This is a genomic window from Clostridium sp. (assembly GCF_036781005.1).
Taxonomy (GTDB): Bacteria; Bacillota; Clostridia; order Clostridiales; family Clostridiaceae; genus Clostridium_B.
Map to the genome: position 1 here is coordinate 1 of NZ_DAIQBT010000002.1, position 115,343 is coordinate 115,343.

A 115,343-nucleotide genomic window follows, 5' to 3' on the forward strand; every position below is an offset into this window, starting at 1 on the left:
TCAACCTTTTTGCCATCATATTGGTAATACAATTAATGGTATCCTTAATTATTCATAAAAGTCGTGGTTGAACCAACTAAAAAAGAATATATGTCAAATAGAGCATAGCCGCCATAGAAGCTTTACCAATTTTATGGTAAATATAGTTTCAGGACTGGCAGCATATAGTTTTCTTCCTAAAAAGCCTTCTTTGAAATTGGACAAACATTCTTATTTAGCTTAATCACAATATTACTTTAAATGTAAATAAGTGTTAAATTATTTCTTCATTTGTAGCTAAATTATTTTTTGGATTTTCTATATCTATATTTATACAAAATTGTATTTTATTTTTTCGAACTCAGGTTAAATTAATTCTATTTTTAATAATTAATTTAAATATTACCTCTAATTTTCTAGGTTAATTCCTAGGAAACTACATAAATTATAATATCATAAATCAATAGAGGAGGAAATTAATTATGTCAAAAAAGCCATTAGTTCCAGGTGCACAAAAAAAATTAGATAAGCTTAAAACAGAAACAGCAAATGAATTAGGTATAGATTTAAATAAAAAGTATGTTGCAGATTTACCCTCAAAAGAAATTGGAGCTCTAGCTGGTCCAACAGGTGGTAATATGGTTAAAAAAATGGTCGAAGATTATGAAAATAAATTGTTAAAATAAATGCATATTTGTTACAATCCAACGTTCTATATAACAAATATTTGTAAATAAAATAGACACCCTAAATAACGGGTGTTTATTTGTGATAAAAGATATCTGGCTAAAAACCAAACATATAACAGTTATATTTTAAATACTTAAATATAAAAATAAGCACCTAACAATGCTAAGTACCTATTTTTAATATTATTTTAAGAGTGCAGTAATTTATATAGAGTTATGGTGGTTGCAACCATTTTAACGTGCCCTGCAACCTTAGACACAATAACTGGTAATCATCTTCTTACATATTTACAATGAATAATAAAGTTAACCAATATATAATTTTACTGTAGGTATATTATATTCCCTAATTGTTACAATATTATTTTATATAGGTTAAATAAATATTTACTATATGAATAAAATTTCGTGCCTTAGATTCGTAGTAATTGCTTATGAAACTATAGTTGATCAGTAATAAATTTAACGTGAGTTCGAAAATAAAAGCTGTATTCCAGGCCACTATCACGGGGACTTTGAGATGAATTCTTATCAATTTCTTTAAGTTCTTCATCACTTAATATAGTATTTTTAGGGGGATGGGGTATATCTTTTAAACTTGGCAATCCAAATTTATTATATCTATGCAGATATCGCCTCACTGTGGAATCTGATTGGTGAACAAGTTTTGCAATTTTAAGACTTGAATAACCTTCCCCAAAATATAGTATTACGAGTAACCTTATTTTCATCCTTACATCTTTTTCTGTTTGATACAGCTGTTTTAACATATCATAAGAACTATGTTTACAATTAACTTTTAATCTTTCTTCCACAAATATCATCTCCAATACTTTATTTTAGTATTTCCCTTTTAGAGATTTTAATTATAGCTATTTGTTAGTTCAAATTATATAAATTATTTTTTGGATTTTCTATATCTATATTTATACAAAATTGTATTTTATTTTTTTTCGAACTCAGGTTATAATAAATACTTTTTTCGGTTATATTGATTTTACTAAAGTTATATTGACCTCTGGGGCAGATTTTCCAGATACATTAAGTGGGACAGCCTTAGTAGCATTAAAAGGAAACCCTATAATTTTAACAGGAGAATGTTCCTATTCTGGAGGTAAAGAAAGTGCAAATGATAATTTTATTGAAACTTTAATAGGAAATGAAGGCATACAAAATATATATGCATTAGGATTGGAAGGAAGTATATCAGAGGATAATTTAAACAGCATAGTAAACATTGAACAGGCACTGGATTTGGTTAAGTCACAAATAGAATTGGAAGCTAATGAGTCCATTCATATTCCTTTTGAAGAGTCTAGGTGGATAACTACCTATAATGGGGATAAATGTTATTGTATAGTTAAAGATTATAACGAAACAGGAGATCCAGATATAGGACTGAACTTTGTGAGTACCTGGTGAATATATCCACAGGACAAGTTACACAATGTATTCAGGGACAATATACTCCAATAAGTTAAGTTGACATAAAAGCATATTTAAATTATAATTTGTATCATAAATAAATGGATATGTGGCAGTGAATAGAAGAAGTAAATATGTTCTTATATGTAAAGAGAGGAAGTAGAGGGTGTAAAGCTTCTCATATAGGATTTATTGAAGGCTGTCTAGGAGCCTATCATGGTGTTTGAGAGGTATGGATTTTATATTTTAAAATCTGTATAATTAGGGTGGTACCGCGAAAAGTTTTCGTCCCTTTTGTGGATGAAAGCTTTTTATTTTTTAAATTATTTATAATATCAATAAGAAGGAGAGATGTATATGGAAAAATTAGGATTAAATCAAATTAGAGAAATGTATTTAAGTTTTTTTGAAAAAAAAGCACATTTAAGATTACCCAGCTTTTCTCTAGTACCTCAAAATGATAAAAGCTTGCTTTTGATAAATGCAGGTATGACTCCACTTAAGCCTTATTTTACAGGTCTTAAGGTTCCGCCTAGTAAAAGAGTGGCTACCTGTCAAAAATGTATAAGAACAGGAGATATTGAAAATGTGGGAAAGACTTCAAGGCATGGTACTTTTTTTGAGATGCTTGGAAACTTCTCTTTTGGAGACTATTTTAAAAAAGAAGCAATTCCATGGGCATGGGAATTTATTACAGAAAGTTTGAAGCTTCCAAAGGATAGATTATATGTTACAATATATTTAGATGATGATGAGGCTTATGATATATGGGTAAAAAGTACAGATGTGGATCCTTCCAAAATTTTTAGATTAGGAAAAGAGGATAATTTTTGGGAACATGGTGTAGGACCCTGTGGCCCTTGTTCTGAGATTTATTATGATAGAGCACAGAAAAAAATAAATAGTTATGATAGAGCACAGAAAAAAATAAATAGTGTGGAAGAATTTATAAAAGCAGCAGATAATGATGAAATAGTAGAGTTTTGGAATCTGGTTTTTACTCAATTTGACAAAGATGAAAATGGGAATTATAATAAACTTTCAAACCCTAATATAGATACAGGTATGGGTCTTGAAAGAATGGCTACCATAATGCAGGGAGCAAATAGTATATTTGAAGTGAACACTATAAATGCCATATTGAAAGAAGTATGTAATATATCTGGAGCAAAATACAATGAAGATAAAAATAATGATATATCTATAAGGATAATAACGGATCATATAAGGAGTATCACTTTTATGATAAGTGATGGTATACTTCCGTCTAATGAAGGACGGGGATATGTGCTTAGAAGACTTTTGAGAAGAGCTGCAAAACACGGTAAATCCCTTGGTATAAATGGCAGATTTTTATATGAACTTTCTGGCGTAGTTATAGAAAATTCCTGTGACAGTTATCCTAAGCTTAAAGATAGAGAAGAGTACATAAAAAAGGTTATAAGGCTTGAAGAAGAGAGATTTGATGAAACTATAGACAGCGGAATGAGGATTTTAAATGAATTTATAGAGGAATTGGAAAATAATAATAGTATCCTCCTTGAAGGAGAAAAGGCATTTAAATTATATGATACCTATGGTTTTCCTATAGAACTTACTGAAGAAATATTACAGGAAAAAAATATGGGAGTAGATTTGGAAGCATTCAATAAAAAAATGCAGAATCAAAAAGAAATGGCACGATCTGCCAGAGCAGAAACTAATTATATGGGAGCAGAAGATACTGTGTTAAATAAAATTCCCCTTTATATAGATACTGTATTTGAAGGCTATGATAGATTGGAGTCTACTTCAAAGGTTAAGCTCTTGATAAAAGAAGGAGAGTTTGTTTCTCTTTTAAGTCAGGGAGAAAAAGGTATTATATTAGTAGATAACACGCCATTTTATGCAGAAATGGGAGGACAGGTAGGAGATAATGGTGTTATATATAATGAAAATTTCAAAGGTAGAGTAGTAGATTGTAAAAATAATGTGGCAGGAAAGATACTCCATTTTGTGGAAATAATTTCAGGAAGTGTGAATTTGGAAGATACTGTTTTATTAAAAGCTGATAAAAACAGAAGAGATGATATAAGAAGAAATCATACTTCCACCCATATTCTAGGAGAAGCTTTGAGGAGAGTGTTAGGGGAACATGTACATCAATCTGGTTCTTATGTGGATGAACATAGATTGAGATTTGATTTTAACCATTTTGAAGCTTTAACTGATAAACAATTAAGAGAAGTTGAAGATTTGGTAAACGGAAATATAAGGGAAGCAAAAACAGTAAATACCACAGTGATGTCTTTAGAAGAAGCAAAGAAAAGCGGGGCAGTAGCAATTTTTGACAGTAAATACTCAGATGAAGTGAGAGTTGTTTCCATAGGAGATTTCAGCAAAGAACTTTGTGGAGGTACTCATGTGAGTAATTCTGGAGAGATAGGTTTATTTAAAATAGTTTCAGAATCGGGAATAGCAGCTGGTATAAGGAGAATAGAAGCTGTTACAGGAAGAGAAGCAATTGAATATTTATATTCAAAAAGTGATATGCTAAAGGAAATAGCAAATAAATTTAAGTGCTCTGAAAAGGAAATTATTCATAAATTGGATTTGCAATTTAATGAATTAAGGGAAGTAAGAAAAGAACTGGAAGAACTTAAAATGAAATTGGCAGGTAGTAAAGAGGATAGTATTTTAGATAGTGTTAAAATTGTTAAAGGAATAAACTTATTTACAGGAGTATTAAAGGATGTAGATGGAAATGCACTTAGAGAGTTGGCAGATAAAATCAGAAGCAAATCACAGAACTCAGTAGTTCTACTTGGAAGTGATGTAGAGGGAAAGGTAAATTTGGTAGCCATGGCAACTAAGGATGCAGTGGAAAGAGGAGTTCATTGTGGCAAAATTATAAAAGAAGTGGCAGCTATCACTGGAGGAGGAGGCGGCGGCAGACCCGATATGGCTCAAGCTGGCGGGAGGTTTCCAGATAAATTGGAAGAGGCAATAGGAAAATGCAGTATGATCATGGAAAAAATAGTTAAGTAGTATACATTTTATAAAATATGCTTTATAATATATTTAATTAGAATTGTTAGCGGGGTGAATATGTATGAGCAAGGATAATACCATTCAGTTTGATATTTCCGAAAGCAAAAAGGCTTTGACTAGAGAGATATTGACTGAAGTTTATGATTCGCTAATTAAAAAAGGATATAATCCTGTAAATCAATTGGTAGGATATTTGATTTCAGGGGATCCTACTTATATAACAAATTATAATGGAGCAAGGTCATTGGTTAGGAAGCTTGAGAGAGATGAAATACTTGAAGAAGTGTTAAAAGCATATTTGGGTATAAAATAAAAATGTCCTTTTAGGACATTTTTATTTTAAATTATGATAATAATAAAGATTAGGAGTAGTAAGAATTTGAGAATACTTGGATTAGACGTAGGAAATAAAACCATAGGAGTAGCTTTAAGTGATCCACTAGGAATAACTGCACAGGGAATTACTACCATAAGGAGAAAAGGGGAAGACAGGGATATTGAGGAGCTGAAATCCCTATGTGATGAATATAAAGTGGAAATAATTGTTTGTGGACTTCCTAAAAATATGAATGGAACTTTAGGCCCTCAAAGTGAAAAGGTATTAAAGTTTTGCCATAGTATAGAGCAAGTTATAAATTTGCCCATAAAAATGTGGGATGAGAGACTTACTACAGTAGCAGCTAACAGAGCTATGCTGGAGGCAGATTTATCTAGGGCAAAAAGAAAAAAAATAGTAGATAAAATGGCAGCTACTTATATATTACAGGGATATTTAGATAGAATCTCAAAATCAAGTGATTCTTAGGTTCAGAGGAAAGTACTTATCTCCATCTGAATCTTATTAATGGTATTCTTAGTGTCTTTAGCACTTAGAATACGTTATATCCTTCAGGGGAAGAACTTATCCAGGCACAGTCTGTGATTATGTTCTACTTTAAGATGAGAGGGTATTGGCTGATTGATTCTTTAGACAAAAAATTGTTTTTGCTATTAATTTTTATAAGAGAGGTAATTTTGATATGGAAAATGATGTTAGTAGTTTGATGCTGGAAGATGAAAAAGGAGATAGAGTTAAATTTAATGTAGTCACCAAATTTGATATAGAAGATAAAGAGTATATAATTGCAGTACCTGATGAAAATAAAGATTCGGAAGAGGCTATAGTACTAAAGATAATTAAAGGAGAAGATGGAAAGGAAGTACTTATAACGGTGGAAGATGAGGATGAATTCAATCAGGTTTCAGAAGTTTATGAAGCACTGTTTAATGATTAAAATAGTTTATTAATGTTAAAACTAAAGGCTATAAAGAAGTCCTATAGCTTTTAGTTTTGATATTAACTGATTTTCAATTGACAACTATATTATGCTATATTAGACTTATACTGTGATAGGTTGTTTTAGAAATATTTTTAAATTTTAAGGTGAAACGGGGTATAGTGATGTCAAGGCTTTCTGCTTCAGAAATAGATAGATTAAAAAATAGTTTGAAAGAAAAAGGATATAAACTTACACCACAAAGACGAGCTGTAGTAGATATTATAATAAAGAATGAGGGAAAACATCTTACTACAGAGCAGATATATGATCAGGTTAAAATTGCTTGTCCTGAAATTGGTTTGGCTACGGTTTACAGAACTGTACAGCTCTTAGAAGATATAGGAGTCATATGCAAATTGGATTTGAATGATGGATGTAATAGATATGAAATAGTTCATAAGGAAGAAAATCATCATCATCATCATTTAATATGTACTAAATGTTCTAAAATAATTGAAGTAACTGATGATCTTCTAGAATCTTTAGAGAAAAAAATAGAAGAAAAATATAATTTTAAAATACTAAATCATAGTTTGAAATTTTATGGTATATGCAGTGAATGTACAAAAAAATCAAAATAAATATAAATAAATTATGAAGAGAAGGAGGGAAGATTTTTTTGCGTAAAGAAAAAGAAAAAATAAAAATTATTCCACTAGGTGGATTAGGTGAGATCGGGAAAAATCTTACTGTAATAGAATTTAAAAATGATGTAATAGTAATTGATTGTGGTTTGAAATTTCCCGATGAAGAGATGCTGGGTATAGATGTGGTTATTCCTGATATCACTTACCTGAAAAAAAACATTGACAGGGTAAGGGGAATATTTTTAACCCATGGACATGAAGATCACATAGGAGCATTACCTTATGTTCTTAAAGAAATTAATGTGCCAGTGTACGGCAGTAAGTTAACTCTTGGCATTGTTCAAACTAAGCTTAGGGAACATAATTTAATTAATTCGGTGGATCTAAAATATGTAAAGGCTAGAGATGTAATTAAATTGGAAAGTATGTCTATAGAATTTATAAGAACCAGCCATAGTATAGCAGATTCCATGGCTATTGCAATACACACTTCAGCAGGTATTATACTCCATACGGGAGATTTTAAAGTTGATTATACACCTATTGATGGAAGTGTAATTGATTTAGCCAGATTTGCAGAGCTTAGCAAAAAAGGTGTCACTGTAATGCTGTGTGACAGTACTAATGTGGAAAGACCAGGGTATACTATGTCTGAAAGAACTGTGGGAGAGGCCTTTGAAAAATTTTTCGCTTCTGCAAAAAGTAGAATAATAGTAGCAACTTTTGCTTCAAATATTCACAGAATACAGCAGGTTATTACTGCAGCAGAAAAGTATGATAGAAAGGTAGCAGTTTCTGGAAGAAGCATGGAAAATATAGTGGAAGTAGCTACGGAACTTGGATATTTAGATATTAAAAAAAATACAATTATAAATATAGATAATATAAATAAGTATAATGGTAATAAAATAGCTATAATAACCACTGGAAGCCAGGGGGAACCTATGTCAGCCCTTTCAAGAATGGCAGCTTCCGAACACAAGAAAGTGAATATTATTCCGGGAGATACTATAATAATTTCAGCTAATTCCATACCTGGAAATGAGAAGTTGATCTCTAGAGTAATAAATCAGTTGTTTAAAAAAGGGGCAGATGTAATATATGAGGCTCTGGCAGATGTACATGTGTCTGGCCATGCTTGTCAGGAGGAGCTGAAACTGATACACACTATTGTAAAACCCAAGTTTTTTATACCGGTACATGGAGAATACAGGCATTTGAAACAGCATGCGGATTTAGCTATAAGTCTTGGACTTCCTGCTAACAATGTAGTCATAGCAGATAATGGTGATGTTATAGAAGTTTCCAGAGATTCCATAAGAAAAAGTGGTACAGTTGTATCGGGACAGGTATTTGTGGATGGCCTTGGAGTAGGTGATGTAGGAAATATAGTTTTAAGGGATAGAAGGCATCTTTCTCAAGATGGAATACTTACAGTAGTAATTACCATGGAGAAAGAAAGTGGAACTGTTGTTGCAGGGCCTGATATAATATCTAGAGGTTTCGTCTATGTCAGAGAGTCTGAAGACTTAATGGAAGAGGCAAAAGAATTGGTGAGAAATGCGTTAAATGAGTGTGAAAAAAAGCATATCACTGAGTGGGCAAATATAAAGTCTAATGTGAAAGAGGTACTTAGGCTGTTTTTGTATGAAAAGACAAAGAGAAAACCGATGATATTACCTATAATTATGGAAGTATAGTGCTTCTTTATAAGGAATATTTGTAAAGTTGACATTTTAATACTATAATATTAAAATAAATATTATAATTTTAATTGGATACAAAAGAGTATCCAATTTTTTCAGTATATGTATAAATTTTGACATATATATGTATATACCTAATTTCAAATTGGAGGAGTAATAATGGAATTATTTACAAGAAACGACATAAGGAATGTGGCTATAATCGCCCATGTTGATCATGGTAAAACCACATTGGTAGATGCACTTTTGAAACAAAGCAATATATTTAGAGTAAATGAAAAAATAGAAGAAAGGGTTATGGATTCTAATGCCCTGGAAAAAGAAAGAGGAATTACTATACTTTCAAAAAATACTTCTGTAGTACATAAAGGAGTTAAAATAAATATTGTAGATACCCCAGGACACGCAGATTTTGGAGGAGAAGTTGAGCGTGTCCTTGAAATGGTAGACAGTGTTTTATTAGTGGTGGATGCATATGAAGGACCTATGCCCCAGACAAAATTTGTTTTGAAGAAAGCACTGGAGTTAAAGCTTGAGCCTATAGTTGTGATAAACAAGATAGATAGGCCAGATGAAAGAGCTTCTGAAGTTTTGGACGAAATATTTGATTTATTTGTGGAATTAGGTGCCAGCGATTCACAGCTTGATTTTCAGGTGGTATATTGTTCTGCAAAGGCAGGTTTTGCAAAGTATGAAATAGAAGATGATTCCACTAATATGGAACCTTTGTTTGATACTATAATAAAAAATGTACCTGCACCTAAAGGATATATAGATATGCCTCTTCAAATGTTGGTAACTACTATAGATCATAATGAATATGTGGGCAGAATTGGTGTGGGAAAGATAACCAGAGGGATCATAAAGAAAAATCAGCAGGTTGCCCTAATAAGAAGAGGAAATAAAGTAGAAAATGTAAAGGTGTCTAATCTGTACACATATAACGGACTTAAGAAGGAAGAGGTAAATGAAGCTAAACTTGGAGATATAGTGGCAGTTTCAGGCATACAGGATATAAATATAGGAGAAACCATTGCAGATATTTCAAATCCTGAGGCTATTGCTTTTGTAGATATAGATGAACCTACGCTTAGTATGAACTTTATGGTAAATGATTCCCCTTTTGCAGGAAAAGAAGGAAATTTTGTAACCTCCAGACATTTGAGAGACAGACTTATGAAGGAGCTGGAAACGAATGTATCTCTCAGAGTAGAAGAGACTGATTCTCCTGACTGCTTCAAGGTAAGTGGAAGGGGAGAACTCCATCTTTCAATTTTAATAGAGACTATGAGAAGAGAGGGCTATGAATTTCAAGTTTCAAAACCTACAGTTATATTTAAAGAAAAAGATGGCAAAAAACTCGAGCCTATTGAACATCTCATTATAGACGTACCGGAAGAGTTCATGGGGGTGGTTATGGAGAAATTAGGGCCTAGAAAGGCTAATATGGTAAATATGACCTCGGCAGTAAATGGTTATGTGAGACTAGAATTTAAAATACCTGCCAGGGGACTTATAGGGTTTAGAAATGAATTTATGACAGATACTAAAGGAAATGGTATAATGAACCATGTGCTTGATGATTATGAAGAATATAAAGGGGACATACCTGAAAGAACTAGAGGATCACTTGTAGTGTTTGAAACGGGAACATCTATAACCTATGGACTCTATAATGCCCAGGAAAGGGGAAATTTATTTATAGGACCGGGACTGGATGTATATGAGGGAATGATAGCTGGAGAGTGTTCCAGAGCAGAAGATATAGAGGTAAATGTATGTAAGAAGAAACACCTTTCAAATACTAGATCTTCAGGAGCTGATGAGGCTTTAAAATTGGTACCTTTAAATGAAATGACTTTGGAAAAATCATTAGAATTTATAGCATCAGATGAGTTGGTGGAAGTAACCCCAAAAAGCATAAGGATGAGAAAGAAAATATTGAATTCAGAACAGAGAAGGAAAGCCATGAGAAAAAAATAGGAAGGATTGTTAATAGTGAAAAAAAACCTAAAAAGTATTTTTTTGCTCTGTAGTTTGGCTTTAATTATAATAGTGGGTATTTTATATTTTGTGGTAACAAACATAAAATACCCTCTCAGGAATAATAAAAGTAAAGTAAATATCAGTATAAATAATGAAAAGAATTTATCACAGGTAGTAGATAAACTAGAAAAAGAAAAATTGGTGAAAAATGCATTTATACTAAAATGGTATATAAATAGACATTTTGGAGATATTGAAGTAAAAAAAGGAGTGTATTCTTTTTCTAGTAATATAACTTTAGATAATTTTGAAACTTACTTAAAGACGGGAATCAGAGATGATGAGCCTGTAAAAGTTTTAATACCTGAAGGATATGATATAGAACATATAGGAACTACTTTAGAGAAAAAAGGAATAATATCCAGTGCAGATTTTTTAGAGAGCTGTAAAAATTATGAATTACCTGATTTTATAAAAGCAAATTCTAAAAGAAGGTATAACTTAGAGGGATATCTTTTTCCAGATACTTATGAATTTTTGAAAGGAAGTAGTGGAAAAACTATAATTGGTGTTATGCTGGATAGATTTACTCTGGTTATAGAACAAATAGAGAAGAGCACCCATGTGCAATTAGAAGGTAATAACCTGGATGATATAATAACCATGGCTTCCATAGTGGAAAAAGAAGTGGAAATTCCACAAGAAAGAGGAAAAGCAGCGTCGGTGTTTTATAACCGATTACAAAAAGGAATGAAACTTCAATCCTGTGCTACAGTATTATATGCTTTAGGGGTGTATAAAGAAAAATTATATTATAAAGATCTTCAGGTTGACTCTGTATATAACACTTATAAAGTGAGCGGACTTCCAGAGGGACCTATATGTAACCCCGGAAAAGGATGTATTCTGGCAGCTCTAAACCCTTCTAATACAAACTATCTTTATTTTGTTTCCAATAATGACGGCACGCATTTTTTTACAGATAATAGTGAGAAATTTTTACAGGTAAAAAAAGCTAACCAGGCAGATTGATTTTTGGAGGGAAAAATGAGTAATATTGCACATGATTATATAGAGTGTTATATAAGATCATTGATAGAAGAACATAAGGATATATTAAAGGAACTAGAGGATTATGCAAAAGAAAATTCAGTGCCCATAGTTCAAAGGGAAGTAGCAAAATTTTTAGAACTTATGATAAGTATAAAAAAACCTTTAAAAATTTTGGAGCTTGGAACAGCCATTGGCTATTCTGCAATTCTAATGAGTATAAGTTCTGGAAGAAAAAGTTTAATAACCACTGTGGAAAGAAATAGGGACATGGTAAGGATTGCAAAAGAAAATATAGAAAAATATAAATTTATGGATTGTATTCAGGTTATGGAAGGAGACTGTTTAGAAGTACTTAAAACCATAAAAGAGAAGTATGATTTCATATTTATAGATGCAGGTAAAGGACATTATAATCAGTTTTTGCCTTATTGCCTTAAATTATTAAATAAAGATGGAATAATAGTAGCAGATAATGTGCTTTTCAGAGGAATGGTTGCCTGGGATGAGTTGGTGGAAAAGAGGAAGATAACCATAGTTAAAAGAATGAGAGAATATTTAAGCGCCATATCTGATAATAATAAATTTATTACATCCGTTATACCTATGGGAGACGGCATAGCTGTCACAGTAAGGAGGGATTAATATGAAAAAACCAGAACTTCTAGCTCCAGCTGGAAACCTGGAAAAATTAAAAACAGCCATAAATTTTGGAGCTGATGCAGTTTATCTTGGAGGAAGCAGGCTGAACTTAAGAGCTTTTGCAGATAACTTTACAGATGAAGAATTAAAAGAAGGCATAGAATATGCCCACAGCAGAGGTAAGAAGGTATTTATAACTGTAAATGTATTTCCTCACAATGAAGATTTAAAGGGATTGGAAGATTATTTAAAAAATTTATATGAGGTGAAAGCAGATGCAATAATTGTGTCAGATCCAGCTATAATAGTAACTGCAAAGGAAGTTGTACCTAATTTAGAAATGCATTTGAGCACTCAGGCAAATAATGTAAATTGGAAGTCTGCTGATTTTTGGTATAGACAAGGAATGAAAAGAATAGTACTTGCAAGGGAATTATCTTTTCAGGAAATAAAAGAGATAAGAGAACATTTACCGGAGGATTGTGAAATAGAGGCTTTTGTCCATGGTTCCATGTGTATATCCTATTCAGGCAGGTGTGTACTTTCAAATTATATGACAGGAAGGGATTCAAATAGAGGTCAATGTGCTCAGCCCTGTAGATATAAGTATTACTTAATGGAAGAAAAAAGACCTGGAGAATATTTCCCTGTATTTGAAGATGATAGAGGTGCCTATATATTAAACTCAAAGGATTTATGCATGATAGAGTATATTCCTGAACTTGTAGAGTCTGGTATAAACTCATTTAAAATAGAGGGAAGAATGAAAAGTTCCTACTATGTGGCTACTGTGGTGAAAGCTTATAGAGGAGCTATTGATACTTATTTTAAAGATCCAGAAAATTATATGTTTCAAAATAAATGGATGGATGATTTGAATAAAGCCAGTCATAGAATTTATTTTACAGGATTTTATTTTGGAGATACTTCCAGTCAGAATCATGAGACTTCTTCCTACATAAGAAATTATGACATAGTAGGTATAGTTAAAAGTTACAATACTTGTGATGGTACAGCAGTTATAGAACAGAGAAACAAAGTTTTGGATGGAGATAGTGTAGAGGTATTGAGGCCTGAAGGAGAAAGTTTTTGTATAAATTTGGATGATATGAAAGATGAAGAAGGTAAAAAAATAGAAGCTGCACCGATGGCTCAAATGATATTTACAGCTAAGGTAGATAAAACCCTTCAACAGGGAGATATGCTTATAAAATTAAAAAAATTGTAAACTCATTTTAACAATTGGATAGCAGTGAATAAAATACCTTGTTTTGGACAAAAATTTAGTCTAGATGAGGTGTTTTTTATGTTAAAAATAAATAGAAATTTAATAAAAAATAGACAGTGTATTTTATTTTTGATTTTTAATGTTATATTCTTAATACTATATTTTAAAATAATAAGCCTTCAATATTTAAAAGAAGATGAACTCAGTGTGATGGCTAATTCTCAATATTCCTATAAGGAATCTTTAACAGATACCAATTATATATTATACGATTGTAATGGTGAAAAACTTATGAATTATAATAAAGAGTATTATGTTGTAATATCACCAGATATATTTTTAAAGGATAATCCAGATGCAAATTCTGAAAGTATGTTGACATTAATATATACTCTCAGGAATTATAATGAAAAATATGACTTGGCCAAGGTGAGAACATTAAATACCAGTGAAAAATTGTACTATAAGATTGATTTAAGTACTTATAACAAGTTAAAAAATATACATGATGTAAATGGATTTTATATATATGAGTATTCACCTCTAAGTAAAACTGGAGTATGGAGTATAGAAAATTTACTTTTAAATCCCAGAAGAACTTCGGATAATAAGGTGAAATCTAAAGATTCTTTAGAAATGCAGATATATGACAAGAGTAAAAATAATGAAAAGCCACAAATTGTATTTGAAAGAGATGCAAATGGAAAAATAATAAATGAAAAAACTATTTTGCCTGAAAATAATGTAAATGTAAGATTAACTTTAGATAAAAATATACAAAATGGTATAAAAGAAATATTAAATAGTAGTGAAAATAAAAATTTTGGTCAAATTGGGGTTGTTATGATGGAGGTCAGTACCGGTAAAATAAAAGCCCTGGTACAAAAAGATGATATAAAACCTAATGTGAATTTAGGAATTGCCACTAATCATGGATTTTTCCCAGGTTCCACATTTAAAGTTATTGTAGAAGAAGCTGGACTTGATAAAGGTATAATAAAATCTAGGGATAAGTTTACCAGCAAAGGACTATATGGGGAAGACAGTGAAAAATATAATGTTTTAACACCAGGAGAGGCGTTGACCCTGTCTTCCAATGATGTATTTGCACAAATAGGAAATAAGGTTGGCTTTAATAATTTTTATGATAATGCAAAATCTCAAGGGTTATTTGACAAAGTTTTGAATTTAGATGGGGAGAAGGAAGGAATATTTGAGGTCAAAAATCCTAATGTCAGTGATGGTAGTGTGGGGCTTGCTGCCATAGGACAAAATATAAGAATAACTCCAATAGAAGCTATAAGTATACCAAATACAGTTATAAATGATGGAGTATATGTAAAGCCATATCTACTAGATGCCTATGTGGATAACCAAAATAATACTATAGAATCTTTAAATACTGTCAGTAGTTCTGTAATAAAAAAATCTACTGCAGAGGAGATGAAAAATCAAATGATAAATGTGGTTAAAAATGGAACAGGAAGATCAGCTTATATAGATGGTATGGAGATAGGAGGAAAGACTGGAAGCACCCAAAGAATAGAATTAACAGGACAAAATAAAAATGCAGAGGAACATTCTGATGGATGGTTTGTGGGGTTTTTTAAGGTTTCTGGAAAATACTATTCTATGGTTGTGTTTGTTCAAGATATAGATAAAGATAGTGAAAGTGGAGGAAATACAGCAGCTCCAATTTTTAAGAATATAGTTTTAAAAACAAAATCTTATTTAAGATAAAGTTATAAAAAGTTAAATAATTTTTTTTATATATGCACTTTTTAAAAAGGCTGTTCATAGTATATTAATAAGCACTATTAGGAGGAGCAGCCAGTGTTTTTAACAAATTGCTTATTGGACATTCTAGGAAATGTAGTGTTTATGACAGCTTATGTTACTAATAATAGTTCATTTCCTCAACCTCTAAATGATGAAGAAGAAAAGTATTATTTAAAGAAATTGAAAGAAGGAGATTTGCTTGCTAAAAGTATTTTAGTAGAGAGAAATTTAAGGCTGGTAGCACATATTGTAAAAAAATATTCATATCCTGGTAAAGATGTAGATGATTTGATTTCTATTGGAACTGTGGGGTTAATTAAAGCAATAGATTCCTTTGATTCATGTAAGGGTACTAGGCTTGCAACATATGCAGCAAAATGTATAGAAAATGAAATATTAATGCTTATAAGGAATAATAAAAAAATTAAAAACGAAGTGTATCTTCAGGATCCCATAGGTGTGGATAAAGAAGGTAATGAAATATCTCTTATGGATGTACTAAGTAGTGATGAAGATTCTATAATTGAAATAGTAGAACAAAAAATACAAGTAAAAAAATTATATTCTAAAATAAATACCTGTTTATCCCAAAGAGAAAAAAGTGTGGTGGAAATGAGGTATGGGCTTTTAGAAAGTAAACCAAAAACTCAGAGGGAAATAGCTAAAATTCTAGGAATATCCAGATCTTATGTGTCCAGAATTGAAAAAAAAGCTTTAAAAAAGTTATATAAAGAACTAAATTATGGCACTAGTGGCTCAGGACGTAATTAAGTGGACACTTATTTCTGAGATAAATCTAACCTTCTTGCACTAAAAATGTGTATTTTAAGTGTGTACGGAATTAAGTCTTGAACCACTAGATAATATTAGGAGCAATAATGAAAAAAGTAGGATTGATATTTTTAATGAATTCCATCGTATGTGTTAGATTATATATTTCTAAATTATAATAAAACATATACATGGAATTTACAATATTATCTGTACTTTGGAGAAGTGTAAAAAATAATACCATTTAAATCTAAAAAACATATAAAATTTTAGAAGCAAAGAACGAATATAGATAAGGGAAGGTTTGCCTAATGATTAGTAAATTTATTTTTAGTCAATTCCAAAATATAAAAATATCGAGTATAAATCTTGTTTTATACATCGATAGCAAAAATAGTAAATATGTGTGAAAGGGGAACCTAAAGTGGTATCACTAAAAAATTTATTGGAAAAAACCGTAGAAGAAAATGCATCTGATTTACATCTCACAGTGGGAGCACCTCCTGTCATGAGAATAAATGGGAAACTCAAAAAATTGGGAAAGGAAAAATTACAACCGCTAGATACGGATAAATTTAGTAGAGAAATATTAGAGGAAGATTATGAAAAGTATCTGAAGATTGGCGAAATTGATATATCATTTTCTATAGGAGGACTTGGGAGATTTAGAGTAAATGTATTTAAACAGAGGGGAAGTAGTGCTATTGCAGTAAGGGTTGTGGGACTAAAGGTACCTACTTTAAATGAACTTAATTTTCCTCCGGTGATAAAAGAATTATTAAACCATAAAAGAGGGCTAATTTTAGTAACAGGACCCACTGGCTGTGGGAAAAGTACAACTTTAGCAGCCATGATAAATGAAATAAATTCTAACAGGTCAGCTCATATAATAACTCTTGAAGATCCTATAGAATATTTACATAAACATAACAAATCTTTAATAAGTCAAAGGGAAATAGGTAAGGATTCTTTAAGTTATGCTAATGCATTAAAAGCAGTGTTAAGAGAAGATCCCGATGTGATTTTAGTTGGAGAAATGAGAGATTTAGAGACAATATCTATTGCACTTACCGCTGCTGAAACTGGCCATTTGGTATTTTCCACTTTACATACTGTAGGAGCAGCTCAAACCATAGATAGAATTATAGATGTATTTCCACCTCATCAACAGCAGCAAATAAAAATACAATTATCTGCAGTTATAAAGGGAATAATATCTCAGCAACTTTTGTCAAAGTCAAATGGAACTGGAAGAATAGCTGCACTAGAAGTTATGATTGCTACAGAGGCCATTAAAAATATGATAAGGGAAGGAAAGACCCACCAAATAGAATCTTCTATGCAAACGGGTATAAAATATGGAATGAGAACAATGGATATGTCTTTGGCTGAACTTTATAGAAAAGGACAAGTAACCTATGAATCTGCCCTTGCCTATTCTATTGATCATAATATACTTACTAGAATGATGTCTTTATAAAGGTACATAATAAAATTTAAAAAGTTTGTTTTTAGAAGTTATTTTATAGTTCTCTTAATTATGTAAATTATTTTAACATAATTAAGAGAATTACTATAGTAATTAGTTCTTATTTATGCTAAAATAACCTTGAATTAGGGGGGATTGAATTGAGCATATTTAAAGAAATAATTCTTAATGCCTCTCGTGTTTTGACTTACATGGTCTATATAATATCAATATATTACCTATGTATATCATTTTTTGGAATATGGAAGAGAAAGGATGAACAAGAGGTAGGCCCTAAGAATAGTTTTGCATTGATTATAGCGGCCCATAATGAAGAAGCTGTAATTATGGACATTTTAGAAAGTCTAAATGGACTGGAATATCCTAGAGAACTATATGATGTTTTTGTTATTGCAGATAATTGTACAGATAATACCGCGTTGAAAGCCAGAGAAAAAGGTGCCATTGTATATGAAAGAGTTGATGCAAATAAAAGAGGTAAAGGATATGCACTGGAATGGATGTTTCGAAAAATCTTTAATATGAGAAAAAAGTATGATGCAATTGCTATATTTGATGCGGATAATTTGGTACATAAGAATTTTTTAAAAGAAATGAATAAACAGCTTTCTAAGGGGTATAAAGTTGTTCAGGGATATTTAGATAGTAAAAATCCTTATGATACCTGGATAACGGGAAGTTACTCCATAGCATTTTGGACCTGTAATAGAATGTTTCAACTAGCTAGAAGTAATTTGGGATTGTCAACCCAGCTAGGTGGAACGGGTTTCTGTATAAATACAGATATTTTACAGAAGCTTGGATGGGGAGCAACTTGTCTTACAGAAGATTTGGAATTTACCTGTAAGTTAGTTTTATATGGATATAAGATAGGATGGGCTCATAATGCTATAATATATGATGAAAAACCTCTTACACTTTTTCAATCTTGGAAACAGCGTAAAAGGTGGATGCAAGGATTTGCAGATGTATCCAGCAGATATTTTTTTAAGCTTGTAAAAAAATCAATAAAAACTTTTAATTTTGTTCTTTTTGACTGTGCTCTATACAGTATTCAGCCTATAATAACTGTGCTTATAGGATTATCTGTTATAAGTGGAGGAATTCAATATTTTATGAAAACATATCATTTAATATCCAATTTTAATACAGTGGTATATTCGGTAAATTTTAATTTACTTACGATATCAGCGATATTACTTTCTATATTGCAATTTATATACACTCCGTTTATGTTGATTTTAGAAAAAAAATTAGATTTGAAAATATTTTTTTATTATATAATCTATCCTTTTTATGCAATTACTTGGTTTCCTATTTCAGTGCAGGGTATTGTAAATAAAAATGATAAGGAATGGAGTCATACCACCCACAGCCGAAGTATAAAAATAAAAGAATTAGAAAAAGCTAATTAAAATTAAAATGTAATTTTGATTTAAGGGAAAAAACAGTAGGTTTTTTCCCTTAATATGCATTTTAAACAATTTAAGATGCATATTAGGAATTTAATTCCAAATGATATTATTTAACTGTATTTGAGATTTTATTAAAATGTGATAAAATATAAGAGGAAATTTATATTTTTTGTTGAATATATATTTTGACGGTTTATTTTATTCTATGATTGATAATTTAATACTCTAATTAATTTTAGCAATTTAAATATGCGGATATTGAAATAGATAAAAAATGTTTCTTGATAGATTGATGATAAGTGGTAAAAATCCACTTAAATCCCAAAAGTCTGTTTATGAAAAAAGGGGGGACATACTTTATGAGTGGATATATAATTGGAATAGATATAGGTTCATCCAATATTTGTGCTGCAGCTGGAAAAGTGGATAGGGTTGGAAAAATGCAGATACTAGGGATAACTTCTTCGGACTGCAATGGTGTAAAAAAAGGAATAGTTGTGGATATAGATAAAACCTCTGAATCTATAAAAAATTGCATAAATTCATTAGAGAGAATGATAGATATTAAAATAAATGAGGCATATATATCTCTACCTGGAGGAATAAGTGAACTTATGTGGAATAAAGGGGTAATTGCTGTATCATCAGAAGATCGTGAAATAAGGTATAATGATGTGAAGAGAGTTTTAAAAGCAGCTAAAATTATTACTATTCCAAATGATAAAGAAGTTATAGGAGTAATACCCGAGCAGTACATAATTGACGGCTATGATAATATAAAAGACCCTATTGGTATGAATGGACTTAGATTGGAAGTAGATGCCCAGATAATATTGGCTCGTTCAACTATAATAAATAATATTTTTAAAAGTGTAAATAAAGCAGGAATAAAGGTGCTTGGAATAGTATTTCAACCTATAGCTATATCCCAGGTAGTATTAAAAGAAGAGGAAATTCAAAGGGGAGTGGCTCTTGTAGACGTGGGTTCGGAGTCTATAAATATTTACATATATGAAGGAGGAATTCTAAGGAGTATAAGTACCATAGCTTTAGGTGGAAACATTATAACAAATGATATTTCAGTATGTCTTAAACTCCCTTTTTCAGAGGCAGAAAAGCTTAAAATAAAATATGGCAGTGTAAGTGCTGATCCAGGGAAGAAAAGCTTAAAAATAGAAGTTAATGCAGATTATAACAAGGTTAAAGTGGAGTATGATGTTTTAGTACAGATTATGGAGGCCAGAGTTGAAGAATTACTCTCTATAATAGATAAAGAAATAAGAGTTTCTGAGTACTATGACAAGCTCTCAGGGATAGTTTTAGTAGGGGGAGGTATAGCTACAATAAAGGGTATAGAAGATTTTAGTAAAAATTTTCTGGAAAAATTCATGAGAATTGGAACTACAAGATATATAGGGGCCTCAAGTCCGCTGTACGTTACAGCAGTTGGCATAGTAAAGGATGTTTCTAATTCAATAAAATATAAAAATATAGATACTACAGTAAATAAAAGTGAAAGTACAGCTAGTTATGAAGAAATAGCTGTGGGATTAGGAAAGAAGAATGATAAGGATAAACATATGGGGTTTGTAACAAAAATAAAAGAATTTTTTACGGACTTTTTTTAATAAGGGAGGTTTAGGTATTGTGTTAGATTTTGATGTAGATGTTCAGCAATTTGCACAGATAAAAGTAATAGGATGTGGCGGCGGGGGAAATAACGCAGTAAATAGGATGATAAAAGAAGGATTAAAAAATGTGGAATTTATAGCTATAAATACAGATAAACAGGCATTAATGCTTTCACAAGCATCACAGAAAATACAGATAGGAGATAAACTTACTAAAGGACTTGGAGCAGGAGCAAATCCTGAAATAGGACAAAAAGCTGCAGAAGAAAATAAAGATGAGATAACACAGGCCATAAAAGGTGCAGATATGGTATTCATTACAGCAGGAATGGGAGGTGGAACTGGAACTGGGGCGGCACCTATAATTGCCGAAATTGCCAAATCTATGGGAATACTCACAGTAGGAGTAGTTACCAAGCCTTTCCCTTTTGAAGGAAGGAAGAGGATGCTGCATGCAGAAATGGGAATAAAAAACTTAAAGGACAAGGTAGATACACTGGTTACAATTCCAAATGAAAGACTTCTTTCTGTAGTAGATAAGAAGACAACTTTAATGGAGTCCTTTAGATTTGCAGATGATATATTAAGACAGGGTGTACAAGGTATATCAGATTTAATAACCATACCTGGTCTTGTAAATTTAGATTTTGCGGATGTAAGGACGATTATGATAGATAAAGGACTTGCTCACATGGGAGTAGGTAAAGGAAATGGAGATAACAGAGCACAAGATGCTGCTAAACAAGCTATATCAAGTCCTCTTCTTGAAACTTCCATAGTAGGAGCTACAGGGGTTCTTCTTAATATAACTGGTGGACAAGATCTTGGACTGTTGGAAATAAATGAAGCAGCAGAAATAGTTCAAGAAGCTGCAGATCCTGATGCGAATATAATATTTGGAGCTGTTATAGATGAAAATATAAAAGATGAAATAAGGATTACAGTTATAGCTACAGGTTTTGAAGCTGAGAAAGATGAAATTAAGGAAGACTTAACTGTAAAAAAGGAAATTAAAAAATCCCAATCTAATAATATAATCAATAGTAAAAATGAAGCTGCTGCTTCCTTGGAATATGAAAAGTTTAATGAAAATGATTTAGAAATACCTGCTTTTTTAAGAAGGCAGAAAAAATGAAAAAAATCCACATAAGGCAATTATGCCTTATGTGGATTTTTTTATTTTCTTAATAAAGCAATTCATTACTAAAGAAATCATTGAGAGTAGAAAAATTGTTTAGAATAAAAGGAAAATTATTGGCATAATATAGAAAATAAAAATATTATATACAAATGTAAAATGACAAAATTTTCAAATTAATAAGTATATAATATAAATAGATATTAGGTAGGTGATCTATAGGATAAATTATAGCTGGAGGTGAAGAATAATTGGTTGTATTTTTAGATTTATTAATTTTGATAAATTTAATAGTAAATTTTTTTCTGTTATATATTACTGGAAGAACTTTAAAATTAAGGATAAATTTCAAACGAATATTTTTAGGGGCCTTTATAGGAAGTATATATACAATTACATTGATTTATCCTTGTTTGAGTGTTTTTTCTACCCTGTATTTTAAATTGATAGTGGCAATGGCATTGGTATACATTTCTTTTGGCAACAAAGGCATTATAACTGACTTCAAAATTTTATGTATATTTATGTTATACTCTATGCTTTTGGCAGGAACATGTATGTTTATTCAATATAATAGGTATTCCTATGCAGATAGTGCTATGATAATTAATTTTCCATACCAATGGCTTTTTATTGCACTTATGATATGTTATATAACCATAGACAGATTAGTAATTTACATTAAAGATAGAAGAGATTTGGCTTCATTGGTTTATGAAATAGATATTATATTTAAAGATGGAGAAAAAAAGGTAAAGGCTTTTTTAGATACAGGGAATGAATTAAGAGAACCGGCTACCAATTTACCTGTAGTGATAGTTGAAAAAGCTATATTTGATAGTGTGGATTTAGAACAATTTGGAAAATTCTATATACCCTATAGAGTTATAAATGGCTCCAGTGGGAAGCTTTTGGGTTTTAAACCAGATATAATAAAAATAAATTTTGGAAAGGAGGTAAAATATAGAGAAGTTATAGTTGCTCTTTGTCAGGATAAATTAAGTCAGCTCGATGATTATCATGCTCTTTTATCCAGAGGGGTAATATAATTAAAAACAATTGATAGTGGGGGATGACCATGTTTAAGTTAAAAATATTGTTAAACAGAATACTGACAAAATTTAAGTTTGTCATAAAAAATATATACTATATAGGGGGAAATGATGTACTACCTCCTCCTCTTAGCAAAAAGGAGGAGGAAGAGTTAGTATCCAGATTGGTCTCGGGAAATGAAAAGGTAAGATCAACTCTCATAGAAAGAAATTTAAGACTGGTAGTTTATATAGCCAGAAAATTTGAAAACACAGGAGTGAATGTAGAAGATTTGGTATCTGTAGGAACCATAGGGCTTATAAAAGCAGTAAATACCTTCAATCCTGAGAAAAAGATAAAATTGGCTACATATGCTTCAAGATGTATAGAAAATGAAATACTTATGTATTTGAGAAGAAATAGTAAAGTAAAAGCAGAAATTTCTTTTTATGAACCTCTAAATGTAGATTGGGATGGAAATGAATTATTATTGTCAGACATTTTAGGGACAGATAATGATGTGGTGTACAGTTTTATAGAAGATGAAGTGGATAAACAGCTTTTAGTTATTGCCATGAAAAAATTAAGTCATAGAGAAAAAGAAATAGTTAATTTAAGATTTGGTCTAAATGGCAAAAAGGAGAAGACTCAAAAGGAAGTAGCAGACTTACTTGGAATATCTCAATCTTATATTTCCAGACTTGAAAAGAGGATAATAAGAAGACTGAGAAAAGAAATAAATAAAATGTTATAAGTTTGTCTTTAGTATAAAATTCAGCGTCTTAGTAAATACTTAAAATGCTATATATTCTAAAGGGGCTGATTACATGATAATTAATAAGGTTGAAATTTGTGGCGTAAATACATCAAAATTGCCAGTTCTGAAAGAAAAGGAAATGAAGGAACTATTAATAAAAATGCAGCAGGGAGATAATGATGCCAGAGAAAAATTTATAAAAGGCAATTTAAGGTTGGTGTTAAGTGTAATACAGAGATTTAATAACAGAGGAGAAAATGTAGATGATCTATTTCAAGTAGGATGTATAGGGCTCATAAAGGCTATTGACAATTTTGATTTAAGTCAAAATGTTAAATTTTCCACTTATGCGGTGCCTATGATTATAGGAGAGATAAGAAGGTATTTGAGAGATAACAATTCAATAAGAGTGAGTCGTTCTCTTAGGGATATTGCATACAAAGCACTGCAGGTTAGAGATAAATTAATAAGAGAAAATAATAAAGAACCTACTATATCGCAAATAGCCAAAGAATTGGAATTACCCAGAGAGGAAGTGGTATTTGCACTGGATGCAATTCAGGATCCAGTATCTTTATTTGAACCCATATATCATGATGGAGGGGATGCAATTTATGTGATGGATCAAATAAGTGATACAAAAAATGTTGATGAAAATTGGCTTGAAAATATATCCATAAAAGAAGCCATGAAAAAGTTAAATGCCAGAGAAAAATTAATACTTAACCTAAGATTTTTTGACGGCAGAACTCAAATGGAGGTAGCACACGAAATAGGAATATCGCAGGCACAGGTTTCAAGATTGGAAAAAACCGCATTGAGGCATATGAGAAAGTATGTATAATGTTTTTAATTTAATATCTTGTTTATATTAATAAAAAGATGGAGGGATTACATATATGGAGTTACAAAAAGATTTATTTTCTTTAGCTAATTTAAAGGATATGGAAGTAATAGATATAAATACGGGAATAAAGTTAGGATTTATAAGGGATTTAAAAGTAAACTGCAAGGAACATAGGATAATATCCATTATTTTACCTTCTCAAACAGGTAAAGTATCTTTTTTTGGCAAGAATGAAGATTTGGAGGTGCCTTGGGATAATGTAAAAAAGATAGGGGTAGATGTGATTTTAATAGATGGAGAAAATATATCGAATAAAAAGTAATAATTTAGTAGAATTTTCGTCTGAAAAGTGTATAATTATTTATATACTATATTAAAAAGGACGTGAATAAAATTGAAATGCCCTTATTGTGGATATGGAGAAAGTAGGGTGGTAGATTCAAGAGCTACAGAGGATAAAATGGCTATAAGAAGAAGAAGAGAGTGTTTAAAATGTAATAAAAGATATACAACCTATGAAAAAATTGAAAATGTTCCGTTGCTTGTTATAAAGAAGAATATGAGTAGGGAATATTTTGACAGGACAAAAATATTAAATGGTCTTATGAAGGCATGTCAAAAGAGACCTGTTTCACGAAAACAGATTGAAGAGATAGCAGATGAGGTGGAGAAGAAAATAAGCAGCAGTGTGCTGACGGAAATAAATTCTTCTGATATAGGGGAAATGATTATGGAAAGTTTAAAAAAGGTAGATGAAGTATCTTATGTGAGATTTGCATCTGTATACAGACAATTCAAAGATATAAATACTTTTATGGAAGAGATAAAAAATTTGATTTCTAACAGATAAAGTGGTCAATACATATTTACCACTTATTTTTTTTACCCTGATTTGTTAAATCAAAGTTAAAAAAATATATATACCGCTATTATTTTATAAAGAATGTTAAAATATATTTAAATAAAGTTCATTATAAAGCTAAAAATATGGAGGATAATATGAAAAGAGTTTTAATTGAAGGATATGAGTTTATAAAGATAAATTTTCCAGGAGCATCGGCAGTATTTTCAACGGCTAAGAATAATTTGAATTTTAATAAGTCAGAAGACATAGGAAGAAAAAATATTAATAATTTGAAAGGTTGGTTCAATCTAAAAAATATAGGATATTTAAATCAGGTTCATGGATGCAACAGTATAATTTATAGAGGTAATTTGGAGGATGCAGATGGAATAATTACAAATGTGCCCCAGGAGGCTGTGGGAATATTCAATGCAGATTGTGTTCCCATACTTTTGTATGACAGAAAGGAAAAAGTTGTAGCAGCAGTCCACAGCGGATGGAGAGGAACACTATCTTGTATTGTTTTAAAAACTATAGAAAAACTTAAAAAAGATTTTAAAAGTGATCCCTGTAATATAGCAGCCTGTATAGGACCGCATATTTGCAGTTCTTGTTATGAGGTGGGGGAAGAGCTAATAGTTGAATTTAAAAATTCAGCTTTTTATAAAGATAAGCAGGTATTTAAAGGGAGAAATCTGAGTTTAAAAGAATGTATTTTGCATCAGCTAAAAGATAGTGGAGTGCCAGAGAAAAATGTAAATTCTTTGGATATTTGTACTTCCTGCAGTAGAGAATATGAATTATATTCTTATAGAAAAAATAGATATCAGGGAAGGCTTTTTTCTTTTATTTATCTTAACTCTGATGTAAAATAACAAACTTATGAATTAAGAACTGTGAACTGAGAATTGTGAACTGTGAATTGACAAAGGGGTGTAGTTATGTCAAAGGAAAAAATATTAATAGTAGATGATGAAGAACATATATGTGAACTTATAAAATTCAATCTTGAAAATAATGGCTATAAAACTGTTGTAGCTTTAGAGGGAATGGAAGCCTTAAAAATAGCAAAGGAGGAAAGACCCAAACTTATTTTGCTTGACGTTATGCTTCCTGGAATAGATGGATATGATGTATGTAAAGAAATAAGAAAAGATGAATTAATAGGTACCACTCCCATAATGATGATAACTGCAAGGGGAGAAGAACTTGATAAGGTTCTTGGATTAGAACTTGGAGCGGATGACTATATTACAAAACCTTTTTCTGTAAGAGAATTATTGGCTAGAGTGAAAGCTATACTTAGAAGAACTACCATAAAAACCTTAGATAAGTATTATGTGTTTGGAGATATAAGTATAGATTTTGACAGACATGAAGTGTTAAAAAACGGGGAAAAGGTAGAATTGACACTTAAGGAATTTGAACTTCTGCAGATGCTTATAAAAAATAAAGGAAGAGTTATGACTAGAGATTTTTTACTTGATAAGATATGGGGGTATGAATATGTAGGAGAAACTAGAACGGTAGATGTTCATATAAGGCATATAAGACAAAAAATAGAGAGCTGTGACAAAAAACCTAAATATATTGAAACCATACGTGGAATCGGTTATAGATTTAACTGGAAAGAGTAATGATATAAAATGAAAAAAAAGTTAATGTTGTCCATGGTATCCACCCTCATAGTTAGTATGATAATAGCTACTTTGCTGTTTATAGTCATCGAAAATCGTGAATATATAAAAAATATGAAAGATACTTTAAAGTTAAATAATGAAATTTTAATAAATATAATAAAAAATGAAAAAATAGAGGATAAAGGAGGCTTCTTTAAGAAAATTTTTTTAGATAAAGTTATGAGGGTAACTCTCATAGATAAGGATGGAAAGGTTCTTGGAGATTCTATGGCAGAGGAATATACCATGAGTAATCATAACTTAAGAAAAGAAGTAATGGAAGCCAGAAAGAATGGGATAGGGTATGATATAAGAACAAGTGATACCACTCATAAAAAAACATTATATTTTGCTACTCTCTTTGAAAATGGATATGTAATGCGGAGTTCATTAACTATGCAGACAATTAAAGGATTTGAGAATAATTATTTGAAATGTTACATATTTATAATGTTTTTTTCCATACTTATAGCCTTACTTTTTGCTTCAAGACTTTCAAAATCAATAGTAAAACCTTTGAAAAAACTTCAATACACTACCTTTAGTATAGCTAGTGGCAACTTAGATAAAAGGGTAAAAATTAATTCTAAAGATGAAATAGGAAATCTTAGCAAGACCTTCAATCATATGGCAGATAAGCTGGAAAGTACCTTAAAGGATTCCATAGATAAAACAAATAGACTAGAGGCTATACTAAAGAGCATGGATAATGGAGTTATAGCAGTAGACATCAGTTGTAAAATTATAATGATAAATCCCTATGCAAAAAAAATATTTGGAATCTCAAAAGATGTTATAGGAGAAAATTTAATGGATAGTATAAGGGATTTTGAATTAGAGGATGTATTTAAAAGTGTAAAAAAGGAATATAAAGAGATTAAAATATTAAGGCCTAAAGAGAGGGAACTTAGAATAAAAACAGATTACATTATAAATGGCAGTGAAAAAATAGGTATAGTGGCAGTAGTTCAAGATATAACAGATATAAGAAGATTAGAAAATATGAGATCACAATTTGTAGCTAACGTTTCTCATGAACTAAAAACTCCTCTTACATCTATAAAGGGATTTGCAGAAACTTTAAAATATGTGGAGGATTTAGAAAATAGAAATAAGTTTTTAAATATAATAGATGATGAAGCGGATCGTCTTACAAGACTTATAAATGATATACTTACCCTTTCACATATAGAAAGTAACGAAATGGATAAGACAGAGCTTATAGATATAAATGGAATAATAGATAATGTGTGTTATATGATGAAACCTTCTGCAGATAAGAAGCATATAACAATTAAGAAAATAGAATGTGATATGCCAGATATATGGGGGGATTCAGATAGATTTAAGCAGATGGTTATAAATTTAGTAGATAATGCAATAAAATATACTAATAATGAAGGACAGGTGAAAGTAGGTACGGCATTTGAGAACAATAACTGTTTAATACGGGTAGAGGATAATGGGGTAGGCATTTCAAAGAAACATCAGGAAAGATTGTTTGAGAGATTTTATAGAGTTGATAAAGCAAGATCCAGAAGCCAGGGGGGGACAGGGCTTGGCCTTGCCATAGTAAAACATATAGTTTTAAAATTTAGTGGCACTATAGAATTAGATAGTGAAATTGGCAAGGGTAGTAAATTTATAGTTAAAATTCCTATAGATCTTAATAATAAGCAAAGACCCTATAATTGAATAATTATATAAATTTAGTTTAACATCTGATATATTTTAAAATATTGGATGTTAATTTTAATTAACATAGCTATAATAAAGGATTAACTTTGGTGGAATATTATAAGTACTGTGGAAATTGAAGTTTGCTTTTTACATAAGGTTAAATCTTAAGGAGGTCTATATTATTATGAATATAAGAATAAGAAGAGGTTTTTTAGCCACTATGGCTGTTGTGCTGACTGTGGGAATATTTACAGGCTGCGGGGGAAACAATAGTAAGGAAGAAGGAGATAAGAGTAGTAAGGAAATTTCTGGATCAATAACGTTGGCAGGTTCTACTGCTCTTCAGCCCCTGGCAGAGCAAATAGGTAAGACATTTTCAGAAAAAAATCCCAAGGTAACAGTTAATGTTCAAGGAGGAGGAAGTGGTACTGGACTTAATCTGGTATTGCAGGGTACTTCCAATATAGGAAATTCCGATGTAACAGCAGAATCAAAGTTGGATGCAGACAAAGCAAAACAATTAGTGGATCATAAAGTTTGTGCCATAGGTTTTGCCGTAGTAGCAAATCCTAATGTAGGAGTTGATTCTCTAACTAAAGAACAAATACAGAAAATATTTACAGGAGAGATTACAAATTGGAAAGATGTAGGCGGTAGCGATATGAAAATAAATGTTATAAACAGAACTAAGTCATCAGGTACTAGAGCTACATTTAAAGATACTGTAATGGGTGGAAAAGAAGAAAAAGAAGGACTTGGAACAACACAGGATTCCAATGGAAATGTTGAAAATGCCATTAAAAGCACAGATGGAGCTATAAGTTATCTGGCACTATCTTATTTAACAGATTCAGTTAAGAATAATGTTAAAGCTTTAAAAATAGAAAATGTTGAAGCTTCTTCAGAAAATATAATTTCAGGCAAATATCCTTTCTGGTCTTATGAACATATGTATACAAAAGGGGAAGCTAAAGATGTGGCAAAGGAATATATAGATTATGTATTAAGTGATGAAAATAAAGAAACCATAAAAAAACTAGGATATATTCCTATGAATGATATGAAGTAGAAATTATTTTAGCTGGCTGTTTAGGCAGCCAGTTTGTTATAAAATAAAATTTTGAGGTCGGTAAATATGGAAAAAAAATCATTGTGGTTATCAAAAATGGTAAAGATAGAAAAAAGGTCTTTGTGGCATAAGCTGAGAACAGAATATATAGGCAGAGGTTTTGCTACATTTTGTGGAGTTATGATTATAGTTCTTACTTTAAGTATAATATTTTTTATAGCTTCAAAGGGTATGGCTACTTTTGTGAAAAGAGGGTATCCGCTGTGGGAATTTCTATTTAGTTCTAAATGGGCACCAGATGGAAGTGATCCAAAACTTGGAGCACTTATATTTTTTGCAGGATCTACTTTTGTTTCATTAGGGGCAGTTATAATAAGTGCTCCCATAAGTATAGCTCTTGCTGTATTTATGCATTACATATCTCCCAAGATAGGTTCTAAAGTACTGCAACCTTCACTGGAATTGTTTGTAGGTATACCCTCTGTAGTATATGGATGGATAGGATTTAGCGTGCTTATCCCATTTTTAAAAAACAGTTTTCATGGAATAGGATTTAGTTTAATAGCAGGTATATTGGTTTTAAGTATAATGATATTACCTACCATATCCAGCATATCTGCAGATGCGGTAAAAACTATTCCAAGAAGTTACATGGAGGCATCTTATGGATTGGGGGCAACCAGATGGCAGACCATAAGTAAGGTAATAGTTCCCTCTGCTAAAAATGGCATACTTACAGGAGTGGTATTAGGACTTGCCAGAGCTTTTGGAGAAGCTTTAGCAGTACAAATGGTAATAGGAAATACCATAAGGTTTCCAAAGAGTCTTTTAAGTCCTACATCCACAATGACCAGTATTTTAACCATGGATATGGGAAATACAGTGTCTGGAACGGCATGGAATGATGCATTGTGGTCTCTGGCATTATTTCTTTTAATAATTTCTTTTGTATTTATTTTAATAATAAAGGCTATCGGAAAAAGGAGTGAAGTTAAAAGATGAATGCTAAAATCAGAGATAAGGTATGGACTGGGGTTCTTTATGGATTGACTTTTTTTGTAGTACTTATTTTAATACTTCTTATAGGATATATATTAGTTAAAGGCATGGGATTTTTAAAACCCTCTTTTCTGTTTGGAGAAGCTAAATTTGGGGAATCTGGAGGGGGTATAGGACCACAGCTTTTTAATTCTTTTTATATGTTAATAGTGGCACTTATTATAAGTGTTCCTATTGGGATAGGAGCAGGAATATATTTATCCCAATATGCAAAGAAAGGGATATTTTTAAATATAGTAAGATTGTGTATAGAAACTATGGCATCATTGCCTTCTATTGTGGTTGGATTATTTGGACTTCTAATATTTGTAAATATGACAAATTGGGGTTTTACTCTTTTATCAGGAGCCTTTGCCATATCTGTACTTAATTTGCCCGCATTAACCAGGGTAAGTGAAAATGCCATAACTGCGGCAGCAGCCTCTGTAAAAGAAGCTAGTTTAGGCCTTGGTGCCACTAAATGGCAAACCATAAGCAAAGTAATTCTTCCATCGGCTATACCACAGATATCCACTGGTATAATACTTGCCGCAGGCAGGATATTTGGAGAGGCTGCAGCTCTTTTATATACTGCAGGTATGAGTGCACCTAAATTAAATTTTTCTTATATAAGCCTAATTGATAAAGGATCTGCTTTAAGTATAATGAGGCCTGCAGAAACCTTGGCAGTATATATATGGAAGTTGAATTCGGAAGGAATGGTACCTGATGCGGTACAGATAGCAAATAAGGCTTCTGCAGTTTTAGTAGTTATGGTATTGCTTTTTAATCTTGTAGCAAGGTTATTAAGTAGAAAGATATACGAATCATATACAGGAAAGAAATGAGGGGAGAATTGATGAATATAATAGAGACAGAAAACCTTGATTTATATTATGGTTCTAATCAAGCTCTTAAAAAGATAAATTTAGGCGTGGAAAAAAATTCTGTTACGGCTTTAATAGGACCTTCAGGATGTGGAAAATCAACTTTTTTAAGAACTTTAAACAGAATGAATGATTTAATAGATTCAGTTAAAATTGAAGGAGAAGTATTTTTTGAAGGGAAAAATATATATAGAGATTATGATATTATAGATTTAAGGAAAAGAGTAGGAATGGTGTTTCAAAGCCCTAATCCTTTTCCCATGTCCATATATGATAATGTATCCTATGGTCCAAGAATACATGGCATAAAGAAAAAAAGCATATTGGATGAATTGGTAGAAAATAGCTTGAGGGATGCTGCAATTTGGGATGAAGTAAAGGATAGATTAGATAGGAATGCCCTTGGTCTGTCTGGAGGACAGCAGCAAAGGTTGTGTATAGCAAGAACTCTTGCGGTACAGCCAGATGTGCTCTTAATGGATGAACCTACCTCCGCACTGGATCCTATATCTACATTGAGGATAGAAGAGCTTATGGATGTGTTGAAAAAGAAGTATACCATAATAATAGTAACTCATAATATGCAGCAGGCAGGGAGAATATCGGATTATACCGCCTTTTTCTTAAATGGGGAGATTATTGAAGCGGAAAAAACAGAAGATATCTTTTATAAACCCAAAGATAAAAGGACAGAGGATTACATTACAGGAAGATTTGGATAATTTTACTGAAAGTACTTTTTGAATATTTTAATATATGTAATAATATAATTAATAATTGAAAAGAGGTGGTTATTATGACCAGAAAGGCATTTGATTATGCATTGGAAGAAATGCATAATGATGTATTGAGAATGGGAAGTATGGTGGAAAAACAAATTCATCAGTGTATAGAGGCACTGGCCAAACAAGATGAGAAATTGGCAAAGGAGACCATAAAAAATGATGATTTGGTGGATAGTCTATATAGGGAAATAGAAGATAAATGTATAAAACTCACTGCAAAAGAACAGCCTCTGGCCATAGATCTAAGGACAATATTTACAACAGCCAGGATAATAACAGATCTTGAAAGAATGGCAGATCACGCTGTAGATATATCTAAAATAGCTATAAAACTTAAAGGCGAAAAATATGTCAAAAAATTGATAGATATAGGGAAAATGTCTAAAATAGTCAATGATATGATAAAAAGGGCATTGGATGCCTATGTAGACAGAAGTGTTGATGAGGCTTATGGAGCCTGTGAAATGGATGATGAAATAGATAGATTGTATAAACATGTATTTAAAGAATTAATAGAGATTATGAGTGAAGATAGTGATAAAATAAATCAAGTCACCCAGCTTTTATTTGTTTGTAAATATTTAGAGAGAATAGCGGATCATGTAACTAATATATGTGAGGGAACCATATATCTGGTTACAGGGGAACAAAAAGATTTAAATGAATAGTTTATATGGGGTTTAGGCTTTAAACTGTGACAGGGTTAAAGTCTTTTTTTTATTTAATTTTTATTAAATTTATGGTATACTTTATAAGGTCGAAAATGTATACTTTCAATGCCGGGAGGGATATAATGTTTACTTTTACTCCAAAAGAAGACAAGTTTTATGAGTTTTTTGTGCAAACTGCCAATATTGCCTATAAAGCTTCAAAAATGTTATTAGATTTTTTGGATGATCTTGAAAATTCAGAAGAAAATTTAAAAAAATTAAAAGAGGTGGAACATCAAGGAGACAAAAAACAACATGAACTATTAGAACAGTTAAACAGCACATTCATTACTCCATTTGATAGAGAGGATATATATATCATAGCAAAGGATACAGATGATATCATTGACCTTATAGAGTCTACAGCTAGTAGATTTGTTATGTTCAATGTAAATGAATGTACTGATGAGGCACGTAGTTTAAGTAAGATGATAGTTGATTGCTGTAAGGAACTTATTTCTATAATGGAAGAGTTAAAAAATATGAAAACAAGCAAACATCTAGCTAAAAGGATAATAGAAGTAAATAGGATAGAGGAACAGGGAGATATTCTTTCAAGAAAAGCTATCGGAGATATATTTAGAAGGGATATGGAAGTTATAGATGTTATAAAATGGAGAGAAATATATCAATATTTAGAAGATACTCTGGATGCTTGTGAGGATTTAGCTAATGTTATCGAAGGGGTAGTAATGAAAAATGCTTAGCAGTACTTTAATTTTAACGATAGTAATAGTAATAATTGCATTGGTATTTGATGTAATAAATGGTTTTCATGACAGTGCAAATGCCATAGCTTGTTGTGTATCTACTAGAGTTATGACACTCAAAAATGCAGTAGTAATGTCAGCTTTTTTTAATTTTATAGGAGCATTTATGAGTGTAAAGGTAGCACAAACTGTGGGAAAAGGTATAGTAGATCCCAATGATATTACTCAAAGTGTAATTATAGCAGCACTTTTAGGTGCTATAATCTGGAATTTAATAACCTGGTATTTTGGAATACCAAGCAGTTCTTCTCATGCATTAATAGGGGGCTTGGTTGGTTCTGCCATTATATATAAAAGTTCTTTTCTAATAATTAATTGGTGGAGTCTCTTTTTTGAAGTTATACTTTGGCTTATACTATCACCTATAATGGGATTTATAATAGGATTTGTATTTATGACTATTATGAATATGATTTTAAAAAATACAAGGCCCAGTACAGTAACTAAGATTTTTTCAAAAGCCCAGATATTTTCTGCCATGCTAATAGCTTTTAATCATGGGGGAAATGATGCACAAAAAACTATGGGAATTATAACCATGACTTTGGTTAGCACAGGCTTTCTTCAGGTATTTGCTGTTCCGTTATGGGTAAAAATTTGCTGTGCACTGGCTATGGCCTTAGGTACAAGCCTTGGCGGAAAGAAGATAATAAAAACTATGGGATGCAAAATGGCAAAGATGGCACCTGTAAATGGATTTTCAGCAGAAATGGGAGCTTCTACAGTAATATTTACTGCCACTATGTTTAATGCACCAGTTAGTACAACTCACATAATAACTACAGCAATAATGGGAGTTGGCGCATCTAAGAGATTGTCAGCAGTAAGGTGGGCTGTAGTGAAAGATATAGTTCTTGCGTGGATAGTCACCATACCTGGCTGTGCACTTATTTCAGGAGTTTTAGTATTTTTAATAGAATTAATTTAATTTTTAAAAATCTCTTCTATAAATAAATTTTAGAGAGATTTTTTATTTTTTTTTGCTTTATAGGTCTGGAACTTTAATAATTGACTAAATAGGTATATTAGAGTATATTCTAAGTGTGCAATCTGAACCTTAGAAAAACTTATTTGGATATGTAATATCGTATCTTTCTCTTTTTAAAATAGGGGTACTGACTACTTTTACTCTTTAGATAAAAATTTTAACTGGGAGTTGTATGCATGAAAAATAAAATCAAGGCAATTAAATGTGGAAGTATTGCTGAAGAAATGGAAATAGAAGTGGGAGATTATCTCCTATCCATTAATAATGTAAAAGTTAAAGATATTATAGATTATAAATTTCTCATAAGTGATGACTATGTGGAAGTGGAAATTCAAAAGGAAGATGGAGAAATATGGACTCTGGAAATAGAAAAAGAATATGATGAAGATTTGGGGGTAGAATTTGAAGATGCAATTTTGGATAAACCTAAAAGTTGCCATAATAAGTGCATTTTTTGCTTTATAGATCAAATGCCAAAGGGGATGAGAGAGACTCTTTATTTTAAAGATGATGACTCAAGGCTGGCATTTTTACAAGGTAATTTTGTCACTTTAACTAATATGAAGAAAGAGGATATAGACAGGATAATTAAATATAAAATAAGTCCTATAAATGTATCAGTACATACTACCAATCCCAAATTGAGAGTTAAAATGATAAACAACAGATTTGCTGGAAAAATATATAAACTGCTAAAGAAGCTTACAGAAAATCATATAAAAATAAATTGTCAAATAGTATTGTGCCCTAGTATAAATGACGGGGTGGAACTTAGAAAAACCATAGAGGATCTCTATAAATTATATCCCCAAGTGGAAAATGTGGCAGTAGTACCTGTAGGAATTACAAAATATAGACAGGGACTTTTTCATTTAAAACAATATGATGAAAATTCGGCTAAAGAACAATTAGAGATTGCAGAAGAACTTCAGAAAAAATATATAAAAGAAATAGGAGTTCCCTTTGTAAGATTTTCAGATGAGTTTTACATTGTTTCACATAAAGAAATTCCCTCTGCTCAATTTTATGAAAATTACAAGCAGTTAGAAGATGGAGTTGGAATGGTAAGGATTTTTAGGGACAATATAAAAAATGGACTTAAAAATTTAAATTTAGGAGCTAAGGGGTCCTTTACTTTTATAACAGGAGATCTAGCCTATGAGGAAATAAAAAATGCAGCAAAAAAAATAATGAAAACAAATCCTAATATAATAATCCATGTAAAAAAGATAATAAACAATTTCTTTGGTAACACTATAACTATAGCAGGACTTGTTACTTCAGAGGATATATTAGAACAACTTCAGTGTGAAGATTTAGGTAATTATTTGATTATACCAGAGTGCATGCTGAGAAAGGGCTATGAACTTTCGGAGTCAAATAAAAGAGTATTTTTAGATGATGTAACTTTAGAAGAATTAGAAAATTCTTTAAATAGAAAAATACTTGTATGCGATTATACAGGAAAAGATTTAATACAGACTATAAATGAAAACAGTGAGGTGGAATAATTAATGGGAAAACCAATAGTGGCTATAGTAGGAAGACCTAATGTAGGAAAGTCTACATTATTTAATAAGCTTGCAGGAAAAAGAATATCTATAGTGGAGGATACCCCGGGAGTCACAAGAGACAGGGTATATGCTCAGGCAGAGTGGCTCAACTATAATTTTACCATAATTGATACAGGGGGAATTGAACCTGAAAATAATGATGTAATAATTGCAAAAATGCGAAGACAGGCACAGGTGGCTATAGAAACTGCAAATGTAATAATATTTATAGTAGATGGAAGAGAGGGGCTTACTGCAGCGGATAAAGAAGTGGCTCAAATGCTTAGGAAGAGTAAAAAACCTGTGGTGCTTGTAGTAAATAAAATAGATAATATAAAGCAGGAAAATTACATATATGAGTTTTACAACCTTGGAATAGGGGAACCTATATCCATTTCTGCATCACAAGGACTGGGACTTGGAGATATGCTGGATAAATTAGTGGAAAATTTTAAAAATCAAGGTAATGAAGATGAAGACAGCGAATATATAAAAATAGCATTTATAGGGAAGCCTAATGTAGGAAAGTCTTCTATTATAAATAAACTTTTAGGAGAAGAAAGGGTAATAGTAAGTGAAATTCCAGGTACTACTAGAGATGCTATAGACAGTTATTTAGAAACAGAAGAAGGGAAATTTTTATTGATAGATACTGCTGGTGTTAGAAGAAAAAGCAAAGTTAAAGAAGAAATAGAAAAGTATAGTGTTATAAGGACATACACCGCAGTGGAAAGAGCCGATGTATGTATGCTTATATTAGATGCTACTCATGATATAAGTGAACAGGATGAAAAAATAATAGGGTATGCCCATGAGTTAAATAAGGCCATAATGATTGTAATTAATAAATGGGATTTAATAGATAAGGACACTAAAACTGTAAATAAATACAAGACCAGTATAGGCAATAGTCTTTCATTTATGTCATATGCACCGTATCTATTTATTTCTGCTAAAACAGGTCAAAGGGTAAATAGAATTTTTAAAATGGTAAGACAGTGTTATGATAATTATTGCAAGCAGATAAAAACAGGAATTTTAAACGACATAATAGGTAAGATAGTAATGATGAAAGAGCCTCCTGTGATAGGTAATAAAAGATTGAAGATTTATTATGTGACACAAATAGGAACAAAACCTCCTACTTTTGTGTTTTTTGTAAATGATCCTAAGTGTATTCATTTTTCCTACAGAAGGTATATTGAAAATCAATTGAGAGATAGTTTTGATTTTACTGGAACTGGCATAAAATTAGAATTTAGGGAAAGGAAGGAATAGCTTATGTGTTTATCGGTATCTTTTTTGGGAGGGGGAAGTTTTGGAACGGCTCTTTCAGTGATGCTTGGCAAAAAAGGGATAAAAGTAAATTTGTGGGATAGAAAATCAAACATAGTAGAAGATATAAATGTAAAAAGAGAAAATATACAGTATCTTCACGGAGTAGTAATTCCAGAGAGGGTGAAGGCTTCCTGTGATGCAGAAGAAGTTATAAAAGCAGGAGATGTTTTAGTTTTGTCAGTACCTTCTCAAGCGGTGAGAGAGGTTTGCAGAAATTTCAAAAAATTCATAAAAGAAGATCAAATAATAGTAAATATAGCAAAGGGAATAGAAGAAGAAAGCACAAAGAGACTTTCAAGGGTTATTGAGGAAGAATTGCCTAAAAATAAGATAGTAGTACTTTCAGGACCAAGTCATGCAGAAGAAGTAGCAAAGGATATACCCACCACAGTAGTGGTATCTTCAAAGTATATGGAATATGCTGAAAAAATTCAAGATTTATTTATGACAAAAAAATTCAGAGTGTATACAAATGAAGATATTGTGGGAGTGGAAATTGGAGGCGCAGTTAAAAATATAATTGCCCTAGCTGCAGGAATTTCCGATGGAATAGGATATGGAGATAATTCTAAAGCTGCACTTATGACAAGGGGTATTGCGGAAATAATGAGAATTGGAGAAAAATTGGGTGGAAAAAGGGAGACTTTTACGGGACTCACAGGTATAGGTGATCTTATAGTTACCTGTACAAGTATTCACAGTAGAAATAGAAAAGCGGGTATGCTTATAGGAAAGGGTATACCTGTAAAAGAGGCAGTAGAGCAAATAGGAATGGTGGTGGAGGGAATAAAGGCCTGTAATGCCTTTTATATGCTAAAAGAAAAATTGGGAGTACAAATGCCCATAACAGATTCACTTTATAAAATATTATTTCAGGAAAAAGAACCTAAGTATATTGTATATGAATTGATGAGTAGAGACAAGAAAAGTGAGATATATTAATATATGATGTCCCTGATTATCTGCAATCACATAAATTTCACATAGATTTTTGATATTTATACAACAAACAAAAGTTATAATTTTCTACATAGTATAACTTGCATTGTGAATGTAGGTAAAAAAGGAGTGAATTTTAATGAATAGAATGAAGTTGGCGGATAAGATAAAGTTTACAAAAGAAAATGTGGCACTGATATTAATTGTACTACTTTCTTCTGTATTGAATTTTGTGAATTTAAGTATAGAAGGCTATGGAAATTCCTATTATGCTGCGGCTGTAAAAAGTATGACAATGAATTTAAAAAATTTTTTCTTTGTATCTTTTGATCCGGCAGGTTTTGTATCTATTGATAAACCGCCTCTGGGTTTTTGGATTCAAGCTATATTTGCTAAAGTATTTGGATTTAGCGGTGTTAGTATAATTTTGCCTCAGGCTTTAGCAGGAGTAGTTTCCGTCATATTAATTTATTTTATTGTAAAGAGAGCCTTTGGAGGCATAGCTGGACTCATTTCCGCATTATGTCTTGCAATAACTCCAATATTTGTAGCTGCAAGCAGAAATAATACAATAGATAATATGCTTGTGATGGTTTTATTATTGGCATGTCTTGCACTTTCTGTGGCTGCGGAAAGAGGAAAATTTAAATATCTTATAATAAGTATGGTACTTGTAGGGGTAGGATTTAATGTGAAAATGCTTCAGGCTTATATGGTAGTTCCTGCATTGTACATAACATATCTTCTTGCTACAAATGTTTCTGTTAAAAAGAGGATAGTCCATCTTGTAGTTAGTACTTTTGTGCTTGTAGCAGTATCATTATCCTGGGCATTAATTGTAGATTCTGTGCCTGCTGCGAATAGACCTTATGTAGACAGCAGTACTAATAATACTGTTATGGAACTTATAGTAGGCCATAATGGAACAGAGAGACTATCCCTTAGTTCATCTAGTAAGGGCATGGGTGGAGGAGCACCAGGAGAAAAGGGACAAACTCCTCCACAGTTTAAGGAAGGTTCAAGTTCTAAAACATCCAATGATTATAATTCTACAGGATCTTTTGGGCAATTTTCTGGAAATTCAGGCGGTAAGGATGGGGGAAATGGGGAACCTCCTAATTCCAATAATGGAGATAGGAATATGGATGGCGATGCAGGAGGACAAGGTTTTGGAGGTGGAAATACTCAAGAAGGAGTGCAGTCTAGTACCTTTGGAGGCCAGGCTACTCAAGGAGTTACCAGGCTATTTTCAAAAAATACACTTTCAGATCAGATATGCTGGTTTATACCTCTTGCCGTATTTGGATTTATAGCTGCAGCTATGAAAGAAAAGTTAAGACTGAAATTGGATAATAGTAGAAAACAAGCATTGGCTCTATGGTTTATGTGGTTCTTACCTGTTTTTGTATATTTCAGTTTTAATACAGGCACATTTCATTCCTATTATTTGACTATGCTAGCACCTCCAACTGCAGCACTTGCAGGAATAGGAATTACTTCAATGTGGGGATTTTACAGAGAAGGAGGCTGGAAAAGCTGGCTTTTACCTGCAGCACTATTAGTTAATGGAGGTATTCAATTATTGGTAGCCAGTTATTTTACAAGTTATTCAAGTATTGTTAAGGTGCTTATGATATGCATAGCAGTTCTATGTATAATACCTTCAATAATATTAGGTGCATTGAATGTGTTAAAATCTATAAAAACCATTAGACAAAATGAAATAATGAGGATGAAAAGAATTCTTGTAGGAATATCAATTGTAGGACTTTTGATAACACCCCTTACAGGATCTTCTCAGGTACTATTTAATAAATTGAACGGCTCTTTCCCAGAAGCAGGATTGCAACTTCTATCTTCAAAACAACAATCAGGTCCTGGACAACAGGGAGATTCTAAAGGTAATCCACAGGATAATATAAGTGGCAGTGATTCAAAACTTATAGAATTTCTGCTTAAAAACAAGACAAATGAAAAATATTTGCTTGTGGTTTCATCCTCCACTGATGCCTCAGATATAATATTAAATACAGGAGAAGCTGTCATGTCTCTTGGAGGATTTATGGGAAATAATAAGGCAATTACCCTAGATGAGTTTAAAAAATTAGTAAAAAACGGAGATATAAGGTATGTAATGGTAGGAGATTCAAAAGGAGGCAATTCCTCTAGCAGTGAAATTATGAGCTGGGTTCAACAAAATGGAAAAGTAGTCTCTTCAAGTGAATATAGTGATTCAGTGCAGTCTACTACTGAATCATCAAATACGCAAAGCAGTACAAACTTAAAAAATTCACAGGGAATGGGAGGAAGAGATTCTCAAAAGCAGCTATATGATTTAAAAGAATATAGAAACAGCTTATAAGGAAAAAAATTTAAATATAGATGTGTAAATTCAAGGGGAGAAAATCATGGCAATGAATTTCCCCTTGAATATTTTTGCCTTATTTGCTTGAAATCACTAGGGTTTATGGACAGCTTTTTAAAGATATGGTAAAATGGGGGCGTTAAAATGTTTTGGTAGCTAATTTAAATTGAGGTGGTAATATTGGCTAAAAGGATATATTTAGTAGAAGATGAACAAAGCTTAAATGTTTTGCTTGAGAAGTATCTTAGGAATGAAGGGTATGACGTTACTACTTTTTTTGATGGCAGTTGTGCAAAAAAAAGAATAAAGGATATGCCAGATCTTTGGATACTGGATATAATGCTTCCAGATATAGATGGGTATGAATTAATTAAATATATAAAACAAAATAACAAAAATACTCCTGTTATATTTATGTCTGCCAGAAATGAAGAATTGGACAGGGTTGTTGGATTAGAACTTGGCAGTGATGATTATCTATCTAAACCATTTTTGCCTAGAGAATTGGTTATAAGGACTAATAAGCTTATGGAAAGAATATATGGCAATGAAGATAATAAAAGTACAAATGTAAATATTGGTGAATATTTAATCAGTAAAAATCAAAGAATGGTTTTTTTTAAGGGAGAAGAGTTACAACTTACTAATAAGGAGTTTGAATTATTGAGTTATCTTGTGGAAAACAAAAATAATTTGATATCAAGGGAACAAATTTTGATGAATGTATGGGGAAATGACTATTTTGGATCAGACAGGGTAGTAGACGACACCATAAGAAGGTTAAGAAAAAAAGCAGATAAGTTAACTATAGAAACAGTATATGGATATGGATATAAATTGGTTGTGAGAGTATGAAAAAATTAAAAATAAAATCATTAATGCTAAGAATATGGGCTACTTTTACAGTGATGATTCTTATAATAATATTTTGTATTTCACTTTTATATGTGTTTGTATTTAGAACCTTTGATGAAAAAGCTAAAATTGAGGATTTAAAAGCTGCACATAACATGTTATTAAAAAGTGATAATTTCAATAATCCTTTAAGTTTTGATAAATTAAGAAATCTTAGAGAAATACAAAATTTAATTGTTAATATAAATGGAAGCAAAACTGAAATAATGGATATAAATAAACCACCCGAAAATCACATAGAACCCAGATCGAGAGAAAAGGATGAAAGAGAATGGATGGTTGGTTTTATAAAATATACAGGGGACGAACAAAAACAATTTAAAGAATACTATAATAATAAAAAGTTCTTTTTTATTATAAGTTTAATAAAAGGTGACAGTTCTGGAAAATCATATTTAATTACATATATGCCCTATTTTACAGATAATAGTATATTGTATAATGTAGTTATTATAGGGATTGTGTTTATTATTATAGCTTTTTTTACTTCAAAACTTGTAGCATCATATATTTCAAAGCCGCTTAAAAAATTAGAAAATTACACAAAAAAAATAGCTAATAGACAATGGGGAGAGCCTATTGAACTTAAAAATGAGGATGAAATTGGCAGTCTTGCGACTTCTATGAATATTATGCAAAAAAAATTAAAATATGCTGAAGAAAATGAAAAATTGTTTCTTCAAAGTATATCCCATGATTTAAAAACACCGGTTATGGTTATTATGGGTCATGCCGAGGCAATTATAGATGGAATATATATAGATTCTGTGGAAAAAACTGCAGAAATAATAAGAGATGAAGCCATTAATCTAGAAAAAAGGATTAAAGAAATATTATATTTTAATACACTAGAGTATAGTCTTTGTAATAATATAGAAAATGAAAATGTTGATTTGGGGAATATTGTAACTAATATGACAGACAGATTCAAGGTATTCAAAAATGATATCAAATGGGAATTGGATATTCATAAAAGCACAATTTTTGGAGATAGGGAAAAGATACAAGTTTCTATAGAAAATATAATGGACAATGCATTAAGATATGCTAAAACCACTATAAAAATAAGTTTGAAAGATAAAGATGGTTTTTCAGTACTTGAGATTTATAATGATGGAAGTGCCATAAAGGAGGAACATATGGAACATATATTTGACAATATGTATAAAGACAAAACAGGTAATTTTGGATTGGGTCTTGCTATCTCCAAAAAAATAATAGATTTTTATGGGGGAGATGTAAAGGCTGTAAATAGACAAAAGGGGGTAAGTTTTATAGTTAGATATCCTATAAAAAGCAATCATCAATAAAGATGATTGCTTTTTATAATCACATAAAATTCACATAACTATTACATATTATAACTATAATTATTATTTATAATTTCTATAAAGATGAAGCTAAGTGAGGTGTAAAAAATGTTTAAAGATAAAGTTGTTTATAGTGTTGTAGTACCTTTATATAATGAAGAACTTGTAATTTCAGAAAGTTATAAAAGACTTAAAAAAGTTATGGACTCCACAGGGCAAGAATATGAAATTATATTTGTAAATGACGGAAGTAAAGATGGTACGAAAAATAAAGCACAACTAATTTGTAAAAAGGATAGTAGAATAAAATTAGTTAATTTTTCTAGGAATTTTGGCCATCAGGCAGCAATAACTGCAGGAATGAATATAGCTATGGGAGATGCCGTTGTGGTAATTGATGCAGATCTTCAGGATCCACCGGAAGTTATCCTGAAAATGATAGAAAAATGGAAAGAAGGCTATGAAGTAGTTTATGGGAAGAGGGTTAAAAGAGAAGGAGAGACTTTTTTAAAAAAATTTACAGCCTCTATGTACTATAAATTATTAAAATCCATGACCAGTGTAGATGTACCAAGGGATGTGGGAGATTTTAGGCTTATTGACAAAAAAGTATGTGATGCATTATCCTCACTGCCGGAGAAGAATAGATATGTTAGGGGACTGGTCAGTTGGGTAGGATTCAAACAAACCTATGTGGAATTTGTACGGCAAAAAAGGATTGCAGGAGAAACAAAATATCCATTAAGCAAGATGGTAAAGCTGGCTTTAGATGGAATAACATCATTGTCCTATAGGCCTTTGTTCTTTATAAATCATATAGGGATCTTTTTATTAATAGCAAGTATGGTGTCAGCAATTATTATAATCACTAAAAATATAGTTAATAGAGTTGATGTTTTAAGTATGGGGTTAGTGCTCTCAATTAATTCATTTATGATAAGTCTGCTTTTTATAGCCTTGGGGATAATGGGACAGTACATTGGAAGGATATTTGATGAAGTAAAAGATAGACCAATATATATAATAGATAATATTGTAAGCTATAAAAATATAGATTCAAAGGTTCAATCTTATGGCAGATAGACTTTGTAAACCACATTAAAAGTATAAATAATTTTATTTGAATAGGAGGAGTACATTATGTATAAATTTGAAATTAAATCCAAGGACAAGGTAGTTTTGATTACTCTCAAGAGGTTGATATCACTAGAGGAAAGTTATAAAATCTTTGAAGATTTAACAGGCAGACTAAAAACTTTTGATACATCTAAATATAATCTGGTGGTGGATACAGGTGAACTTAAAGCTTCAAAACAAGATTGTGTGGATAGCATAGGCTATAGAACTATTGGTAAGTACGCCCTTTAAATATTGTACTTAAAAGTATTGTTACTAGTCTTCAGGCAAAACGGGTTGTTGGAAATGATGTGTTTAGCAAAATTACGCCTATAGGATCGTATGAAACTTTTTTAGAGGCATCCATGAATTTGTAAATTAGAAAGTGGTATTTAATTTTAAAATGAAGGGCTTTGAGATTGACTTTTCTCAAGCTTTTTTATTTTTAATTATACATATTCTCCGCAAAAGATCTAGTAATAAAATGTTACATATAAAAATATATATATACTGTTAATATTAGATTATTGGAGGACATATTTTGGAAAATTTTGATATATACAAAGATATTGCGGAGAGAACTCAAGGAGATATATATGTGGGTGTAGTAGGACCTGTTAGAACGGGAAAGTCAACTTTTATAAAAAGATTCATGGAAATAATGGTATTGCCAAACATAAACAACGCTTATAAAAAACAGAGGGCTAAAGATGAATTGCCCCAAAGTTCTTCAGGGAAATCTATCCATACCACAGAACCTAAATTTGTGCCTAATGAGGCTATAGAGATAAATTTAGAGGGAGGTGCAAAATTCAAAATAAGGATGGTAGACTGTGTTGGATATATAGTTAAAAGTGCTTCGGGATATATGGAAGGGGAAGAAGCAAAAATGGTATCCACCCCATGGTATGATTATGAGATACCTTTTGAGGAAGCGGCAGAAATCGGAACAAAAAAGGTAATAAACGAGCATTCTACCATAGGACTCTTAATTACTACAGATGGTTCCATAACGGATATAAATAGGGAAGATTATGTAGAAGCAGAAGAAAGAGTAGTAAATGAATTGAAGTCCATAAATAAACCTTTTATAACAGTTCTCAATTCACAGCACCCCTATGATCCCGATACCGTGGCTTTGAAAAAAGAGTTGGAAAGCAAATATGATGTACCTGTGCAGACCATGGATGTGTTAAATATGAAAGAAGAAGATGTAACAAGTGTATTCAAGAGAGTGCTTAAAGAGTTCCCGGTTAAAGAAATAAATATTGATATGCCAGAATGGATAGAAAAAATGGATACGCAGCATTGGCTGAAGGTGAACTTTATAAATTTGGTGAAAGAAATGTGTGATACTATATACAAAGTTAGAGATATAGATAGATCACTTCAAGGAGTGCGTGACATAGAATTTATAGATGAACCTGTGATAAAGGAAATCAACATGGGGGAAGGAACGGCAAGAATTGATTTAAATCCTAAAAAAAGCCTCTATTATAAGGTGCTTAGTGAAGTTTGTGAAGAAGAAATTCAAGGGGAAAGTGATTTAATAAGTATAGTTGAAAAGATGCATAAAGCTAAGGTTGAATATGATAAAATATCAGGAGCTTTAAAGGAGGTTAAAGAAACAGGATATGGACTTGTGGCACCACAGCTCTCTGAAATGAAGCTGGAAGAACCTGAAATAGTGAAACAAGGGAATAGGTTTGGGGTAAAATTAAAAGCAAGTGCGCCTTCTCTTCATTTTATAAGAGCGGATATTCAAACAGAAGTTTCTCCTATTATGGGTACAGAAAGAGAAAGTGAGGAGATGGTAAAATCCCTGCTGGAGCAATTTGAAAGCGATCCTTCCAAAATATGGCAAAGTAATATGTTTGGAAAGTCTTTAGAAATTTTAGTTAAGGAAGGACTTCAAAATAAATTATATAAAATGCCAGAAGACATCCAGATAAAAATACAAAAAACCCTTCAAAAGATTATAAATGAGGGTAATGGAGGTTTAATATGTATTATACTATAATTTTTTAAGATATGTCGGTAATATATTCAAGGAGAACAATAATCATATATGTTTAATTGGGAACTTTAGATAGGTTTGAGTTTAATTATCTGAAGTTCTAAATTTTTTATAGAGTATAATATGTTTATCTTAAGGCTGATATTTCTTATATTCCAGGCTTTTTTAAAGATAGAAATAAATTTTTGATTTATTCTTTCATTATGGATATTTTATGTTATAATCGTTTTAAAGTTATAATTTATATAGGAATTTAGGGATTTTTAAATCTTCCACTATGAATTACCTTGAAATTATTATTGGTATTTATGTATAATTAATATGGATTCATAAGGTTATGTATGTGGAAGGATGAAATTATAATGATTAAAAGTATGACTGGATTTGGAAGAGGTACCTTAGAAGATGAAAATCAAAGTTTTATAGTGGAGATGAAAAGTGTAAATCACAGGTACTGTGATTTAAATGTTAGAATGCCTAAAAGTCTCATGATTTTGGAAGATAAAATTAGAAAAGTTATATTACAAAGAATAAATAGGGGTAAGGTGGATATAATTGTAACTCAAAGGAGTTCTAATAATTTTGGTACAAAGGCTGTATTGGATGAAAAACTGGCTGATAGCTATGTGGAATGTTTTAATAGGATTAAGGAAAAATATAACATAAAAGAAAATATACCCCTAAGTCTTGTGGCCGAGTTTCCCGAAGTAATAACACTAAAAAAGGAAGAAGAAGATGTGGAATATGTTTGGGAATATCTATCACAGGCTTTAGATGATGCGCTTTCCATGCTTTTGGATATGAGAGAAAAAGAAGGAGAAAAGATTGAAAAAGATCTATCTAAAAAATGTAATTATATTTTAAATTTATTGATTGAAGTGGAAAATAATTCTCAGGAAGTGGTAAAAGATTATAGGAATAAACTTTCCCAGAGGCTAAAGAATTTATTAGAAGAGTATCCGGTGGATGAAGGTAGAATTGAAATGGAAGTGACCTTATTTGCAGATAAATCTAGTATTGATGAAGAAATTGTAAGATTAAATAGTCATATAATTCAATTTCAGAAGACTTTAACTGCAGAGGAACCTGTAGGAAGAAAGCTTGATTTTATATTACAGGAAATGAATAGAGAAGCAAATACTATTGCTTCAAAATCTACAAATTTAAATATAACTAAGAGCATATTAGAAATAAAAAATGAAATAGAAAAAATAAGAGAACAAATACAAAATGTGGAATAAACTAGGAGGAAATGTATGGGTATAAAGTTAATAAATATAGGCTTTGGGAATATTGTCTCAGCTAATAGATTAATAGCTATAGTTAGTCCGGAATCTGCGCCTATAAAGAGAATAATTCAAGAAGCGCGAGATAGGGGTATGCTTATAGATGCTACTTATGGCAGAAGAACAAGAGCTGTTATAATAACAGATAGTGATCATGTAATACTTTCGGCAGTTCAGCCTGAAACAGTGGCACATAGATTGTCCACTAAAGGTGAAGAAGATGAAATTAGCGAGGTTGAAGTGTAATGAAAAAAGGGCTTTTAATTGTTATATCAGGACCTTCTGGAACTGGTAAAGGGACAATATGCAAAGAATTAATTAGTAAAAATGATTTTTGGATGTCTGTCTCAGCCACCACAAGATCTCCTAGAAAGGGAGAGGTAGATGGGGTAAACTACTATTTTTTTACTGAGGAAGTTTTTAAAACCAAAATAGAGAATAAGGATTTTTTAGAATATGCAAAGGTATATGGAAATTACTATGGAACTCCTAAGTCCGAGGTTTTAAAGGCCATAGATGGAGGAAAAGATGTGGTACTTGAAATAGATATTCAAGGAGCTTTAAAAGTGAAGGAGGCCTATCCTAAAGGAGTATTTATATTTATACTTCCACCTTCAATGGAAGAACTTAAAAATAGGATTATAAAAAGGGGCAGTGAAACTCCAGAGTCTCTTATGACTAGATTTAAATCAGCGTATAAGGAAATCAATTATGTATCAAAATATAATTATGCAGTTATAAATGATACTATTGAGTGTGCTGTAAAAAATATAGAAAGTATAATTACTGCTGAAAGATGCAGAGTAGATAGAATTAAGGATGAAATATTAAGCTCTAGGGAGGGGATTACTTATGAACAACTCGATGATAAATCCATCTGTTGTGGATTTATTAAAAAAAGTAGAAAATAGATATACTTTAGTTACCATGACTGCTAAAAGGGCAAGACAGTTAATTGAAGGTTCTGAAGCCTTATTGGATATAGATTCAACTAAACCTGTAACCATAGCTATTAATGAAATAAGTGAAGGAGCAATTACTTATGAAACTGTAAAAGAAGGTATTAAATGATGAAAGACGATAAAAAAACTATAGTTATAGGTGTAACAGGTGGAATTGCAGTATATAAATCTTTGGATGTTATCAGTAAGTTAAAGAAGAAGGACTTTAATATAAAGGTAATAATGACAAAAGCTGCTTCGGAGTTTGTGACTCCTTTAAGTTTTCAAACTCTAAGTCAAAATATAGTGAGTGTTGATATGTTTTGTGAACCAGAAGCATGGGATATTCAGCATATATCCCTAGCTAAAGAGGCAGATTTGATGGCAATAATTCCAGCTACTGCAAATGTAATAGGTAAAGTTTCAAATGGTATAGCAGATGATCTTCTTACTACGACTATTATGGCTACTAAAGCTCCTGTAGTCTTTGCTCCTGCAATGAATACCAATATGTACAACAATCCTATTGTACAGGAAAATATAAATAAGCTTAGAAAATTGGGATATGAGTTCATAGAACCATCTTCAGGAAAACTTGCCTGTGGAGATATAGGTACAGGTAAACTTGAAGATACAGATTCCATAGTACAGGTAATTGAAAGTATGCTCTATGATATAAAGGATTTAAAGGGAAAAAAGGTTTTGGTAACTGCAGGACCTACAAGAGAAGACTTAGATCCTGTAAGGTATATAACTAATAAGTCCTCTGGGAAAATGGGATATGCTATAGCAGAGGAAGCCAGAGATAGAGGGGCAGAGGTAACTCTTATTTCAGGTCCCACAAATATAAAAGTTCCCTATGGAATTAACTTTATAGATGTAAGTACAAATGAGGAAATGTTAAATGCAGTACTTAAAGACTTTGAGGAACAAAATATAATAGTGAAAGCTGCTGCAGTGTGTGATTTTAAACCTAAAAGTTATTCAGGAAAAAAGATAAAAAAAAGTGAAGATGAGTTCTTATTGCCTTTAGTTAAGGATATAGATATATTGAAAAGGCTTGGACAATTAAAAGATAAACAGATCTTAGTTGGATTTGCAGCTGAAAGTAATGATTTGATTGAAAATGCCGAGAAAAAATTGAAATCTAAAAATCTAGATTACATAGTTGCAAATGATATAACAGGTTCTGATATTGGATTTTCCTCAGATGATAATAAAGTAACCATATTATTTAATAATGGTGATAAAATCAGCTTAGATAAAATGAATAAAAGACAAGTTGCCAGAAGAATATTTGATATAATAATGGCTAAATAATTTAATTTTTAGGTATTTTAAAATATAAAATTTATGGTTTGAGAGGGAAGGGCATTAACATACCTCTCTTATTTGATGTTTATTTAAGGGTGATTAGGTGTATAGATATGCAGGTGTAATTGTAAATAATAATTTTATAGAGCTGGATAAAATTTTTACCTATAAAATACCAGAAAAATTAAAGGACAAAATTAAAATAGGTTTTAGAGTAAAGGTTCCTTTTGGTAGGGGAAATAAAAAATTGGATGGGTTTATAGTTAGACTCTATAGTGAAGAGAAAGAAGTAATAGATGTGAAAGAGATTATTGATGTCTGTGACGACTTTTCACTCTTTACTGGAAAAGACTTAGAACTTATAGAAAATATGAGAGAAAAATATTTATGTACTTATCTTGAATGTATAAAAGTATTTATACCAACTGGAATATTTAAAGGCATAACAAACAAGAAAAAAAACTTGATTTTTGTAGGAAAGAAACCAGAAGGAAAATTTAATAAAGAACCTTATAAAAGTATTTATGAATTCATCAAGAATAATAATGGCATACATACTAAAAATTTTATAAGTAAAAATTATAATATTTCTCTATCATCTTTAAATACTATGATAAAACATGGATTCATTTTATCAGATGAGAAAATTATAAATAGATATAATACAGTTGAATATGAAAAATATTCAAAGAAAAAACTAAATACAGAACAGCAAAATGCAGTGGATAAAATAATAAATTCCCATAAAAAAATATTTTTAATTCATGGAGTTACGGGAAGCGGTAAAACCGAAATTTATATGCATATAGTGGAAAAAGCTTTAAAGGAGAATAAAGAATCTTTAATATTAGTACCTGAAATTGTACTCACACCTCAAATGGTTGAAAGATTTAAAGGTAGATTTGGAAGTAATATAAGTGTAGTTCACAGTAAACTTTCAGATGGTGAAAGATATGATGAGTGGGTGAGGATAAAACGGGGAAAGGTAAAGGTTGCAATAGGTGCGAGATCTGCAATATTTCTTCCCTTTGAAAATTTAGGCTTTATAATAATAGATGAGGAACATGAAGGAAGTTATAAATCAGATATCAACCCCAAATATAATGTAAGAGAAATAGGAGAAATGAAATGCAGCCAGTATGGGTGCAAAATGATATTGGGTTCAGCTACCCCTTCTATAGAAACTTATTATAGATGTAAGACAGGAGAGATTGAACTTATAACCATAGAAAATAGAGTAAATGGAATAAAAATGCCTGAAGTGGAAATTGTGGATATGAGAAAAGAACTTTTAAATAATAATAAATCTATGTTCAGCAGAGCTTTATATGAGGCCATTTGTGATAGATTGGCAAAAAAAGAACAGATAATATTATTTTTGAATAGAAGGGGATATTCCACTTTTGTATCCTGCAGAAAATGTGGCTATGTTTTTAAATGTAATAAGTGTGATATATCCTTTACCTATCATTATGATAAAAAGAAACTCATATGTCACTACTGTGGAAGTGTCAGTGACATACCAAAGATGTGTCCTAAATGTTTTAGTAAATATGTGAAATATTTTGGGCTTGGAACAGAGAAAGTAGAACAGGAGATAAAAAGGCTGTTTCCAGAAGCAGATATACTGAGAATGGACTTTGATACCACAAGAAGTAAAAATTCTTATGAGGATATTTATAACAAATTTAAAAATAAACAAGCAGATATATTAATAGGTACTCAAATGGTAGCAAAAGGACTGGATTTTAAAGATGTAACTCTTGTGGGAGTTATAGCAGCAGATGTGTCTATTAATTTACCAGATTTTAGAGCAGCAGAGAGGACTTACGAACTTATAACTCAGGTTTCAGGAAGAGCAGGAAGAGGAGAAAAATCTGGAAAAGTAATTATTCAAACCTATAATCCTGAAAATTACAGTATAAAATGTGCAGCTAGTAATGATTACAAGAATTTTTATCAGGAGGAAATAAATATAAGAAAAAATATGGAATATCCTCCTTTTGTAGAGTTGCTTCTTATAAATATGAGCAGCAAAAATGAAAATTTATTAATAAAAAATATACAAAATGTTGGCATATTTTTAAAAAATATGTGGAAAAAAAATGATAGAATTACACTACTAGGACCTTGCCCCTGTCAAATATCCAAGATAAAGGATTTATATAGATGGCAGATAATATTGAAGGGACAGATAGGGATAGAAGATGCAAAAAATGTTAGAAAAATAGTTTATCATTTGTTGAAACATGTTTATAATGATATAAGAGTTAGTATAGATATGAACCCAAATAATATGTTGTAGGTATGGATTCATTAAATTTAGTTGAATTTATATTGGAGAAAGGAGTTGAATGAATCACACATGTTTATGGAGTTTTTAAATTTTATGAATATTTTTGTGTGGTAGAATATATGGCTTTAAGAAATGTTATAAAATATGGGGATGAACTTCTTAGGAAAAAAAGCAAAAAAGTAGATGTTATAAATGATAGAATACTTACCCTGCTGGATGATATGGAAGAAACTTTGTACAAGGAGTGTGGAGTGGGGCTTGCAGCACCACAAGTAGGGGTCTTGAAAAGAGCTATAGTAATAGATATAGGCGAGGGCATACTTAAACTTATAAATCCTGAAATTATACATTCAGAGGGAAGTTATTTGGATGTGGAAGGGTGTCTTAGCGTACCGGGAGTTCAGGGAGAGGTAAAAAGACCTAAAAAGGTGAAAGTTAAGGCTTTAAATGAAAAAGGAGAAGAGGTAATAATAGAAGGTGAAGATTTGCTGGCCAGAGCATTTTGTCATGAAATAGACCATTTGAATGGCATATTATTTATAGACAAAATGATAAAAAAATAGAAAGGAATTTAGTGTATGGATATTGTTTTTATGGGTACTCCTGATTTTTCGGTACCCTCTTTAAGGAAATTAGTAAAGGAATTTCAGGTTAGAGCTGTAGTTACACAACCGGATAGACCGAAAGGAAGAGGAAAGAAAATAACTTTTTCTCCAGTTAAGGAAGAGGCCCTGAAATATAATATACCAGTTTATCAACCTATAAAATTAAAAGATGATAGAGAAGTAATAGAGAACATAAAAAAAATAAAACCAGAATTTATAGTTGTTATTGCCTATGGACAACTACTTACGAAAGAAATATTAGATATACCTAAATTGGGATGTATAAATTTACATGCTTCACTGCTTCCCAAGTATAGAGGGGCAGCCCCTATAAACTGGTGTATTATAGAGGGGGAAGTAGAAACGGGAAATACTACTATGTTTATGGATACAGGACTGGATACTGGGGACATTCTTCTTAACAGTAACTTCCGAATAGAGGAAAATATGACTGCTGGAGAGTTGCATGATATATTAATGGAAGATGGGGCAGAACTTTTGGTAAACACATTAAAAGGATTAAAAGAAGGAAAAGTTGAGAGAAAAAAACAGGGAGAATCTCCTACAGAATATGCAAAAATGCTAAGCAAAGATGTGGCAAGGATAAATTGGAATTTAAGTAGCAAAAAAATAAAATGTTTTGTAAGAGGTTTAAATCCATGGCCTATTGCATATACTCAATATAAACAAAAAAATATGAAAGTATATGAAGTTGCTGTATTAGATGAAGTATCGGAAAGGGAATCCGGGTATGTGTTAGATGTAAGTGATGAAGGAATAAAAGTTGTCTGTGGAGAAGGAGTTATATTAATAAAAAAGATACAATTTCCAGGTGGAAAACCTATGGAAGTTAAAGAATATATAAAGGGTCATTCTATAGAAAAGGACATTGTACTTTAAAAATAGTTATGGGAGGTGTAAGCTATGATTTATTGGGACAGTAGTTTTATCATACTGATACCTGCACTTTTAGTGGCGGCATGGGCTCAATACAGGGTATCCTCTACTTTTAATAAATATTCTAAATATAAAAGTCTTAATGGCTATACAGGGGCACAAGTGGCTAGAATGTTGTTAGATAGCAGTGGCCTTTATGATGTTCCTGTGGAATTGATACCGGGAAAGTTGAGTGATCATTATGATCCTGGAAAAAGGGTTATGAGATTGTCTCAGGAAGTATATCATGGAAATTCCGTGGCATCAATAGGTGTGGCAGCTCATGAAACAGGTCATGCCATTCAACATAAAAATGGATATTTACCTCTTATTATTAGAAATTCTATTGTACCGGCAGTTAATTTTGGTTCTAATACTTCCTGGATATTACTTATAGCAGGATTTATTTTGGGAATCAGAAGTCTTGTTACCATAGGAATATTTTTATTTACATTGGTTGTTTTATTTCAGATAATAACTCTTCCAGTAGAATTAAATGCTTCAAGCAGGGCACTTAAGATATTGGAAGGAAAGTCAATACTCTACTCAAATGAATTAAGTGGTGCAAGATCTGTTTTAAGGGCTGCAGCTATGACCTATGTGGCGGCAGTGTTAACTGCGGTGGCTAATCTGCTTAGACTTATATATATAAGTAGGGATAGAAATTGATCAAGTGATTCTTAGTGTCTTTAGAACTTAGAATACGTTATCCGTTAGGGGAAGAATTTATCCAGGGACGTAGCAGTGCTTATATGGGGTATTAGCAATGGTAGCCTTCGGATAGGGATATTCTAAAATTTTAATGGAATTTACTTTCTTAAATAAATATATATTTTTAAATAGAGGTATAATATGAATAGTGCTAGAAGTGTAGCTGTGGAAGTTGTTAAAAAAGTATTCTGTGATAATGCATATTCCAGTATAGTTTTAAATAAATATTTAAATAAATCTGATTTGAATAAAAAGGATAGGGCGTTAATTACAGAATTGGTATATGGTACCCTGAAGTATAAATATACTATTGATTGTATATTGAAGAACTTTATAAAAAGCAATTTAGAAAAAATGAATAAAGATATATTAAATATGCTTAGAATATCGATATATCAGTTGAAGTATCTGGATAAGATTCCTGAGTTTGCAGTAGTAAATGAAGCTGTAGAATTTTCTAAAAATATTTCTATGAAGCTCTCTAAGCTTGTAAATGGGGTACTTAGAAATTATTTAAGAAATAAAGACAATTTATGTTTTACAGACAAAGGGGATAAAATAGATAGGATATGTTTTGAATATTCTTTTCCAGGGTGGATGGCTGAACTTTTTATTAATCAGTATGGAGAAGATTTAGGAAAGTGCATTATGAACTCATTAAATATTGTACCAAAGGTTACAGTGAGAATAAATACTTTAAAGACCGATTATAAATGTGCATGGGATGAACTATGTATTAATGGATATGATGTGAAAAAGGGTAATGTGTATAAGAATGCTATCATAATAAACAAAGGCAGTAATATAGAGATGAATCCCCTTTTTAAAAAAGGTCATATTACAGTACAGGATGAGAGTGCAATGCTTGCATCTTATTTTATGGATGTTAAAGAAAATATAACAGTTTTAGATTTGTGTAGTGCCCCGGGGGGAAAATCCTGTCATATAGGAGAATTGATGAAAAATACGGGAAATGTATATTGCTATGATCTGTATGAAAGTAAATTGTCACTGGTTAGGAACAATGCAGAAAGATTGGGTGTTAAAAATATAATTTGTAAAAAACTTAATGCTACAGAATATTTAGAAAAGCTTGAAAATACAGCAGATAGGGTTCTTGTTGATGTCCCCTGTTCGGGGCTTGGAATAATAAGAAAAAAACCTGAAATCAAGTGGAATAAAAAAGAAAATTCAATGAAGAATTTAATAGAGATACAGAGAAAAATTATTTTAAATGCTGCAAAGTATGTAAAAACAGGTGGTAAGCTTGTGTATTCTACCTGTACTTTAAATAAAGAGGAAAATGAGGAGAATATAAACTGGTTTGTCTCCCAAAATTCCCAGTATAAATTGGATAAATTATATTGTGGGGAATTTCCCAATATAATCTATCATAAAGAAGGGTATATGACTATATTGCCTGATAACCACATGGATGGGTTTTTTATTGCAAGATTAATAAAACAGAGGTAGGTACTATGTATAACATTCTGGATTTTAATATAGAAGAGTTAGAGAACTGGATGAAAGCAAACAATGAAAATAAATTTAGAGCATCACAGATAATGGATTGGATATATAAAAAAAATCAGTATGATTTTAATTGTATGACTAATATATCTAAGAATATAATAGAAAAATTAAAAGAAAATTTTTATATTGGTATACCGGAATTAATAAAAAAGCAAAAATCGAAATCACAGAATACCTTTAAATTTTTATATAGATTTCAAGATGGAAATATTATAGAAACAGTAGTTATGAAATACAAACATGGAGATTCCATATGTGTTTCTACTCAAGTGGGATGCAGGATGGGATGTAAATTTTGTGCTTCCACAGTAAATGGTATGGTAAGAAATTTAACCAGTGGGGAAATACTGGCACAGGTTTTAAAATCTCAAACTGAGATGAATGAGAGAATTTCCAATATAGTCTTAATGGGCAGTGGAGAACCGCTGGATAACTATGATAATGTTTTTAAATTTTTAAGTGTGGTAAGTTCCAAATACGGCTTGAATATAGGACAGAGACATATAACTCTTTCCACTTGCGGTATAGTACCTAAAATAATTAAGCTGGCAGATGAAAATTTGCAAATAACACTTGCTATATCACTTCATTCCCCTGATGACTTTAGTAGAAGGAACATAATGCCTATTGCAAATAAGTATTCTATAGAAGAGATAATAGAGAGCTGTAAATATTACATAAATAGAACGGGGAGAAGGATTTCTTTTGAATATGCTCTGGTGGAAGGTGTAAATGACAGTGTGGAATTCGCCGGAAGGTTGTCTGGATTATTAAAAGGACTGTTATGTCATGTTAACTTGATACCTGTAAACCAAGTTAGGGAAAATGATTTTAAAAAATCTTCTCAAGGGAATGTAATGAGGTTTTATAACAAATTAATTCAAAATAAAATAGAAACTACTATAAGAAGAGAAATGGGTTCAGACATAGATGCCGCTTGTGGACAGTTAAGGAGAAGATATTTAGAATCAAAAAGTTATAGAAAGGGTGTAGAAAATGGTGGGGCTCTTGTCAGACGTAGGTAGAGTAAGAAAATTGAATGAAGATTTTGCAGATTTCTATAAAAATAAGGATTTAGGAATATATGTAATAGCAGATGGGATGGGAGGTCATAATGCAGGGGAAGTGGCAAGTAAAATTGCAGTAGAGACAGTTATCTCCTATATAAAGTCTAAAGTTGAAATACACATGGAAGATGAGTTATTAGAAGCTATAACTGTGGCCAATGATAAAATTTACAAATTATCTAGAACCAATAAAAAATTTGGTGGAATGGGGACAACTATCACAGCCTGTCTGGTTAAAAATGGTGAAATGATAGTAGCTAATGTAGGTGACAGTGGATGTTACACGTTGGGCTATAGTGGAATTACAAAGATAACCAAGGATCACTCCCTTGTACAACAACTGGTGGATGAAGGTAGTATAACTGAAGAAGAAGCAGCTATACATCCCAATAAAAATATAATAACAAGAGCCATTGGAACTAACATATCTGTAGAAGTTGATATTTTTAGGGTAAACCTTCATGAAGTAAAAAAGGTGATATTGTGTACTGACGGGTTAACCAATGGGGTAAGTATGAATGAGATGTATGATATAATAATAAAAAATGATAATAAAAATAGCTGCAGGCAGCTGATAGAATTAAGTAATCTTAGGGGCGGAAGAGATAATATATCAGTTATTGTATTTGAAGGAGAGTGTAAAGATGATAGGGACTGTGCTGGGAAATAGATATGAACTATTAAAGAAAATAGGAGAAGGAGGTATGGCTGTTGTATATAAGGCCAAGGATAACCTTCTCAATAGAAACGTAGCAGTAAAGATTCTTAAGGAGCAGTTTTCAACTGACGGAGAATTTGTGGAAAAATTTAAAAGGGAAGCTACAGCCGCTGCCAGTCTTTCAAATAATAATATAGTGAATATATATGATGTAGGATCTCAGGAGGATATAAACTATATTGTTATGGAATGTGTTACGGGAAAAACTTTAAAGCAGATAATAAGGGAAGAAGGGAAAATACCTCCAGATAGGGCAGTGGAAATAGCGATTCAGATAACTAAAGCTTTAAAATGTGCCCACAAAAACAACATTATACATAGAGATATAAAACCTCATAATATTCTTGTAACAGAAGATGGAATAGTGAAAGTAACAGATTTTGGAATTGCCAAGGCTTCAAATTCCGTTACTATAACTAATTCCAATAAGATAATGGGTTCTGCGCATTATTTTTCTCCTGAACAGGCTAAAGGAAGTTTCTTAGATTTTAGAACAGACATATATTCTCTTGGTATAGTTATGTATGAGATGGTTACAGGCAGGGTACCCTATGATGCTGAAAGTCCGGTATCCATAGCTTTAAAGCACATACAGGAACCTGTAGTTCCTCCTAATCAGTTAGATGAAAATATTCCTGAAAGTTTAAATAAATTGATTTTAAAAGCTGTAGAGAAAGAACCTATAAGAAGATATCAAAGCATGGAAGAGATGCTTGTAGATCTGCAAAAAATAGAAAACAATCAAAAATTGAACTTGTTAAATGATGATTTTAATAAGGATATGACCCGTATAATGGATCCTGTGGATATAAGCGATGATTATAAGGATGATTATAAGGATGAAGATGGCTATTATAGTGATGGAGAGGGAGTAAGAGATAAGTTCAAGAATAAGATAGCCCTAGATCCTAAGAAAAAGAAAGTTATACTTATAGTGGCTTTATTTATGCTTGTAATAGTTATAGGTGGGGTTTCAGGGTATTTTTATAATAAAATATCAGGAAGTTCAAGTGAAGTTACGGTGCCCAATATAGTGGGGATGAAACAGGATGAGGCTAAGAAGCTTATACAGAGTAAAAAGTTAACCTTTGTGATAAGTGCAACTGAAAAAAGTGACAAAGCCCAAGGTACAGTAATTAGCTGTTTTCCTAAATCGGGAACAAAGGTAAAGGCAAATTCTGAAGTAAGGGTGGTTGTAAGTGAAGGTCCCGCTGCTTTAGTGGTTCCAAGTGTAATTGGATTAGATCTTGATACAGCAAAGGATCTTATAACAAATAGTGGACTTAGTGTGGGAAGCATATCTTCTAAATATAGCAACACAGTAGCATGGAATCAAGTTATAAGTCAGGATCCTGAACCTGATTCCAAGGCGGAAAATAATGCAAAAGTAAATCTTGTAATAAGTAAAGGACCTGAAGTTAAGTATGTAACAGTTCCTGGTGTTTATGGTAAAAATATAGAGGATGCAGTATCTATAATGGGAAATGCAGGTCTCAAAGTTGCAAGAAATCCTGTGAATACTTCAGATAAGTCTCAAGATGGAATTGTAACTAGTCAAAGTGTAGGCGCATCGCAGCAGGTTAAAGAGGGTACTACAATAACTTTAAATTATTATAAATATACTGAACCAAAAAATACTGAAGGTGATAGTTCAAACGGCGGAAAAGATTCAAATGATGGAAAAGATTCAAATAATGGAGATAACTCGAACGCGGGAGATTCAAATAATGGCAGCAGCTCAGATTCAGGAGATTCAAACAATGGAAAGGATTCAAACAATGGAGATACTTCAAATAATGGCGGAAGTTCCAATAATGGAAATAACTCTGGTACACAAAAGGAATAGAATAATATATTAAATTTAGGAGGCATTATGCGGGGAACTATAATGAAAGGAATAGGAGGATTCTATTATGTAAGAACTGATAGAGGCATAATTGAATGCAGGGCAAGGGGAAAATTCAGATATAATGGATTATCCCCTATGGTAGGAGATAAAGTAGAAATTAAATGGGAAAAGGAGCAGGGCGTTATTGATGAAATTTATGCCAGGATAAGTGAGCTGAAAAGACCTGCTGTAGCTAATGTAACTCAGGCACTAGTGGTGTTTGCTTTTAATCATCCAGAGGTAAATGAGGATTTATTGAATAAATTTCTTATAAGCTGTGAATTCAATTTATTAAAACCAATAGTATGTTTTAATAAATTGGATTTAGCCGATAGAGAAAAAAGATTGGATATTATAGATGTGTTAAGAAATATAGGATATGAAGTAATATTTTTAAAAGCAAAAGAGGGACATGGAATTGACAAAGTAAGAGGAAAGTTAAAAGATAATATTACTGTTTTATGTGGACCTTCCGGGGTAGGGAAATCTACTATTTTAAATGCAATTTGTGGAAGGGAACTTATGGAGACGGGACAAATAAGCCATAAACTCAATAGAGGAAAACACACTACAAGGCATAGTGAAATAATAGAATTGGAAGAGGGTTTTATGGTAGATACACCGGGCTTCTCTTCATTAGATATAGGACATATAACTAAAGATAAACTTCAATATTGCTTTCCGGAATTTATAGAATTTATAGGTATGTGTAAGTTTACAGGGTGCATTCATTACAAAGAGCCTGACTGTGCTGTTAAGTCAGCACTTTATGATAATAAAATAAACAAGGGAAGATATGATCTTTATATTAAAACTTTAAATGACATAAGTAATAAAAAGAAATACTAGATTATTAAAACTTAATTAGTGTAAAAAGGGAGAGGTTACCTATGATAAAAATAGCACCTTCAATATTATCTGCAGATTTTTCAAGATTGGGAGAAGAAATAAAATTATTAGATAAATGTAAGGTGGATTTGGTACACATAGATGTAATGGATGGAAGTTTTGTGCCAAATATAAGTTTTGGAATACCTGTTATAAAGAGTATAAAGCATTTTACAGAAATACCTTTTGATGTACATTTAATGATAGAAGAACCGGCAAGGTATGTAAAGGATTTTGCGGATGCAGGAGCGGATATTATAACGGTACATTTTGAAGCAGACAGACATTTGGACAGAACTGTGGATTATATAAAAAGTTTGGGAGTTAAGGCGGCAGTCGCATTGAATCCCGCTACTTTGGTAGATAATATAAAGTATTTGATACCTAAACTGGATATGATACTTATAATGTCTGTAAATCCTGGGTTTGGAGGACAAAAGTACATAGAATATTGTGACAGTAAAATTAGCTATGTAAAAGAATTGTCAGATAAATATAATGAAAATTTGATGATAGAAGTGGACGGAGGCATTACAAAGGATAATATAGCAAGAGTGGTACATAAGGGGGCCAATGTGATAGTAGCAGGTTCATCTGTATTTAAAGGAGGGAATATAGAAGATAATATAAGGCTATTAAGAGAGGAATTTTAGTATGAAAGTGCTTATAGTATCTGGAGGGACAGCACCTTCAAGAGAACTTATTCAGGAGCAAATCAAAGATAATTCACTGATAGTTTGTGCAGATGGTGGAGGGAATTGTCTTTATAATTATAAAATTATACCACAATATCTTGTAGGAGATTTTGACTCTATAGATAGGGAAGCATTAATGTTTTTTAGAAATAAAAACTGTAAAATAGAAAAATATCCCAAGGATAAAAATTTTACAGATACTGAAATTGCTTTAAATAAGGCTGTAGATTTAAAAGCAGATGAAATAGTATTTACTGGCTGTACGGGAAGCAGATTAGATCATGTTTTTGCTAATTTAGGATTACTTCTAAAATGTAATTATTTAAATGTTAAAGGGTATATAAAAGACGAAAATAATGTTATTGAATTACTTTATGGCTCCAAAAGAATAAAAGGACATAAAAGGGAGACTTTTTCTCTTCATGCATATTGTGATTGTGTTAGAAATTTAAGTATAATAGGAGCAAAATATAAACTAGACAATTATAATTTATATATGGGGGATGGCAGGACAGTGTCCAATGAGTTTTTAGATAATGATGTAAATATAACATTTGATACAGGAAAATTACTCTTAGTGAGAGCTAGAGATTAATTTTAAATAAAATAAAATATACAATTTTAAATTATTGGTAACATATAAAGGTGAACTGCATATAATATTATAAAGCAATTTGTGGGGATAATAACGTGAAAAGAAGAATTAAGAAAAAAGTAGGATTGGTAGCTGTATGTATAGGTGCTGGGTTTTTAATGACAGTTATTATCCCTATATGGGGCTGGATAATAGCTGCAGGAGCCGGATTAATTTATTGTGGATGGTACTTGATAGAATGTCATAAATAAGGAGGTAGTTTAATGAAAATTATTGCATTTAAGCTTCCCGGTGCTCTATCTGCAATTATAAGATTCTTTACCAAAAAAAAAAATAATATGGAATAAAACAAAAATGCAATTGTTTATAACAACTGCATTTTTGTTTTTTATATAGCACGCTGAACCTTTCCAGAACGAAGGCATCTTGCACAAACATGTATAGTTTTTGGTGTTCCCTTAACTATAGCTTTGATCTTTCTTATATTTGGAGACCAGGTTCTTTTAGATTGACGATGTGAATGGCTGTATTGCACACCAAATACAACACCTTTTCCGCATATCTCACATTTCTTGGACATTTGAAAACACCTCCTTAACAGTCTCTTAATTTAAACACAAATCATTTTACCACACAATGTATAATATATGCAAGTAAATATATAATTTTCTTCAATAAAGGCAGGGGGGTTACCAAGATACCAAAAATTCCAATATAGTAATAATAACAGCAAGAGCTGCACAAAGTAAAGGGCAAAACAGACTTGAACTAATTGATAAGAATTATGTTATATTTAAATCCATAATATTTGAGATTGTAAAATATAGTCCCAATTCTATACTTTTAATTGTGTGGAACCCTGTAGATATACTCACATATATAACTTATAAACTTTCAGGATTTCCTCTAAATAGAATAATAGGTTCGGGAACGGTTCTTGATACCTCACGGTTAAAATATATAATAAGTAATGAACTTCAGGTAGATATTAGAGATGTGCATGGTTATGTAATGGGTGAACATGGAGATTCAGAAATAGCTGCATGGAGTTTGGCTTCAGTTAGTGGTATACTTTTAAAGGAATATTACCGACTTAACAAGAAGGATTTTACTAAAGAGTGTGAAGAAAAAATACTAAACTCGGTGAGAAATGCTGCCTATGATGTAATAAATAAAAAGGGAGCTACTTATTATGCTATTGCACTTTCTGTAAAGAGAATTGTAAAATCACTGTTTAGAGATGAAAATTCCATATTGACAGTATCTACTCTCTTAGATGGAGAATATGGGATTGAAGGAGTGTTTATGGGAGTTTCATGTATTATTGGTGCTTCCGGGGTAGAAAAAGTACTACAAATTCCTTTAGACAAAGATGAATCTGAAGCTCTAAAAAATTCTGCAGAAGTGTTAAAAAAGACTATAGCGCATTTCAATATTTAATTCATTCTAGCTGCTAGTTAGTAATATATACTAATTAGCAGCTTTCCTAAATTTTACTTAAAACTATTGAGGTTGAATAAATACATTGTTTAATATAAAATATGTTTATGGTATTATAGGAATGTAAGGAGGTTTTTATATGATAGGTAGTATTGTTGGAGAAAATGGCTATACTGATTATTCAGAAGAGGTAGTTGCCAACATAGTAGGATTGTCAACTATGGAATGTTATGGAGTAGTAGGTATGGCTTCCAAGAATGCAAAAGATGGTCTTTGGGAACTAATAAAGGGCGAAAATTTAAGCAGAGGAGTAAAAATTCGTTCTAAGAATAATGAATTAATGATAGAACTTTATATAATATTAGAATATGGAACAAAAATATCTGTAATTGCAAATAATATAATACAGAGGGTAAAATATAATGTAGAAAACTACACGGGACTGAAGGTTTCAACTATTACTGTAAATGTTCAGGGTGTTAGAGTCTAGGGAGGTAATTCGTAAAAATGGAATACTTAAGTATAGATGGACAGTGTTTTTACAATATGATTGTAAACGCCAGTAACAAACTAGAAGAGCAAAAAGATTTTGTGAATTCCCTAAATGTATTTCCTGTACCAGATGGAGATACGGGAACTAATATGGCTATGACCCTTAAAAATGCTGTAATAGAAATATCAAATATAAAAGTTAAATCTATAGATACTGTATCTATAGATTTGGCTAAAGGAGCTCTTATGGGAGCAAGAGGAAACTCAGGAGTAATACTTTCACAGATATTTAGAGGTATATCCAAGGGACTTCAGGGAAAAAGTCAGGTGAATTCATCAGAATTTGCATTAGCTTTAGAAGAAGGTGCAAAAGCTGCCTATAAGGCCGTTATGCGTCCAACAGAAGGAACTATACTGACCATTATAAGAGGAGCAGGGGAAAGCGCTATAAAATCTAAAAAGGAAGATATAACTGAACTCTTGCAGGAAGTATGTGGTTATAGTAAGAGGATATTGGATAGAACTCCTGATATGCTTCCTGTACTTAAAAAGGCGGGAGTGGTAGATGCCGGGGGCATGGGACTTTTGATTATATTTCAGGGAATGTACGAAGCCTTAAAAGAAGATATAAAGGAAGTATATTTAAAGGAGGCTGAAGATATAGCAACTAAATCTTCAGCCAAAAGTGTGGAATCAGAAGAAATAAAATATGGATATTGTACAGAATTTCTTATTCATCTTAAAAATCCAAATATAGATGATTTTAAAAACAAACTGCAAATTTTAGGAGATTCCATAGTAGTGGTAGAGGATGGAGACGTTTTAAAAGTTCATGTTCACAGCAATGATCCTGGTGCAATATTATCTGAAGCAGTTAGGCTTGGAGAGCTATCAAAGATAAAAGTTGATAATATGAGACAGCAGCATAGGAATATTTTAAGCGTAAAGGATGAAGAGGCTTTGCTTCAGTATGTGGATAATGGGACTCAGGGGGAAGGATATGTTGCAAAAGAGGATAGCGAAAAAAAAGAATATGCTTTTGTTACAGTAGCAGCAGGAGAAGGTATTAAAAGAATATTTCAGGATTTAGGGGTGGACTATGTTATAGAGGGTGGTCAGACTATGAATCCAAGTACAGAGGATATATTGAATTGTATAAATAAATTGAATGCAGAAAATATATTTGTACTTCCTAATAATAAAAATATAATTATGGCTGCAAATCAGGCTGCAGAATTTTCAGATAAAGTAGTAAAAGTAATACCTACTAAAACCATACCACAGGGAATAACTGCAGTAACAGTTTTTAATGCTGAAGAGAAACTAGAGAAAAATATAAATGCTATGGAAAGGGCTATAAGTACTGTAACTACAGGCTCTGTAACTTATGCAGTAAGAGATACTGAAATAGATGGAAAAGATGTAAGAGAAGGGGATATACTGGGGCTTATAGAAGGCAGGATAGAGAAGGTTGGAAAAGATATATTTGAAGTATGTGATGAAGTTATAAGTCATATGATAAAAGAAAATAGTGAACTTATAAGTATATATTATGGCAATGATTGTAATGGAGATGATGTAAATTCTCTTTTAGAAAAACTTGAAGATAGATATGGTGATATAGATATACAATGTTATAGTGGAGGGCAGCCATTATATTATTTTATACTTTCTGTTGAATAAAAAAAGCCAGCGGGGGCTTTTTTTATTTTTGTAAATTATTTTTGCTTTTAGTTGAAAAAGAAAAGAATTTTATTATAGAATATATTAGAGGTGGGTAAATTATATGGATATATATGATGATATTAAATCTATAAAAGGAGTGGGAGCTGTAACTGCCCGAAATTTAAATAATTGTTGTATATTCAACATATTGGACCTGCTATTATATTTTCCAAGGGATTATGAAATTATCTCAAGCTGTGGCAATTTAAATAAAGCTGGAACTGGAAAAGTTATAATGGACTGCAGAGTAAAATCTATAGGAAAAGATATAAGGACTAAGAATAAAAAGATACTTTCTACGGTTGTATTTGAAAATGAAAGTGGAATTTTTCAAGGCAAGTGGTTTAATCAGCCTTACATGAAAAACAAATTTAAAATAAATGAAGTTTATAGGATAATGGGAAAGGTTGAAAGATTCAATGGGAGTATTTCTATTATGAATCCCACCTTGGCAAATAACGGAACAAAGGGTAAAAAGGAAGATAAGATAATACCAATATATCCCTTGAAAGCGGGTATTACAAATAATACTCTTATAAAGATTATATCTAAAGTAATTTGTCAGGTGGACATAGAAGAAAATCTACCTCTTTCCATGATCAAAAAATATAAATTTTGTGATTTAAATAAGGCTATAAGAAAAATACATATGCCAGGCAATATAGAAGAATTGGAGGAAGCAAGGAGAAGACTTAAATTTCAAGAGTTGTTTTCCTATTCCTTGAAAATTTTAATGTTAAAAAATTATCATAGTAAGAATAAAAAGGGTATAGCCTTTAAAATAGCTGCAGAATTAAAAGAGTTAAAAAGAAAAATACCCTATGAACTTACTAAATCTCAGAATAAGGTTATAAGAGAGATATTATTAGATGAAAAGAGAGAGTTGCCTATGAACCGTCTGCTGCAGGGAGATGTGGGTAGTGGAAAAACAATAGTAGCTATTATAGCTATTTTTAATGTAGTGAAAAATGGATATCAGGCAGTTTTTATGGCACCCACGGAAATACTGGCGAATCAGCATTATGGGGAGTGCAAAATGCTTTTACAGGATTGGGGAGTAAATATACAGTTACTTTGCGGCAGTGTTACTGAAAAAAATAAGAAGATATTAAAAGAAGATTTAAAATGTGGGAAAATAGATATTATAATAGGAACTCATGCACTTATAGAAGATGATGTAGAATTTAAAAATATAGGGATGGTGGTTACGGATGAACAACATAGATTTGGAGTGGCCCAAAGAAGCAAACTTATAAATAAAGGTAAGCGTGTGGATACATTAGTCATGACTGCAACACCTATTCCGAGAACTTTAAGTTTATGTTTGTATGGAGATTTAAATATATCTACCATAGATGAGCTCCCTCCTGGAAGAAAAAAAATACATACTTATTATACAGATAAAAATTCAAGGGATAGGGTGTATAAATTTGCATTGGAAGAGATAAAAAAAGGCAGACAAGTATATATAGTATGCCCTTTAGTAGAGGAAAATAGCAATTTGAATCTAAGTTCTGTAAAAGAAATTTATGATGAATTAAAAGAAAAATATTTTAAAGATCTAGAGATAGGTATACTATATGGAAAGATGTCCTCTAGAGACAAAGAAGAGACTATGAATAAGTTTAAGGAAGGGAAAATAAAGGCTATCATATCTACAACCGTTATAGAAGTGGGCGTTAATGTACCAAATGCTGCAGTTATGGTAATAGAAAATGCAGAGAGGTTTGGATTGGCACAGCTTCATCAGCTGAGAGGAAGAGTTGGAAGGGGAGAATATAAATCCTATTGTATTTTAATTGCAGATATTAAAAATGATTTTATAAGGAGAAGAATGGAAATAATGAAAAGCAGCAGTGATGGATTTTTCATTGCAGAGGAAGATTTAAAAATAAGAGGCTCAGGAGAAATATTTGGCTTTAAGCAGCATGGAGAAAGTGAATTGATTTTTTCAAATTTGTCACAAGATATACATATATTTAAACTGGCCAATCTAGAGGCAAAAAGGTTTCTTGAAAGCAAGGGAAGTGAAAATGAAAAAATCACAAAGGAGGTTATGGATAAGTTACAGAAAACCTTTAAAATTATAAGTTTTAATTAGTTTTAGAATTTAATAGGAACATTTACCATTAAATTGTCCACTTCCACAAGTAGTGGCAGTTTAGTGTAGAAGGGTAAGTATAATTCTTGAAATGATTTTGAATAATGAAAATATATATGTTAAAATATTATAGAAAAATATAGGAGGTAAGAAAGAGAATTATGAGAATAATTGGAGGTCTTGCAAGAGGAAGAAAACTAATGTCGCCTAAAGGATATAATACTACAAGACCTACTTTAGACAGGGTAAAGGAAGCTATGTTTAACATAATACAAGATAAAACTTATGGTTCCTGTGTGTTGGATGTATTTGCTGGTACTGGGAGTTTGGGACTTGAAGCTGCAAGCAGAGGAGCTAAAAAATGTCTATTGGTTGATAAGGATAAAGATACGTTTTCCTTTTTAAAACAAAATGTGGAAAATTTAGGTTTTAATAAAGTTTGTAATGCTCTAAATAAGGATTCTTATGAATTTCTTAAACAAATTGAAGAACAAACATATATGTTCAATATAATATTTGTTGATCCACCCTATAAGAAAAATATGATTCCGCCGGTTATAGAAATAATAGACAGTAAAAAATTACTGTGTGAAGATGGAATTATAATTACTAAGATTGATACCGGCGAGGATATATATGAGGGGAGCAGTAATATAATTTTAACGGATCATAGAAAGTATGGAAATACAACAGTGTGTTTTTATAAATACAAGGAGGACTAATTATTATGATTAAGGCAATATATCCTGGAAGTTTTGATCCTATAACCAATGGCCATTTAGATATAATAGATAGGGCATCTAAAGTATTTGATGAATTAATAGTAGGAGTGCTTGTAAACCCTGATAAAAAAGGATTGTTTACCGTTGAAGAAAGGGTAGAACTTATAAAAAGAGTGGTGAAAGAAATACCCAATGTAAAGGTTGAGAGTTTTAGTGGACTTTTGATAGATTTCATGAAAGAGAAACAAATTCAAGTTATAATAAAAGGATTGAGGGCCGTATCAGATTTTGAATATGAATGTCAGATGTCTCTTATGAATAAAAAACTTGATCCTAATATAGATACGGTTTTCATGATGGCTAGTGCTATGAATTCCTTTTTGAGTTCATCTTCTGTAAAACAGGTGGCTATGTTTGGGGGATGTATAGAAGGATTGGTTCCCCAGAAAGTAATTAGTGATATTATTAAAAAATTTGATAGAGCTTATAAAAAATGTTGATATGCCTTAGGGGGAAAGAATATGGATGTCATCAAATTATTGGAATATCTTCAAGAAATTATAGATACTTCTGCTAAAGTTCCTTTAAGTAAAAAAGTTATGGTAAATAAAAGTGAAATACTGGAAATATTAGATCGAATAATCAACTGTATTCCAAGTGAATTAAAAAAAGCACAGTGGATAATAGAAGAAAAAGAAAGGATTTTAACTGAAGCTGTACAAGAAGCAGATGATATAAAGAAACAAAATTTAAGTTTATTGAGACGTCAAATAGAAAATCATGATATTACAAAAGAGGCTAACATAAGAGCTGAGGAGATTATTTCATCTGCACAGAAAAATGCTAGGGCAATAAGAATAGGTGCGAGGGATTATGCAGATGAAATGCTGAACCAGTTAGATAGTGAAATATCACGTCAGGGCAGTGAAATGGTGACAAGCTTAAAGTTAGAACTTCAAGAATTTTTAGATGGCTTAGAAGGTAGTATAAATTTGAACACTGAATCTATAAAAGATAATATAAAACAGTTAAGAGACATGAAATAATTGCTTTAACTTAAATAACAACCAGGGTACTATTAGTAAAAGTAACGTAAGTATGAGTACATTACTTAAGTTTTCTGCAATTTTATAATTAGGTAAAAAAGTTTGTGTAGACAATTTGCGAAAGGATAAATTATAAAGTAGAAAACTTAAAGTAGAGCAAATAGTTCCCTGAACTATTTTACCAATTATGTATTTTTTTATAGATATTTTAAATTTATAGGTAAAAGAATAAACTTGAAATATAATACAAATACCGCTGAAGGTAAACAAAAAACTTATAATTATAAGTTTTAAAGTAGTAGAAGCAGTGGAAGATGATATAAGATTGCACCCATTTGTCATTTCTATTATACCAAGTAGGGTACCTTCTACTATATCTCTAGAAAGTCCTAGTATGTTTGATATTTCATATACCAGGGAATGAAATATCAAGTTATGTTTTAAGATATTATCAATTACAGAAAATATAATTACAAATCCGCCTATGGATATACAAGTTGTTATAGAATTTTCTATGCTTTTTTTGAGAGATGTTCCTATGTTTTTATGAATATAGTTATGAGCTTTATTTATATTTTGGTTTTTGTAGATTTTTCCTGCAGGTAGTAAAAGCCCCATGACAATACAGGACAGAAAATTAGATAATAGTAATATGTAGCCTATAAAGGAATTCTTAAGCATTGATATTCCAACAGAACCTAATATAAATATAGGGCTTGCATTAGAGGCTATATTTAAAAGCCTTTCACAGGTAAAAGAATCTATTATCTTCTTTTCATATAGTTCACAGGAGTATTTAGCACCTAAAGGATAACCACAGAGTATGCTTATTATTACCACAAAACTGCAGCTTACAGGGAGTTTAAGTGGTTTGCACAAGATTTTTCCTATTAATTTGGAATATATGTTTATTCCATCGTAATACAGGATTATATTACAAACAACCAAAAAGGAAAACAAAGACGGAAATACCTTGTAAAAAAATAAGGAACTTCCCATGAGTACACCATCTATACATATTTTTGGAGCCATTATAATTTGTACTATCAGGATTGAACAAATTATAGTTATAATTAAATTTGTATTTTTAAATAAAATATATAAAAGAACTATTATTGTACACATTAAAAAATAAAGTAAAAATTCCAAAGTCTATCGCCTGCCTTCTAAATATAAAAAATTTAATAGGTAATATATGATCTAGTAAATTATATTTATAAAATAGGCTACTTATTCTAAAATTTAGCTATTATAAGTGGACTTGAAATATAATCCTGATTAAAAGCTATGTTTTTATTCAAAAGACTATACCCTTTTGTAGCCATGAGATCTAATTTTAATAGTTCATCTGTGTTTTTTGGAAGCTTTGTATATACGGGAATGGAGGAATTTTCTTTTATTTCTCTTAATATTTTCATACCAATAGTATTAAATCCTAGAACTCTTGCATAAGGACAGCTATTTTTTCTCAAAATTTTTGTATTTAAGTTCTCAAATCCCAAGAAGAATTGACATAGAATCCTGCTTATACGACTATAGGCATATCTTTTAGTTTTAATACTATTTATAACTTCCTCATAGGAGAAAGAATTTTTTAGAGCATTTTCTATTCTGTTTTCCAGTCCCTCAGATACATCAGGTAAATATTTTATATTTTTTCCGTAGAATAAATTTTTATATTTTAAATAGGGTAATAGGGAATCTTCAAAAGTAAATTTATAATTGGAGTTACTTAAATCCTTTAACATACATAGTATATTATAGGGCAACACTTTCTCTAGTTCTTCCACAGAATTACCTTCTTTTAAAAAATGACGGATAGAGGCAGCACTTGAGAAATTATGATTTACATATATACTATTATGGGAATTTCCTATTCTCTTTATAGCTATAGGAGTAATTGTACTTTTAAGTTTTGCAAGGCTTTTGCAGTATTCTATTGCTAGTATGTTGTTGGGCGAATGAAGTAGTTTTGCTATGCTGTTATTTTTAAGGGCATGTTTGTTATAAAGAAATTCTTCCAGGGCATTCCCACGGGCAGAAGCATAAGACATGCCCCTGTGCAATTTTTCTTTTAGCCTTGATTTTAATTCTTCTGGTTCTTCACATAAAATTTCGCCTATAAAATTCAGCAGTTTAATATCTTCACATTCACTGCCAAAGCATAAATTTTTTACTACCCCCAGATTTTCTAAAAGGCTTACAGCTCCGTGAGCAAAAAATTCTGCAGAGGATAAGCTGTATAAAGCTGGGAGTTCCAGCACTAAATCCACTCCATTTGAAAGGGCCATCTTGGTTTTATTCCATTTATCTATTATAGAAGGGGTTCCTCTTTGCACAAAATTTCCACTTATTATGGCAACAATGCCCTCACATTCTGTTATAGATTTTGTCTTTTCAATATGGTATTTATGTCCATTGTGAAAAGGATTATATTCTGCTATTATAGCGGTTATTTTCATTTATTAAAGTTCCTTTCTCTGGTAGTTGTACTAATATTATATCAATAAAAGTATGTTTATTATAAATATTTCCTGTGAAATATTAAAAAAATAATTATAAAATATTAAAATTAAATGATTTTCCATTGAAAAATATAGGTAAAAAGGATTATAGTATAAGTGTATGGTTTTAATTATATTAATTTTAAATTTGAAAGGAGAATAAAATATGAAATTAATGGAAAAAATCTTCGATTTAGCCAAGGCAAACAAGAAAAAAATTGTTTTGGCAGAGGGAGAAGAAGAAAGAAACATCAGAGCTTGCGAGGAAATAATAAAAAGTGGTATTGCAGACATAATTTTAGTAGGAAGTGAAAGTGTAATAAAGGGAAATGCAGCTAAATTTGGAGTTAACTTGGCTGGAGCAGAAATAGTAGATCCTGAAACTTCAAGTAAAACAGCAGTTTATGCCAATGCCTTTTATGAAATGAGAAAGAATAAAGGGGTTACACCGGAAAAAGCAGATAAAATAGTAAGAGATCCTATATATTTTGCAACAATGATGGTGAAACTGGAAGATGCAGATGGCTTAGTTTCAGGTGCTATACATACAACAGGAGATCTTTTAAGGCCTGGCCTTCAGATAGTAAAGACAGTTCCAGGTGCTTCCGTAGTTTCCAGTGTATTTTTGATGAGTGTACCAGATTGTGAATATGGAGAAGATGGATTCTTGTTATTTGCTGATTGTGCTGTAAATGTATGTCCTACTGCTGAAGAATTATCTTCAATTGCAATAACTACAGCAGAAACTGCAAAAAGCTTATGTAAAATGGAACCAAGAGTTGCCATGCTTTCATTCTCCACTATGGGAAGTGCTAGCCATGAATTGGTAGACAAAGTTACAAAAGCAACAAAACTTGCTAAAGAAGCTAGACCTGATTTGGACATAGATGGAGAACTTCAATTAGATGCATCTATAGTAAAAAAAGTTGCTGATTTAAAAGCACCTAATAGTAAAGTTGCAGGAAAGGCCAATGTACTCATATTCCCTGATATACAAGCAGGAAATATAGGATACAAATTAGTTCAAAGATTTGCAAAAGCTGAAGCTATAGGACCTATATGCCAGGGATTTGCAAAACCTATAAATGATTTATCAAGAGGTTGCAGTGTTGATGATATAGTAAAAGTAGTTGCTGTAACTGCAGTTCAAGCACAGGCACAGGGCTAGAATTTATATATAGAATTATTGTGAAAAATTAATTATTTTAAGAAGAATAAGCTGTCACTTTGTGGTATAATAAAATTCGACAAAGGATAGCTTATATAAAAAAAATTGTAAAGACAAGACATAGGTATATGAAAAAAATAAATTACATATTTTGTTAAAATGGAAATGCAGAGTATTTAAAGCTGGAACTTTTAAATAGTTTGCGTTTATATATTGTATAGATTCTATAAATTTTGTTACAATATTAGATAATGAAAGCAAGTTTTATATGCTAAAGTTATATAAATAATAAATAGTTGTATAATTTATCATTTATGGTTAAAATAATATTAGTATATATTTTACATATTAGCATTTAGTATTTTTAAATTATTTGTAATTTTATATTACAGAAAATAAATCAATTGTGGTATTAAATTTTTGACGTAGATATCGCTTTCACTTTACTTAAACTTTTACAAGTAAGTAATGTTTTAATGATGTTGCAGGGATTTTTATTAGGTTAAAATACACAGAAAAAATTAAGAGTTATGTATATAGGTAAGTTATAATTTTATAGTAATAAATGTTATAAACTCTATGTCTATATAAAGTAGATTAGTAATATTATAAGTTTATTTAATAAATAAAACTTTGTTCTGGTATTATTATATGACTGATAGATGGATATTATTAATATATTTATTTATTGGTGTGAAAAACAGTTGTTTTAGTTATGTTTTATTTAGAAGGCTGCAATTAGGTAGTACTCCTATTTTTTCAAAAATAGAGATATTCCTGGATAAAGTTCTTCAAAAGTCAGATGGAGAAAAATATTTTTTTATAGTGAAATTTTAACCGAGTCTTTAAGTAACTTGGTAAAAACTTATGCATGATAAAATTTTGAATAAACTTGAGTTTTTAAACAAGCATTATTGAAGTGTTTTAATAGATTTAAACCTAATGTGAGAACAAGGATTTTTAAATAACTATAAACTTTAATATAGAGGTATTATAACAAAATATAAAGATTAATTTTATTAGGAGGAAAATGTATATGAAAATATTGGTAGTAAATTGTGGAAGCTCATCTTTAAAATATCAATTAATAGATATGGAAGATGAAAAAGTTTTAGCAAAGGGCCTTGTAGAGAGGATAGGAATAGAGGGGTCTGTTTTGACTCATAAAGTAAATGGAGAAAAACATGTGGTAAGTGAACCTATAAAAGATCATAAGGTAGCCGTGAAGTTGGTATTGGATGCTCTTGTAGACAAAAAGCACGGTGTAATAAAGGATATGTCTGAGATATCTGCTGTAGGTCATAGGGTTGTTCATGGAGGCGAACAATATTCAGATGCAGTTATAATCGATGACAAGGTTATGGAATCTTTAAAAGATTGTGTTAAATTAGCACCACTTCACAATCCACCTAATATAATAGGAATAAATGCTTGTAAGGCAATAATGCCTGATGCTCCTATGGCAGCAGTATTTGATACAGCTTTTCATCATACTATGCCAAAATATGCATATATTTATCCACTACCTTATGAGTTGTATGAAAGATATGGAATCAGAAAATATGGATTTCATGGAACTTCCCATAGGTTTGTATCAGAAGAAGCAGCCAGACTTATGGGAAAGGACATATCAGAATTGAAAATAATAACTTGTCACTTAGGAAATGGAGCTAGTATTTGTGCTGTAGATAAAGGAAAGTCAATAGATACAAATATGGGATTTACCCCACTTGCAGGTTTAGCTATGGGTACTAGGTGTGGTGACATAGATCCAGCTATAATACCATTTCTAATAAATGAAATAGGTATGTCTATAGATGAGATAAGCAATATAATGAACAATGAATCAGGTATACTTGGAATGTCAGGAATAAGCAGTGATTTTAGAGATGTAGAAGAAATTGCAAGTTTTAAGCATGATAGAAGAGCACAACTTGCGTTAGATGTATTCTATTATAGGGTAAAATCTTTTATAGGCTCTTATGTAGCTGTTTTAGATGGAGTAGATGCTATAGTATTTACAGCAGGTGTGGGTGAAAATTCATCTATTGGCAGAGCTGAAATATGTTCAGGACTTACCTATCTTGGAATTAAAATAGATGAGGAGAAAAATAATATAAGAGGAAAGGCTACGGAAATAACCACTGCAAATTCAAAGACAAAGGTATTTGTAATTCCTACTAATGAGGAGCTTGTAATAGCTAGAGATACAAAATTCTTGGTTGAAAAGAAAATTTCTTCAAAATCCAAATAATAAATATAATAAGTTTTTAAGGCCATTTAAAGGTAATAACAGAGTGAATATTCATTTATTCTGTTATTATCCATATTATAATAATAACTTGACTTTTTAGGGTTACCTTTATATAATAGGTTGTGGCTAATGTATAGAGGTGAGTATTATGGAGTTAAATATATCAGAATTATTAAAAGAAAAAAAAGCTGAAAAAAAACTCGATCTTATAATACAAGAAGATGGGCTTTATGATGGAATGGAATATATTAAATTATTACAGCCCATAAGATTTGTTGGGATTTTAAGTAAGGTAGAAAATGATTTTACATTAAAGGGGAAAATTCAAGGCGTATTGGAACTTATTTGTTCAAGATGTATTGAAAAATTTTCCTATGGATTGGATACTACCATTGTTGAAAAATTTACAACTGTCTATAAAGAAAAGGAAGATGATGAAACTATATTTATAGAGGATAATGTTATAGATATCTCCGAAATAATACAAAATAATATTATATTGAGTCTTCCTATAAAAAGGCTTTGTAAACATGATTGTAAAGGGTTATGTCAGCAATGCGGCACTAATTTAAATAAGTTCAAATGCCAGTGTAAAAGCCATGATATTGATCTAAGATTAGCAAAGCTAAAGGATATGTTCTTCACTGATTAAGGAGGTGTTTACTGTGGGAAATCCAGCCAGAAAATTCTCAAGAGCAAGAAGAGACTCAAGAAGGGCACAAACTTTTAAGTTAAGTGCACCGCAGTTAGTTGAGTGTCCTCAGTGTCATGAAATGAAACTTGCCCATAGAGTGTGCAAGATTTGTGGATATTATAAAGGTAAAGAAGTTGTTTTGACTGAAAATTAGTAAAACTGCTAATAAATCTTACATAAGAATCCCATCCTGTTGTTTTATTTTATTTATAATTTATTGTGATAAAACAATTTGATGGGTTTTTTATGGTTTAACTTGTTTCAAGTAAAAGTATCTTATGGTATAATGTTAATATTTAATTTTAGTCCCAAGTAATATGTGAAAATTAAATTGTGTATATCACTAATATTTAAGGATGTGAAATAAGATTATGATAATTGCTGTGGATGGCATGGGAGGAGATTTTGCACCTTATGCAATAATAGAAGGTACAGTTGAGGCAGTTAAGGAACAGGATATAAATGTAATTATAACGGGAAAAAAAGAACTTATTGAATCAGAATTAAAAAAATATGAATATGATAAAGAAAAAATACGTATTTTAGATAGTAGGGAAGTTATAAATACTTTAGAATCTCCAGTAATGGCAGTCAGGAGAAAGAAAGATTCTAGTTTGGTAAAGGCTCTTCAACTTGTAAAAGAGGGAAAGGCAGATGCAGCAATATCTGCAGGAAGTACTGGAGCTCTTATGGCTGGTGCAACTTTAATTGTGGGAAGAATTAAAGGAATAGAAAGAATTGCACTGGCACCTATGGTACCAGGGAAAAATGGAGCATTTATGATTATAGATACAGGAGCTAATGTGGATTGCAAACCTCATTATCTCATGCAATTTTCACTTATGGGAAAAGTATATTTTGAAAATGTACTTAAGATAAAAAACCCTTCAATAGGCCTTGTGAATATAGGAACAGAAGAAGAAAAGGGTAATGAATTAACCAAGAATACCTACAAGATTTTAAAGGATATGGATTTTAATTTTGTAGGGAATGTGGAACCTAGAGAGGCTACCAATGGAGATGTAAACATATTAGTTTGTGATGGATTTGTGGGAAATACAATTTTAAAAACCTATGAGGGAGTATCTTTAAATTTAATTAATATGATAAAAGAAGAAATTATGAAATCAACTACAAGCAAGTTGGCAGGTATTTTTTTAAAACCTGTTTTTAAGAAGATAAAGAGAAAGTTAGATTATTCAGAATATGGAGGATCTGCTTTTTTAGGCTGCAGTGGAATATGTGTAAAGGCACATGGAAACTCTAATGGAAAGGCCTTTAAAAATGCAATAAAACAGGCGGCAATATGTTATAATAATAAGGTTATAGATGAAATAAAGTTTCAGATAGAAAAAATGTGTATTGCAGAAAAATAGTATTATAATAAAAATAATTATAAATATAAATATAATAAAATATATTGGAATAGAATAATTAGTACAGTTATTTGGTAATGGTTATTGTTGACGGTATATAAGTTATATAATATTATTTATGTATAAAAATTTTTTGGAGGTAAAATTATGATTTTTGAAAAAATACAGAAAATAATATCCGAGCAGTTGGGTATAGATTCAGAGGAAATAAAGTTAGAATCATCTTTTATTGACGATTTAGGTGCCGATTCACTTGATATAGTTGAATTGATAATGGCTGTAGAAACAGAGTTTGATTTGGAAATACCTGATGAAGAGGCGGAAAAGGTAAAGGTAGTAGGAGATGTAGTTGATTACATAAAAGCTCATACTGAAGAGTAGCATCAGAAAAAAGAGTCCCGTTTCAGACGGGACTTTAAATTTAAAATTTTCTAAAGTGAAGGTATGATTTATTAAAAATAAAAGTAAATTTATTCTTGAATTTGTTTATTAATCTGTTATGAGGGTTTTCAACAAACTGAAGAATATATTTCGAGGGAGAAATATAAAATGGAAAAAGCAAATTTTTTTAAAGAAGTAGAAAATACATTGAATATTTACTTTAATGATAAAGAGTTAATAGATATTGCATTGACACATAGTTCCTATGCCAATGGAAAAAAAGGAGTGAAATTCAATGAGAGGCTAGAATTTCTGGGGGATTCTGTACTTCAACTTTGTATATCTGAATATTTATTTTTAATTTATAAGAGTAAATCAGAAGGGGAACTTACCAAAAAGAGGGCACTGATAGTTTGTGAAAATTCTCTATATGAAGTAGCTAAAAAATGGGGTATAGGTAGATACATAAAGATGAGTAAAGGAGAAGAAATTACAGGAGGAAGAGAAAGAACTTCAATACTTGCAAATTGTGTTGAGGCTATTATTGCAGCTATTTATATAGATTGTGGATATGAGAAAGCAAAACATTTTATAATAGATAATTTTAAAGATATTATAGAAAAAGCTATAAAAAATGAGATAGTATTGGATTATAAGACTAATCTTCAGGAAGTTGTACAGCAGGATGGAGATATAACCATAGAGTATATACTTATAAAATATGAAGGCCCTCCCCATAGGCGAAAATTTTACACTAAAGTTTATGTAGACAACAATGAAATGGGAAGCGGTGTAGGATATACTAAAAAGGAATCTGAACAAAATGCGGCCCAGGATGCTTTAAAAAAGTTGAATAGCAAAAGGAGTTATAATAAAGGAGGAATAAATACAAATGGGAAATAAACATTATATAATACCTATATTTGTTCCTCATGAAGGGTGCCCTCATAATTGTATTTTTTGTGATCAAAAGGTAATTACTGGCAATGAAGAAAAAGTGGATGTCGATTTTGTAAAGAGAACTATAGAAGATCATCTAAAAACCATAAAAAGGAGTACTTCTGGGGTGGAAGTATCTTTTTTTGGAGGAACTTTTACTGCCATACCAATAGACAAACAGAGAGAATTATTAAGGGTAGCTAAAGATTATAAAGATAGAGGGTATATAGATTATATTCGGCTGTCTACAAGACCAGATTATATTGATAGTTATATACTTAACAACTTAAGAGAATATTCTGTAGATATAATAGAACTTGGTGTGCAATCATTAGATAGAGAGGTACTTCTTAAATCTGGAAGAGGACATTCTAGTGAAGAGGTAAAATATGCATCTTACCTTGTAAAAAAATATGGGTTTGTACTTGGACATCAAATTATGGTAGGATTACCCTGTGATACTTTTGAAAAAGACATGGAAACAGTGAGAAATTCAATAAGTATGAAGCCAGACATATACAGGATATACCCTGCTTTGGTGATAAAGGGAACTGTCATGGAAAATATGTATAAAAAGAAAGAATATAAACCTTATGAACTTTCGGCAGCGGTGGAGATATGCAAAATCTTATATTGTATTTTAAGGGCAAATAAAGTAAAGGTAATAAGAATGGGGCTCCAGCCTACAGAAAATATAACTCCAGGTAAGGATGTAGTAGCAGGTCCTTTTCATCCTGCCTTTAGAGAACTTGTAGAAGGCAGAATTTATAACCATATCTTAAAAAAAAATATACCTTTATCTTATAAAGGAGAAATAACTGTCAACATAAATGAAAAAGACCTTTCAAAACTTTATGCAAATAAAAAGGAATATTTTAATCTTGTGAAAGAAAGTTTTTTTTATTGTCCTATAAAAGTTGTACAAGATTCTTCTATAGGTAGGGAAGCTTTGAATATAGTGGGGGAGAATTTTAATAAATATGTGCAACTGGATGATTATATAATGAGTAATTATAAAAATTTTTAAAAGGAGATAAGTATCATGAAAAAAAATACTAGAGATAGGATGTTAAAGGTAATAATAGTTTTAGTGGTATTTATGTTTGTAATTGGATTACTTCCAGCGTTTTTTTAACAGATAAGGAGTGACTCTTCTATGTTTTTGAAAACTATTGAGATAAAAGGATTCAAGTCTTTTGCAGATAGAACTGAGTTAATATTTACAGGAGGAATTACAGCTATAGTAGGTCCAAATGGTAGTGGAAAAAGCAATATCTCAGATGCAGTCAGATGGGTACTTGGAGAACAGAGTGTAAAAACTTTAAGAGGAGGGAAAATGGAAGATGTTATCTTTTCAGGTACACAATTTAGAAAACCATTAGGTTTATGCCAGGTTTCTCTCACTCTTGACAATGAAGATAGAAAGGTTCCCCTTGAATATTCTAATATAACTGTTTCCAGGAGATTGTATAGGTCTGGAGAAAGTGAATATTACATAAATAATGTGCAATGCAGACTTAGAGATATCCACGAACTTTTTATGGATACAGGCATAGGAAGAGAAGGATATTCCATAATAGGTCAGGGAAGAATAGATGCTCTGCTAAGTGGAAAACAGGAGGACAGAAGACTTCTTCTGGAGGAAGCTGCAGGCATTGTGAAATTTAGGTGGAGGAGATCAGAGGCAGAAAAAAAGCTGGAGAATACAGAAGCAAATTTAGTAAGAATAGAGGATATCTTACAGACTTATGAGGAAAGGCTGAAGCCTCTTGAACTAGAAAATAAGAAAGCTGATGAATTTTTAAGGTTATCTGAAGAGTTGAAATATAAGGAGAAAACAGTGCTCATGTATTCTCTAAAAAAAGTCCATCATAAAACAGATAAATTGGAAAGTTCTATAAGTGACATAGAAAGTAATAATAGAAAATTATATTTAGAACTTACAAAATTGAAACAAGAGATAGATGAATATAATATAGAAATGACAAATATTATGGATGAAGGCATAAAATATGAAAAGGCCTATTATGATAAAAGAGAGTTAGTCAATCAGGGAGAAAGTAAGATAAAACTTTTAAAACAAAAAACGGAAAATTTAGAAAATGATATAAAAAGAAATTGTTTGGAATTAAAACAAATAGAAAATGATAAGAATAAAAAATCAGGAGAGATGACATATCAGAATCAAAATATATTGGAATTAAAAAATCAGGAAAGAGAACTGACAGGTAGCATATTAGATTATGAAAATAATATAAAAAAAATTGAGAAAGATATTTATCACAGAGAAGGCATATGTAAGAAATTAAAAGAAGATAAAATACAGTATTTTACTAATATTTCTGCAATTAAGAATTCTATTATTTCAATTAAAAAAGATGGGGAAAATATTATAGAAAATATCATTAAATTAAAAAATTCTTATGAAAGTTATGGTGGTGATATTACCATAAAATCCGAGGAAAAAAACAGGGTACTTGATAGAATATGTAGTATTAACGAAAATATATCCCTTTATGAAAATAAGATTGATGAAAACAAGGGGACAATTTCAAAATTGAATAATATGTTGGAGGTTAAGGAGAATGCCTTGCAGAAATTAAATGCTCTGCACAATACATTAGAAGCAAATTATAAAATGCTTGTGAATTTTAATAAGCATTATGAAGGGTATAATAAAACTGTAAAAATGCTTATGGAAGATATAAGCAAACAAAGGCTTAATGTACCAAAACAAAGTTGTTTTTTGGTGGGGGAAGTAATAAGTCTGGAAAAAAAATTTGAGACTTGTATAGAGATTTCACTTGGAAATAGTATATCCAGTATAATAACCAAAGATGAAATTATAGCTAAAACTATTATAAAATATCTTAAAGACAATAGATTAGGTAGAGCTACCTTTTTACCTATTTCCATAATTAAAGGGAGAAAAATTTCAGATTTACATAGATTTAAGAATATAAAAGGCTTTATTGGAATTGCCAGTGAATTAGTAAGCTATGATAAGCAATTTAAAGATGTTTTGGATTATATATTGGGAAGGACAATAATTAGTGAAACTATAGAGGATGCTTTTAAAATAGCCAAATTATCAGACTATAGTTTTAAAATAGTTACTTTATTCGGTGATATAGTGAATTTGGGAGGGGCAATTACTGGAGGAAGTTTTCAAAAGAGAAACAATAACATAATAGGTAGAAAAAGGGAGTTAGAGGAAACCCTGGTTAAAATAGAAAATACAAAAAAAGATTTAAAAATTTTAAATGAAAGTATAAAAGAATTTAAAATTGATAAGGAAAGATGTTATAGTGAAAATGAAGATTTCAAGGAAAGGGTACATTTAGAGAATATAGAAATTACTAAATTACATCAACAAGTTCATGTTTTGGAGAGAGAAATTGAAAAGTTAGAATCAAGCAAAGAAGCAGCTAATGAAGAAATAAAAGTACTTTATAAAAATAAGGACATTAACTTAAACAAGTTGCAGCAGGAAGAGAAAAACTTAAAAGAATATTCTAAAGAAGAAATTAAAAATGATGATTATATATTAAAAATGGAAGAGAAGTTGGAGCAGGATAGAAAGTATATTGCAAATTTAAAAGAAAGTCTTACCAGTTTAAAAGTTAAAAAAGCTAAAATTAGTGAAAATATCTTAAACGGTGAAAGAGAATTATCAAGATTGGAACAGGAAATAAAATTTATAGATATTAAAAATCAGTCTATAGGAGAAGAAATCAATCTATCTAAAGAAGCTATAGGTAAAAATAAGACTTGTATATATTCAAATGAAGGAGAGGTAAAAGATCTGAAGCAGTATATGCTGAAATTACAGGAGAGAATGGAAGAAAGTCATGTAAAAACTGTGGAATTAAAGCAAAAAATAAGCAGCAGCAGTGATAAAATGAATACTTTAACACTTGTAATAAACAAAAAAGAAACCTCTCTTCATAAAATGCAGATTGAACTTGCAAGATTGAACTCTGAAAAAGATAATATATACTCAAGATTGAAAGAAGATATGGATACTATAGGTGATGAGGATATAAATTATGATGTCCAAATAGAAAACTTAGAGGAATATAAAAGTGAAATAGTTCATTTGAAAAATAATATTTCTAACCTTGGAATGGTAAATCTAGGAGCAATAGAAGAATATAAGAATTTACAGGAAAGAATAAATTTTTTAAGTTCCCAAAAAGAAGATTTAATAAAATCAAAGGAGGAATTGAAAAGAGTAATAGATGCAATGACAGGCAAAATGAAAGACATATTTAAAGAAAATTTTATTAAGTTAAGGGAAAGTTTCAACCATACCTTTAGAGAATTATTTAAAGGAGGAGCTGCAGATTTGGTTCTCACTAAAGGAGATGAACTCACTGGAAACATAGATATAACAGTGCAGCCTCCAGGTAAAAAACTTCAAAATATAAATCTTATGTCTGGAGGAGAAAAGGGATTATCTGCCATAGCTCTTTTGTTTGCTATGCTGAAGATTAAGCCTACTCCTTTTTGTATATTAGATGAGATAGAAGCATCTTTAGATGATGCCAATGTATTGAGATATGCAGAATTTCTCAGGAAGTTTTCAAAAGATACACAATTTATTGTAATAACTCATAGAAAAGGGACCATGGAGGTCAGTGATATTTTATATGGAGTTACCATGGAGGAAAAAGGAGTTTCAAAAATAATCTCACTAAAATTATAATATAAGGAAGGAATAGATATATTATGTTTAAAGGATTTATTGATAAATTAAAAAATGGACTTGAAAAAACCAAAAATAATTTCACGGAAAAGATAACAGACCTTTTAAGTAAGGCAGTTAATATAGATGAAGAACTTTATGAAGAGTTAGAAGAAATACTTATAACTTGTGACATAGGAATAGAAACTACACTATATATTATAGAAAATTTAAAGAAAAAAATAAAAGAGGAAAAGATAAAAGATCCTTCTCTTTTGAACAATTGTTTAAAGGAGGTAATAATGGATATACTGGGTGATGAAGAAAACAGCATAAAACCTAGTAATACTCCTGAAATAATTCTTGTAATAGGTGTAAATGGAGTAGGAAAGACCACATCTATAGGAAAAATATGTTATAGATTAAAAGATGAAGGATACAAGGTGATTATGGCGGCAGCAGATACCTTCAGGGCAGCGGCTATAGAACAACTGGAAATATGGAGTGAGAGAGCAGGAGTGGATATAATAAAGCATCAGGCAGGTTCAGACCCTGCTGCAGTTATTTTTGATGCTATTCAGGCGTCCAAGGCAAGAAAGGCAGATATTTTGGTTTGTGATACTGCAGGCAGACTACATAATAAGAAAAATTTAATGGAAGAACTTGCAAAAATAAATAGAGTAATAGACAGAGAGTATAAAGAAGCATACAGGCAGACATTCCTTGTATTGGATGCTACAACGGGTCAGAATGCTCTGCAGCAGGCCAAACAGTTCATGGAAATTTGCCCCATAGATGGGATAATACTTACCAAGCTAGATGGAACTGCTAAAGGAGGCATAGTAATATCAATAAAACATATGCTGAATATACCGGTAAAGCTAATAGGAGTGGGAGAAGGTATATATGATTTACAGGAATTTAAAAGCAGAGAATTTATAGAGGCATTATTTTAAGTGTTAAGTGAAAATACTTGACATCACCTCAGAGTTTTGGTATTATAAAGCTCGTTAAGAAGTTTTAAAGTATTTTTAAATTGAGAGGGTATTATGGAAGAAAGAGTACAGCTTTCCATATTACTTGATATATATGGAGAGCTCTTAACGGAAAAACAGAGAAATGTTTTGGATCTTTACTATAATCAGGATTTGTCTCTGGCAGAAATAGCAGAACATACAAATACCAGCAGGCAGGCGGTATACGATATTATAAAAAGGTGCCATAGTCTTTTGATACACTATGAAGATAAATTGAATTTGACAGAAGAAAGAAAAAATATAGAAAAGAGTAAGAAAGGCATTATTGACTTTATAGATTCACTATACTCTGATAAAAATGCTGAAGTATTAGATAAGATAAAAAATTATGTAATAAATAATATTTGAGTTTGGGAGGATTAGCATGGCTTTTGAAGGATTAGCATCTAAGCTTCAGGAAACTTTAAAAAAGCTTAGAGGTAAGGGAAAACTTTCTGAAAAAGATATAAAAGATGCTATGAGGGAAGTAAAACTAGCACTTTTAGAGGCGGATGTTAACTATAAAGTAGTAAGAAATTTTGTTAAAAGTGTTAGTGAAAAGTGTTTGGGAGAAGAAGTGCTGAAAAGTCTTACTCCGGCACAGCAGGTTATAAAAATAGTAAATGAAGAACTTACATCTCTTATGGGTAAAAATGAGAGTTCCATTGAATATTCTCCTGATGGATTAACTATAATAATGCTGGTTGGACTTCAAGGGTCAGGAAAAACTACCATGTGTGGAAAATTAGCGCTGCAACTTAGAAAAAAGAACAAGAGGCCTCTCCTTGCAGCCTGTGATATATATAGGCCTGCAGCAATAAAACAACTGCAGATAGTTGGAAAACAAATCGACATACCTGTGTTTTCATTGGGAGATAAAGTAGGGGCTGTGGATATATGTAAAGGTGCAGTGGCTTATGCTAAAGATAATAATTTAAATGTAATTATAATAGATACTGCAGGCAGACTTCAAATAGATGAAGAATTAATGGATGAATTGAAACAGATAAAAGAAAATATAAATCCCCAGGAAATACTTTTGGTAGTGGATTCTATGACTGGACAGGATGCAGTTAATGTGGCATCTAGTTTTAATGAACAGCTTGATATAAATGGAGTTGTACTTACAAAGTTAGATGGAGATACAAGAGGAGGAGCAGCTCTGTCTATAAGGGCCATTACGGGGAAACCTATAAAGTTTATAGGTATGGGAGAGAAAATGAATGACCTTGAAGTATTTTATCCAGATAGAATGGCTTCCAGAATATTGGGTATGGGAGATGTGCTGTCACTTATAGAAAAAGCACAACAGTCAATTGATGAGGAAGAGGCAAAGAAGCTAGGGGATAGAATGCTAAATAAGGAGTTTAATTTTGAAGACTTTTTAGCTGTAATGAATCAAACTAAAAAATTGGGGCCTATAAGCAAGCTTATAGAAATGGTACCGGGAGTAAATACCAAGGATTTAAAAGGACTAGATCTTTCCCGAGGAGAAAAAGAGATGGTAAAGGTTGAAGCCATAATAAATTCCATGACATTAAAAGAAAGAAGGAAACCCGCTATTGTGAGTGGATCTTCTTCACGAAAGAAAAGAATAGCTTTAGGTTCTGGCACTAGTATACAGACAGTGAATAAACTACTTAAAGATTTTGAGAAGATCAAAAAAACAATGAAACAGTTTAATGGCATGAAAAAAAGCTTTAAGAAGGGATTATTTGGTAAGTTTCCTTTTTAAAATATAATCAAGGTTTAGAATAAGATTATCTTTTTTTGGTAAGTTTTGTCTAGACCTGAGAATTATTTGATACTACTAAGGAGGTGATATTAATGGCAGTAAAAATAAGATTGAGAAGAATGGGTGCTAAGAAGGCTCCATTTTATAGAATTATTGTGGCGGATTCAAGATCTCCAAGAGATGGTAGATTTATAGAGGAAATAGGATATTACAATCCTTTGACTGAGCCTACTATTATTAAACTTGATGAAGAAAAAGCTGTAAAGTGGGTAAAAAATGGTGCTCAGCCAACAGATGTTGTAAAGAAGCTTTTCGATAAGGCAGGCTTAAAGGATAAACTTGGTAAGTAATTAACTGGGGGTGTATTAAATGAAAGAATTAGTTGAGATTATTGCTAAATCACTAGTGGATAACCCGGATATGGTTCAAGTAAATGAAATTTCAGGTGAGCAATCTATAATTCTTGAATTAAAAGTTGCACCAGAGGATATGGGAAAAGTAATAGGAAAACAGGGAAGAATAGCTAAAGCTATAAGAACTGTAGTAAAAGCTGCAGCTATAAAAGAGAATAAAAGAGTGGTTGTAGAGATAATATAAGAGTTAGATTATCTAACTCTTATATTATCTGATATGGAATCTCTAATAAAGCCACTACTGCTTATATTGGTGGTAATCACAAATAAAACAGGATGGTATTTTCTATGAAAGATTTTATAACAGTGGGACGAATAATAAATACCCATGGATTAAAAGGAGAATTGAAAGTATACCCTTTAACTGACGATAGTAACAGATTTAAGGAATTGAAATCTGTGTATGTGGATGGTATATTGAAAAATATAACAGGATGTAAGTTGCAGTCTAAAAAAGTAATTCTTAAAATCGAAGGTATAGATTCCATAGAAAAAGCATTGGAGTATAAAGGTAAATATTTAGAAGTATCCAGAGAAAATGCAGTTAAATTAGAAGAAGGCAGATATTTTATTGTTGATATAGTAGGATGCAGGGTAATAGATGAAGAAGGAGTTTTTTATGGAGAAATATCAGAAGTAATACATACACATCATAATGATGTTTACTGGATAAAAGGGGATAATGAACTTTTAATTCCAGCCATAGGAGACATAGTTTTAAAGGTGGATATAGAAAAAAAGGAAATAATTATAAAGCCGGTGGAAACATGGATGTAAAAATAGACATAGTAACTCTTTTCCCAGAAATGTTTCATGTATTTAATTGCAGTATAATTGGAAGAGCCATTGAAAAGAATATTTTAAGCATAAACACTTTTAATATAAGAGATTTTACTGAAAATAAACATAGAAAAGTAGATGATTATCCCTATGGGGGAGGCTCTGGAATGATAATGACTGTCCAGCCTATTGTGGATTGCATAAATGTTGTAAAAAGTGAAAATAAAGGACCTGTAGTGTATTTAGGACCTAAAGGTAAAATTTTTGATCAGTCCATGGCAAAAGAGCTTTCAAAAGAAAAAGAACTAATATTTTTATGTGGACATTATGAGGGTATAGATGAAAGGGTTTATAGGTATATAGACTTGGAAATATCCATTGGAGATTTTATAGTAACTGGTGGTGAAATGGCTTGTATTCCTATTGTGGATAGCATATGTAGAATGATACCTGGTGTACTTTCAGGTACTGAAAGTTATACTGAAGAATCTTTTTATAATGGGGTACTTGAGTATCCCCAGTATACAAGGCCAGAGATTTTTAGGGGAGACAGAGTACCTGAGGTTCTGACCTCTGGCCATCATGAAAATATAAGAAAATGGAGAAGGGCAAAGTCACTTATATTAACTAAATCTAAACGGCCGGATTTATTTAAAAATATAAAATTATCAAAGGAAGATAAGCAGTTAATAGAATTATATGAAAATGGATATACTGATTAAATAGTTTCCAAAATTATAAATTAAGTATATAAGTATATAGGCACAAATGCAGATTTAAATTATATGTTGAAAAAAAAATATGGTTGTGATAAAATTCTTGTTGTGTCATACGGGCGTTCCTCTGTCTATAAATGTTACAAGATAAGAACGTTTAATAATTGTTTAGGAGGTTATGCACAATGTTAGATATAATAAAACAAATAGAATCAGAATATATAAGAACTGATCTGCCTAAGTTTAACATAGGGGATACAGTAAAGGTTCATGTAAGGATTAAAGAAGGAAATAGGCAGAGAGTACAGGTTTTTGAAGGTATAGTTTTAAAAAGGCAAAATGGTGGTGTTAGGGAAACTTTCACTGTTAGAAGAGTAGCCTATGGTGTGGGTGTTGAAAGAACATTTCCTGTTAATGCACCTATAATAGAAAAAATACAAGTAGTAAGAAGAGGTAAAGTAAGAAGAGCCAAATTATATTATTTAAGAGATAGAGTAGGTAAAGCGGCTAAGGTAAAAGAAATATTAAAATAAAAAAGAGGGGCTTTATAAAGTCCCTCTTTTGTATATTAAGGTGGTGTGAAAGTTTTGTTGAAGGAATTGGTAGAACTTGGTAAATCTGTAATAATAGCTATTATAGCTGCATTTTTAATTATAACTTTTGTGTTTGAAACTGTAAGTGTAGATGGGCGTTCTATGGATCCTACTTTGAATAACAAAGATCGTTTAATTGTAGAAAAAGTAAGCTACTATTTTAGAGCGCCAAAGGCAGGAGATATAGTAGTAATAAAATATCCTGCAAACCCTAAAGAAAAGTTTATTAAAAGAGTGATTGGAGTAGGCGGGGATAGGATAAAAGTTGAAAATGGAAATCTTTATGTAAATGATGTGCTTAAGAAAGAGACTTATATATTAGAACCTATGATAGGGGATTTTGATGAAGTTACGGTGCCTGAAAATACTGTGTTTGTAATGGGGGATAATAGAAATAATAGTAGGGACAGCAGGTTTTCTGATGTAGGATTTGTAGATTATAAAATGGTAGTAGGAAGGGCAGCTCTTAGAATATATCCTTTTAATAGGATGGGGAGTTTAAGTTCAGTTGTAAATTAGAGGAGAAGATATATGGCTATAAATTGGTTTCCTGGACATATGGCCAGGACTAAAAGAGAAATTAAAGAGAATTTAAAGTTAGTAGATGCTGTTATAGAAATAAGGGATGCTAGAATCATAAGGGCTAGTAAAAATCCTGATATAGAAAATATCTGTGGCAACAAGCCTAGAATAATATTGTTAAATAAAAGTGATTTAAGTGAAGAAAGTATAACAAGGCAGTGGATAAGTTACCTTTCTGAAGACAATGTGAGAATTTTATCAGTAAATTGTAATACAGGTCAGGGACTTAAAAGTATAAGGCCTATGTTAAATGAACTATTAAAAGAAAAACATAACAAAATGAAAAACAAAGGTGTTTCAAAAATAATTGATAGAGCTATGGTGGTAGGGATACCAAATGTAGGAAAGTCTTCCTTTATCAATAAAATGGCAAAGAGTAGCATAGCTAAAATAGGAGATAGACCGGGAATCACAAAAAGTAAGCAGTGGATTAAAACGAAATTAGGGGTAGAACTCATGGATACACCAGGTATATTGTGGCCTAAATTGGAAAGTGAGGAGACGCAGTTAAATTTGGCTTTTACCGGTGCCATAAAAGATGAAATTATGGATATAGAAAATCTGGCACTTATGCTTCTTAAAGTGTTATGTAGGGATTATCCTGATAGAGTAATAAGTAGGTATAAATTAAATGGGTTGAGTGAGGAGCCTTTGGAGAATATGAATAATATAGCCATAAAGAGGGGGGCGATATTACCTGGAAAAGAAATAAACTATAATAGAGTATCTATTATGCTTTTAGATGAATTTAGGGGCGGAAAATTAGGACCTATTTCTTTAGAAAAACCATAATTATTGAGGAGTAAGCATAATGTATGAAAGTAATGAATATATAAATAAATCTGATAAGGAAGTAGAAGATATATTTTGGGATAATCTAGAAAAGTTTAATTTTGAAAAGATAAAAAGAGAAGTTACCCACTTAAAAAAACAGTATTTTTGTTTTAAAGATCATAATATGTTTGTAGATATATTAAAAAAGCTAAAGGCAGATAAAAGAAAAAATGTGAATGGATTATATTCTAATTTTTATAAATTTCTTTTAAATCAAAAAAAAGAAATTGAAAGAGTAAAAGAAATGTATAATTTTGATAAGCATTTTGGAAATTATATATATTTAGCTGGAACAGATGAAGTAGGAAGAGGTCCTTTAGCAGGTCCTATAGTTGCAGCTGCAGTTATACTTGATTTAAATTATGTAGAAGATAAAAAGTTGATTTTGGGGGTAAAAGATTCTAAAAAACTGACTGAAAAGGCTAGACAAGGGTTGTCTAAGATTATAAAAGAGAAGGCTTTAAGCTATAATATTGCGGCTATAAATAACAGAGAAATAGATAAGAGAGGAATTTCTTGGTGTAATAATGAAGTGCTTAAAAAAGCTGTATTAGGTTTAAAATTACCTGTAGAGATGGTTTTATCTGATGGATATGCTGTTAGAAATTTACCTATGAGAAACGAATTTATAATAAAAGGTGATTCGAAAAGTGTAAGTATAGCAGCAGCTTCCATTATAGCTAAAGTCTATAGAGATGAACTTATGAAGGAGTATTCAAAAGTTTATACTGAATATAATTTTCAAAATAATTCTGGGTATGGAACCAAAGAACATATTGGTGCCATAAAAAAGCACGGCACCTGTAAAATACATAGATTAAGTTTTTTGAAAATATAGTGTGAGACAAAATATATAAGGTTATATTTGAAAAGCATCTTTAATAAGTTTTATAGATGGAACATCATTATAAGTATTAAATATAATTTCTATTACATCAAATCTAAAATTAAATTTAAATAATTTCTTTTTAAGCATATACATATTGGCTGCTTTATAGATTCTAAGGCGTTTAGAATAATTTACAGATTCACAAGGATTTCCATATAATTTTCCGTAGCGGGACTTAACTTCTATAAAGCAAATATAATCACCATCTTTTCCTATAATGTCTATTTCACCTAATTTGCATCGGAAGTTTTTTTCAAGTATAGTATATCCAAGCTGATTTAAATAATTTTTAGCAATATCTTCGCCCAGGGAACCTATATCCTTGTTAAAAGAATGCATAAATTTTCCCCTTTCATTTCCAAACTTTTTTATTATTATACCATTTGTAATAAAAATTTGCATTATTCCCCTATTATTTTTTATTAAGTAATTCTCTTTATTTATATAATCCGTTATTCACCATTAATAGTATATATTATTTAAATTACTGAATTATTTGAATTTAATTGTACTGGAGTTAAAATTATTTATTAGATTGGGTATGTATATATTTATACAAATCAATAAAAAAAATATAGAAATTACGCTTCCAATGCTAATAATATCGATATTATTAGTTTTTATTCCAGTTAAAAACAATACAATTCCAAGCATTAGTCCCAGCATAACAAATATAAAACACATAAAACCACCCTATCTTCATAAAATTTGTATTATATAGCTTTTATTACATATATTATACAATTATTGTAAAATAAAATAAAGAATTTTTATAAACTTTATATAAGGGGCAGTGAATTTTACTTATATAAAATCATTGCTTATAAATTTTCTATAGTAGAGGGCTTCTTTTATATGAACTTCTTTTATTTGTTCACAGTGATTTAAATCAGCTATAGTTCTGGATATTTTCAGTATTTTACCGTAAGCTCTAGTAGTTAGATTATAGTTTACATAGATTTTTTTTATTAATTCTATGGATTTTTTATTTAGTTTGCAGTATTTTCTTATAAGTGATATGTCCATATCTGAATTATAATATATATTTTCATCTTTAAATCTTTCTTTTTGAATATTTCGGGCACTTGTTACCCTCTTTTTTATGTTTTTGGAACTTTCCCCTTTAGAATAGTTTTCAATATACTTAAAATCAATGGGATTTATGTATGTAAATAGATCTATTCTATCTAAAAAGGGTCTGGATAATTTTGATATATACCTTTTCCTTTCATATTCAGTACAAGTACAAGGCCTGTTAGAAGAAAAATTACCACAAGGGCACAAATTAGTAGCTAGAATAGTCATAAAATTACAGGGAAAAGTAACAGTGCCAGAAGAGCGGGTTATAGTTATTTTTTTATCTTCTAAGGGCTGTCTTAAAGCTTCTAATACATTCTTTTTGAACTCCAGTATTTCATCTAAAAATAGTATTCCTTTATGAGCTAAAGATATTTCTCCAGGCATTAGTCTTTTCCCCCCTCCTACTAGGGAAATAGGAGTACTCGTGTGATGGGGATTTCTAAAGGGAGGAGTTGTAAGCAATCCTTCTTTTTGTGGTAAATTTCCACTTACACTATATATTTTAGTAACCTCTAAAGCTTCATTATAGTTTAGATCAGGTAATATAGAAGGCATTCTCTTGGCTAGCATGGTCTTCCCGGATCCAGGAGCCCCTGAAATAAGTATGTTGTGATTCCCAGCAGCAGCAATTTCCATAGCTCGTTTACAACTTTCCTGTCCCAATACGTCTGAGAAATCAGGTAAAAACTGTTTTTGGGTATGTACTTTTCTATAGTTATAGGGGAGTAGATCCCTATATCTTATAAAATAGACTACTTCTTTTAAATTCTTAAAGGCATAACAGTTACTTCCCTTTATTGAAGAACATTCTTCTGCGTTATTTATAGGAACTATAAAGTTTATTATGTTATTTTTTATACCTTCCATTGTTATTGGGAATACCCCTCTTATTTTATTTAAATCTCCACATAGCGAAAGTTCACCCATTATTAAGAATTCTTGTGAGTCACAAAAATCTATTTGGTTTGTGGCAATTAATATTCCAATAGCTATGGGTAAATCGAACAAAGATCCTACTTTTTTTATATCTGCCGGAGCCAGGTTAACTGTTATTTTCTTTATTGGAAATTCAAATCCTGAATTTACAATAGAGGCTCTAACCCTTTCTTTAGATTCTTTTACTGAAGTATCTGCAAGACCCACTATATTAAAGGATGGGAATCCCCTTTTTACATCTACTTCAACTGATATAATATTTCCTTCTATGCCCAAAAAAGAAGCTGTATTTATTTTGATAGCCATTTTATTATCACCTCTGGCTAATTCTTGACAATAACTAAACCTTTTAATCTTATGGATAGGAAAATATTATAATTTTTCATAGGTGTTTTTTAACATTAAACTGTCCTTTTCAAGTAAGGGACTTTCACAGATAATACATCCTTTTACATTGAAATTTTTCAGACTCCTTAGACAATCTATGTAATTGAAGTCACTTTCGAGGAAGGGAAGGTGTTTTCTTTCCCCTTTTTGGCTGTAATGAATACCGGACATATGTATATGCATATCATCTAAGGCATCCCGACCTAGTTTTTCTTCCACATATTGAAGAATTTGCTTGAAATCATCATAATTTTTTAATGCACCATTGTATCTGGCGTGAATATGGGCAAAATCTACACAAAGTTTACAGGAAGGTACTTCTTGGCATAGAGAAACTAATTCTTTTAAGCTCCCAAATTGACTCCCTTTACCTGTAGTTTCCAAACGATAGTCTACACTTTCCAGGGGAAGTTTAAGTAAATTTTCTTTTATAGTATTGTAAGTTTCTTCTTTAGAATCTTTTAAATAAAATCCAGGGTGAAATATAAGGCTTCTTCCTTGAACTTTAGATAATGCAGAAGCACCTTTTATAATTCGCTCTATTGATTTCAGTTGCTTCTCTTCCTCATCTGCATTTAAATTTATGAAATATGATCCATGAGCTGAAAGATAAAAGTCGTGTTCTATTTTTTTACTTAGTATGGATTCTTTATTTTTATCTGTTACATTTACAGAACGGACAAAAGGCAGTTCCATGGCATCTAGGTGCAGGGAAGCCAGATAATCTATGGCAGAGGAATAATTGAATTTAATACTGCCATCTCCAAGAGGAAGTCCTGATATACCAAATAATAACTTATTCATATTTAATCTCCTTTAGGGTAATAACTTATCCAGATGCAGCGGTACTTATCTTCCATTTTGAAGAAGAGAAGGAGTGTCAGTACTGGTAGCATTGGGATAAAATCTTTTGTTTAATAGTTAATATAACATATAAGAACTTCCTATGTAAACTTAAGCTGATATTTTATTTGAATTAGGAATAAAATATTTAAATTGTGAGCATAATTTTTACATAATTATGCATAAAGGATGTGAATAATATATGAATATATATGATTTGTGGTTTGCATCTATACGGATGTCCAATAAAATAAAAATGAATATTATAAAGAGATTTTCTAGTATAGAGGAAATATATGAGACAAATATTTGTGCCAATAATTTATATTTTATTAAAGGGTATGAAAAAATATATGTGGAATTAAAAAGGTCATGGAATAGGGAGCGGCTGCTAAATATTATGGAATATTGTTTTAAAAAAGATATTAAAAGTATAAACTTTTATGAAGAAGATTATCCTAAAAGATTAAAAAACTATGAGGATTCTCCAGCAGTTCTATTCTATAAAGGGAATATAAGGAGGTTAAATGACAACTTAAATGTTGCACTGGTAGGTGCTAGAAATTGTAGTTTTTATGGGGAAAATATAGCATCGTTAATAAGTAAAGAAGTATCTATAAATAACATTAATGTAATAAGTGGCATGGCAAGAGGAATTGATAGTTTTGCCCATAGAGCTTCTATAAAGAGTGGAGGATACACCTGTGGGGTACTTGGCTCAGGAATAGATGTAATATATCCTCCTGAAAATAAGAAACTATATGAAGATATCCTGCAAAAAGGATGCATATTATCTGAATTTATTCCCAAAACAAAACCTTATGCTTATAATTTCCCTTTGAGAAATAGAATTATAAGTGGACTTAGTGATGTTGTGATTATTGTAGAAGCAGGAGAGAGAAGTGGAGCTTTAATAACGGCTAGCTGTGCATTGGAGCAGGGTAAGGATGTGATGGCTATACCAGGATCTGTGTTTTCATCTAAAAGCAAGGGAACCAACAGGCTTATAAGAGATGGAGCTTATGTATTTACATGTATAAAGGACTTATTTCAATTATTATCCTTGCCTTATATAAATAAAGATTGTGAAAAAGAGAATGTATTAAATGGCAAACAGGAAAAAATACTTAAAATTATAGGACAAATTCCTAGGAATATAGATGAAATATGTAGGATTACTAATATTGACATAAAACAATTATATGAGTTATTATTTGAATTGCAGTTAAAAAATAAAATAAAGTGTGTTTCAGGTAATTATTATGTAAAAATTGAAAGCAGTAGAAGTATTATGGATTAAGGTATATTATTTGTTTAAATAAAGAATAATATTTAATTAATTAAAGAGACTATAAAGTAATTCATAGCTTTAGATGGAAAATATGTATTTTAGAGATACTTTCATCTGGCTTTTAGAAGCACTTGTTTTAAATAAGACAGTACTAACATTAAATAATAGAGTGCCGTCCAATTAAAAGTTTTAAGATAAATATCAATGGGTAAATAAGGGGGTGAAGTACTCTGGAGTGGACGTTTACGATAACCAGAGCATAAAATGGGACAAAAATTAGTTATAGTTGAATCACCGGCAAAGGCTAAGACCATAGGAAAGTATTTAGGCAAGAATTATGTAGTAGAGGCTTCAATGGGGCATGTTAGAGATCTTCCAAAGAGTCAATTGGGAGTTGATATAGATAATGATTACAATCCTAAATATATAACCATAAGAGGAAAGGGGGAGATTTTAGACAAACTGAGAAAACAGGCGAAAAAAAGTGAAAAAATATATTTGGCTACAGACCCAGATAGAGAAGGGGAGGCTATCTCGTGGCATTTATCTCATGTTTTAAAGTTAGATAAAAATGAAAAGTGCAGAATAGAATTCCATGAAATTACTAAAAATGCTGTGAAAAATTCTATAAAATCTGCAAGAGAAATAAATGTAAATTTGGTTAATGCACAACAGGCCAGAAGGATACTAGATAGATTAGTAGGGTATAAAATAAGTCCTATACTTTGGAGAAAGGTTAAATGGGGATTAAGTGCAGGTAGAGTGCAATCTGTAGCTCTTAAAATGATCTGTGAGAGAGAAAAGAAAATACTGAGTTTTACACCAGAAGAATATTGGACTATAGAATGTATGCTTCATAAGGAAGATAAAACAAAATGTTTTAATGTAAGACTTGCCACTTTAAATAAAAAGAAGATCGAAATTTCAAATAAGGATGAAGCAGATAGAATCATTAAGGAATTGGAAGAGGGAGATTTTATTGTAAAATCTATTAAAAATACTTGTAAAAATAAAAATCCACTTCCACCATTTATTACAAGTACTCTTCAGCAGGATGCATATAAAAAGTTGAATTTTTCAACAAAGAGGACTATGTCCATAGCACAGCAACTTTATGAAGGGATAGATATAAAAGGCTATGGTACCATAGGACTTATAACCTATATGAGAACTGATTCTATAAGAATTTCCAAAGAAGCTCAACAAGTCTGTAGAGACTTTATAGTAAATCAATTTGGAGAAAAATATATTGAATCCCAACCTAGAATTTTTAAAAGTAAAAAAAATATACAAGATGCCCATGAAGCCATTAGACCAACTAACATAGATATAACACCAGATAAAGCTAAGGGTGATTTAAAACTAGATCAGTATAAGGTGTATAAACTTATATGGGATAGATTTGTGGCTAGCCAAATGGCTTCTGCAAAAATTGATGTTAAATCTGTGGATATAGTTAATAATAATTATGGGTTAAAAGTTGGGGGTTCTAAGATAAACTTTTATGGCTTTATGAAAGTTTATAAATATGCATCAGAAGAAGATAAGCTGGATATAATACTGCCTGAATTAGAAGAAGGAGAACTTTTATTCAAAAAATCTATAGATGGAAAGCAACATTTTACACAGCCGCCAGCTAGATTTTCAGAGGCTTCTCTAGTAAAAACTCTTGAAGAAAATGGTATAGGAAGACCTAGTACTTATGCTCCTATTTTATCTACCCTTTTAGATAGAAAATATGTACAAAGGGAAAAGAAGACTTTGATTCCAACTGAACTTGGAGATATAGTAAATAATATAGTCAGTGAATATTTTAAACAAGTGGTGGATGTGGAATTTACTGCTGAAATAGAATCCAAGCTGGATAACATTGAAGAGGGAAAAGATAATTGGACTAAAGTAGTAGGAAAATTTTATGAACCTTTAAAGAAATCTATTGAGATAGCAGAAAAGGAAGTTGCCAGAATTACTATAGAAGATAAGGTTACAGATGTGAAGTGTGACAAATGTGGAAGAAATATGGTTATAAAACATGGAAGGTTTGGAGATTTTTTGGCATGCCCAGGTTATCCGGAGTGTAAAAATACTAAACCTATAGTAGAAGAACTAGATGTTAAGTGCCCTAAATGCGGAGAGAAAATTTTAGTGAAAAAGAGTAGAAAGGGCAGAAGATTTTACGGATGCAGTGCTTATCCTGATTGTGATTTTGTAAGCTGGCTGGAGCCCACAAATGAAAAGTGTCCTGTGTGTCAAAGTTATATGGTTAAAAAATACAGTAAATCAAAAGGAAATTATTTAGAGTGTTCTAATTCAGAATGTAAACATAAAGAATATAAAGAGCTGGAAGAGAATAAATAATATAATAATATTATGTAAAACCCTGGTAAATATTTAAATGTTTTTCCAGGGTTTTTAACTTCTAACCGGTATATGTCAATAAATCATGGTTGAATTATAACGGCTATTATGTTATCATAATTAATGGATAAAATATAATTCTAAATATTTTAAAAAGTCAAAATTATTAGCACTATGGCTTAAAAAATTCTTTTTATCAGAAGCACCCTAAAATACATTTTAAAATATTTTAAGTGGGATTTTAATTGATTATTCACTTTAGGTATATTAAATAAATTCTACTGGCAATAAGGAGGATATAAATGTCAACATTATTAGATAAAACAAGAAAACTCAATAAGATATTACAAAAATCGGGAGTAGAACCGGTGGTTTTTAATGATATATGTAAAATATTGAGTGAAGTTTTAGGCTGTAATGTCTATGTTATAAGCAGAAAAGGAAAGGTATTAGGATATAATTTTCCAGATGGTTTTGAATGTGATACAGTAAAGAATAAGATAATAAGTGAAATGAGGTTTCCAGAAGAGTATAATAATAAATTATTGAATGCACATGAAACCCTTTCAAACTTGTCAAATCACGGAATTTGTGTTTTTGAAGATGGAACTTCCTGTGATTTGGATGACAAAATTACAACTATAGTTCCAATAATAGGAAATAGAGAAAGACTGGGAACTTTATTGTTGGCTAGTTTTGGAGAAAAGTTTACAGATGAAGACTTGGTTTTAGGAGAATACAGTGCAACTATAGTAGGCCTTGAAATACTAAAGTCTAAAAATGATGAAATTGAAGAGGAAGCTAGAAAAAAAGCGGTAGTTCAATTAGCCATTGGTACTTTATCCTATTCGGAACTGGAAGCTGTAGAACATATATTTAACGAGTTAGATGGAAAAGAAGGATTGCTTGTAGCATCTAAAATAGCAGATAAGGTTGGAATAACCAGATCTGTAATAGTTAATGCACTTAGAAAATTTGAAAGTGCAGGAGTAATAGAGTCAAGATCTCTTGGAATGAAGGGAACTCATATAAAAATATTGAATGATAAGTTATTAGATGAATTAAAAAAGATTAAGTGATTTTAAGGTTCAGAGGAGAGTATGGAAAATAATTATCTCCATCTGGACCTTAAGATATATTGTGTGCATATACATAACTCGTTATGTAAAACTTTGAATGGATGGAGCAGTAATTAATTGCCTCATTGGATGAAATAATTTTATGGTGGTTAAATATTGTAGTTTTTATTGAATAGATGTACGTCATGTGGTATACTACATAAGGTATTAAAATACACACATTATCTAATTTATAAGTAGGTGCCTTATGGTTTGATTTATAAATATGAAGATAATGGAGGAAAAACCTAGGAGGGAAATATAATGTCAATTATTTCAATGAAACAATTATTAGAATCTGGTGTTCATTTTGGCCATCAGACTAGAAGATGGAATCCTAAAATGGCTTCATATATTTTTACTGAAAGAAATGGAATCTATATAATAGATTTGCAGAAAACAGTAAGAAAAATTGAAGAAGCCTATGAATTTGTAAAGAAAATTGCATCTGAGGGAAAAGACATATTGTTTATAGGTACTAAAAAACAAGCACAGGAAGCTATTAGAGAAGAGGCCAAAAGAAGCAATATGCATTATGTAAATAATAGGTGGCTCGGAGGCATGCTTACTAATTTCTCAACTATAAAAAATAGAATTAGAAAATTAGAGGAATTAGAAAAAATGGAAGAAGATGGAACGTTTGAAGTTCTCTCTAAAAAAGAAGTTATAAAACTAAGAAATGAAAAGCAAAAATTGGAGAGAAATTTAGGTGGCATCAAGGCAATGAATGCAGAAAATGTAGGTGCTTTGTTTGTGGTTGATCCAAGAAAAGAAAAAAATGCTATTTCAGAAGCTAAAATTTTAGGCATTCCGGTAGTTGCCATAGTAGATACAAATTGTGATCCAGATGAAGTGGATTATGTTATACCTGGTAATGATGATGCAATAAGAGCAGTAAAATTAATTACATCTAAAGTGGCAGATGCAGTGATTGAAGGAAGACAAGGAGAACAATTAGTTGAGGAGTAATTTTACTTATAGAAGTATTATATATTAGGGTCAAATACAAGTTTAGGAGAGGAGTTGAAAAGGCCGTTATTGGTAATTTTTATATTACCAGGTAGGGTGTTATGCATCCGAATTTAAGCCCTGGGAGTACGGGACCATATAGAAAGCACAGCTTTAAAATACTATGAACAGGGAAGTAAATATAAGTCTTTTAGAAAGCTTATATTACATAACGGATATATTTATGATAACTGCACAGATGGTAAAAGAACTTAGAGAAAGAACTGGAGCAGGAATGATGGACTGCAAGAAAGCTTTAAATGAAGCAGGCGGAGACTCAGAGAAAGCTATTGAGTTATTAAGAGAAAAAGGATTAGCAGCTGCAGCTAAAAAATCTGGCAGAATAGCTTCTGAAGGACTGGTTAAGACCTACGTTTCAGAAGATGGGAAATCCGCTTCTATAGTGGAGGTAAATTGTGAAACAGATTTTGTGGCAGTAAATGCCGATTTCGTTAATTTTGTAGATGGTTTAGCAAAACAGATTTCTTCATCTAAATTTGCTACAGTAGAGGAATTAAATGAGGAAAAATATATATTAGATGATAGTAAAACTGTAAGCGAAACGTTAGTTAACTTAATTTCAAAACTTGGAGAAAACATGGCAGTAAGAAGATTTGAAAGATTGACTGTTTCAAAGGGGTTAATTGAAAGTTATATACATGGCGGCGGAAGAATAGGAGTTCTTGTTAAGCTTGAATGTGAAAAAGAAAGTGAAATTTTAAAGGAAGTTGCAAAAGATGTAGCTATGCAGGTTGCTGCAACTAATCCATTATTTTTAAGTAAGGATACAGTGGATAGTGCTACTTTGGATAAGGAAAAAGAAATATTCAAGGTTCAAGCGTTAAATGAAGGCAAACCTGAAAAAATTGCGGAAAAAATAGTTATGGGAAGAATTCAAAAATACTACAAAGAGAATTGTTTAATTGAACAGTTATGGGTAAAAGATTCTGATTTAACTATTGATAAATATTTAAAGAGTAAGTCCAAAGAGGTTGGAGCACCAATAAAGATATCTGATTTTATTAGGTTTGAAAAAGGTGAAGGTATAGAGAAAAAAGAGGAAGATTTTGCTGAAGAGGTTAGAAAGCAGATAGAGGGTAAATAGTAACTTAAAAGAGGACACTGCGTGTTCTCTTTTTTGGGGTGTTAAAAAAATTTTTTATTGTGGTTTCACTTTACTATAGTTTGGAGGTATAATATAATGTGTAATCCTATATATAAGAGAGTAATGCTGAAACTTTCAGGGGAAGCTCTTTCAGGAGATATTGGATATGGAATAGATTTTGATATAGCAAAAAATATAGCCACTGAAATAAAAAAGCTGGTATCAATGGGGGTATCAGTAGGAATTGTAGTTGGCGGAGGAAATATATGGAGAGGAAGAAGTGGAAAGGGAATGGATAGAACTACAGCAGATTATATGGGAATGCTTGCTACCTGTATAAATGCTTTGGCACTTCAGGATTCACTTGAAAATTTAGGTATAAATACAAGAGTACAGACTGCAATTGAAATGAAAGAAGTAGCAGAGCCTTTTATAAGAAGAAGGGCCATGAGGCATTTGGAAAAAAATAGAGTAGTAATATTTGCAGCAGGTACTGGAAATCCTTATTTTTCTACGGATACCACTGCATCTCTCAGGGCGGCGGAAATAGAGGCAGAAATTATATTACTTGCCAAAAAAGTAGATGGGGTCTATGATAAAGATCCTCATAAATATAGTGATGCCAAAAAGTTTGACAAGTTAACTTATATTGAAGTACTTGAGAAAGGACTTCAAGTTATGGATTCCACAGCCACATCCCTTTGTATGGATAATGACATACCTATTTTAGTATTTGGGCTTGATAAGCCGGAGAACATAAGTAAAAGTGTTCTTGGCGAAAAAATTGGGACACTTGTTTGTAAAGAATAGAAATAAGGAGGTATTTTTTATGATTAAGGATATTTTAAATAAGGCAGATGAAAAAATGAATAAAACCGTGGATATTTTAGTGAAGGAGTTAGCTTCTATGAAAGCAGGAAGAGCTAATCCTGCCATATTAGATAAAATAGAAGTGGAATATTATGGTACAATGACTCCTATAAGTCAGTTAGCAGGTATATCTGTTCCAGAAGCTAGAATACTTGCCATACAACCTTGGGATAAAAGTGCACTAAAATCCATAGAGAAAGCAATATTAAAATCTGACCTTGGTATAAATCCATCAAATGATGGTGAGATGATAAGACTTATAATACCTGAGCTTACAGAGGAAACAAGAAAAAATATAGTTAAGAACATAAAAAAAACCGGTGAAGATTCAAAAGTAGTTATAAGGGGAATAAGAAGAGAATGCAATGATAAATTTAAAGCCTTGAAAAAGAAAAATGATATTTCAGAAGATGAAATTAAAAAAGGTGAGGAACAAATACAGAAAAAAACTGATACTTTTATAAAAAATATAGATTCAATACTTGAAAAGAAGGAAAAGGAGATCATGTCATTATAATTAAATTTTAAAACCTGCCTATTTGCAGGTTTTTATTACATATCCAACATTGGAGTTTTTCGTATATCAATGCAATAATATAAAATTTAATGAATGGAGATATATTCATGTTAAAGTTCTTTAATTCTCATAAGAATAAAAAATATGAGAAAATACATATTGATTTAAACAATATTCCGTGCCACATAGCTATTATAATGGATGGAAATGGAAGATGGGCTAAGGAAAGAAATCTGCCAAGGATTATGGGACATAAAGCGGGAGTGGAGGCCATAAGGGAAATTGTGAAAGAGTGCAGTAATCTAAAGGTGAAGTATTTGACTCTTTATGCTTTTTCCACAGAAAATTGGAAAAGGCCAAAAGATGAAGTTAATTCTCTTATGAATCTTTTGGTGGAGTACTTAAGAAAAGAATTTAAAGAGTTACATGATAATAATGTGATAATAAATTATATAGGCAATATACATAAGTTACCTTATTTGTGTCAGGAGGAATTAATTACCTCTAATAAAAATACAAAAAACAATACAGGATTAAATTTAAACCTAGCATTAAACTATGGGGGAAGAGATGAAATAGTTAGAGCATTTAAACTTATGTATAAGGATATAAAATCAGGAAAAATCAGTGAGGAAGATATAACTGAACATATATTATCTGGATATTTATATACAAAAAACATGCCTGATCCTGACTTAATAATAAGACCTAGTGGAGAACAACGTTTAAGTAATTTTCTCTTATGGCAGTGTGCATATTCTGAATTTTGGTATTCTGATATAAATTGGCCGGATTTTAAAATTTGGCACCTTCATAAAGCTATTTTGGATTATCAGAATAGGGATAGAAGATTTGGAACTGTGTAAATGGGTAAAATATATTTGTAGTTTTTAACTGCTAATATGTTATAGGCCTTAATGATGGAGGTGAAGTAGTGAATAATAGATATTTAGGGGCTGTTACGTTAATCCCTTTTGTTGTCATATTGTTTTTAGGAGGGGTTTATTTAAAATATGGTATTATGATACTTTCTCTTGTTGCAATGTATGAATTTTATAAGGTAATAAAAACTAAAAATTTAAATCCAATAAATATAATAGGATATTTACTATGTATAATTTATTTTATGAGCTTGAAGACAGAGGTGAATTATAAGTTTTTATTTTTTACTATTATAGTATCTATTTTTATGCTGTTATGTATTCTGGCTTTAGATATAGAATATAATATTTTAGATATAGTTATAACTTTATTTGGGTTTTTATATATAGCATTATTTTTTAGTACAATAATTTTGGTTAATAAAGGACTATATGGAAATTATATGGTGTGGATTATAGTTATATCTGCCTGGTGTTGTGATACTTGTGCCTATTATACAGGTAAGTTTTTTGGGAAAAAAAAGCTTTCTCCTAGAGTCAGTCCTAAAAAAACTGTAGAAGGAGCTATTGGAGGAGTTATTGGAAGTACTATAGGCTGTAGTCTATTTGGAGGTTTTGCTATTATAATGGGTATACCTATGCCTTTATACCATTATATAATACTAGGATTACTAAGTGGAGTATTTTGTCAATTTGGAGATTTGGCTGCTTCTTCAATCAAAAGATATGTGAAAATAAAAGATTATGGTAATTTGATACCGGGGCATGGAGGAATTTTAGATAGATTTGACAGCATACTCTTTTCTGGAGTTGTAGTATACTATTATTTAGTGTTTGTTGCGGCTATTTATGTTTATTGAAACTTGTTATGTATGGGGATTTTTCATCTGGATGAGAGATCTCCATTTTTATTTTTTAAATTTATTTGAAAAATAAAATATTGTAAATTATATGTAAATGATAAGGTTATTTATTTTATAACATAAATATGGTATAGTTAAACATATTAAAATTATGTTTAGTTTGTAGTTGTATTTAGAGTAAGGAGTTGTTACAATGAAAAAAATTTCTATATTGGGGGCTACTGGTTCCATAGGCACTCAGGCTTTAGATATATTGAGAAAGGATGGGAAAAACTTTAAGCTTGTAGCAGTATCTTCCCACAGTAGCATAAACAAACTTTTAGATATAGTGGATGAATTTAATCCTTCCTATGCAGTGGTAACTGAAAAAAATGCTTATTTTAAATTTAAGGATTATTGTAGTAATAAAAATTTAAATATAAAAATATTATTTGGAATAGAAGGATTAAATATTATAGCATCTTTGCCGGATATTGACATGGTGCTTACTTCTGTAGTTGGAATGGTAGGGTTGGTTCCTACTATAAAGGCAATAGAATCAGGCAAAGATATAGCACTGGCTAACAAGGAAACACTGGTAGTAGCAGGAGATTTAGTTACAAAACTATCAAAAAAAAATAATGTGAAAATATTTCCTGTTGATTCTGAGCATAGTGCCATTTATCAATGTATTAAAGGAAATGAATTTAAGGATATAGAAAGATTATATCTTACAGCTTCTGGGGGACCTTTTAGAGGCAAGACCAGAGAACAGCTTTTGAATGTTACTGTAGAGGAAGCATTGAATCATCCCAGCTGGAAAATGGGAAAAAAACTTACTATAGATTCTGCTACTCTTATGAATAAAGGGCTGGAAGTTATAGAAGCTCATTTTCTTTTTGATATGCCTTATGAAAAAATAAAAGTAGTAGTTCATCCTGAAAGTATAGTTCACTCTATGGTAGAATATAAGGATGGAAGTGTTATGGCACAGCTTGCCAGTGCGGATATGAGACTTCCTATACAGTATGCTCTGAATTATGCTAAGAAAAAGAAAGCTCTAGTAAGTAGGCTGGACTTTTATAATATGAAAAATCTAAGTTTTGAAAAACCTGATATGGACACTTTTAAACCGCTTAAATTAGCATATGAAGCAGGAAAAGTTGGAGGCACAATGCCTGCTATATTAAATTGTGCTAATGAGGCAGCGGTGGAACTTTTTCTTCTTAATAAGATTAAGTTTTTAGATATAAGCTGTATATTAGAAGAGTGTATGAATAAATTTACTTATTCTAACATATACACTGTAGAAGATTTACTACATATAGAAATAAAAGTGAAGAAATATGTAAAAGATAGATTTAGTAAATAAAAGAAAGATGATTAGGAGGAATACCACTTGTATATAATATTGGCTATAATAGCTTTTGGTGTGTTAATTATAATTCATGAACTGGGACACTTTATGTTAGCAAAATTAAATGGTGTGAAGGTAGAGGAATTTTCCATAGGCATGGGACCCAAGCTTTTTGGAATAAAGGGAAAAGAGACGGAATATCTTATAAAACTTCTTCCTATTGGGGGTTATGTTAAAATGCTTGGTGATGAAGGGAAAAGTGATGATCCAAGAGCCTTTAATAACAAGAGTCCCGTTAGAAAGCTTAGTATTGTGGCAGCAGGGCCTATAATGAACTTTATACTTGGTATAATATTGTTCTCCATTATAGCTTCTGCAAGAGGATATCTCTCCCCTGTGGTAAGTAAAACTATATCCAGCGGGCCTGCAGCTATAGCGGGTATTAAATCGGGAGACAGAATAACTAAAGTTAATAATTCAAAAATATCCACCTGGGAGGACTTTGTAACGGAAATATATACTACCGCAGGAAATCCAATTAATATAAGTTATGAACGTAGAGGAGTAACAAATCAGGTAAATGTGACTCCTATAAAAGATGAAAAAGAAAATAGGTATATTGTAGGAATTGAAGGTACACAGGTAACTAATCCTACCTTGGCTCAATCCATATCCTATGGATTCATAGAAACCAAGTCCCTTATAAAACAGACCTTCAGCTTTTTCAAGACATTATTTAAAGGAAAGGCATCCATGAATGATGTAGGAGGACCTTTAACCATAATAAAAATCTCTGGTGCAGCAGCAAAAGCAGGTATATTGAGTCTGTTAGCTTTTTCGGCATATATAAGCATACAGCTTGCCATATTTAATATAATACCATTTCCAGCTTTGGATGGAGGGTATATATTGTTATTTCTGTTTGAAATAGCAACGGGCAGGAAAGTAGATGACAATAAGGTAGGCATAATAAATTATGTGGGCTTTGCTATACTCATGGCTCTTATGGTACTAGTTACTGTAAAAGATATATTTTATCCTATAAAATTTTAACTTTTGTCTATTTTAAAGAAGGTGAAAAAGTGAAAAGGTTAAATACTGTGGAAATAAAAGTAGGGAAGGTGGCTATAGGAAGAAATGCTCCTATAGCCCTGCAGTCTATGACTAACACGGATACAAAAGATGCAAAGTCTACCATAGAACAAATACATAAACTGGAGAAAGCAGGCTGTGATATAGTAAGATGTGCAGTGCCGGATATGGAAGCTTGTGAATCTTTAAAAACTATTTCAAAAGAAGTGTCTATACCGCTGGTAGCGGATATACATTTTGATTATAGGCTGGCTCTTAAATCCATAGAAAATGGAGTATCAGCTCTTAGAATAAATCCTGGAAATATTGGGAGTATAGATAAAGTAGAGATGGTAGTAAAATCAGCTAAAGAGAGGAATATTCCCATTAGAATAGGGGTTAATTCAGGTTCGTTGAAAAAAGATATTTTAAATAAATATGGCAGGGTGTGTCCTGAAGCACTGGTAGAAAGTGTCTTAGAACATGTAAGTATATTAGAGAATATGGGGTTTTATAATATAGTGATATCCATAAAGTCTTCAAATGTAAATGATATGGTAGAAAGTTACAGACAAATATCTAAATTGGTAAATTATCCTCTTCATCTTGGGGTAACAGAGGCGGGAACTTTGTGGAGAGGTACTATAAAATCCAGTATAGGCATAGGAACTCTTTTAATGGAGGGAATAGGGGATACTATAAGAGTTTCTCTTACAGGAAATCCTTTGGAAGAGATTAGAGTGGGCAGAGAAATATTAAAAGCATGTGGATATTTAAAAGAAGGAATAGAGTTTATATCCTGTCCTACTTGTGGAAGGACAAAGATTGATTTGATTAAGATAGCTGAAGAGGTAGAAAAAAGACTTTCTAATGTAGATAAAAATATAAAAGTGGCTGTTATGGGATGTGTGGTAAATGGACCGGGAGAAGCAAAAGAGGCAGATATTGGAATAGCAGGAGGTATTGGAGAAGGACTTATATTTAAAAAAGGAAAAGTATTGAGAAAGGTGAAAGAGGAGAATTTAGTAGATGCACTTATAGAAGAAGTGAAAAATATTTAATTTTTTAGATAGTATGAGGTGCAAAATGAGTGTGGATATTGTGAAGATGCTGCAAGAAGATTTGGATTTAGACAGTAATACTTTGACAGAAAATATAAAACTTTTAAAAATACAGTATCTTAAAAAGAGTAATAAATTAAAGGTAATATTAAAATCCCAGGAAAAATTAGATTCTCATATAAAAGGTAAAATACGAGATATAATTAATAAAAAGTTACAGGGATTTTGCAGTATTGAGCTTATATGTTATAAGGATATATCCAATGTATGCCTGGAAGACATAAGTAAGATTTACTGGATTGAACTTACAGGTATAATGGCCTCGTATATTCCTGTGTCCAGGGAATTTCTGGAAAAGTGTTCTAGAGAGGTAGAAGGAAATTTGCTTAAAATTTCCACAGGAAATGAATTCATATGTAATGTACTTAAAAATAAAAATATAGAGAAACTTTTGTGTAGAACCATAGGAGATTTGTTTGGGGTTAAATGTTTTGTAGTTATAAATTATGATGAGGCATTGAATGTTAAAGATTATCTGGAGAAGAGTGAAAAAGAAGAAGAAAAATATATAGAAAGTATTTTTAAATGTAGAAATGGAAATTTTAAAAAATATGGTAACACCTCTTCTACAGTACAAAAAGTTAAAGGATATAAAGGATTAGACAGAAAAGAAAATTGTTTGGAAAAAGGACCGGTTATAATAGGAAAATCCATAAGTGGGGTTCCTGTAGAAATTGCAAGTATAACTGATATATCTAAGACAGTTATAATAAAAGGGCAGATATTTAAAAGGGAAATTATAGAAACTAAAACTGGAAGAAAAATAGTTACTTTTTATATAACCGACTATATGAGTTCTATTACAGTAAAATTTTTTCCAAAGCCTAAAGATGTAGAAAGAATAATAGAGGAAGTAAAAGAAGGACTTTATTGCATGGTAAAAGGGGAAGCTGTAAATGATATTTATGCAAGAGAATTAGTTATAATGGCTAAGGATATAGTAAAGATACACAAAGAAGAAAAAATGGATACCGCAGAAGAAAAAAGAGTAGAACTTCATCTTCATACTCAGATGAGTGCCATGGATGCAGTTAGTTCTGCATCGGATCTTATTAAAAGAGCAGCCCTTTGGGGACATAAGGCCATAGCAATAACAGATCATGGCGTGGTTCAGGCATTTCCGGAGGCTATGGAAGCTGGCAAAAAGAATAACATCAAAGTTATATATGGTATAGAAGCTTATATGGTAGATGATGGCATTCCTATTGCCGTGAATGGAGATGAAAAAAAATTAGATGATATTTTTGTGATTTTTGATATTGAAACTACAGGCTTCTCCATGAGAAATGATAATATAATAGAAATAGGTGCAGTTAAAATAAAAGAAGGGAAAATAGTAGATAAATTTAGTGAGTTTGTAAACCCGGAAAGTCCTATACCATTTAATATTACACGACTTACTGGAATAACAGATGAAATGGTACAAAACTGTGGGAATATAAAATTAATACTGCCTAAATTTATAAAATTTATAGAAGGCTCTATAGTGGTAGCCCATAATGCCAATTTTGATGTGGGATTTATAAAAAAGAACTGTACGGATTTAAATTTTAAATTTAAAAATCCGGTTATGGATACCATACCTCTTTGTAAATTCTTATTTCCCGAACTTAAGAAATTCAAATTAAATGTAGTTGCAAAACATTTGGATATATCCCTGGAAAATCATCATAGGGCTGTAGACGACGCAAAGGCCACTTGTGAAATACTTTTAAGATGTTTTAAAATGCTTAAAGAAAAGAATATTTTAAGTCTTGGGGATTTAAATAAGGAATTTTTGAGTAATGTAGATGTTAAGAAACAGCCTATGTACCATCTTATAATATTGGTTAAAAACAAAATAGGACTTAAAAATTTATACAAAATAGTGTCTCAGTCCAACTTAAACTATTTTTTTAAAAAGCCTCGAATGCCTAAAAGTGTTATTGTAAAACATAGAGAGGGACTCATAATAGGTGGTGCTTGTGAGGCAGGTCAGGTATATAGGGAAGTGCTTGGAGGCAAAAGTGATGATGAATTGAAGGATATACTGGACTTTTACGACTATTTGGAAATACAACCTGTAGAAAATAATTTGTTTATGGTGAGAAATGGTCTTGTTAAAGACATAGAACAATTAAAAGATATAAATAGAAGGATATGTGACCTTGGGGTTATGAATAATATTCCTGTGGTAGCTACAGGAGATGTGCATTTTATGGATGCCAAAGATGAAATTTTCAGGCGTATAATAATGGCAGGTCAAGGATACTCAGATGCAGATAATCAACCCCCTCTCTATTTTAGAACTACAGATGAGATGCTTTCTGAATTTCAATATTTAGGAGAAAAGAAGGCTAGGGAGGTGGTTATCGAAAACACCAATAAAATTGCGGATATGATAGAGGAAATAAAGCCTATACCTGATGAAACTTTTCCACCCAAAATAGAAGGGGCAGAGGAAGAAATTAAAAATATGACTCTTAAGAAGGTGCATTCTATGTATGGAGATAATCTGCCTGAAATTGTACAGAAAAGATTGGATAAAGAGTTAAATTCCATAATAAATAATGGATATGCAGTGCTCTATCTTATTGCACAAAAATTAGTGGAAAAGTCTTATAAAGATGGATATCTGGTAGGTTCTAGAGGTTCTGTGGGATCCTCTTTTGTAGCAACTATGTCAAATATTACAGAAGTTAATGGACTTCCCCCTCATTATGTATGCCCAAATTGTAAATACAGTGAGTTTTTTACAGATGGGTCCATAGGTTCTGGAGCAGATTTACCAGATAAAAGTTGCCCTGAATGCGGTGAGAAACTTATGAAGGATGGCCATGACATACCGTTTGAAACTTTTCTGGGGTTTGAAGGTGATAAAGAACCAGATATAGATCTGAATTTTTCAGGGGAATATCAGCCTGTAGTACATAAGTATACAGAAGTTTTATTTGGAAAAGATCATGTATTCAGGGCAGGAACTATAGGTACTATAGCAGAAAAAACTGCCTATGGATATGTTAAAAAGTACATAGCAGAAAAGAACATGGTATTGCCCCAGGCTGAAATAGAAAGACTTACCAAAGGTTGTACCGGAATAAAGAGAACTACAGGACAGCATCCCGGGGGAGTTATGGTAGTTCCGGAGGACAATGATATACACAATTTTACACCAGTACAGCATCCAGCAGATGATAACAGCACAGATATAATAACCACTCATTTTGATTATCATTCCATAAGCGGAAGATTATTGAAACTTGATATACTGGGGCACGATGACCCCACCGTACTTAGAATGCTGCAGGATTTAACAGGTGTTGACCCTAAAACTATACCTCTTGGAGAGCCAAAGGTTATGAGTTTATTTACTTCTCCGGAAGCATTGGGAGTCAGTGAAAAAGAAATTGATTGTTCAGTGGGAACTTATGGCCTTCCGGAGTTTGGAACAAAATTTGTAAGGCAGATGCTCATGGACACCCACCCCAAAACTTTTGCAGATTTAGTGAGAATTTCAGGATTGTCTCATGGTACAGATGTGTGGCTCAACAATGCCCAGTACTATATTAAGGAAGGGTATACTACCTTGCAGGATTGTATAGCTTGTAGAGATGACATAATGATGTATTTGATTCAAAAAGGGCTGACGCCTAAAACGTCTTTTACTATAATGGAAATGGTTAGAAAAGGTAAAGGGCTTAAAGAAGAACACGAAGCTATAATGAAAGAACATAATGTGCCTAATTGGTATATTGAATCCTGTAAAAAAATAAAGTACATGTTTCCAAAAGGTCATGCAGTAGCCTATGTAATGATGGCAGTAAGAATAGCATATTTTAAGGTATATTATCCTAAAGCATATTATGCTGCATATTTTACTGTAAGGGCAAATGAGTTTGATGCAGACATAGTAGTCCAAGGAGAAGGTGCCATAAAGAAAAAAATGGATGAACTTTATTCACAGGGCAATAATTTAACTCAGAAAGATAAAGGTCTTCTCACCATATTGGAACTGTGTTATGAGATGAATAAAAGAGGAATAAAGTTTTTAAAGGTGGATCTTTATAGATCCCATGCTACGAAATTTCTAATAGAAGAAAATGGTATAAGGGTTCCTATAAATTCTCTGGCAGGGCTTGGGGAAAATGCTGCCAAGAATATAGTAAAAGCCAGGGAAGAAGGAGAATTTATATCTAAGGAAGATTTAAGAATAAGGGCCAGAGTTTCTAAAACTGTAATAGATACTTTAAATAACCATGGGTGTTTAGGTAATCTTCCAGAAACCAACCAATTATCTTTATTTATGTAATATGATTAAATAGTAAACAATCAATGATTTAAAGTTCTGTATAATTTTTCTTGAAATACAATGTAGGGTGTGTTAAAATGAAAGTAGTAAATCTACAGCAATTTGTTTAGTGTGTAGGAGTGGGTTAAGCCCGCTCTTTCTATTTGTTAAAAACGCAGCGAAAGTTGCGTTTTTAAATTATTAGTGACTGTACTATTATAAGTAAGGAGGTTTAAAATGAATAATCACATATTAGTAGAAAAAGTATTAAAGATTGTAAAACCCATAGTGGATAATTTCAATTTTGAACTATATCATTTAGAATTTAAAAAAGAAGGAAACGATAATTATTTGAGAATATATATAGATAAAGAAGAAGGAAATATATCCCTTGAAGATTGTGAAATTGTAAGCAGGGCGGTAAGTGATGTGTTAGATAGGGAAGATCCTATAAAGGATTCTTATTATCTGGAGGTTTCATCTCCTGGTATAGAGAGAACACTTTATACCAAAGAACATTTCAAAAGATATATTGGATTTAATGTGATAGTTAATATACAAGGGCTTTTAAAGGGAAAGAAAAGGTATCAGGGACAGCTTTTGTCTTTTGATGAAGAGACATTAAGAGTTAGTTGTGAGGGAGAAGAGATTGTTATTCCAAAAAGTAAAATTTTAACTGTAAGTTTAAAAGATGATCTTTAAGAGGAGGTATATTTTAAAATGAATCAGGAATTTATAGAAGCCTTAAAGGAAATAGTTAAAGAAAAAGGTATAAGTGAAGAGTTATTGTTTACAACTATAGAAGATGCGTTAGTTGCTGCTTATAAAAAAAATTATATAGGACATGGAGTAAGCAATCAAAATGTTAAGGTTACTATGAATAGAGAAAATGGAGAAATTCATGTTTATTCACAGAAAAGCATAGTAGATAATGTGGCAGATAGTGTAAGTGAAATAAGTTTAGAAGATGCAAAGGCAATAGATCCAAATTATAACATGGGAGATGTAATAAATATAGAAGTTACTCCTAGAAAATTTGGAAGAGTGGCTGCTCAGGCTGCAAAGCAGGTGGTAATACAGAGAATAAAAGAGGAAGAAAGAAGAATCATATATAATGATTTTGTTGAAAAAGAAGATGATATAATAACAGGTACAGTAATTAGAAAAGATAAAAACAATATACTGGTAAATCTGGGTAAGACAGAAGCAGTCCTTGGACCCACAGAACAAATACCTGGAGAAAAATATAATTTTAATGATAAACTTAAATTGTATATTGTAGAGGTTAAGAATACAACTAAGGGGGCTCAAATTGTAATATCCAGAACTCATCCAGGCCTTATAAAGAGATTGTTTGAACTTGAGGTACCGGAGGTATTTGACGGAACGGTTGACATAAGATCCGTAGCTAGGGAGGCAGGATCCAGAACGAAAATTGCAGTACATTCAAATGATGAGAATGTAGATCCTATGGGAGCTTGTGTTGGACCTAAAGGTGTGAGAGTTCAAAATATAGTAAATGAGTTAAAAAGTGAAAAAATAGATATAATAAAATGGAGTAAGCTCCCAGAAGAATATATAGCCAACGCCCTTAGTCCTGCTAAGGTCTTAGATGTTACTTTGGATGAAGAAATTAAATTTGCCCAGATTGTGGTGGATGACAGTCAGCTGTCACTGGCCATAGGTAAAGAGGGGCAAAATGTGAGGCTGGCAGCAAAGCTTACAGGATGGAAGATAGATATAAAAAGTAAATCACAAAGTGATATAGAAGATGAAAAAATTGATTAAGGTGGTGTTTGTATGAAAAAAAAGAAGATACCGCAGAGAATGTGTACTGGATGTATGGAAATGAAGCCTAAAAAAGAACTTATAAGAATAGTAAAAAATAAAGAAGGAGAGGTTTTTGTAGATCCAACAGGTAAGAAGAACGGCAGAGGAGCTTATATATGCAGGAATAGCGAATGTCTTGAAAAAGCTTTTAAGAATAAGAGAATTCAAAAGAATCTTGAAATACAGATAGATGATGCATTGTATGATAGTTTAAAGGAACAGGTAGAAAATGAAAAATAAATTTTTGCGTTTTATGGGATTAATAAAACGTGCAGGAAAGCTTTTAGAAGGATATAATATATGTAAAGAAAAAGTGAAAAAAATAAAGTCTATTTTATTGTAATGTGCCATGATATTTCTGAAAATACGTGGAATAAATTTTTAAATTACAGTAATAAATATAAAATACCAATTGCAAAGCTGCCATATAGCAAAGAAGAACTTGGAAATGCAATAGGAGCAAAGGAGATAAAAGTTATAGGGGTCGCAGATAAAAATATGGAAGAAAATTATATGATTTATGGCAGGAAGAGGAAAAACTTTAGCTCGGGGGTGAATAGTTTGTCGAAAATAAGAATTTATGAATTAGCCAAAGAATTGAATATATCAAGTAAAAGGTTGATTACACTGCTCTTGGAGGAATTTGGAGTAGAAGTGAAAAATCACATGAGTGTAATAGAAGAAGAGGATGCAGATTTAATAAAAGAATTTATTGAAGAAAATGAAGGCAAGGAAGAATATCTAGAAGATAAGCATGAAAGTTTGCCAGAGGGGAAATCTGAAAAATTTAAAAAGAATGCGATAAATACAGTTAAACCTGTAAATGGGAATAAGGGGAAACGGGATAAGGCTTCCAAGGATTTGGAAGAAAAAGTTTCTAAACAAAATAATGAAGTGGAAATAGAAGACACCATAACAGTAAAAGAATTTTCTGAAAAAATAGCTAAACCTACTACAGAGGTTATAAAGCAGCTTATATTTATGGGGGTAATGGCAGCCATAAACCAGGAGATAGATTTTAGTACAGCAGAAAAATTGGGAGAAAAATTTGATGTTACTGTAGTAAAGAAGAAAGAAGATATGGATAAAGGTGTGGCAGAGCAAGAGGAAGATGAGGAGGAAGATATTAATTTAGAAAAAAGGCCTCCTGTTGTGACAGTTATGGGACACGTAGATCATGGTAAAACATCTCTTTTAGATGCCATAAGAAAATCCAAGGTAACTGCTACAGAAGCAGGAGGAATAACACAGCATATAGGTGCCTATACTGTTACAATAAATGGAGAAAAGATAACTTTCCTAGATACTCCAGGGCATGAAGCTTTTACTGCAATGAGAGCTAGAGGTGCTCAAATAACGGATATAGTTATTTTGGTGGTAGCTGCAGATGATGGAATA

General features: G+C 31.2%; 110 protein-coding genes, 2 pseudogenes and 1 other annotated feature (1 of these 113 running past the window's edge). Of the genes and pseudogenes, 105 read left to right on the forward strand and 7 right to left on the reverse strand.

Going from position 1 to position 115,343, the window contains the following annotated elements; all coding sequences use genetic code 11:
- Positions 1 to 82: 82 nt before the first annotated feature.
- A pseudogene (locus V7Q02_RS00790) lies at positions 83 to 223 on the forward strand (IS982 family transposase); the annotation flags it as partial.
- 238 nt (positions 224 to 461) lie between these two features.
- The gene (locus tag V7Q02_RS00795; protein WP_333859051.1) at positions 462 to 665 is read left to right on the forward strand and encodes an alpha/beta-type small acid-soluble spore protein; all 204 of its coding nucleotides are present in this window, start codon (positions 462 to 464) and stop codon (positions 663 to 665) included.
- Between the two features lie 443 nt (positions 666 to 1,108).
- Here V7Q02_RS00795 and V7Q02_RS00800 read toward each other — a convergent pair whose 3' ends face one another.
- On the reverse strand, positions 1,109 to 1,483 hold the full coding sequence (locus V7Q02_RS00800) for a helix-turn-helix domain-containing protein (protein ID WP_333859052.1): 375 nt from the start codon (positions 1,481 to 1,483) through the stop codon (positions 1,109 to 1,111).
- Between the two features lie 121 nt (positions 1,484 to 1,604).
- Between V7Q02_RS00800 and V7Q02_RS00805 the strand changes: the two genes are divergently transcribed.
- From V7Q02_RS00805 to V7Q02_RS01090, 58 genes are all read left to right on the forward strand, one after another.
- Positions 1,605 to 2,090 (forward strand): cell wall-binding repeat-containing protein, encoded by a 486-nt coding sequence (locus V7Q02_RS00805; protein WP_333859053.1) that lies wholly within the window; start codon positions 1,605 to 1,607, stop codon positions 2,088 to 2,090.
- Between the two features lie 109 nt (positions 2,091 to 2,199).
- Positions 2,200 to 2,389: a binding site (T-box leader), on the forward strand.
- A gap of 61 nt (positions 2,390 to 2,450) precedes the next feature.
- Positions 2,451 to 5,120, forward strand: a complete 2,670-nt coding sequence (alaS, locus tag V7Q02_RS00810) for an alanine--tRNA ligase (RefSeq protein WP_333859054.1) — start codon at positions 2,451 to 2,453, stop codon at positions 5,118 to 5,120.
- Between the two features lie 64 nt (positions 5,121 to 5,184).
- Positions 5,185 to 5,436 (forward strand): IreB family regulatory phosphoprotein, encoded by a 252-nt coding sequence (locus tag V7Q02_RS00815; protein ID WP_012101712.1) that lies wholly within the window; start codon positions 5,185 to 5,187, stop codon positions 5,434 to 5,436.
- Between the two features lie 66 nt (positions 5,437 to 5,502).
- Positions 5,503 to 5,928, forward strand: a complete 426-nt coding sequence (gene ruvX / locus V7Q02_RS00820; RefSeq protein WP_333859055.1) for a Holliday junction resolvase RuvX — start codon at positions 5,503 to 5,505, stop codon at positions 5,926 to 5,928.
- Between the two features lie 214 nt (positions 5,929 to 6,142).
- Positions 6,143 to 6,397: a DUF1292 domain-containing protein gene (locus V7Q02_RS00825; RefSeq protein WP_333859056.1), complete on the forward strand. Its 255-nt coding sequence runs from the start codon at positions 6,143 to 6,145 to the stop codon at positions 6,395 to 6,397.
- A 167-nt stretch (positions 6,398 to 6,564) separates the two neighbouring features.
- Positions 6,565 to 7,023: a Fur family transcriptional regulator gene (locus V7Q02_RS00830; protein ID WP_333859057.1), complete on the forward strand. Its 459-nt coding sequence runs from the start codon at positions 6,565 to 6,567 to the stop codon at positions 7,021 to 7,023.
- 38 nt (positions 7,024 to 7,061) lie between these two features.
- Positions 7,062 to 8,729, forward strand: coding sequence for a ribonuclease J (locus tag V7Q02_RS00835; protein WP_333859058.1), 1,668 nt, complete (start codon positions 7,062 to 7,064; stop codon positions 8,727 to 8,729).
- 165 nt (positions 8,730 to 8,894) lie between these two features.
- Positions 8,895 to 10,718 carry a translational GTPase TypA gene (typA, locus tag V7Q02_RS00840; protein ID WP_333859059.1) on the forward strand — a complete coding sequence of 608 codons (1,824 nt, stop codon included), beginning with the start codon at positions 8,895 to 8,897 and terminating at the stop codon, positions 10,716 to 10,718.
- Between the two features lie 15 nt (positions 10,719 to 10,733).
- Positions 10,734 to 11,753, forward strand: coding sequence for an endolytic transglycosylase MltG (mltG, locus tag V7Q02_RS00845; protein ID WP_333859060.1), 1,020 nt, complete (start codon positions 10,734 to 10,736; stop codon positions 11,751 to 11,753).
- 15 nt (positions 11,754 to 11,768) lie between these two features.
- Positions 11,769 to 12,416 (forward strand): O-methyltransferase, encoded by a 648-nt coding sequence (locus V7Q02_RS00850; protein WP_333859062.1) that lies wholly within the window; start codon positions 11,769 to 11,771, stop codon positions 12,414 to 12,416.
- A 1-nt stretch (position 12,417) separates the two neighbouring features.
- On the forward strand, positions 12,418 to 13,641 hold the full coding sequence (locus tag V7Q02_RS00855) for a peptidase U32 family protein (protein WP_333859063.1): 1,224 nt from the start codon (positions 12,418 to 12,420) through the stop codon (positions 13,639 to 13,641).
- A 78-nt stretch (positions 13,642 to 13,719) separates the two neighbouring features.
- Complete coding sequence (locus V7Q02_RS00860; RefSeq protein WP_333859064.1) at positions 13,720 to 15,381, forward strand: penicillin-binding transpeptidase domain-containing protein; 1,662 nt, start codon at positions 13,720 to 13,722, stop codon at positions 15,379 to 15,381.
- Positions 15,382 to 15,474: 93 nt separating this feature from the next.
- Complete coding sequence (sigK, locus tag V7Q02_RS00865; RefSeq protein ID WP_333859065.1) at positions 15,475 to 16,191, forward strand: RNA polymerase sporulation sigma factor SigK; 717 nt, start codon at positions 15,475 to 15,477, stop codon at positions 16,189 to 16,191.
- A gap of 424 nt (positions 16,192 to 16,615) precedes the next feature.
- Complete coding sequence (locus V7Q02_RS00870) at positions 16,616 to 17,671, forward strand: type IV pilus twitching motility protein PilT (RefSeq protein ID WP_333859066.1); 1,056 nt, start codon at positions 16,616 to 16,618, stop codon at positions 17,669 to 17,671.
- 200 nt (positions 17,672 to 17,871) lie between these two features.
- Positions 17,872 to 19,095 (forward strand): glycosyltransferase family 2 protein, encoded by a 1,224-nt coding sequence (locus V7Q02_RS00875; RefSeq protein WP_373844917.1) that lies wholly within the window; start codon positions 17,872 to 17,874, stop codon positions 19,093 to 19,095.
- A 359-nt stretch (positions 19,096 to 19,454) separates the two neighbouring features.
- On the forward strand, positions 19,455 to 20,723 hold the full coding sequence (gene ftsA / locus V7Q02_RS00880; RefSeq protein ID WP_333859068.1) for a cell division protein FtsA: 1,269 nt from the start codon (positions 19,455 to 19,457) through the stop codon (positions 20,721 to 20,723).
- Between the two features lie 19 nt (positions 20,724 to 20,742).
- Positions 20,743 to 21,861: a cell division protein FtsZ gene (gene ftsZ, locus V7Q02_RS00885; RefSeq protein ID WP_333859069.1), complete on the forward strand. Its 1,119-nt coding sequence runs from the start codon at positions 20,743 to 20,745 to the stop codon at positions 21,859 to 21,861.
- A gap of 254 nt (positions 21,862 to 22,115) precedes the next feature.
- Entirely contained in the window at positions 22,116 to 22,913 is a 798-nt protein-coding gene (gene spoIIGA, locus V7Q02_RS00890) for a sigma-E processing peptidase SpoIIGA (protein WP_333859070.1), read from the forward strand.
- A gap of 29 nt (positions 22,914 to 22,942) precedes the next feature.
- Positions 22,943 to 23,650, forward strand: a complete 708-nt coding sequence (gene sigE, locus V7Q02_RS00895; protein ID WP_333859071.1) for an RNA polymerase sporulation sigma factor SigE — start codon at positions 22,943 to 22,945, stop codon at positions 23,648 to 23,650.
- A gap of 73 nt (positions 23,651 to 23,723) precedes the next feature.
- Positions 23,724 to 24,497 (forward strand): RNA polymerase sporulation sigma factor SigG, encoded by a 774-nt coding sequence (gene sigG, locus V7Q02_RS00900; RefSeq protein ID WP_333859072.1) that lies wholly within the window; start codon positions 23,724 to 23,726, stop codon positions 24,495 to 24,497.
- A 55-nt stretch (positions 24,498 to 24,552) separates the two neighbouring features.
- Complete coding sequence (locus V7Q02_RS00905) at positions 24,553 to 24,822, forward strand: YlmC/YmxH family sporulation protein (protein ID WP_333859073.1); 270 nt, start codon at positions 24,553 to 24,555, stop codon at positions 24,820 to 24,822.
- Between the two features lie 72 nt (positions 24,823 to 24,894).
- Positions 24,895 to 25,350 carry a transcriptional regulator NrdR gene (gene nrdR, locus V7Q02_RS00910; RefSeq protein WP_333859074.1) on the forward strand — a complete coding sequence of 152 codons (456 nt, stop codon included), beginning with the start codon at positions 24,895 to 24,897 and terminating at the stop codon, positions 25,348 to 25,350.
- Between the two features lie 149 nt (positions 25,351 to 25,499).
- Entirely contained in the window at positions 25,500 to 26,219 is a 720-nt protein-coding gene (pgeF, locus tag V7Q02_RS00915; RefSeq protein ID WP_333859075.1) for a peptidoglycan editing factor PgeF, read from the forward strand.
- Between the two features lie 66 nt (positions 26,220 to 26,285).
- Entirely contained in the window at positions 26,286 to 26,981 is a 696-nt protein-coding gene (locus V7Q02_RS00920) for a response regulator transcription factor (RefSeq protein WP_333859076.1), read from the forward strand.
- Between the two features lie 9 nt (positions 26,982 to 26,990).
- Positions 26,991 to 28,718 carry a two-component system histidine kinase PnpS gene (pnpS, locus tag V7Q02_RS00925; RefSeq protein WP_333859077.1) on the forward strand — a complete coding sequence of 576 codons (1,728 nt, stop codon included), beginning with the start codon at positions 26,991 to 26,993 and terminating at the stop codon, positions 28,716 to 28,718.
- Positions 28,719 to 28,887: 169 nt separating this feature from the next.
- Positions 28,888 to 29,772, forward strand: coding sequence for a phosphate ABC transporter substrate-binding protein (locus V7Q02_RS00930; protein ID WP_333859078.1), 885 nt, complete (start codon positions 28,888 to 28,890; stop codon positions 29,770 to 29,772).
- Between the two features lie 96 nt (positions 29,773 to 29,868).
- Complete coding sequence (pstC, locus tag V7Q02_RS00935; RefSeq protein WP_333859190.1) at positions 29,869 to 30,774, forward strand: phosphate ABC transporter permease subunit PstC; 906 nt, start codon at positions 29,869 to 29,871, stop codon at positions 30,772 to 30,774.
- Positions 30,771 to 31,658, forward strand: a complete 888-nt coding sequence (gene pstA / locus V7Q02_RS00940) for a phosphate ABC transporter permease PstA (RefSeq protein ID WP_333859079.1) — start codon at positions 30,771 to 30,773, stop codon at positions 31,656 to 31,658. The genes pstC and pstA overlap by 4 nt, the downstream gene beginning before the upstream one ends.
- Positions 31,659 to 31,669: 11 nt before the next feature.
- Positions 31,670 to 32,419 (forward strand): phosphate ABC transporter ATP-binding protein PstB, encoded by a 750-nt coding sequence (gene pstB / locus V7Q02_RS00945; protein WP_333859080.1) that lies wholly within the window; start codon positions 31,670 to 31,672, stop codon positions 32,417 to 32,419.
- Positions 32,420 to 32,493: 74 nt separating this feature from the next.
- Positions 32,494 to 33,150 (forward strand): phosphate signaling complex protein PhoU, encoded by a 657-nt coding sequence (phoU, locus tag V7Q02_RS00950; RefSeq protein ID WP_333859081.1) that lies wholly within the window; start codon positions 32,494 to 32,496, stop codon positions 33,148 to 33,150.
- A gap of 125 nt (positions 33,151 to 33,275) precedes the next feature.
- Entirely contained in the window at positions 33,276 to 33,899 is a 624-nt protein-coding gene (locus V7Q02_RS00955) for a DUF47 domain-containing protein (RefSeq protein ID WP_333859082.1), read from the forward strand.
- Positions 33,892 to 34,890, forward strand: coding sequence for an inorganic phosphate transporter (locus V7Q02_RS00960; RefSeq protein ID WP_333859084.1), 999 nt, complete (start codon positions 33,892 to 33,894; stop codon positions 34,888 to 34,890). Before V7Q02_RS00955 ends, V7Q02_RS00960 begins: the two co-directional genes overlap by 8 nt.
- A gap of 236 nt (positions 34,891 to 35,126) precedes the next feature.
- Positions 35,127 to 36,461, forward strand: coding sequence for a DUF512 domain-containing protein (locus V7Q02_RS00965; RefSeq protein WP_333859085.1), 1,335 nt, complete (start codon positions 35,127 to 35,129; stop codon positions 36,459 to 36,461).
- 3 nt (positions 36,462 to 36,464) lie between these two features.
- A complete protein-coding gene (der, locus tag V7Q02_RS00970) occupies positions 36,465 to 37,781 on the forward strand; it encodes a ribosome biogenesis GTPase Der (protein ID WP_333859086.1) in 1,317 nt (438 codons plus the stop codon).
- A 3-nt stretch (positions 37,782 to 37,784) separates the two neighbouring features.
- Complete coding sequence (locus tag V7Q02_RS00975) at positions 37,785 to 38,783, forward strand: NAD(P)H-dependent glycerol-3-phosphate dehydrogenase (RefSeq protein WP_333859087.1); 999 nt, start codon at positions 37,785 to 37,787, stop codon at positions 38,781 to 38,783.
- Positions 38,784 to 38,919: 136 nt separating this feature from the next.
- A complete protein-coding gene (locus V7Q02_RS00980; protein ID WP_333859088.1) occupies positions 38,920 to 41,142 on the forward strand; it encodes a glycosyltransferase family 39 protein in 2,223 nt (740 codons plus the stop codon).
- Between the two features lie 183 nt (positions 41,143 to 41,325).
- Entirely contained in the window at positions 41,326 to 42,000 is a 675-nt protein-coding gene (locus V7Q02_RS00985) for a response regulator transcription factor (RefSeq protein WP_333859089.1), read from the forward strand.
- The gene (locus tag V7Q02_RS00990; protein WP_333859091.1) at positions 41,997 to 43,370 is read left to right on the forward strand and encodes a HAMP domain-containing sensor histidine kinase; all 1,374 of its coding nucleotides are present in this window, start codon (positions 41,997 to 41,999) and stop codon (positions 43,368 to 43,370) included. The genes V7Q02_RS00985 and V7Q02_RS00990 overlap by 4 nt, the downstream gene beginning before the upstream one ends.
- A 108-nt stretch (positions 43,371 to 43,478) precedes the next feature.
- Entirely contained in the window at positions 43,479 to 44,453 is a 975-nt protein-coding gene (locus V7Q02_RS00995) for a glycosyltransferase family 2 protein (protein WP_333859092.1), read from the forward strand.
- Positions 44,454 to 44,510: 57 nt separating this feature from the next.
- A complete protein-coding gene (locus V7Q02_RS01000) occupies positions 44,511 to 44,738 on the forward strand; it encodes a hypothetical protein (protein ID WP_333859093.1) in 228 nt (75 codons plus the stop codon).
- A 289-nt stretch (positions 44,739 to 45,027) separates the two neighbouring features.
- The gene (spoIVA, locus tag V7Q02_RS01005) at positions 45,028 to 46,506 is read left to right on the forward strand and encodes a stage IV sporulation protein A (protein ID WP_333859094.1); all 1,479 of its coding nucleotides are present in this window, start codon (positions 45,028 to 45,030) and stop codon (positions 46,504 to 46,506) included.
- A 359-nt stretch (positions 46,507 to 46,865) separates the two neighbouring features.
- Complete coding sequence (locus V7Q02_RS01010) at positions 46,866 to 47,744, forward strand: YicC/YloC family endoribonuclease (RefSeq protein ID WP_333859095.1); 879 nt, start codon at positions 46,866 to 46,868, stop codon at positions 47,742 to 47,744.
- Positions 47,745 to 47,759: 15 nt separating this feature from the next.
- Positions 47,760 to 48,035, forward strand: a complete 276-nt coding sequence (gene remA, locus V7Q02_RS01015) for an extracellular matrix/biofilm regulator RemA (protein WP_333859096.1) — start codon at positions 47,760 to 47,762, stop codon at positions 48,033 to 48,035.
- Positions 48,035 to 48,700, forward strand: coding sequence for a guanylate kinase (gene gmk / locus V7Q02_RS01020; RefSeq protein WP_333859097.1), 666 nt, complete (start codon positions 48,035 to 48,037; stop codon positions 48,698 to 48,700). Before remA ends, gmk begins: the two co-directional genes overlap by 1 nt.
- Positions 48,642 to 48,860, forward strand: a complete 219-nt coding sequence (gene rpoZ / locus V7Q02_RS01025; RefSeq protein WP_333859098.1) for a DNA-directed RNA polymerase subunit omega — start codon at positions 48,642 to 48,644, stop codon at positions 48,858 to 48,860. The genes gmk and rpoZ overlap by 59 nt, the downstream gene beginning before the upstream one ends.
- Positions 48,857 to 50,050 carry a bifunctional phosphopantothenoylcysteine decarboxylase/phosphopantothenate--cysteine ligase CoaBC gene (gene coaBC, locus V7Q02_RS01030; protein ID WP_333859099.1) on the forward strand — a complete coding sequence of 398 codons (1,194 nt, stop codon included), beginning with the start codon at positions 48,857 to 48,859 and terminating at the stop codon, positions 50,048 to 50,050. The genes rpoZ and coaBC overlap by 4 nt, the downstream gene beginning before the upstream one ends.
- Before the next feature lie 97 nt (positions 50,051 to 50,147).
- Complete coding sequence (gene priA, locus V7Q02_RS01035; RefSeq protein WP_333859100.1) at positions 50,148 to 52,349, forward strand: primosomal protein N'; 2,202 nt, start codon at positions 50,148 to 50,150, stop codon at positions 52,347 to 52,349.
- A 110-nt stretch (positions 52,350 to 52,459) separates the two neighbouring features.
- Entirely contained in the window at positions 52,460 to 52,903 is a 444-nt protein-coding gene (gene def / locus V7Q02_RS01040) for a peptide deformylase (RefSeq protein WP_333859101.1), read from the forward strand.
- 15 nt (positions 52,904 to 52,918) lie between these two features.
- Positions 52,919 to 53,845, forward strand: a complete 927-nt coding sequence (fmt, locus tag V7Q02_RS01045; RefSeq protein ID WP_333859102.1) for a methionyl-tRNA formyltransferase — start codon at positions 52,919 to 52,921, stop codon at positions 53,843 to 53,845.
- Positions 53,846 to 53,869: 24 nt separating this feature from the next.
- The gene (locus tag V7Q02_RS01050) at positions 53,870 to 54,550 is read left to right on the forward strand and encodes a zinc metallopeptidase (protein ID WP_333859103.1); all 681 of its coding nucleotides are present in this window, start codon (positions 53,870 to 53,872) and stop codon (positions 54,548 to 54,550) included.
- Between the two features lie 183 nt (positions 54,551 to 54,733).
- Entirely contained in the window at positions 54,734 to 56,065 is a 1,332-nt protein-coding gene (gene rsmB, locus V7Q02_RS01055) for a 16S rRNA (cytosine(967)-C(5))-methyltransferase RsmB (protein ID WP_333859104.1), read from the forward strand.
- A 5-nt stretch (positions 56,066 to 56,070) separates the two neighbouring features.
- The gene (rlmN, locus tag V7Q02_RS01060) at positions 56,071 to 57,150 is read left to right on the forward strand and encodes a 23S rRNA (adenine(2503)-C(2))-methyltransferase RlmN (protein WP_333859105.1); all 1,080 of its coding nucleotides are present in this window, start codon (positions 56,071 to 56,073) and stop codon (positions 57,148 to 57,150) included.
- Complete coding sequence (locus tag V7Q02_RS01065) at positions 57,122 to 57,862, forward strand: Stp1/IreP family PP2C-type Ser/Thr phosphatase (RefSeq protein WP_333859106.1); 741 nt, start codon at positions 57,122 to 57,124, stop codon at positions 57,860 to 57,862. The genes rlmN and V7Q02_RS01065 overlap by 29 nt, the downstream gene beginning before the upstream one ends.
- Positions 57,837 to 59,756, forward strand: a complete 1,920-nt coding sequence (gene pknB, locus V7Q02_RS01070; protein WP_333859107.1) for a Stk1 family PASTA domain-containing Ser/Thr kinase — start codon at positions 57,837 to 57,839, stop codon at positions 59,754 to 59,756. Before V7Q02_RS01065 ends, pknB begins: the two co-directional genes overlap by 26 nt.
- 27 nt (positions 59,757 to 59,783) lie before the next feature.
- On the forward strand, positions 59,784 to 60,647 hold the full coding sequence (gene rsgA / locus V7Q02_RS01075; RefSeq protein ID WP_333859109.1) for a ribosome small subunit-dependent GTPase A: 864 nt from the start codon (positions 59,784 to 59,786) through the stop codon (positions 60,645 to 60,647).
- A gap of 41 nt (positions 60,648 to 60,688) precedes the next feature.
- Positions 60,689 to 61,339 carry a ribulose-phosphate 3-epimerase gene (rpe, locus tag V7Q02_RS01080; protein ID WP_333859110.1) on the forward strand — a complete coding sequence of 217 codons (651 nt, stop codon included), beginning with the start codon at positions 60,689 to 60,691 and terminating at the stop codon, positions 61,337 to 61,339.
- Between the two features lies 1 nt (position 61,340).
- Entirely contained in the window at positions 61,341 to 61,976 is a 636-nt protein-coding gene (locus tag V7Q02_RS01085) for a thiamine diphosphokinase (protein ID WP_333859112.1), read from the forward strand.
- Positions 61,977 to 62,071: 95 nt separating this feature from the next.
- Positions 62,072 to 62,227 carry a hypothetical protein gene (locus V7Q02_RS01090; protein WP_333859113.1) on the forward strand — a complete coding sequence of 52 codons (156 nt, stop codon included), beginning with the start codon at positions 62,072 to 62,074 and terminating at the stop codon, positions 62,225 to 62,227.
- Positions 62,228 to 62,364: 137 nt separating this feature from the next.
- On the opposite strand, the gene rpmB is transcribed toward V7Q02_RS01090, so the two are convergent.
- A complete protein-coding gene (gene rpmB, locus V7Q02_RS01095) occupies positions 62,365 to 62,556 on the reverse strand; it encodes a 50S ribosomal protein L28 (protein WP_333859114.1) in 192 nt (63 codons plus the stop codon).
- Positions 62,557 to 62,669: 113 nt separating this feature from the next.
- Here rpmB and V7Q02_RS01100 point away from each other — a divergent pair.
- The 7 genes and pseudogenes from V7Q02_RS01100 to V7Q02_RS01130 form a co-directional block, all read left to right on the forward strand.
- Positions 62,670 to 63,416 (forward strand): annotated as a pseudogene (locus tag V7Q02_RS01100) (L-lactate dehydrogenase); the annotation flags it as partial.
- 139 nt (positions 63,417 to 63,555) lie between these two features.
- Positions 63,556 to 63,906: an Asp23/Gls24 family envelope stress response protein gene (locus V7Q02_RS01105; protein WP_333859115.1), complete on the forward strand. Its 351-nt coding sequence runs from the start codon at positions 63,556 to 63,558 to the stop codon at positions 63,904 to 63,906.
- A 17-nt stretch (positions 63,907 to 63,923) separates the two neighbouring features.
- The gene (locus V7Q02_RS01110; RefSeq protein WP_333859116.1) at positions 63,924 to 65,591 is read left to right on the forward strand and encodes a DAK2 domain-containing protein; all 1,668 of its coding nucleotides are present in this window, start codon (positions 63,924 to 63,926) and stop codon (positions 65,589 to 65,591) included.
- A gap of 103 nt (positions 65,592 to 65,694) precedes the next feature.
- Positions 65,695 to 67,734 carry an ATP-dependent DNA helicase RecG gene (gene recG, locus V7Q02_RS01115; RefSeq protein ID WP_333859118.1) on the forward strand — a complete coding sequence of 680 codons (2,040 nt, stop codon included), beginning with the start codon at positions 65,695 to 65,697 and terminating at the stop codon, positions 67,732 to 67,734.
- A 161-nt stretch (positions 67,735 to 67,895) separates the two neighbouring features.
- Positions 67,896 to 68,456, forward strand: coding sequence for a 16S rRNA (guanine(966)-N(2))-methyltransferase RsmD (gene rsmD / locus V7Q02_RS01120; RefSeq protein WP_333859120.1), 561 nt, complete (start codon positions 67,896 to 67,898; stop codon positions 68,454 to 68,456).
- Between the two features lie 5 nt (positions 68,457 to 68,461).
- Positions 68,462 to 68,956: a pantetheine-phosphate adenylyltransferase gene (gene coaD / locus V7Q02_RS01125; protein ID WP_333859121.1), complete on the forward strand. Its 495-nt coding sequence runs from the start codon at positions 68,462 to 68,464 to the stop codon at positions 68,954 to 68,956.
- Between the two features lie 21 nt (positions 68,957 to 68,977).
- Positions 68,978 to 69,502, forward strand: a complete 525-nt coding sequence (locus V7Q02_RS01130; RefSeq protein WP_333859122.1) for an ATPase — start codon at positions 68,978 to 68,980, stop codon at positions 69,500 to 69,502.
- On the opposite strand, the gene ylbJ is transcribed toward V7Q02_RS01130, so the two are convergent.
- Positions 69,485 to 70,651: a sporulation integral membrane protein YlbJ gene (gene ylbJ, locus V7Q02_RS01135; RefSeq protein WP_442882152.1), complete on the reverse strand. Its 1,167-nt coding sequence runs from the start codon at positions 70,649 to 70,651 to the stop codon at positions 69,485 to 69,487. The genes V7Q02_RS01130 and ylbJ overlap by 18 nt on opposite strands.
- Positions 70,652 to 70,737: 86 nt before the next feature.
- Positions 70,738 to 71,964 (reverse strand): nucleotidyltransferase, encoded by a 1,227-nt coding sequence (locus tag V7Q02_RS01140; RefSeq protein WP_333859124.1) that lies wholly within the window; start codon positions 71,962 to 71,964, stop codon positions 70,738 to 70,740.
- A gap of 208 nt (positions 71,965 to 72,172) precedes the next feature.
- Between V7Q02_RS01140 and pta the strand changes: the two genes are divergently transcribed.
- The 21 genes from pta to V7Q02_RS01245 all read left to right on the forward strand — a co-directional run bounded on the left by pta (position 72,173) and on the right by V7Q02_RS01245 (position 91,012).
- Positions 72,173 to 73,174: a phosphate acetyltransferase gene (gene pta / locus V7Q02_RS01145; RefSeq protein WP_333859125.1), complete on the forward strand. Its 1,002-nt coding sequence runs from the start codon at positions 72,173 to 72,175 to the stop codon at positions 73,172 to 73,174.
- A 1,036-nt stretch (positions 73,175 to 74,210) separates the two neighbouring features.
- The gene (locus tag V7Q02_RS01150; protein ID WP_333859126.1) at positions 74,211 to 75,428 is read left to right on the forward strand and encodes an acetate kinase; all 1,218 of its coding nucleotides are present in this window, start codon (positions 74,211 to 74,213) and stop codon (positions 75,426 to 75,428) included.
- A gap of 148 nt (positions 75,429 to 75,576) precedes the next feature.
- Positions 75,577 to 76,080: a YceD family protein gene (locus V7Q02_RS01155; RefSeq protein WP_333859127.1), complete on the forward strand. Its 504-nt coding sequence runs from the start codon at positions 75,577 to 75,579 to the stop codon at positions 76,078 to 76,080.
- Between the two features lie 13 nt (positions 76,081 to 76,093).
- Positions 76,094 to 76,276 (forward strand): 50S ribosomal protein L32, encoded by a 183-nt coding sequence (gene rpmF, locus V7Q02_RS01160; protein WP_012101782.1) that lies wholly within the window; start codon positions 76,094 to 76,096, stop codon positions 76,274 to 76,276.
- Positions 76,277 to 76,493: 217 nt separating this feature from the next.
- Positions 76,494 to 77,498 carry a phosphate acyltransferase PlsX gene (gene plsX, locus V7Q02_RS01165; protein ID WP_333859128.1) on the forward strand — a complete coding sequence of 335 codons (1,005 nt, stop codon included), beginning with the start codon at positions 76,494 to 76,496 and terminating at the stop codon, positions 77,496 to 77,498.
- Between the two features lie 147 nt (positions 77,499 to 77,645).
- Positions 77,646 to 77,879: an acyl carrier protein gene (gene acpP, locus V7Q02_RS01170; RefSeq protein ID WP_333859129.1), complete on the forward strand. Its 234-nt coding sequence runs from the start codon at positions 77,646 to 77,648 to the stop codon at positions 77,877 to 77,879.
- 168 nt (positions 77,880 to 78,047) lie between these two features.
- On the forward strand, positions 78,048 to 78,782 hold the full coding sequence (rnc, locus tag V7Q02_RS01175) for a ribonuclease III (RefSeq protein WP_333859130.1): 735 nt from the start codon (positions 78,048 to 78,050) through the stop codon (positions 78,780 to 78,782).
- The gene (locus tag V7Q02_RS01180; protein WP_333859131.1) at positions 78,772 to 79,845 is read left to right on the forward strand and encodes an elongator complex protein 3; all 1,074 of its coding nucleotides are present in this window, start codon (positions 78,772 to 78,774) and stop codon (positions 79,843 to 79,845) included. The genes rnc and V7Q02_RS01180 overlap by 11 nt, the downstream gene beginning before the upstream one ends.
- Before the next feature lie 15 nt (positions 79,846 to 79,860).
- The gene (locus V7Q02_RS01185) at positions 79,861 to 79,953 is read left to right on the forward strand and encodes a DUF4044 domain-containing protein (RefSeq protein WP_333859132.1); all 93 of its coding nucleotides are present in this window, start codon (positions 79,861 to 79,863) and stop codon (positions 79,951 to 79,953) included.
- 21 nt (positions 79,954 to 79,974) lie between these two features.
- Complete coding sequence (gene smc, locus V7Q02_RS01190) at positions 79,975 to 83,526, forward strand: chromosome segregation protein SMC (protein WP_333859133.1); 3,552 nt, start codon at positions 79,975 to 79,977, stop codon at positions 83,524 to 83,526.
- Between the two features lie 23 nt (positions 83,527 to 83,549).
- Complete coding sequence (gene ftsY, locus V7Q02_RS01195; RefSeq protein WP_333859134.1) at positions 83,550 to 84,461, forward strand: signal recognition particle-docking protein FtsY; 912 nt, start codon at positions 83,550 to 83,552, stop codon at positions 84,459 to 84,461.
- A 93-nt stretch (positions 84,462 to 84,554) separates the two neighbouring features.
- Positions 84,555 to 84,890: a putative DNA-binding protein gene (locus tag V7Q02_RS01200; protein ID WP_333859135.1), complete on the forward strand. Its 336-nt coding sequence runs from the start codon at positions 84,555 to 84,557 to the stop codon at positions 84,888 to 84,890.
- Between the two features lie 16 nt (positions 84,891 to 84,906).
- Positions 84,907 to 86,256 (forward strand): signal recognition particle protein, encoded by a 1,350-nt coding sequence (gene ffh, locus V7Q02_RS01205; protein ID WP_333859136.1) that lies wholly within the window; start codon positions 84,907 to 84,909, stop codon positions 86,254 to 86,256.
- A gap of 92 nt (positions 86,257 to 86,348) precedes the next feature.
- Positions 86,349 to 86,606, forward strand: a complete 258-nt coding sequence (gene rpsP / locus V7Q02_RS01210) for a 30S ribosomal protein S16 (protein WP_333859138.1) — start codon at positions 86,349 to 86,351, stop codon at positions 86,604 to 86,606.
- 19 nt (positions 86,607 to 86,625) lie between these two features.
- Positions 86,626 to 86,853 carry a KH domain-containing protein gene (locus tag V7Q02_RS01215; RefSeq protein WP_012101792.1) on the forward strand — a complete coding sequence of 76 codons (228 nt, stop codon included), beginning with the start codon at positions 86,626 to 86,628 and terminating at the stop codon, positions 86,851 to 86,853.
- Positions 86,854 to 86,957: 104 nt separating this feature from the next.
- Positions 86,958 to 87,446: a ribosome maturation factor RimM gene (gene rimM / locus V7Q02_RS01220; protein WP_333859139.1), complete on the forward strand. Its 489-nt coding sequence runs from the start codon at positions 86,958 to 86,960 to the stop codon at positions 87,444 to 87,446.
- Positions 87,437 to 88,171 carry a tRNA (guanosine(37)-N1)-methyltransferase TrmD gene (trmD, locus tag V7Q02_RS01225; RefSeq protein WP_333859140.1) on the forward strand — a complete coding sequence of 245 codons (735 nt, stop codon included), beginning with the start codon at positions 87,437 to 87,439 and terminating at the stop codon, positions 88,169 to 88,171. The genes rimM and trmD overlap by 10 nt, the downstream gene beginning before the upstream one ends.
- A gap of 179 nt (positions 88,172 to 88,350) precedes the next feature.
- Positions 88,351 to 88,698, forward strand: coding sequence for a 50S ribosomal protein L19 (rplS, locus tag V7Q02_RS01230; RefSeq protein ID WP_333859141.1), 348 nt, complete (start codon positions 88,351 to 88,353; stop codon positions 88,696 to 88,698).
- A gap of 54 nt (positions 88,699 to 88,752) precedes the next feature.
- Complete coding sequence (lepB, locus tag V7Q02_RS01235; RefSeq protein ID WP_333859142.1) at positions 88,753 to 89,277, forward strand: signal peptidase I; 525 nt, start codon at positions 88,753 to 88,755, stop codon at positions 89,275 to 89,277.
- A 12-nt stretch (positions 89,278 to 89,289) separates the two neighbouring features.
- Positions 89,290 to 90,132, forward strand: a complete 843-nt coding sequence (gene ylqF / locus V7Q02_RS01240; protein WP_333859143.1) for a ribosome biogenesis GTPase YlqF — start codon at positions 89,290 to 89,292, stop codon at positions 90,130 to 90,132.
- A gap of 19 nt (positions 90,133 to 90,151) precedes the next feature.
- On the forward strand, positions 90,152 to 91,012 hold the full coding sequence (locus tag V7Q02_RS01245) for a ribonuclease HII (RefSeq protein WP_333859144.1): 861 nt from the start codon (positions 90,152 to 90,154) through the stop codon (positions 91,010 to 91,012).
- A 21-nt stretch (positions 91,013 to 91,033) separates the two neighbouring features.
- Here the strand turns inward: V7Q02_RS01245 and V7Q02_RS01250 are convergent, their stop codons facing one another.
- The 3 genes from V7Q02_RS01250 to V7Q02_RS01260 all read right to left on the reverse strand — a co-directional run bounded on the left by V7Q02_RS01250 (position 91,034) and on the right by V7Q02_RS01260 (position 94,270).
- The gene (locus V7Q02_RS01250) at positions 91,034 to 91,402 is read right to left on the reverse strand and encodes a YraN family protein (protein WP_333859191.1); all 369 of its coding nucleotides are present in this window, start codon (positions 91,400 to 91,402) and stop codon (positions 91,034 to 91,036) included.
- A 465-nt stretch (positions 91,403 to 91,867) separates the two neighbouring features.
- Complete coding sequence (locus V7Q02_RS01255) at positions 91,868 to 93,385, reverse strand: YifB family Mg chelatase-like AAA ATPase (protein ID WP_333859145.1); 1,518 nt, start codon at positions 93,383 to 93,385, stop codon at positions 91,868 to 91,870.
- Positions 93,386 to 93,451: 66 nt separating this feature from the next.
- Positions 93,452 to 94,270 carry a TIM barrel protein gene (locus tag V7Q02_RS01260; RefSeq protein ID WP_333859146.1) on the reverse strand — a complete coding sequence of 273 codons (819 nt, stop codon included), beginning with the start codon at positions 94,268 to 94,270 and terminating at the stop codon, positions 93,452 to 93,454.
- Positions 94,271 to 94,511: 241 nt separating this feature from the next.
- Between V7Q02_RS01260 and dprA the strand changes: the two genes are divergently transcribed.
- The 17 genes from dprA to infB form a co-directional block, all read left to right on the forward strand.
- On the forward strand, positions 94,512 to 95,609 hold the full coding sequence (gene dprA, locus V7Q02_RS01265) for a DNA-processing protein DprA (protein WP_333859147.1): 1,098 nt from the start codon (positions 94,512 to 94,514) through the stop codon (positions 95,607 to 95,609).
- Positions 95,610 to 95,864: 255 nt separating this feature from the next.
- A complete protein-coding gene (gene topA / locus V7Q02_RS01270; RefSeq protein WP_333859148.1) occupies positions 95,865 to 97,958 on the forward strand; it encodes a type I DNA topoisomerase in 2,094 nt (697 codons plus the stop codon).
- Positions 97,959 to 98,260: 302 nt separating this feature from the next.
- Positions 98,261 to 99,037, forward strand: a complete 777-nt coding sequence (codY, locus tag V7Q02_RS01275) for a GTP-sensing pleiotropic transcriptional regulator CodY (RefSeq protein WP_333859149.1) — start codon at positions 98,261 to 98,263, stop codon at positions 99,035 to 99,037.
- 303 nt (positions 99,038 to 99,340) lie between these two features.
- Positions 99,341 to 100,045 (forward strand): 30S ribosomal protein S2, encoded by a 705-nt coding sequence (gene rpsB, locus V7Q02_RS01280; protein WP_333859150.1) that lies wholly within the window; start codon positions 99,341 to 99,343, stop codon positions 100,043 to 100,045.
- 223 nt (positions 100,046 to 100,268) lie between these two features.
- The gene (gene tsf, locus V7Q02_RS01285; protein WP_333859192.1) at positions 100,269 to 101,189 is read left to right on the forward strand and encodes a translation elongation factor Ts; all 921 of its coding nucleotides are present in this window, start codon (positions 100,269 to 100,271) and stop codon (positions 101,187 to 101,189) included.
- Between the two features lie 96 nt (positions 101,190 to 101,285).
- Positions 101,286 to 101,999, forward strand: coding sequence for a UMP kinase (gene pyrH / locus V7Q02_RS01290; RefSeq protein ID WP_333859151.1), 714 nt, complete (start codon positions 101,286 to 101,288; stop codon positions 101,997 to 101,999).
- 19 nt (positions 102,000 to 102,018) lie between these two features.
- A complete protein-coding gene (gene frr / locus V7Q02_RS01295; protein WP_333859152.1) occupies positions 102,019 to 102,576 on the forward strand; it encodes a ribosome recycling factor in 558 nt (185 codons plus the stop codon).
- Positions 102,577 to 102,683: 107 nt separating this feature from the next.
- Complete coding sequence (locus V7Q02_RS01300) at positions 102,684 to 103,442, forward strand: isoprenyl transferase (protein ID WP_333859153.1); 759 nt, start codon at positions 102,684 to 102,686, stop codon at positions 103,440 to 103,442.
- A 68-nt stretch (positions 103,443 to 103,510) separates the two neighbouring features.
- Entirely contained in the window at positions 103,511 to 104,317 is an 807-nt protein-coding gene (locus V7Q02_RS01305) for a phosphatidate cytidylyltransferase (protein WP_333859154.1), read from the forward strand.
- 196 nt (positions 104,318 to 104,513) lie between these two features.
- On the forward strand, positions 104,514 to 105,671 hold the full coding sequence (locus V7Q02_RS01310; protein ID WP_333859155.1) for a 1-deoxy-D-xylulose-5-phosphate reductoisomerase: 1,158 nt from the start codon (positions 104,514 to 104,516) through the stop codon (positions 105,669 to 105,671).
- 27 nt (positions 105,672 to 105,698) lie between these two features.
- Entirely contained in the window at positions 105,699 to 106,709 is a 1,011-nt protein-coding gene (gene rseP, locus V7Q02_RS01315) for an RIP metalloprotease RseP (protein WP_333859156.1), read from the forward strand.
- Between the two features lie 29 nt (positions 106,710 to 106,738).
- Entirely contained in the window at positions 106,739 to 107,788 is a 1,050-nt protein-coding gene (gene ispG / locus V7Q02_RS01320) for a flavodoxin-dependent (E)-4-hydroxy-3-methylbut-2-enyl-diphosphate synthase (protein WP_333859157.1), read from the forward strand.
- A gap of 25 nt (positions 107,789 to 107,813) precedes the next feature.
- Positions 107,814 to 112,136, forward strand: coding sequence for a PolC-type DNA polymerase III (locus V7Q02_RS01325; protein WP_333859159.1), 4,323 nt, complete (start codon positions 107,814 to 107,816; stop codon positions 112,134 to 112,136).
- A gap of 216 nt (positions 112,137 to 112,352) precedes the next feature.
- Entirely contained in the window at positions 112,353 to 112,817 is a 465-nt protein-coding gene (rimP, locus tag V7Q02_RS01330) for a ribosome maturation factor RimP (RefSeq protein WP_333859160.1), read from the forward strand.
- A gap of 18 nt (positions 112,818 to 112,835) precedes the next feature.
- Complete coding sequence (nusA, locus tag V7Q02_RS01335) at positions 112,836 to 113,903, forward strand: transcription termination factor NusA (RefSeq protein WP_333859161.1); 1,068 nt, start codon at positions 112,836 to 112,838, stop codon at positions 113,901 to 113,903.
- A gap of 12 nt (positions 113,904 to 113,915) precedes the next feature.
- Positions 113,916 to 114,185, forward strand: coding sequence for an RNase P modulator RnpM (gene rnpM / locus V7Q02_RS01340; RefSeq protein WP_333859162.1), 270 nt, complete (start codon positions 113,916 to 113,918; stop codon positions 114,183 to 114,185).
- A 102-nt stretch (positions 114,186 to 114,287) separates the two neighbouring features.
- A protein-coding gene (gene infB, locus V7Q02_RS01345) for a translation initiation factor IF-2 (RefSeq protein ID WP_333859163.1) crosses the window boundary here: on the forward strand, positions 114,288 to 115,343 show its beginning. Its footprint extends 1,248 nt past the window's final position; the window shows 1,056 of its 2,304 coding nt (coding positions 1–1,056); the start codon lies at positions 114,288 to 114,290; the stop codon falls past the right edge of the window.

Coding starts and splice junctions, on each gene's coding strand:
- V7Q02_RS00795 (WP_333859051.1), top strand. CDS start 462: ATGTCAAAAAAGCCATTAGTTCCAGGTGCACAAAAAAAATTAGATAAG.
- alaS (WP_333859054.1), top strand. CDS start 2,451: ATGGAAAAATTAGGATTAAATCAAATTAGAGAAATGTATTTAAGTTTT.
- V7Q02_RS00815 (WP_012101712.1), top strand. CDS start 5,185: ATGAGCAAGGATAATACCATTCAGTTTGATATTTCCGAAAGCAAAAAG.
- V7Q02_RS00825 (WP_333859056.1), top strand. CDS start 6,143: ATGGAAAATGATGTTAGTAGTTTGATGCTGGAAGATGAAAAAGGAGAT.
- V7Q02_RS00830 (WP_333859057.1), top strand. CDS start 6,565: ATGTCAAGGCTTTCTGCTTCAGAAATAGATAGATTAAAAAATAGTTTG.
- typA (WP_333859059.1), top strand. CDS start 8,895: ATGGAATTATTTACAAGAAACGACATAAGGAATGTGGCTATAATCGCC.
- V7Q02_RS00850 (WP_333859062.1), top strand. CDS start 11,769: ATGAGTAATATTGCACATGATTATATAGAGTGTTATATAAGATCATTG.
- V7Q02_RS00855 (WP_333859063.1), top strand. CDS start 12,418: ATGAAAAAACCAGAACTTCTAGCTCCAGCTGGAAACCTGGAAAAATTA.
- V7Q02_RS00860 (WP_333859064.1), top strand. CDS start 13,720: ATGTTAAAAATAAATAGAAATTTAATAAAAAATAGACAGTGTATTTTA.
- V7Q02_RS00875 (WP_373844917.1), top strand. CDS start 17,872: ATGGTCTATATAATATCAATATATTACCTATGTATATCATTTTTTGGA.
- ftsA (WP_333859068.1), top strand. CDS start 19,455: ATGAGTGGATATATAATTGGAATAGATATAGGTTCATCCAATATTTGT.
- sigE (WP_333859071.1), top strand. CDS start 22,943: ATGTTTAAGTTAAAAATATTGTTAAACAGAATACTGACAAAATTTAAG.
- sigG (WP_333859072.1), top strand. CDS start 23,724: ATGATAATTAATAAGGTTGAAATTTGTGGCGTAAATACATCAAAATTG.
- V7Q02_RS00905 (WP_333859073.1), top strand. CDS start 24,553: ATGGAGTTACAAAAAGATTTATTTTCTTTAGCTAATTTAAAGGATATG.
- pgeF (WP_333859075.1), top strand. CDS start 25,500: ATGAAAAGAGTTTTAATTGAAGGATATGAGTTTATAAAGATAAATTTT.
- V7Q02_RS00920 (WP_333859076.1), top strand. CDS start 26,286: ATGTCAAAGGAAAAAATATTAATAGTAGATGATGAAGAACATATATGT.
- pnpS (WP_333859077.1), top strand. CDS start 26,991: ATGAAAAAAAAGTTAATGTTGTCCATGGTATCCACCCTCATAGTTAGT.
- V7Q02_RS00930 (WP_333859078.1), top strand. CDS start 28,888: ATGAATATAAGAATAAGAAGAGGTTTTTTAGCCACTATGGCTGTTGTG.
- pstC (WP_333859190.1), top strand. CDS start 29,869: ATGGTAAAGATAGAAAAAAGGTCTTTGTGGCATAAGCTGAGAACAGAA.
- pstA (WP_333859079.1), top strand. CDS start 30,771: ATGAATGCTAAAATCAGAGATAAGGTATGGACTGGGGTTCTTTATGGA.
- pstB (WP_333859080.1), top strand. CDS start 31,670: ATGAATATAATAGAGACAGAAAACCTTGATTTATATTATGGTTCTAAT.
- phoU (WP_333859081.1), top strand. CDS start 32,494: ATGACCAGAAAGGCATTTGATTATGCATTGGAAGAAATGCATAATGAT.
- V7Q02_RS00955 (WP_333859082.1), top strand. CDS start 33,276: ATGTTTACTTTTACTCCAAAAGAAGACAAGTTTTATGAGTTTTTTGTG.
- V7Q02_RS00960 (WP_333859084.1), top strand. CDS start 33,892: ATGCTTAGCAGTACTTTAATTTTAACGATAGTAATAGTAATAATTGCA.
- V7Q02_RS00965 (WP_333859085.1), top strand. CDS start 35,127: ATGAAAAATAAAATCAAGGCAATTAAATGTGGAAGTATTGCTGAAGAA.
- der (WP_333859086.1), top strand. CDS start 36,465: ATGGGAAAACCAATAGTGGCTATAGTAGGAAGACCTAATGTAGGAAAG.
- V7Q02_RS00975 (WP_333859087.1), top strand. CDS start 37,785: ATGTGTTTATCGGTATCTTTTTTGGGAGGGGGAAGTTTTGGAACGGCT.
- V7Q02_RS00980 (WP_333859088.1), top strand. CDS start 38,920: ATGAATAGAATGAAGTTGGCGGATAAGATAAAGTTTACAAAAGAAAAT.
- V7Q02_RS00990 (WP_333859091.1), top strand. CDS start 41,997: ATGAAAAAATTAAAAATAAAATCATTAATGCTAAGAATATGGGCTACT.
- V7Q02_RS00995 (WP_333859092.1), top strand. CDS start 43,479: ATGTTTAAAGATAAAGTTGTTTATAGTGTTGTAGTACCTTTATATAAT.
- V7Q02_RS01000 (WP_333859093.1), top strand. CDS start 44,511: ATGTATAAATTTGAAATTAAATCCAAGGACAAGGTAGTTTTGATTACT.
- V7Q02_RS01010 (WP_333859095.1), top strand. CDS start 46,866: ATGATTAAAAGTATGACTGGATTTGGAAGAGGTACCTTAGAAGATGAA.
- remA (WP_333859096.1), top strand. CDS start 47,760: ATGGGTATAAAGTTAATAAATATAGGCTTTGGGAATATTGTCTCAGCT.
- gmk (WP_333859097.1), top strand. CDS start 48,035: ATGAAAAAAGGGCTTTTAATTGTTATATCAGGACCTTCTGGAACTGGT.
- rpoZ (WP_333859098.1), top strand. CDS start 48,642: ATGAACAACTCGATGATAAATCCATCTGTTGTGGATTTATTAAAAAAA.
- coaBC (WP_333859099.1), top strand. CDS start 48,857: ATGATGAAAGACGATAAAAAAACTATAGTTATAGGTGTAACAGGTGGA.
- def (WP_333859101.1), top strand. CDS start 52,460: ATGGCTTTAAGAAATGTTATAAAATATGGGGATGAACTTCTTAGGAAA.
- fmt (WP_333859102.1), top strand. CDS start 52,919: ATGGATATTGTTTTTATGGGTACTCCTGATTTTTCGGTACCCTCTTTA.
- V7Q02_RS01050 (WP_333859103.1), top strand. CDS start 53,870: ATGATTTATTGGGACAGTAGTTTTATCATACTGATACCTGCACTTTTA.
- rsmB (WP_333859104.1), top strand. CDS start 54,734: ATGAATAGTGCTAGAAGTGTAGCTGTGGAAGTTGTTAAAAAAGTATTC.
- rlmN (WP_333859105.1), top strand. CDS start 56,071: ATGTATAACATTCTGGATTTTAATATAGAAGAGTTAGAGAACTGGATG.
- V7Q02_RS01065 (WP_333859106.1), top strand. CDS start 57,122: ATGGTGGGGCTCTTGTCAGACGTAGGTAGAGTAAGAAAATTGAATGAA.
- pknB (WP_333859107.1), top strand. CDS start 57,837: ATGATAGGGACTGTGCTGGGAAATAGATATGAACTATTAAAGAAAATA.
- rsgA (WP_333859109.1), top strand. CDS start 59,784: ATGCGGGGAACTATAATGAAAGGAATAGGAGGATTCTATTATGTAAGA.
- rpe (WP_333859110.1), top strand. CDS start 60,689: ATGATAAAAATAGCACCTTCAATATTATCTGCAGATTTTTCAAGATTG.
- V7Q02_RS01085 (WP_333859112.1), top strand. CDS start 61,341: ATGAAAGTGCTTATAGTATCTGGAGGGACAGCACCTTCAAGAGAACTT.
- rpmB (WP_333859114.1), bottom strand. CDS start 62,556: ATGTCCAAGAAATGTGAGATATGCGGAAAAGGTGTTGTATTTGGTGTG.
- V7Q02_RS01105 (WP_333859115.1), top strand. CDS start 63,556: ATGATAGGTAGTATTGTTGGAGAAAATGGCTATACTGATTATTCAGAA.
- V7Q02_RS01110 (WP_333859116.1), top strand. CDS start 63,924: ATGGAATACTTAAGTATAGATGGACAGTGTTTTTACAATATGATTGTA.
- recG (WP_333859118.1), top strand. CDS start 65,695: ATGGATATATATGATGATATTAAATCTATAAAAGGAGTGGGAGCTGTA.
- rsmD (WP_333859120.1), top strand. CDS start 67,896: ATGAGAATAATTGGAGGTCTTGCAAGAGGAAGAAAACTAATGTCGCCT.
- coaD (WP_333859121.1), top strand. CDS start 68,462: ATGATTAAGGCAATATATCCTGGAAGTTTTGATCCTATAACCAATGGC.
- V7Q02_RS01130 (WP_333859122.1), top strand. CDS start 68,978: ATGGATGTCATCAAATTATTGGAATATCTTCAAGAAATTATAGATACT.
- V7Q02_RS01140 (WP_333859124.1), bottom strand. CDS start 71,964: ATGAAAATAACCGCTATAATAGCAGAATATAATCCTTTTCACAATGGA.
- pta (WP_333859125.1), top strand. CDS start 72,173: ATGAAATTAATGGAAAAAATCTTCGATTTAGCCAAGGCAAACAAGAAA.
- V7Q02_RS01150 (WP_333859126.1), top strand. CDS start 74,211: ATGAAAATATTGGTAGTAAATTGTGGAAGCTCATCTTTAAAATATCAA.
- V7Q02_RS01155 (WP_333859127.1), top strand. CDS start 75,577: ATGGAGTTAAATATATCAGAATTATTAAAAGAAAAAAAAGCTGAAAAA.
- plsX (WP_333859128.1), top strand. CDS start 76,494: ATGATAATTGCTGTGGATGGCATGGGAGGAGATTTTGCACCTTATGCA.
- acpP (WP_333859129.1), top strand. CDS start 77,646: ATGATTTTTGAAAAAATACAGAAAATAATATCCGAGCAGTTGGGTATA.
- rnc (WP_333859130.1), top strand. CDS start 78,048: ATGGAAAAAGCAAATTTTTTTAAAGAAGTAGAAAATACATTGAATATT.
- V7Q02_RS01180 (WP_333859131.1), top strand. CDS start 78,772: ATGGGAAATAAACATTATATAATACCTATATTTGTTCCTCATGAAGGG.
- V7Q02_RS01185 (WP_333859132.1), top strand. CDS start 79,861: ATGAAAAAAAATACTAGAGATAGGATGTTAAAGGTAATAATAGTTTTA.
- smc (WP_333859133.1), top strand. CDS start 79,975: ATGTTTTTGAAAACTATTGAGATAAAAGGATTCAAGTCTTTTGCAGAT.
- ftsY (WP_333859134.1), top strand. CDS start 83,550: ATGTTTAAAGGATTTATTGATAAATTAAAAAATGGACTTGAAAAAACC.
- V7Q02_RS01200 (WP_333859135.1), top strand. CDS start 84,555: ATGGAAGAAAGAGTACAGCTTTCCATATTACTTGATATATATGGAGAG.
- ffh (WP_333859136.1), top strand. CDS start 84,907: ATGGCTTTTGAAGGATTAGCATCTAAGCTTCAGGAAACTTTAAAAAAG.
- rpsP (WP_333859138.1), top strand. CDS start 86,349: ATGGCAGTAAAAATAAGATTGAGAAGAATGGGTGCTAAGAAGGCTCCA.
- V7Q02_RS01215 (WP_012101792.1), top strand. CDS start 86,626: ATGAAAGAATTAGTTGAGATTATTGCTAAATCACTAGTGGATAACCCG.
- rimM (WP_333859139.1), top strand. CDS start 86,958: ATGAAAGATTTTATAACAGTGGGACGAATAATAAATACCCATGGATTA.
- trmD (WP_333859140.1), top strand. CDS start 87,437: ATGGATGTAAAAATAGACATAGTAACTCTTTTCCCAGAAATGTTTCAT.
- rplS (WP_333859141.1), top strand. CDS start 88,351: ATGTTAGATATAATAAAACAAATAGAATCAGAATATATAAGAACTGAT.
- ylqF (WP_333859143.1), top strand. CDS start 89,290: ATGGCTATAAATTGGTTTCCTGGACATATGGCCAGGACTAAAAGAGAA.
- V7Q02_RS01245 (WP_333859144.1), top strand. CDS start 90,152: ATGTATGAAAGTAATGAATATATAAATAAATCTGATAAGGAAGTAGAA.
- V7Q02_RS01250 (WP_333859191.1), bottom strand. CDS start 91,402: ATGCATTCTTTTAACAAGGATATAGGTTCCCTGGGCGAAGATATTGCT.
- V7Q02_RS01255 (WP_333859145.1), bottom strand. CDS start 93,385: ATGGCTATCAAAATAAATACAGCTTCTTTTTTGGGCATAGAAGGAAAT.
- V7Q02_RS01260 (WP_333859146.1), bottom strand. CDS start 94,270: ATGAATAAGTTATTATTTGGTATATCAGGACTTCCTCTTGGAGATGGC.
- dprA (WP_333859147.1), top strand. CDS start 94,512: ATGAATATATATGATTTGTGGTTTGCATCTATACGGATGTCCAATAAA.
- topA (WP_333859148.1), top strand. CDS start 95,865: ATGGGACAAAAATTAGTTATAGTTGAATCACCGGCAAAGGCTAAGACC.
- codY (WP_333859149.1), top strand. CDS start 98,261: ATGTCAACATTATTAGATAAAACAAGAAAACTCAATAAGATATTACAA.
- rpsB (WP_333859150.1), top strand. CDS start 99,341: ATGTCAATTATTTCAATGAAACAATTATTAGAATCTGGTGTTCATTTT.
- tsf (WP_333859192.1), top strand. CDS start 100,269: ATGATAACTGCACAGATGGTAAAAGAACTTAGAGAAAGAACTGGAGCA.
- pyrH (WP_333859151.1), top strand. CDS start 101,286: ATGTGTAATCCTATATATAAGAGAGTAATGCTGAAACTTTCAGGGGAA.
- frr (WP_333859152.1), top strand. CDS start 102,019: ATGATTAAGGATATTTTAAATAAGGCAGATGAAAAAATGAATAAAACC.
- V7Q02_RS01300 (WP_333859153.1), top strand. CDS start 102,684: ATGTTAAAGTTCTTTAATTCTCATAAGAATAAAAAATATGAGAAAATA.
- V7Q02_RS01310 (WP_333859155.1), top strand. CDS start 104,514: ATGAAAAAAATTTCTATATTGGGGGCTACTGGTTCCATAGGCACTCAG.
- V7Q02_RS01325 (WP_333859159.1), top strand. CDS start 107,814: ATGAGTGTGGATATTGTGAAGATGCTGCAAGAAGATTTGGATTTAGAC.
- rimP (WP_333859160.1), top strand. CDS start 112,353: ATGAATAATCACATATTAGTAGAAAAAGTATTAAAGATTGTAAAACCC.
- nusA (WP_333859161.1), top strand. CDS start 112,836: ATGAATCAGGAATTTATAGAAGCCTTAAAGGAAATAGTTAAAGAAAAA.
- rnpM (WP_333859162.1), top strand. CDS start 113,916: ATGAAAAAAAAGAAGATACCGCAGAGAATGTGTACTGGATGTATGGAA.